This window comes from Actinomadura sp. 3N508, assembly GCF_044326375.1.
In the GTDB taxonomy this organism is placed as follows: Bacteria; Actinomycetota; Actinomycetes; order Streptosporangiales; family Streptosporangiaceae; genus Spirillospora.
Genome location: NZ_JBIRAX010000004.1, coordinates 567,693 through 681,713, shown reverse-complemented (window position 1 = coordinate 681,713; position 114,021 = coordinate 567,693). Strand labels below are relative to the sequence as shown.

Annotated in this window: 107 protein-coding genes and 1 tRNA gene (2 of these 108 running past the window's edge); 61 read left to right on the top strand and 47 right to left on the bottom strand. The window is 71.3% G+C overall.

Features of this window, described 5'->3' with window-relative positions:
- From ACH34S_RS18650 to ACH34S_RS18630, 5 genes are all read right to left on the bottom strand, one after another.
- Positions 1-1,249, bottom strand: the 5' portion of a protein-coding gene (locus ACH34S_RS18650) for a TY-Chap domain-containing protein (RefSeq protein WP_395953923.1). Its footprint begins 251 nt before the window's first position; 1,249 of the gene's 1,500 nt are visible here — the first part of the coding sequence; it begins with the start codon at positions 1,247-1,249; its stop codon lies beyond the left edge, outside the window.
- A gap of 101 nt (positions 1,250-1,350) precedes the next feature.
- Positions 1,351-2,889: a hypothetical protein gene (locus ACH34S_RS18645; RefSeq protein WP_395953922.1), complete on the bottom strand. Its 1,539-nt coding sequence runs from the start codon at positions 2,887-2,889 to the stop codon at positions 1,351-1,353.
- 178 nt (positions 2,890-3,067) lie between these two features.
- Positions 3,068-3,316: a hypothetical protein gene (locus ACH34S_RS18640; protein WP_395953921.1), complete on the bottom strand. Its 249-nt coding sequence runs from the start codon at positions 3,314-3,316 to the stop codon at positions 3,068-3,070.
- A gap of 66 nt (positions 3,317-3,382) precedes the next feature.
- Positions 3,383-4,036, bottom strand: a complete 654-nt coding sequence (locus ACH34S_RS18635) for a cytochrome b/b6 domain-containing protein (RefSeq protein ID WP_395953920.1) — start codon at positions 4,034-4,036, stop codon at positions 3,383-3,385.
- A gap of 40 nt (positions 4,037-4,076) precedes the next feature.
- Positions 4,077-4,781 carry a molybdopterin-dependent oxidoreductase gene (locus tag ACH34S_RS18630; RefSeq protein WP_395953919.1) on the bottom strand — a complete coding sequence of 235 codons (705 nt, stop codon included), beginning with the start codon at positions 4,779-4,781 and terminating at the stop codon, positions 4,077-4,079.
- A 93-nt stretch (positions 4,782-4,874) separates the two neighbouring features.
- Between ACH34S_RS18630 and ACH34S_RS18625 the strand changes: the two genes are divergently transcribed.
- The 3 genes from ACH34S_RS18625 (at position 4,875) to ACH34S_RS18615 (ending at position 9,923) form a co-directional block, all read left to right on the top strand.
- On the top strand, positions 4,875-5,465 hold the full coding sequence (locus ACH34S_RS18625) for an HhH-GPD-type base excision DNA repair protein (protein ID WP_395953918.1): 591 nt from the start codon (positions 4,875-4,877) through the stop codon (positions 5,463-5,465).
- A gap of 340 nt (positions 5,466-5,805) precedes the next feature.
- Positions 5,806-7,983, top strand: a complete 2,178-nt coding sequence (locus ACH34S_RS18620) for a SpoIIE family protein phosphatase (protein WP_395953917.1) — start codon at positions 5,806-5,808, stop codon at positions 7,981-7,983.
- A 254-nt stretch (positions 7,984-8,237) separates the two neighbouring features.
- Positions 8,238-9,923 (top strand): RNA polymerase sigma factor, encoded by a 1,686-nt coding sequence (locus tag ACH34S_RS18615; RefSeq protein WP_395953916.1) that lies wholly within the window; start codon positions 8,238-8,240, stop codon positions 9,921-9,923.
- Between the two features lie 53 nt (positions 9,924-9,976).
- On the opposite strand, the gene ACH34S_RS18610 is transcribed toward ACH34S_RS18615, so the two are convergent.
- Positions 9,977-10,723: a YaaA family protein gene (locus tag ACH34S_RS18610; RefSeq protein WP_395953915.1), complete on the bottom strand. Its 747-nt coding sequence runs from the start codon at positions 10,721-10,723 to the stop codon at positions 9,977-9,979.
- Positions 10,724-10,746: 23 nt separating this feature from the next.
- On the opposite strand from ACH34S_RS18610, the gene ACH34S_RS18605 reads away from it, so the two are divergent.
- Positions 10,747-11,472, top strand: a complete 726-nt coding sequence (locus ACH34S_RS18605; protein WP_395953914.1) for a GNAT family N-acetyltransferase — start codon at positions 10,747-10,749, stop codon at positions 11,470-11,472.
- 191 nt (positions 11,473-11,663) lie between these two features.
- Here ACH34S_RS18605 and ACH34S_RS18600 read toward each other — a convergent pair whose 3' ends face one another.
- The 3 genes from ACH34S_RS18600 to ACH34S_RS18590 form a co-directional block, all read right to left on the bottom strand.
- Positions 11,664-11,894, bottom strand: coding sequence for a hypothetical protein (locus ACH34S_RS18600; protein WP_395953913.1), 231 nt, complete (start codon positions 11,892-11,894; stop codon positions 11,664-11,666).
- Positions 11,895-12,013: 119 nt separating this feature from the next.
- A complete protein-coding gene (locus ACH34S_RS18595; RefSeq protein ID WP_395953912.1) occupies positions 12,014-13,087 on the bottom strand; it encodes an ABC transporter permease in 1,074 nt (357 codons plus the stop codon).
- Positions 13,084-13,986, bottom strand: coding sequence for an ABC transporter ATP-binding protein (locus ACH34S_RS18590; protein ID WP_395953911.1), 903 nt, complete (start codon positions 13,984-13,986; stop codon positions 13,084-13,086). Before ACH34S_RS18590 ends, ACH34S_RS18595 begins: the two co-directional genes overlap by 4 nt.
- A gap of 249 nt (positions 13,987-14,235) precedes the next feature.
- On the opposite strand from ACH34S_RS18590, the gene ACH34S_RS18585 reads away from it, so the two are divergent.
- The 4 genes from ACH34S_RS18585 to ACH34S_RS18570 all read left to right on the top strand — a co-directional run bounded on the left by ACH34S_RS18585 (position 14,236) and on the right by ACH34S_RS18570 (position 18,729).
- Positions 14,236-16,326, top strand: coding sequence for a type IIA DNA topoisomerase subunit B (locus tag ACH34S_RS18585; RefSeq protein WP_395953910.1), 2,091 nt, complete (start codon positions 14,236-14,238; stop codon positions 16,324-16,326).
- Positions 16,327-16,450: 124 nt separating this feature from the next.
- Positions 16,451-17,596 (top strand): sensor histidine kinase, encoded by a 1,146-nt coding sequence (locus tag ACH34S_RS18580; RefSeq protein WP_395953909.1) that lies wholly within the window; start codon positions 16,451-16,453, stop codon positions 17,594-17,596.
- Positions 17,597-17,613: 17 nt separating this feature from the next.
- Entirely contained in the window at positions 17,614-18,273 is a 660-nt protein-coding gene (locus ACH34S_RS18575; protein ID WP_395953908.1) for a response regulator, read from the top strand.
- Positions 18,274-18,348: 75 nt separating this feature from the next.
- A complete protein-coding gene (locus tag ACH34S_RS18570) occupies positions 18,349-18,729 on the top strand; it encodes a hypothetical protein (RefSeq protein WP_395953907.1) in 381 nt (126 codons plus the stop codon).
- A gap of 71 nt (positions 18,730-18,800) precedes the next feature.
- Here the strand turns inward: ACH34S_RS18570 and ACH34S_RS18565 are convergent, their stop codons facing one another.
- Positions 18,801-19,367, bottom strand: a complete 567-nt coding sequence (locus ACH34S_RS18565; protein WP_395953906.1) for a thioredoxin family protein — start codon at positions 19,365-19,367, stop codon at positions 18,801-18,803.
- A 28-nt stretch (positions 19,368-19,395) separates the two neighbouring features.
- On the bottom strand, positions 19,396-21,885 hold the full coding sequence (locus ACH34S_RS18560) for a DNA topoisomerase (ATP-hydrolyzing) subunit A (protein ID WP_395953905.1): 2,490 nt from the start codon (positions 21,883-21,885) through the stop codon (positions 19,396-19,398).
- A 148-nt stretch (positions 21,886-22,033) separates the two neighbouring features.
- On the opposite strand from ACH34S_RS18560, the gene ACH34S_RS18555 reads away from it, so the two are divergent.
- Positions 22,034-23,197: a lactate 2-monooxygenase gene (locus ACH34S_RS18555; RefSeq protein WP_395953904.1), complete on the top strand. Its 1,164-nt coding sequence runs from the start codon at positions 22,034-22,036 to the stop codon at positions 23,195-23,197.
- A gap of 10 nt (positions 23,198-23,207) precedes the next feature.
- Here the strand turns inward: ACH34S_RS18555 and ACH34S_RS18550 are convergent, their stop codons facing one another.
- From ACH34S_RS18550 to ACH34S_RS18535, 4 genes are all read right to left on the bottom strand, one after another.
- Complete coding sequence (locus ACH34S_RS18550; RefSeq protein ID WP_395953903.1) at positions 23,208-23,900, bottom strand: class I SAM-dependent methyltransferase; 693 nt, start codon at positions 23,898-23,900, stop codon at positions 23,208-23,210.
- Positions 23,901-23,971: 71 nt separating this feature from the next.
- Positions 23,972-24,721 (bottom strand): SDR family NAD(P)-dependent oxidoreductase, encoded by a 750-nt coding sequence (locus ACH34S_RS18545; RefSeq protein WP_395953902.1) that lies wholly within the window; start codon positions 24,719-24,721, stop codon positions 23,972-23,974.
- A gap of 86 nt (positions 24,722-24,807) precedes the next feature.
- Entirely contained in the window at positions 24,808-25,389 is a 582-nt protein-coding gene (locus ACH34S_RS18540; RefSeq protein WP_395953901.1) for a TetR/AcrR family transcriptional regulator, read from the bottom strand.
- A gap of 39 nt (positions 25,390-25,428) precedes the next feature.
- On the bottom strand, positions 25,429-25,998 hold the full coding sequence (locus ACH34S_RS18535) for a hypothetical protein (protein ID WP_395953900.1): 570 nt from the start codon (positions 25,996-25,998) through the stop codon (positions 25,429-25,431).
- A gap of 343 nt (positions 25,999-26,341) precedes the next feature.
- Here ACH34S_RS18535 and ACH34S_RS18530 point away from each other — a divergent pair, with 343 nt between their 5' ends.
- The 12 genes from ACH34S_RS18530 to ACH34S_RS18475 all read left to right on the top strand — a co-directional run bounded on the left by ACH34S_RS18530 (position 26,342) and on the right by ACH34S_RS18475 (position 37,695).
- Positions 26,342-27,628, top strand: coding sequence for a histidine kinase (locus ACH34S_RS18530; RefSeq protein WP_395953899.1), 1,287 nt, complete (start codon positions 26,342-26,344; stop codon positions 27,626-27,628).
- A complete protein-coding gene (locus tag ACH34S_RS18525; RefSeq protein ID WP_395953898.1) occupies positions 27,616-28,263 on the top strand; it encodes a response regulator in 648 nt (215 codons plus the stop codon). The genes ACH34S_RS18530 and ACH34S_RS18525 overlap by 13 nt, the downstream gene beginning before the upstream one ends.
- Positions 28,260-29,117 carry a hypothetical protein gene (locus tag ACH34S_RS18520; RefSeq protein WP_395953897.1) on the top strand — a complete coding sequence of 286 codons (858 nt, stop codon included), beginning with the start codon at positions 28,260-28,262 and terminating at the stop codon, positions 29,115-29,117. The genes ACH34S_RS18525 and ACH34S_RS18520 overlap by 4 nt, the downstream gene beginning before the upstream one ends.
- A 452-nt stretch (positions 29,118-29,569) precedes the next feature.
- Complete coding sequence (locus ACH34S_RS18515; RefSeq protein WP_395953896.1) at positions 29,570-30,610, top strand: methionine ABC transporter ATP-binding protein; 1,041 nt, start codon at positions 29,570-29,572, stop codon at positions 30,608-30,610.
- On the top strand, positions 30,607-31,263 hold the full coding sequence (locus ACH34S_RS18510) for a methionine ABC transporter permease (protein WP_395953895.1): 657 nt from the start codon (positions 30,607-30,609) through the stop codon (positions 31,261-31,263). Before ACH34S_RS18515 ends, ACH34S_RS18510 begins: the two co-directional genes overlap by 4 nt.
- Positions 31,264-31,307: 44 nt before the next feature.
- A complete protein-coding gene (locus ACH34S_RS18505; protein ID WP_395953894.1) occupies positions 31,308-32,099 on the top strand; it encodes a MetQ/NlpA family ABC transporter substrate-binding protein in 792 nt (263 codons plus the stop codon).
- Positions 32,100-32,184: 85 nt separating this feature from the next.
- The gene (locus ACH34S_RS18500) at positions 32,185-33,159 is read left to right on the top strand and encodes an STM4015 family protein (protein WP_395953893.1); all 975 of its coding nucleotides are present in this window, start codon (positions 32,185-32,187) and stop codon (positions 33,157-33,159) included.
- A 40-nt stretch (positions 33,160-33,199) separates the two neighbouring features.
- On the top strand, positions 33,200-34,270 hold the full coding sequence (locus tag ACH34S_RS18495) for an STM4014 family protein (RefSeq protein ID WP_395953892.1): 1,071 nt from the start codon (positions 33,200-33,202) through the stop codon (positions 34,268-34,270).
- The gene (locus tag ACH34S_RS18490) at positions 34,258-35,058 is read left to right on the top strand and encodes an STM4013/SEN3800 family hydrolase (RefSeq protein ID WP_395953891.1); all 801 of its coding nucleotides are present in this window, start codon (positions 34,258-34,260) and stop codon (positions 35,056-35,058) included. Before ACH34S_RS18495 ends, ACH34S_RS18490 begins: the two co-directional genes overlap by 13 nt.
- The gene (locus ACH34S_RS18485; protein ID WP_395953890.1) at positions 35,055-36,341 is read left to right on the top strand and encodes an STM4012 family radical SAM protein; all 1,287 of its coding nucleotides are present in this window, start codon (positions 35,055-35,057) and stop codon (positions 36,339-36,341) included. The genes ACH34S_RS18490 and ACH34S_RS18485 overlap by 4 nt, the downstream gene beginning before the upstream one ends.
- Positions 36,341-37,195, top strand: coding sequence for an STM4011 family radical SAM protein (locus tag ACH34S_RS18480; RefSeq protein ID WP_395953889.1), 855 nt, complete (start codon positions 36,341-36,343; stop codon positions 37,193-37,195). Before ACH34S_RS18485 ends, ACH34S_RS18480 begins: the two co-directional genes overlap by 1 nt.
- A 113-nt stretch (positions 37,196-37,308) precedes the next feature.
- The gene (locus ACH34S_RS18475; protein WP_395953888.1) at positions 37,309-37,695 is read left to right on the top strand and encodes an ATP-binding protein; all 387 of its coding nucleotides are present in this window, start codon (positions 37,309-37,311) and stop codon (positions 37,693-37,695) included.
- Positions 37,696-37,788: 93 nt separating this feature from the next.
- Here ACH34S_RS18475 and ACH34S_RS18470 read toward each other — a convergent pair whose 3' ends face one another.
- The 3 genes from ACH34S_RS18470 to ACH34S_RS18460 form a co-directional block, all read right to left on the bottom strand.
- Positions 37,789-38,925 carry a DUF6745 domain-containing protein gene (locus tag ACH34S_RS18470; RefSeq protein WP_395953887.1) on the bottom strand — a complete coding sequence of 379 codons (1,137 nt, stop codon included), beginning with the start codon at positions 38,923-38,925 and terminating at the stop codon, positions 37,789-37,791.
- A gap of 9 nt (positions 38,926-38,934) precedes the next feature.
- Positions 38,935-39,261 carry a hypothetical protein gene (locus ACH34S_RS18465; protein WP_395953886.1) on the bottom strand — a complete coding sequence of 109 codons (327 nt, stop codon included), beginning with the start codon at positions 39,259-39,261 and terminating at the stop codon, positions 38,935-38,937.
- A gap of 74 nt (positions 39,262-39,335) precedes the next feature.
- Entirely contained in the window at positions 39,336-40,664 is a 1,329-nt protein-coding gene (locus ACH34S_RS18460; protein WP_395953885.1) for a threonine/serine exporter ThrE family protein, read from the bottom strand.
- Positions 40,665-40,849: 185 nt separating this feature from the next.
- Here ACH34S_RS18460 and ACH34S_RS18455 point away from each other — a divergent pair, with 185 nt between their 5' ends.
- The 3 genes from ACH34S_RS18455 to ACH34S_RS18445 all read left to right on the top strand — a co-directional run bounded on the left by ACH34S_RS18455 (position 40,850) and on the right by ACH34S_RS18445 (position 46,431).
- Positions 40,850-42,937, top strand: a complete 2,088-nt coding sequence (locus ACH34S_RS18455) for a RecQ family ATP-dependent DNA helicase (protein ID WP_395953884.1) — start codon at positions 40,850-40,852, stop codon at positions 42,935-42,937.
- Positions 42,938-44,075: 1,138 nt separating this feature from the next.
- Positions 44,076-45,101, top strand: coding sequence for a LysR family transcriptional regulator (locus tag ACH34S_RS18450; RefSeq protein WP_395953883.1), 1,026 nt, complete (start codon positions 44,076-44,078; stop codon positions 45,099-45,101).
- 112 nt (positions 45,102-45,213) lie between these two features.
- On the top strand, positions 45,214-46,431 hold the full coding sequence (locus ACH34S_RS18445) for a PP2C family protein-serine/threonine phosphatase (protein ID WP_395953882.1): 1,218 nt from the start codon (positions 45,214-45,216) through the stop codon (positions 46,429-46,431).
- Between the two features lie 127 nt (positions 46,432-46,558).
- Here the strand turns inward: ACH34S_RS18445 and ACH34S_RS18440 are convergent, their stop codons facing one another.
- Positions 46,559-47,482 (bottom strand): carbohydrate kinase family protein, encoded by a 924-nt coding sequence (locus tag ACH34S_RS18440; RefSeq protein WP_395953881.1) that lies wholly within the window; start codon positions 47,480-47,482, stop codon positions 46,559-46,561.
- A 168-nt stretch (positions 47,483-47,650) separates the two neighbouring features.
- Here ACH34S_RS18440 and ACH34S_RS18435 point away from each other — a divergent pair, with 168 nt between their 5' ends.
- A complete protein-coding gene (locus tag ACH34S_RS18435) occupies positions 47,651-50,170 on the top strand; it encodes a GNAT family N-acetyltransferase (protein WP_395953880.1) in 2,520 nt (839 codons plus the stop codon).
- Between the two features lie 16 nt (positions 50,171-50,186).
- Here the strand turns inward: ACH34S_RS18435 and ACH34S_RS18430 are convergent, their stop codons facing one another.
- Complete coding sequence (locus ACH34S_RS18430) at positions 50,187-50,525, bottom strand: hypothetical protein (protein WP_395953879.1); 339 nt, start codon at positions 50,523-50,525, stop codon at positions 50,187-50,189.
- Between the two features lie 110 nt (positions 50,526-50,635).
- On the opposite strand from ACH34S_RS18430, the gene ACH34S_RS18425 reads away from it, so the two are divergent.
- From ACH34S_RS18425 to ACH34S_RS18415, 3 genes are all read left to right on the top strand, one after another.
- Positions 50,636-51,217, top strand: coding sequence for a DUF5998 family protein (locus tag ACH34S_RS18425; protein WP_243711217.1), 582 nt, complete (start codon positions 50,636-50,638; stop codon positions 51,215-51,217).
- Between the two features lie 197 nt (positions 51,218-51,414).
- Entirely contained in the window at positions 51,415-52,470 is a 1,056-nt protein-coding gene (locus ACH34S_RS18420) for an alkaline phosphatase family protein (protein ID WP_395953878.1), read from the top strand.
- Positions 52,471-52,592: 122 nt separating this feature from the next.
- Positions 52,593-53,423 (top strand): sulfurtransferase, encoded by an 831-nt coding sequence (locus ACH34S_RS18415; RefSeq protein ID WP_395953877.1) that lies wholly within the window; start codon positions 52,593-52,595, stop codon positions 53,421-53,423.
- Between the two features lie 239 nt (positions 53,424-53,662).
- On the opposite strand, the gene ACH34S_RS18410 is transcribed toward ACH34S_RS18415, so the two are convergent.
- From ACH34S_RS18410 to ACH34S_RS18395, 4 genes are read right to left on the bottom strand one after another with little or no spacing between them, the layout of a single operon-like run.
- Positions 53,663-56,191 (bottom strand): CHAT domain-containing protein, encoded by a 2,529-nt coding sequence (locus tag ACH34S_RS18410; RefSeq protein ID WP_395953876.1) that lies wholly within the window; start codon positions 56,189-56,191, stop codon positions 53,663-53,665.
- The gene (locus ACH34S_RS18405) at positions 56,188-56,640 is read right to left on the bottom strand and encodes a hypothetical protein (RefSeq protein ID WP_395953875.1); all 453 of its coding nucleotides are present in this window, start codon (positions 56,638-56,640) and stop codon (positions 56,188-56,190) included. Before ACH34S_RS18405 ends, ACH34S_RS18410 begins: the two co-directional genes overlap by 4 nt.
- A complete protein-coding gene (locus tag ACH34S_RS18400; RefSeq protein WP_395953874.1) occupies positions 56,637-57,209 on the bottom strand; it encodes an RNA polymerase sigma factor in 573 nt (190 codons plus the stop codon). The genes ACH34S_RS18405 and ACH34S_RS18400 overlap by 4 nt, the downstream gene beginning before the upstream one ends.
- Positions 57,210-57,262: 53 nt before the next feature.
- Positions 57,263-58,492, bottom strand: a complete 1,230-nt coding sequence (locus ACH34S_RS18395) for a S8 family peptidase (RefSeq protein WP_395953873.1) — start codon at positions 58,490-58,492, stop codon at positions 57,263-57,265.
- A gap of 322 nt (positions 58,493-58,814) precedes the next feature.
- Here ACH34S_RS18395 and ACH34S_RS18390 point away from each other — a divergent pair, with 322 nt between their 5' ends.
- Positions 58,815-59,309: a DUF3145 domain-containing protein gene (locus ACH34S_RS18390; RefSeq protein WP_395953872.1), complete on the top strand. Its 495-nt coding sequence runs from the start codon at positions 58,815-58,817 to the stop codon at positions 59,307-59,309.
- 310 nt (positions 59,310-59,619) lie between these two features.
- Here the strand turns inward: ACH34S_RS18390 and ACH34S_RS18385 are convergent, their stop codons facing one another.
- The 10 genes from ACH34S_RS18385 to ACH34S_RS18340 form a co-directional block, all read right to left on the bottom strand.
- Positions 59,620-60,927, bottom strand: a complete 1,308-nt coding sequence (locus ACH34S_RS18385) for a beta-ketoacyl-[acyl-carrier-protein] synthase family protein (RefSeq protein ID WP_395953871.1) — start codon at positions 60,925-60,927, stop codon at positions 59,620-59,622.
- Positions 60,928-61,016: 89 nt separating this feature from the next.
- Positions 61,017-61,283, bottom strand: coding sequence for an acyl carrier protein (locus tag ACH34S_RS18380; RefSeq protein WP_395953870.1), 267 nt, complete (start codon positions 61,281-61,283; stop codon positions 61,017-61,019).
- Between the two features lie 54 nt (positions 61,284-61,337).
- Positions 61,338-62,303 carry a beta-ketoacyl-ACP synthase III gene (locus tag ACH34S_RS18375; RefSeq protein ID WP_395953869.1) on the bottom strand — a complete coding sequence of 322 codons (966 nt, stop codon included), beginning with the start codon at positions 62,301-62,303 and terminating at the stop codon, positions 61,338-61,340.
- Positions 62,300-63,220: an ACP S-malonyltransferase gene (locus ACH34S_RS18370; RefSeq protein WP_395953867.1), complete on the bottom strand. Its 921-nt coding sequence runs from the start codon at positions 63,218-63,220 to the stop codon at positions 62,300-62,302. Before ACH34S_RS18370 ends, ACH34S_RS18375 begins: the two co-directional genes overlap by 4 nt.
- A 256-nt stretch (positions 63,221-63,476) precedes the next feature.
- Complete coding sequence (locus tag ACH34S_RS18365) at positions 63,477-64,625, bottom strand: PucR family transcriptional regulator (protein WP_395953981.1); 1,149 nt, start codon at positions 64,623-64,625, stop codon at positions 63,477-63,479.
- A gap of 101 nt (positions 64,626-64,726) precedes the next feature.
- Complete coding sequence (locus tag ACH34S_RS18360) at positions 64,727-65,734, bottom strand: alpha/beta hydrolase (RefSeq protein ID WP_395953866.1); 1,008 nt, start codon at positions 65,732-65,734, stop codon at positions 64,727-64,729.
- Positions 65,650-66,915: an acyltransferase gene (locus ACH34S_RS18355; protein WP_395953865.1), complete on the bottom strand. Its 1,266-nt coding sequence runs from the start codon at positions 66,913-66,915 to the stop codon at positions 65,650-65,652. The genes ACH34S_RS18360 and ACH34S_RS18355 overlap by 85 nt, the downstream gene beginning before the upstream one ends.
- The gene (locus ACH34S_RS18350) at positions 66,908-67,861 is read right to left on the bottom strand and encodes an alpha/beta hydrolase (protein ID WP_395953864.1); all 954 of its coding nucleotides are present in this window, start codon (positions 67,859-67,861) and stop codon (positions 66,908-66,910) included. Before ACH34S_RS18350 ends, ACH34S_RS18355 begins: the two co-directional genes overlap by 8 nt.
- A gap of 132 nt (positions 67,862-67,993) precedes the next feature.
- A complete protein-coding gene (locus ACH34S_RS18345) occupies positions 67,994-68,659 on the bottom strand; it encodes a response regulator (protein WP_395953863.1) in 666 nt (221 codons plus the stop codon).
- Complete coding sequence (locus ACH34S_RS18340) at positions 68,656-69,987, bottom strand: sensor histidine kinase (RefSeq protein ID WP_395953862.1); 1,332 nt, start codon at positions 69,985-69,987, stop codon at positions 68,656-68,658. Before ACH34S_RS18340 ends, ACH34S_RS18345 begins: the two co-directional genes overlap by 4 nt.
- Before the next feature lie 558 nt (positions 69,988-70,545).
- On the opposite strand from ACH34S_RS18340, the gene ACH34S_RS18335 reads away from it, so the two are divergent.
- From ACH34S_RS18335 to ACH34S_RS18320, 4 genes are all read left to right on the top strand, one after another.
- The gene (locus ACH34S_RS18335) at positions 70,546-70,881 is read left to right on the top strand and encodes a hypothetical protein (RefSeq protein ID WP_395953861.1); all 336 of its coding nucleotides are present in this window, start codon (positions 70,546-70,548) and stop codon (positions 70,879-70,881) included.
- A gap of 68 nt (positions 70,882-70,949) precedes the next feature.
- Positions 70,950-71,978, top strand: a complete 1,029-nt coding sequence (locus ACH34S_RS18330) for a PHP domain-containing protein (RefSeq protein ID WP_395953860.1) — start codon at positions 70,950-70,952, stop codon at positions 71,976-71,978.
- 16 nt (positions 71,979-71,994) lie between these two features.
- A complete protein-coding gene (locus ACH34S_RS18325) occupies positions 71,995-72,945 on the top strand; it encodes an alpha/beta fold hydrolase (RefSeq protein WP_395953859.1) in 951 nt (316 codons plus the stop codon).
- Positions 72,946-72,996: 51 nt separating this feature from the next.
- Complete coding sequence (locus ACH34S_RS18320) at positions 72,997-73,713, top strand: helix-turn-helix transcriptional regulator (protein WP_395953858.1); 717 nt, start codon at positions 72,997-72,999, stop codon at positions 73,711-73,713.
- 134 nt (positions 73,714-73,847) lie between these two features.
- On the opposite strand, the gene ACH34S_RS18315 is transcribed toward ACH34S_RS18320, so the two are convergent.
- Positions 73,848-74,498: a TetR/AcrR family transcriptional regulator gene (locus ACH34S_RS18315; protein ID WP_395953857.1), complete on the bottom strand. Its 651-nt coding sequence runs from the start codon at positions 74,496-74,498 to the stop codon at positions 73,848-73,850.
- A 219-nt stretch (positions 74,499-74,717) separates the two neighbouring features.
- Here ACH34S_RS18315 and ACH34S_RS18310 point away from each other — a divergent pair, with 219 nt between their 5' ends.
- The 7 genes from ACH34S_RS18310 (at position 74,718) to ACH34S_RS18280 (ending at position 81,557) form a co-directional block, all read left to right on the top strand.
- Positions 74,718-76,151 (top strand): MMPL family transporter, encoded by a 1,434-nt coding sequence (locus ACH34S_RS18310; RefSeq protein ID WP_395953856.1) that lies wholly within the window; start codon positions 74,718-74,720, stop codon positions 76,149-76,151.
- A gap of 9 nt (positions 76,152-76,160) precedes the next feature.
- Positions 76,161-76,934 carry an MMPL family transporter gene (locus tag ACH34S_RS18305; protein ID WP_395953980.1) on the top strand — a complete coding sequence of 258 codons (774 nt, stop codon included), beginning with the start codon at positions 76,161-76,163 and terminating at the stop codon, positions 76,932-76,934.
- Positions 76,931-77,638, top strand: a complete 708-nt coding sequence (locus tag ACH34S_RS18300) for a hypothetical protein (RefSeq protein WP_395953855.1) — start codon at positions 76,931-76,933, stop codon at positions 77,636-77,638. The genes ACH34S_RS18305 and ACH34S_RS18300 overlap by 4 nt, the downstream gene beginning before the upstream one ends.
- A complete protein-coding gene (locus tag ACH34S_RS18295; protein ID WP_395953854.1) occupies positions 77,635-79,095 on the top strand; it encodes an MFS transporter in 1,461 nt (486 codons plus the stop codon). The genes ACH34S_RS18300 and ACH34S_RS18295 overlap by 4 nt, the downstream gene beginning before the upstream one ends.
- Positions 79,096-79,341: 246 nt before the next feature.
- Positions 79,342-79,989 carry a lipocalin family protein gene (locus ACH34S_RS18290; RefSeq protein ID WP_395953853.1) on the top strand — a complete coding sequence of 216 codons (648 nt, stop codon included), beginning with the start codon at positions 79,342-79,344 and terminating at the stop codon, positions 79,987-79,989.
- 63 nt (positions 79,990-80,052) lie between these two features.
- Positions 80,053-80,496, top strand: a complete 444-nt coding sequence (locus ACH34S_RS18285; protein ID WP_395953852.1) for a hypothetical protein — start codon at positions 80,053-80,055, stop codon at positions 80,494-80,496.
- Between the two features lie 554 nt (positions 80,497-81,050).
- Positions 81,051-81,557, top strand: coding sequence for a hypothetical protein (locus ACH34S_RS18280; RefSeq protein ID WP_395953850.1), 507 nt, complete (start codon positions 81,051-81,053; stop codon positions 81,555-81,557).
- Positions 81,558-81,699: 142 nt separating this feature from the next.
- Here ACH34S_RS18280 and ACH34S_RS18275 read toward each other — a convergent pair whose 3' ends face one another.
- The 4 genes from ACH34S_RS18275 to ACH34S_RS18260 are packed head-to-tail and all read right to left on the bottom strand — an operon-like array spanning position 81,700 to position 83,769.
- Positions 81,700-82,536 (bottom strand): hypothetical protein, encoded by an 837-nt coding sequence (locus ACH34S_RS18275; protein WP_395953849.1) that lies wholly within the window; start codon positions 82,534-82,536, stop codon positions 81,700-81,702.
- The gene (locus ACH34S_RS18270; protein WP_395953848.1) at positions 82,536-82,724 is read right to left on the bottom strand and encodes a DUF397 domain-containing protein; all 189 of its coding nucleotides are present in this window, start codon (positions 82,722-82,724) and stop codon (positions 82,536-82,538) included. Before ACH34S_RS18270 ends, ACH34S_RS18275 begins: the two co-directional genes overlap by 1 nt.
- Positions 82,721-82,918, bottom strand: coding sequence for a DUF397 domain-containing protein (locus ACH34S_RS18265; protein WP_395953847.1), 198 nt, complete (start codon positions 82,916-82,918; stop codon positions 82,721-82,723). Before ACH34S_RS18265 ends, ACH34S_RS18270 begins: the two co-directional genes overlap by 4 nt.
- Positions 82,915-83,769, bottom strand: coding sequence for a helix-turn-helix domain-containing protein (locus tag ACH34S_RS18260; RefSeq protein ID WP_395953846.1), 855 nt, complete (start codon positions 83,767-83,769; stop codon positions 82,915-82,917). The genes ACH34S_RS18265 and ACH34S_RS18260 overlap by 4 nt, the downstream gene beginning before the upstream one ends.
- A 214-nt stretch (positions 83,770-83,983) precedes the next feature.
- Here ACH34S_RS18260 and ACH34S_RS18255 point away from each other — a divergent pair, with 214 nt between their 5' ends.
- Both ACH34S_RS18255 and ACH34S_RS18250 read left to right on the top strand, forming a co-directional pair.
- On the top strand, positions 83,984-84,463 hold the full coding sequence (locus tag ACH34S_RS18255; RefSeq protein WP_395953845.1) for an ATP-binding protein: 480 nt from the start codon (positions 83,984-83,986) through the stop codon (positions 84,461-84,463).
- The gene (locus ACH34S_RS18250; RefSeq protein ID WP_395953844.1) at positions 84,460-84,837 is read left to right on the top strand and encodes a VOC family protein; all 378 of its coding nucleotides are present in this window, start codon (positions 84,460-84,462) and stop codon (positions 84,835-84,837) included. Before ACH34S_RS18255 ends, ACH34S_RS18250 begins: the two co-directional genes overlap by 4 nt.
- 78 nt (positions 84,838-84,915) lie before the next feature.
- Here ACH34S_RS18250 and aceE read toward each other — a convergent pair whose 3' ends face one another.
- Positions 84,916-87,705 carry a pyruvate dehydrogenase (acetyl-transferring), homodimeric type gene (gene aceE / locus ACH34S_RS18245; protein WP_395953843.1) on the bottom strand — a complete coding sequence of 930 codons (2,790 nt, stop codon included), beginning with the start codon at positions 87,703-87,705 and terminating at the stop codon, positions 84,916-84,918.
- A 316-nt stretch (positions 87,706-88,021) separates the two neighbouring features.
- On the opposite strand from aceE, the gene ACH34S_RS18240 reads away from it, so the two are divergent.
- From ACH34S_RS18240 to ACH34S_RS18215, 6 genes are all read left to right on the top strand, one after another.
- Positions 88,022-88,219: a DUF1918 domain-containing protein gene (locus ACH34S_RS18240; protein ID WP_395953842.1), complete on the top strand. Its 198-nt coding sequence runs from the start codon at positions 88,022-88,024 to the stop codon at positions 88,217-88,219.
- Positions 88,220-88,326: 107 nt separating this feature from the next.
- Complete coding sequence (locus tag ACH34S_RS18235) at positions 88,327-88,734, top strand: YjbQ family protein (protein WP_395953841.1); 408 nt, start codon at positions 88,327-88,329, stop codon at positions 88,732-88,734.
- 258 nt (positions 88,735-88,992) lie between these two features.
- Positions 88,993-89,421 (top strand): DUF3052 domain-containing protein, encoded by a 429-nt coding sequence (locus ACH34S_RS18230; protein ID WP_131967297.1) that lies wholly within the window; start codon positions 88,993-88,995, stop codon positions 89,419-89,421.
- Between the two features lie 312 nt (positions 89,422-89,733).
- Positions 89,734-90,195: a peroxiredoxin gene (locus tag ACH34S_RS18225; RefSeq protein ID WP_395953840.1), complete on the top strand. Its 462-nt coding sequence runs from the start codon at positions 89,734-89,736 to the stop codon at positions 90,193-90,195.
- Positions 90,196-90,249: 54 nt separating this feature from the next.
- Positions 90,250-90,645, top strand: a complete 396-nt coding sequence (locus ACH34S_RS18220; protein ID WP_395953839.1) for a hypothetical protein — start codon at positions 90,250-90,252, stop codon at positions 90,643-90,645.
- An 82-nt stretch (positions 90,646-90,727) separates the two neighbouring features.
- Complete coding sequence (locus tag ACH34S_RS18215) at positions 90,728-91,786, top strand: potassium channel family protein (protein ID WP_395953838.1); 1,059 nt, start codon at positions 90,728-90,730, stop codon at positions 91,784-91,786.
- Between the two features lie 58 nt (positions 91,787-91,844).
- Here ACH34S_RS18215 and ACH34S_RS18210 read toward each other — a convergent pair whose 3' ends face one another.
- Complete coding sequence (locus ACH34S_RS18210; protein WP_395953837.1) at positions 91,845-93,032, bottom strand: saccharopine dehydrogenase family protein; 1,188 nt, start codon at positions 93,030-93,032, stop codon at positions 91,845-91,847.
- A gap of 143 nt (positions 93,033-93,175) precedes the next feature.
- Here ACH34S_RS18210 and ACH34S_RS18205 point away from each other — a divergent pair, with 143 nt between their 5' ends.
- From ACH34S_RS18205 to ACH34S_RS18160, 10 genes are all read left to right on the top strand, one after another.
- On the top strand, positions 93,176-93,355 hold the full coding sequence (locus ACH34S_RS18205; protein WP_395953836.1) for a hypothetical protein: 180 nt from the start codon (positions 93,176-93,178) through the stop codon (positions 93,353-93,355).
- A 131-nt stretch (positions 93,356-93,486) separates the two neighbouring features.
- Positions 93,487-94,395 (top strand): PAC2 family protein, encoded by a 909-nt coding sequence (locus ACH34S_RS18200; RefSeq protein WP_395953979.1) that lies wholly within the window; start codon positions 93,487-93,489, stop codon positions 94,393-94,395.
- 70 nt (positions 94,396-94,465) lie between these two features.
- Complete coding sequence (locus ACH34S_RS18195; RefSeq protein WP_395953835.1) at positions 94,466-94,882, top strand: CBS domain-containing protein; 417 nt, start codon at positions 94,466-94,468, stop codon at positions 94,880-94,882.
- Between the two features lie 46 nt (positions 94,883-94,928).
- Positions 94,929-96,101: a geranylgeranyl reductase family protein gene (locus tag ACH34S_RS18190; protein ID WP_395953834.1), complete on the top strand. Its 1,173-nt coding sequence runs from the start codon at positions 94,929-94,931 to the stop codon at positions 96,099-96,101.
- Between the two features lie 95 nt (positions 96,102-96,196).
- The gene (locus ACH34S_RS18185; RefSeq protein WP_395953833.1) at positions 96,197-96,589 is read left to right on the top strand and encodes a nuclear transport factor 2 family protein; all 393 of its coding nucleotides are present in this window, start codon (positions 96,197-96,199) and stop codon (positions 96,587-96,589) included.
- Positions 96,590-96,696: 107 nt separating this feature from the next.
- Positions 96,697-97,653 carry a helix-turn-helix domain-containing protein gene (locus ACH34S_RS18180; protein ID WP_395953832.1) on the top strand — a complete coding sequence of 319 codons (957 nt, stop codon included), beginning with the start codon at positions 96,697-96,699 and terminating at the stop codon, positions 97,651-97,653.
- Between the two features lie 93 nt (positions 97,654-97,746).
- Positions 97,747-99,195: an aldehyde dehydrogenase family protein gene (locus ACH34S_RS18175; protein ID WP_395953831.1), complete on the top strand. Its 1,449-nt coding sequence runs from the start codon at positions 97,747-97,749 to the stop codon at positions 99,193-99,195.
- Positions 99,196-99,247: 52 nt separating this feature from the next.
- Positions 99,248-99,322 (top strand) — tRNA-Val (locus ACH34S_RS18170).
- Positions 99,323-99,471: 149 nt separating this feature from the next.
- Positions 99,472-100,068 carry a GNAT family N-acetyltransferase gene (locus ACH34S_RS18165; RefSeq protein WP_395953830.1) on the top strand — a complete coding sequence of 199 codons (597 nt, stop codon included), beginning with the start codon at positions 99,472-99,474 and terminating at the stop codon, positions 100,066-100,068.
- Between the two features lie 694 nt (positions 100,069-100,762).
- Positions 100,763-101,170, top strand: a complete 408-nt coding sequence (locus ACH34S_RS18160) for a hypothetical protein (protein ID WP_395953829.1) — start codon at positions 100,763-100,765, stop codon at positions 101,168-101,170.
- 186 nt (positions 101,171-101,356) lie between these two features.
- Here ACH34S_RS18160 and ACH34S_RS18155 read toward each other — a convergent pair whose 3' ends face one another.
- From ACH34S_RS18155 to ACH34S_RS18135, 5 genes are all read right to left on the bottom strand, one after another.
- A complete protein-coding gene (locus tag ACH34S_RS18155) occupies positions 101,357-101,677 on the bottom strand; it encodes a hypothetical protein (RefSeq protein ID WP_395953828.1) in 321 nt (106 codons plus the stop codon).
- A gap of 45 nt (positions 101,678-101,722) precedes the next feature.
- A complete protein-coding gene (locus tag ACH34S_RS18150; RefSeq protein WP_395953827.1) occupies positions 101,723-102,007 on the bottom strand; it encodes a hypothetical protein in 285 nt (94 codons plus the stop codon).
- Positions 102,008-102,152: 145 nt separating this feature from the next.
- Positions 102,153-102,833 (bottom strand): DUF899 domain-containing protein, encoded by a 681-nt coding sequence (locus ACH34S_RS18145; RefSeq protein ID WP_395953826.1) that lies wholly within the window; start codon positions 102,831-102,833, stop codon positions 102,153-102,155.
- A 109-nt stretch (positions 102,834-102,942) separates the two neighbouring features.
- On the bottom strand, positions 102,943-103,995 hold the full coding sequence (locus ACH34S_RS18140; RefSeq protein WP_395953825.1) for a nitrous oxide reductase family maturation protein NosD: 1,053 nt from the start codon (positions 103,993-103,995) through the stop codon (positions 102,943-102,945).
- 144 nt (positions 103,996-104,139) lie between these two features.
- Entirely contained in the window at positions 104,140-105,075 is a 936-nt protein-coding gene (locus ACH34S_RS18135; protein WP_395953824.1) for a DUF6891 domain-containing protein, read from the bottom strand.
- Positions 105,076-105,211: 136 nt separating this feature from the next.
- Between ACH34S_RS18135 and glnII the strand changes: the two genes are divergently transcribed.
- Together glnII and ACH34S_RS18125 are read left to right on the top strand one after the other, a co-directional pair.
- A complete protein-coding gene (glnII, locus tag ACH34S_RS18130; protein ID WP_395953823.1) occupies positions 105,212-106,225 on the top strand; it encodes a glutamine synthetase GlnII in 1,014 nt (337 codons plus the stop codon).
- 359 nt (positions 106,226-106,584) lie between these two features.
- Positions 106,585-107,223 (top strand): hypothetical protein, encoded by a 639-nt coding sequence (locus tag ACH34S_RS18125; RefSeq protein WP_395953822.1) that lies wholly within the window; start codon positions 106,585-106,587, stop codon positions 107,221-107,223.
- A gap of 15 nt (positions 107,224-107,238) precedes the next feature.
- Here the strand turns inward: ACH34S_RS18125 and ACH34S_RS18120 are convergent, their stop codons facing one another.
- Positions 107,239-108,951, bottom strand: coding sequence for a RelA/SpoT family protein (locus ACH34S_RS18120; RefSeq protein ID WP_395953821.1), 1,713 nt, complete (start codon positions 108,949-108,951; stop codon positions 107,239-107,241).
- A gap of 242 nt (positions 108,952-109,193) precedes the next feature.
- Between ACH34S_RS18120 and ACH34S_RS18115 the strand changes: the two genes are divergently transcribed.
- Positions 109,194-114,021: the 5' portion of an SDR family NAD(P)-dependent oxidoreductase gene (locus ACH34S_RS18115; RefSeq protein ID WP_395953820.1), read on the top strand. It continues 1,988 nt past the right edge of the window; only the first 4,828 of its 6,816 coding nucleotides appear in the window; the start codon lies at positions 109,194-109,196; its stop codon lies beyond the right edge, outside the window.

The window sequence follows — 114,021 nt, the reverse complement described above, 5'->3', positions numbered from 1 at the left end:
CCGGTTCGGCGGGCTTCGGTTCGGCGGGCTTCGGCGCGACGGGCTCCTGCGGGAAGTTCTCCCGCATGGCGCTCTCCGGCTCGCCGGTGCCCGTCCCTAGGGCGGCCCGCAGATCGGCGGTGGTGTACGGGTCGATGGCGGTGTGGGAGTCTTCGTGCGGCCGGTCGACGGCAGGGGCCGAACCGTTGACCGCCGGGATCGCGCCACCGGCGACGGGGTTGGGCCCGGCGAGCGCGTTGGGGTCGACCTTCCCGTACGGGTTGGGCGCGTCCGGCGCGAGGGACGGCGCCGCCCCCGCTCCCGCGTCTATGCGGGAGATGACCGACGAGTCCAGAAGGACCTCGCTGGGCAGCCCCCAGTTGATCGCCAGCCGCCAGGTGGGGTCCGGCCAGCCGGACGCCAGCCGGGCGAACGAGGTGCGCCGGTAGAGGCCGGGGTGCCGGTCGCCGGTGCGGGCCAGGGCGCCCGGCGAGGTGAACACCGTCACGTAGGTGCTGCTGCCGATCGTGATCGTGGGGAATTCGGCGCGGTCGGGATCCTCCACCGCGGGCGCCGTGGCCGGGAGCACCAGGTCGGCATTGGCCAGCAGCCTGAAGTACGCGGTGTTGTCGCCGTTCGCCTTGGCCTCGGCCAGGCGTGGTTCGAGGAGATCGACGTCCGTGCTTGGGCGGACCTCCGGCGCCAAGGGAGTCCCCCCAGGCGACGACACGGAGGGAAGCGGGCCCGTATCGGCGAGCAGGTCGCCGGACGCTCGGCCGGACGAGGCGCGGCGCTTGTTCACGCGCGACGGGTCGGCCACGTCGATGCCGAAGTCGGTGAGCTCTATCAGCCCGGTGCCGTGCCGGTGGAACGACTCGTACACGAGGTCGGACGGCCGCCTGACGCCCTGGACGTCGCGCAGGGCGGTGACCATGACGTCGGCCAGCCGCGAGAAGTCGAGGCCGGTCACCGACAGCATCCCGCCGGGCGTGCCGAACTCCGGCAGCTCCGTCCACCAGTTGCGCGGGGCGGGCTCGGCCGGCGGGCGCCAGCCCGCGTCGCTCATGACCTCCTCGTCGGCCAGCGTGAGCAGCAGCGGGCCGTCGAGGAAGTTGTTGCTGACGGCCTCGGCGTAGAGCCGGTCGGGCTCGCGCATGGCCTGCACGTAGTGCCGGCTCTCATCGCGCTCCCGCACGATGAGGATGGTGTCCCGTTCGAGACCCGCCAGCTCACGACCCAGCCGCCGGGCGAACTCGGACCACTCCAACAAGATCACTCCCTACGACCGGAGGCCGGGCCCCCCGGGCCCCCGCGAGACCATGCCCGGGAACCGATGATTACCGCCGGGGACGCCGCGTGCAAACCGGGAGTTCACTCCGGTGGGGGTTCGTGACGCAGCACGTGCAGGGCCTCGCGCAGCGCCTCTGGATCGGCCCCGCAGCGGTCCAGGACGTCGATGAGTTTGTGCAGGATCTCGTGCCGTTCGTAACCGATGTCGAGCAATGATTGTGCGGTATCCCACAGCTGCGGGGGCTCGCCGGCCCACAGACGTTCGGCAAGGCGTTCGTGCGCGTTCAGGTGTTCTTCGTCCGCGCCGGGGTGCTCGAACTCCAGGATGACGCGGCGGTCGTCGGGGTCGGCAGGGTCCAGGGTCGACAGGTTGATGTAACCGTGCCGCCCGGAGCGCCGGTGGGTACCGGACAGGAACGGAAGGGCGAACGCACGCCGGGGCAGTGCCTCGAGGTCGCCGTCCGGTAGCAGCCGGTCGACCAGGTCACGATCGAGACCGAATGCGGACGGGTCGCGGTAGGCCTCGGCGAATTTCGCGGTGGCGTCCCACAGGGCGTCCAGCGTCGCCCTGATGCCCTCCTCGGGCAGCCCTGTGCGTTTGCCCGCCCACCGCACCCACGCCGCCAGCACGTGGGGGACGGCTTCCTGTTCGCTGGGGGACAGCAGAACCTTCCGGGGCAGCCAATCGAGCAGGAACATCTCGCACTTGACGGGGCTGACCCGCAGTGGCCGCCCGAAGTCGTGGGTGCAGCCGTACTCGATGATGCGGTCGACGCACCGGCTGGCGGCGGAGCGGTCGGACAGTTCCTCGGCCTCGTCCGACGCGAGGAACCTCGCCGCGATCGTCGCGCGCCTGTCTCGCCCGTACACCGGTGCCTGGGGGAGGCGCCCACCGGGCGGCAGGATGTCCACACGCGCGCGGACGAAGGCGTGATAGGTGCCGAAGTTCTCGTTCACCGGCGGCTCGTCGGTGTTGTCGGTGAGATCCAGTGCGCTCTGCAGCAGCGCCCTTGCGTCCCGCGAGTCGAGGGTCTCGAACCGCATCAGCGGGTTGTCGCGGCCCTCACGGCGGCAATGCTCCAGGAGCCTGTCGACCTTGGAGGAGACCCAGGCGTCCCTGACCATCCCGGGCATCGGCGGACGCGTCGTACGCGCGGCCCTGGCGAACGGGTCACCGGCCTGAGGGAGGGCCCCGGCTTTGTTTCGATCGACCAGGATGACCAGGGCGTGGCGTTCTGTGCCCCCGTAGGTGTAGGTGCAGACGATGGAGTCCTGGTCGCCGTAGACGTCCCTGGACACGAAGCACTCTTCGGGCGCGACCATCCCCACCCGGTCGGCCCATCCCGGCCTGGCGACGCCCTTGCCCATCAGCTCCAGCGCCGCGCGCTCGGCCTTGGCGGCCTGGCGCGGGGTGCCCATGTAGGCGATTCCGATGAGCAGCGCCAGCGCGGCCGGCGTTCCCGCCGTCCCCGCGTAGTCGACCAGCGCCTCGCCGATGATCTCTTCGACGTCGCCGTCCGGCACCCGCTTCGCCCACCACGAGCCGAGGATCTCGCTGACGATGAGCTCGGCGTCGAGGGGGCTGCGGACGGCCAGCAGCTCGCGGGCATGCTGCAGCATGCCGTCGAAGATCGCGGTGACCTCGTCGGGGGGTGTCGATCCCTCTCGGCCCGGTTCCCCGGAGGAACGATGGTGGCGGCGGGGATTCACCCTTCTAGCCTCTCAGATCAGCCGCGGGCGCTGTCCAGGACACGTCCGAACGGGCACGGCGGTGACCTGGAACCTGCGAAGGGGCCGCTCAGCCGTCGGGCCCGCCGGCCGGGGCGCGTCCGGAGGGCGGTTCCGATTTCAGGATGCCGGTGAGATGCTCACGCGCCATCCGCTCGACGCTGGCGGGCGTGGCCTCCAGACCGAGGTGGGACATGCAGGCCTGGACGTCGCCCACACACCGCCGCACGGTGTCCGCGGAGAAGGTCGCGAACTCCTCGCAGAGGCGGCGTTCGAGCGCGTCGCGGGTCTCGCTCCGGTGACCGGCCAGTGCAGGCATCAGCGCACACCTCCGCGCGCACGGGGTAGCTCTCGATGTCCCATTCCAGCGCTTCTGCGGAGAGAGTCAATAGATATCAGGACGCCGTCCGGCAAATTCTGAGCCGTCCCCATCCGCGGCGTCCTCATCTGCGGCGTCGTCCGCGGCGTTCGCCCAGCCCGCGTGGTGCCGTGCCGCCCAATCGGGCTCCACGCGCCCCGTCAGCATCGCGCCCATCGCGCCACGGTCCCGGAACGCCTCCCACAGGTGCCCCACCGTCACCACGACGACGATCAGGAAGAGCCAGTCGTGGACGAACGTGGCGCCCGTCCGCCACCGGTCTCCCCAGGGATCGGGGAACGTCATGATCTCGCCGGTGCCGAGCATCAGCAGAATCGCCCCTGCGGTGAACGCCGCGTTCAGCTTCTGCCCCGCGTTGAACTTCCCCACGGGAATGACTCCGCGACCGCCCTGCACGGCCCTGCGGTCACGGCGCTTCAGCCACTCCCAGTCGTGCGGAGCGAATCTGTTGAGCCGTCTCAGGTCGGCCCTGAAGGCGCGGGACGCGAGACCGAGCACGATGGGCACCGGCAACGCGAACCCGCACCACACATGGACGGTCTTGAGCACCTCCCGGTGACCCACCAACGTCGACAGCATCGGCAGATACAGGCAGGCGCCGGTCACCAGGCAGATCAGCATCAGCAACGCCGTCACATGGTGGATCGATCGCTCCGCCACGGTGAACCGCAACAACCACGTGCGTTCGGACGGGGCCGTGTCACGTCGGCGCATCATCCCGCCCGTTCGACCGACCCACCCAGGCATCGACGTCGTAGCCGAGGTTCTCCCAGTAACCGGGAATGACCTTGTCGGTCAGTTCGATGCCACCGAGCCACTTCAGCGACTTGTAGCCGTACATGGGCGCCACGTAGAGGCGCGTCGGCCCGCCGTGGTCGTGCGTGACGGGCTTGCCCTCCATCTGCGTCGCCACGATGACGTCCCGCCGGCGCGCCTGCTGCAGGGTCAGCGACTCCGTGTAGACGCCGTCGAACGACGTGAACCGCACGGCACGGGCCTTGCGCGACACCCCCACCGCGTCCAGCAGATCGGGAAGGGCCACGCCCACCCAGCGCACGTCCGGCACGCGCCAGCCCGTCACGCATTGGAAATCCTTGTCGAGCACCGTCTGGGGGAACCGCGCCAGATCGGCCATCCCGAACGACTGGGGCTTGTCGACAAAGCCACCGACGGTCACGCGGTGGGTGTCCGCACTGCGCCGCTTCACGCTCCCGGTGACGGAGTAGTAGCGGAACCCTCCGGCCGCCGGGAGGATGTCTCCGATCGGCCCCACCGGCGCCAGGGCACGGCTCACGCCGTCCTGAACGGACGCCCCTACGGCGACCCCGACCGCGCCAAGACCGAGCATCCCGAGAACCACCCGCCGACCCACGGGAGCCCCCTCGGCCCGTTCGTCCTCGCTCACCTTTTCATTCGAGCACCAGGGCACGTCCCACGCCAGGTTCCGGTCAGGCCCGTAAGACTTCTGACAGAAATGGACCGGCTCTAAGCTGGGCCCATGGCCACGAAGGTTCATCTCACCCAGCGTCCGGAAGCCGACGAACTGCTCGGACGCAGCCCGCTGGCCGCGCTGGTCGGCATGCTGCTCGACCAGCAGGTCCCGATGGAGTGGGCCTTCACCGGCCCCTACACCATCGCCCAGCGGCTCGGCTCCGACGACCTGGACGCGCACGAGATCGCCGCGCACGACCCCGAGCGGTTCGCGGCGGTGCTGTCGGAGAAGCCCGCCGTCCACCGGTACCCCGGTTCCATGGCCAAGCGGGTCCAGCAGCTGTGCCAATACCTCGTGGACAACTACGACGGGGACGCCGAGAAGCTGTGGAAGGGCGTGGACAGCGGCAAGGAACTGTTCAAGCGCCTCAACGCCCTCCCCGGGTACGGCAAGCAGAAAGCGCAGATCTTCGTGGCGCTGCTCGGCAAGCAGTACGGGATCCGGCCGGAGGGGTGGCGCGAGGCCGCAGGAGCCTATGGCGAGGAGGGCTCCCACCGGTCCGTCGCCGACATCACCGGCCCCGAGTCGCTCGCCCAGGTCCGCGCGTTCAAGCAGGAGCAGAAGTCCGCGGCGAAGGCGGCCAAGGCCGCGAAATAGGAGCGTCCCGGTATCGGCGGGAGGCGCTGGCCGGAACTCGCCGAACGAGCCGAGTTGACGCCCTGTGACCCCCGGGCGCCGTAACATCTCCTACTCGCCGTCCTGGCGGACCGCCTCCCGTGTCCTCCACGACGGTGTCCGAATCCGACGTGTTCGCCGGGGGCCGAAGGGGACAAGGATGTTCATCAGGGCTTCCGTACGCGGCGAACCATCGGGATGATGAATACCTGACTCCGAACGGTGTTGTGATGGAGGCGGGAGCGCTAGCCTGCTCCCATTCACTCATAGTGATGAAAACTTGCCGCGCGGTACGGGACCCTCTGGGGCGGAGGTGTTGTCCATGAGCACCGAGACGTCCGTCCCGCATCCCCGCGTCTCAGGGGTGGAGGGGCAGCCCATGGATGCGTCGGACGCCGCGCTGTACGCGACGCTGCTCACCGAGGCCCCCGCGGGCCTCGCGTTCTTCGACCGCGATCTGCGCTGCCGCAGAGCCAACGACGCGCTCGCGGCGCTCCTGGGCGTGCCCGTGGGCGATCTGCAGCAGCGACGGCCCGGTGAGGTCCTGCCGGAGGCGCTGGCGACGGCGTTCGAGTCGGCGCTCCGCAAGGTGATCGACGAGAACCGTCCGCTGAGCGATCTCGACCTGGTCGTCCCCGTCGCCGAGCCCGCCACGGCCGAGCAGGACGGCACGGAGGCCCCGGCACCGCCCGTGACCCCCGGTGACGCGGCAGACCTGGCGACGGCGTTCGAGGAGCGCATCCTGGCCTGCTCGTGGCTGCCCGCCAAGGGCGCCGACGGCAATTACCTGGGCGTCGTCCTGACCGCGCTGGACGTGACCGAACGGCGTAGGGCCGAGGAGGTCATCCGCCGCAAGGAGCAGCGCTACCGCTCGCTCGTGGAGGCCAGCGCCCAGGTGGTCTGGGTCGCCGCCCCGGACGGCGGGGTCATCGACGACGCGCCCGAGTGGCGTGCGATCACCGGCCAGGCGCCGGACGACTACGCGGTCGGCGGCTGGCTGGCCGTGGTCCACCCCGAGGACCGTCCCCGCATCGAGGCCGCCTGGGGCGAGTGCGTCGAGGAGAACCGGGTCTTCGAGACCAACTACCGGATCCGCACCAAGAGCGGCACCTACCGGCACTTCGACGTCCGCGCCGTGCCCATCTGGCGGGGCGACGCGGTCATCGAGTGGGTCGGTGCCAATACCGACGTCACCGGGCAGCGCGAGGCCGAGGAGATGCGCGGGCGGCTGACCGAGCAGCTGTCGGCGGCGGCGCTGCGCACGGCGCGCCTCCAGCAGGCCACCTCCATGCTCGCCGAGGCGCTGACCGTGTCCCAGGTCGTCCAGGTCATCACCGAGGTCGGACGGTCGGCCATCGGCGCCGACTACTCCGCCGTGGCGCTTCTGGACGACGACAAGCTCCGCCTCAGCATCGTGGCGCCCTCGCAGCCGGGCGCCGAAGGCGAGTCCAGTCCCGCCTCCCGCGACGAGATCAAGGTCAGCGACCAGACCGTCATGTCGGTGGCGGTGCGCGAGAGCCGTCCGTTCCTGGCCGAGCATCCCGACAGCCTGCGCTTGCAGCTCGGCCACGGTGAGAAGGATCTGTTCGCCCAGCACACCGAAGAACGCGCCTGGGTGGGGCTTCCGCTGCTCGCCGCAGGCGCGCCCATAGGCGCACTCCGTTTCTCGTTCACCCGGCCCAGGGAGATCACCGAGGAGGAGCGGGTCTTCCTGGAGGCCCTCGCCGGTCAGTGCGCGCTGGCCGTGGAACGCGCCTTGCTGTTCGAACGCGAGCACAAGACGGCGGAGGAACTCCAGCGCAGCCTCCTGCCCAGCGATCTCCCGCAGCTGCCGGGCATGGTCCTGGCCGCCCGCTACAACCCCGCGACACGGCACGTCCAGGTCGGCGGCGACTGGTACGACGTGTTCCGGCTCCCCGACCGCCGCCTCGCCGTGGCCGTCGGCGACGTCATGGGCAAGGGCGTCCTCGCCGCGGCGGGCATGGGACGCGTCCGCAACGCCCTGCGCGCCCTCGCGCTGAACGACCCGCGCCCCGCCGCCGTCCTCGCCGGGCTGGACCGGCTGTTCAGCGCCACCGAAGACGAAGAGCAGTTCACCACCGTCGCCTACGTGGTGATCGACCCCGAGACCGGACAGGGCGAGTTCAGCAACGCCGGCCATCCGCCGCCCCTCCTGATCTCGCCCGACACGCCCGCGCGCGTCAGCACGCGGGAGCCGGGAACCCCTCTCGGCTGGCCGAGCGAGCGACAGCAGACAAGTTTTTCCATCGATACCGGCAACACTGTGGTGTTCTATTCCGATGGACTTGTGGAGAACCGTAGGCGTGGGGTGGACGCAGGGCTGGAGGAGCTGGTCGCCGTTGCGGCGGACGCCCCACCTGAAGTGGTAGGAGATCCCGAGAGACTCGTCGACTTCCTGGTCGATCGGATGCTTGCCGGGTATGAGCAGGTAGACGATGTGACCGTGCTTGCCCTGCACGTCCCGCCCAAGCCCGCCTGAACCGCGCCGAAGACGACGCGATGACGGCGGAGCACGTACGAAGGACCGCCCCGGGCCCTCTAAGGTGGAGAGTTACCGGGTAGGACTTCACAGGCGGAATGCGCAGCAGTGCCAGAATGCTTGACCCAATGAGAGCGGGTACGCTGCGGTCCCGCACCGGGAGGTCCGCTCCGTGTGCGGTCCCACACAGTGTGAGGCCGGGCCCGTCAGGGCACTTGGGTCAGCCAAGCCACACGTTCGTTCGAGAGGTATTTGTGTCGCCTGCTAGCTCGACCTCGAAAGCGTCAGATCTGCACGATCACGTCATCGCGCAACTGATCGAGCGTGGACGGTCCCAGGGCAATCGCCTCGAAGCCGACGACGTACGACGTACGTTCGAGGAGGCCGACATCCCCGTGTCAGCGGCCTCCAGCATTCTGCGGAGCCTCAGCAAGGAGGGTGTGACCGTCATGGTGAGCGCTGCCGACTCCGCGGCGCCCAAGCGTCCGCGCAAGCGCGCGTCGCAGCCGGTGCGCAGGCCCAAGACCGCCGCTGCCGCCAAGGAGCAGCCCGACACGGTGACCGCGGTCGTCGGGGACGACGCCGTCGAGGCGGTCGCCGAGGAGATCGTGGCCGAGCCGCGTCCCGCGGCCCCCAAGCCCGCGCCGCCGAAGAAGGCCGCGCCCGCGAAGGGCGCCAAGTCCAAGAAGGCCGCGCAGCCGAAGAAGGGCGCGGCGCAGGCCGCCAAGCCCGGCCCGGCCAAGCCCGCCGCCAAGAAGGCGTCCGACGACCCGGACGTCGAGGACGACGTCGAGGTCGATCTCGACGCCGACCTCGCCGACCTCGACGTCGACCTTGAGGACGACCCGGCCCCCGAGGCCGTGGAGACCCCCGAGGCCGAGGAGGACGAGGTCGCCGCCGCGCCCGCGGCGAAGGCGGCGCCCGCCGCCGCCGGCAAGCCGGCCGACGGCCCGCCCGCCGAGGAGGAGGGCTTCACCCTCGGCGACGACGACGAGGACGCGCCCGCGCAGCAGATCGCGGCCGCCGGCGCCACCGCCGACCCGGTCAAGGACTACCTCAAGCAGATCGGCAAGGTCCCGCTGCTCAACGCCGAGCAGGAGGTCGAGCTCGCCAAGCGCATCGAGGCCGGGCTCTTCGCCGAGGAGCGGCTCGCCGTCGCCGGTTCCGCGATGACCGAGGAAGATCTCGAAGACTTCGAGTGGATCGCCGAGGACGGCCGCCGCGCCAAGAACCACCTCCTGGAGGCCAACCTCCGGCTGGTGGTGTCGCTGGCCAAGCGCTACACCGGACGCGGCATGCTGTTCCTGGACCTGATCCAGGAGGGCAACCTCGGCCTGATCCGCGCGGTCGAGAAGTTCGACTACACCAAGGGCTACAAGTTCTCCACCTACGCCACCTGGTGGATCCGGCAGGCGATCACCCGCGCGATGGCCGACCAGGCCCGCACCATCCGCATCCCGGTGCACATGGTCGAGGTCATCAACAAGCTCGCGCGCGTGCAGCGCCAGATGCTCCAGGATCTGGGCCGCGAGCCCACCCCGGAGGAGCTCGCCAAGGAGCTCGACATGACCCCTGAGAAGGTCGTCGAGGTCCAGAAGTACGGCCGCGAGCCCATCTCCCTGCACACGCCCCTGGGCGAGGACGGCGACAGCGAGTTCGGCGACCTCATCGAAGACTCCGAGGCCATCGTCCCGGCGGACGCGGTCAGCTTCACGCTCCTGCAGGAGCAGCTGCACTCCGTCCTGGACACGCTCAGCGAGCGCGAGGCGGGCGTGGTGTCGATGCGGTTCGGCCTCACCGACGGCCAGCCGAAGACGCTGGACGAGATCGGCAAGGTGTACGGGGTGACCCGGGAGCGCATCCGGCAGATCGAGTCCAAGACCATGTCGAAGCTGCGCCACCCGTCCCGTTCCCAGGTCCTGCGCGACTACCTCGACTGATCCTTCTGCAACACGCGTTCAGGGCCCCCGGCAGGGGGCCCTGTTTCGTGTGGTCAGTCGGGGAGGACGATGTCGAGGTTCGCGCCGTTGAGTTCGGCGGTGTGGCCGAGGTCGGCGACGGCCTTCAGCAGCGCGTCCGGGGTGCGCGGCGCGGCGCCCGCCTTGAGGAGGTCGTGCGCGATCTGCCCGCGCGTCGCCTTCGCCATGTGGCTGACGACGGTCCGCTTCGGCACCCCGCCGACGACGCGTTCACGGAACACCCGCACGGCCACGGCCCGCTCAGGCGGCGCCTTCCACACCGACGCGTAGGGCCCGGAGCGCATGTCGACGATCAGGTCGTCGTCCAGTCGCAGGGCCTTGCGCATGGGCGGGCGCCACAGCGTGCCCAGACGGCCGGCAGGGGGCAGCGACACCGCCATGGCCAGCCGGTAGGGCGGGACCTGGTCGGTGAGCCGCAGCGCGCCCCACAGCCCCGAGAAGACGATGATCTGCTCGGCGGCGGCCGTCGCGTCGAGTTCGGCCAGGTTCAGGTGGTCGTACAGGACGCCCGTGTAAAGCCGCGCCGCGGGCAGCGTCGGCGCCTCACGCAGGGCCAGGTTACGGGCCAGGGCCTCGTCGGCCTGGCCCGGCGGAAGGGCGAGCACCTTCGCCGCGTTCTTGCGCCCGCTCGCGCGTATGAGCGCCTTCAGGACGCGTTCGCGCGCCGGGTTGAGGCCGGGGAAGCTCAGCGAGCCCAGGTCGAGGGGCGGGCCGTCTCCATCGGTAGCCTTCTTCTCCGACGGTGGCAGCAGGATGTGCACGATCCCCCCGAAAGCGGTAACGGATGACGCGGTTCCCAGAGGTCGGCAGGCTGGTCGCCGAGGCGTGGCCCGCGCCGTCCACCCAGGATATGGGCGGGTGGCTGCTGCGGCACGCCGGAGGGGTGACCAAGCGGGCCAACTCCGTCCTGCCCCTGGACGATCCAGGGGACGTGGGACAAGCCGTCGATCAGGCGGAGCGCTTCTACGCCGCCATGGGCCTTCCGACCGTGTTCTCCATCGACGCTCAGGCGAGGCCTGCGGAACTCGACGGGTTCCTGGAGGGACGCGGCTACGAGCTGGTGGATCCGACGCTCGCCATGGTGGCGGACATGGCAGGGCCCTATGAGCCTGACGGGGTGGAGATCGCGCAGGCGCCGTCCAGGGAGTGGCTGGACCTGTGGTGGTCGGTGGACGGGCGCTTCGACCACCAGCTGCCGATGGCGGAGAAGATCCTCACCGGAGTACCTGCGGCCTACGCGTCACTGGACGGCGTCGCCGTAGGGCGCGGCGTTCCCCAGGGGAAGTGGCTCGGTGTGTACGCGATGGCCGTCGCTCCAGAAGCGCGCAGGCGCGGTTTGGGGCGGCGCGTTCTGCGCGCACTGCTCGGCTGGGGGCGCGAGCAGGGCTGCGAGCGGGCCTACCTGGTCGTCGTCGAGCGGAACGCTCCCGCGCGGGCGATGTACGAGGCGGAGGGGTTCGCGCACGTCAGCGGCTATCACTACCGCGTGAAGAATGTCACGAACGGCTGACGATCCGACCGGTCCGGTGGTCCACCCCACTCGACCGGCCATTATCTGATACGTTACGCGATCATTTAATTACCGGGCGGAGTGGCGGCGAATGTGCTCCGGGAGAGCCGGCGGGGCGAGCCGAACGGCGGAATGCGAACGGCGGCCACCGTCTCCGGTGGCCGCCGTTCAGGGTTGCTGCTATGTGGGGATCACCGCTCGTCGTCCGGAGCGGCGACCGGGGTTTCGATGAGCCGGTCGGTCTCGTCCTGAATGTCGGCCCCGTTGGCACGGAGGGCCTCTGCGTACTTGCGTCCGTGGTGGGCGCAGAACAGAAGGTCGCCGCCGCCTACAAGGACTGCACGGACGTAGGCCTGAGCGCCGCATCGGTCGCATCGGTCGGCGACGGTCAGCGGCTTGGTTGGGGCAAGGGCTCCAGTCACGGCACCTTCCTCATGCTCGGGGTCGGTACTTAGGACAACATCTAACCCGACGCTGACGTTCCCAACCTGGTTCTTCGTACGCCCACAGCAGAATGGCCCAATAAGTGACCGACATCACATTAGGCGTCGTCCCAGCGGAACAGCCGCATGGCGATGAGCCCGCCGACGACCGCGACGCCCAGCAGGACGGCTATGTGCGGCAATGCGGACGCGGGCCCGAGACCGCGGCCCATCACGTTGAGCATCCCTTCGTTGAGGTACCGCAGCGGGAAGACGTAGGAGACGGCCCTCATCCAGCCCGGCGAGGCGTCCAGCGGGAAGAACGAGCCGCCAAGGAACGCCATCGGCAGGACGACGAGCTGCGTCACCGCCTGGGCCGTCTCCTGTGTCTTGGCCCACGCGCCGATCAGCATCCCGATCGACAGGAAGGCGAGCACTCCGGACAGCACCATCGGGATGGCCATCCACCAGGCGCCCCCTAGCTGCAACCCGAACATGGGCAGCTGGGCGACCAGCACGAACAGCGCGAACTGCACGAGCGCGATGGCGAGGCTGACCGCCACGCGCGCGGCGAACACGGTGGGTATCGGTGCGGGGGAGAGCTGGAGGCGGCGCAGGATGCCCTTGGTCCGCCACGACACCAGCGTCTGCGAGGCCCCGAAGACGCCCGCCGACGCGAGCGCCCAGCCCAGCAGGCTGGGCGTGAAGAACTGGATGGCGCCGAGGGAGTCGTCCTCCACCCGCTGATCGGAGATCGTGTAGGCGGGCGCCCGGCCGGTGGCGTCGATGTTCGCCGACTGGACGATCGAGTTCATCAGCCCCCGGACGGTCCCCGACTTGACCTGGTCCGCCGCCGAGTAGTGGACGATCAGCTCGTTGCCGCGCTGCTCGACCGCCGCGTCCGTGTCGCCCTTCTCCACGTCGCGCAGGGCGCCCGCCCGGTCGGACGTCCTGGTGACCTTCAGGAACTCGCCGAGTTCGGCCCCGCCCTGGGCGACGGCCTGGTCCAGGATCGACGACCTGCCGATCTCCCGTACCTCCACCTTGGACGTCGTCTGATGACCGAAGATCCCGCCGAAGACGACCAGGAACATCAAGGGGAACAGCACCGTGAAGAACATCGCGGTCCGGTCCCGCTGGAAGCCGAGGAACATGGCCCTGGAGAGGCTCTTGAAGCTCTCGTAGGTGCTCATGCCCGGTACTCCCGTCCCGTGAGGTCCAGGAAGACGTCCTCCAGGGTGGCGCCGCGGATCTGGACGCCGTCGAGCGCGTCCTTGGCCGCCATGGCCGCGACCACGGCGGACGGGTCGCGGGTGGAGATGGTCAGCGAGACGCCGTCGTCGACGGCCTCGTCGGCCTCCGGCAGGTTCCGTGCGTCCTCCACCCCCAGGACGCCGCTCGCGACGCTGATCCTGGCCGGGACGTCCAGGCCGCGCACCAGGGTTGCCGGTGGGCCGAGCTTGAGGATGCGGCCCGAGTCCATGATGGCCACGCGGTCGCAGAGAACCTCTGCCTCGTCCATGTAGTGCGTGGTCAGGACGATCGTGCGGCCTTCTGTGCTGATCTCACGCAGGACGTCCCAGAGGTTGCGGCGGGCCTGCGGGTCCAGGGCGGCGGTGGGCTCGTCCAGGAACACCAGTTCCGGGTCGTGCACGAGCGCGCACGCGATGGACAGGCGCTGCGCCTGGCCGCCCGACAGCTTCTCCACCCGGACGTCCGCCTTGTCGCCGAGCCCGACCAGCTCAAGCATCGCGTCGGCCTTGTCCGAGCGGACGCCGTAGAGCGAGCCGAACGTGCGCAGCTGCTCGCGCGCCGTCAGGCGCTCGAAGAACGACGACGCCTGCAACTGGACGCCGATCCGGGACAGCAGCCTGGGATTGCGCGGCCACGGGGACAGGCCGAGCACCGACACCTCGCCCTCGTCCGCCTCCCGCAGCCCCTCGATGATCTCCAGGGTCGTCGTCTTGCCGGCGCCGTTCGGACCGAGGATCCCGAAGAACTCGCCCTCCTCGACGCCGAACGTCACCCCGTCCACCGCCCGGACGTCCCCGTACCGCTTGCGGAGGCCCGTGACCTCGATCGTTAGCGCCATGCGCAGGACCATATGCAACCGCCTGTAGCGGACGCACCCGACCAAAGGTGGACGTTCGTCCATCGGAGTGCGAGTGGAGACGTATCGGATGGGGGAACCGGGCGGCGGCGTTGCGGGTAGCCTGGCGAACCGTCAGGAACCGCCGCACGGATGTGCCGGAACGTCCGCGGCGGCGAGCCTTTCGGAGGATTGTCGGCGACCGGGGGTACCCTGCTGCCGACCGTCCCACCCCCGAGGAGCACAGGCACGTTGACCGCTGCGACCGCTGAAGCGACCACCGAAGACCCGCACGGCTACTCCGCCCGGCACCTCTCGGTGCTGGAGGGCCTGGAGGCCGTGCGCAAGCGACCCGGCATGTACGTCGGGTCGACCGACAGCCGGGGCCTCGCGCACTGCCTGTGGGAGATCGTCGACAACTGCGTCGACGAGGCCCTCGCCGGCTACTGCACCCACATCAGCGTGACGCTGCACGCCGACGGGTCCTTCGAGGTGGCCGACAACGGCCGCGGCATCCCGGTCGACCTGGAGCCCAAGACGGGCCTGCCGGGCGTCGAGCTGGTCATGACGCGGCTGCACGCGGGCGGCAAGTTCGGCGGGGTGTCCTACACGGCGTCGGGCGGGCTGCACGGCGTCGGCGCGTCCGTGGTGAACGCGCTGTCCGCGCGGCTGGACGTCGAGGTCGACCGCGACGGCCACACCCACGCCATCAGCTTCCGGCGCGGCCTGCCCGGCGAGTTCGCCGACGACGGCCGCCCGAACGCCCGGTTCAAGAAGAAGTCCGGGCTGCGGCAGATCCGCAAGGTCGCCAAGAAGGTCACCGGCACCCGCGTCCGCTTCTGGCCCGACCTGCAGATCTTCCTGAAGGAGGCCACGGTCGAGCAGTCCCTCGTCCTCGACCGGATGCGGCAGACCGCGTTCCTCATCCCCGGCCTCACCATCGACGTCCGCGACGAGCGCGGCGAGGAGATCCTCGACGAGACGTTCCGGTTCGACGGCGGCATCAGCGAGTTCTGCGCCTACCTGGCCAAGGACGCCCCCATCGTCGACGTCCTGCGGCTCCAGGGCCGCGGCCACTTCACCGAGACCGTCCCCGTCCTCGACGACCAGGGCCACCTCACGCCCACCGACGTCGAACGCGACCTCGAGGTCGACATCGCGCTGCGCTGGGGCAGCGGTTACGACACGATCACCAAGTCGTTCGTCAACGTGATCGCCACCCCGAAGGGCGGCACCCACGTCCGCGGCTTCGACCGCGCCGTGCTGAAGGTGCTGAACGAGCAGCTCCGGGCGACGAAGCTGCTGAAGAACGGCGACGAGGACGTCCTGAAGGAAGACGTCCTGGAGGGGCTCACCGCGGTCGTGACCGTCCGGCTTCCGGAGCCGCAGTTCGAGGGGCAGACCAAGGAGGTCCTCGGCACGTCCGCCGCGACCCGCATCGTGTCCCAGGTCGTCCTGCGGGAACTGCGCGCGATCTTCGAGAACCCGCCGCGCGGGCAGAAGCAGCCGCTGCGGGCCGTCCTGGAGAAGATCGCGGGCGCCGCCAAGACCCGCATCGCCGCCCGCACCCAGCGCGACAACCAGCGCCGCAAGAACGCCCTGGAGAACTCGGCGCTGCCCGCCAAGCTCGTCGACTGCCGCACGGCCGACGACCGCAGCGAGCTGTTCATCGTCGAGGGCGACTCGGCGCTCGGCACCGCCAAGCTCGCCCGCGACTCCGAGTTCCAGGCGCTGCTGCCGATCCGCGGCAAGATCCTCAACGTGCAGAAGGCGTCCGTCGCCGACATGCTCAAGAACGCCGAGTGCGCCGCGATCATCCAGGTCATCGGCGCCGGGTCGGGCCGCACGTTCGACATCGACGCCTCCCGCTACGGCCGGATCATCCTGATGGCCGACGCCGACGTCGACGGCTCCCACATCCGCACCCTGCTGCTCACGCTGCTGTACCGCTACATGCGGCCGATGCTGGAGGAGGGGCGCGTCTACACCGCCGTCCCGCCGCTGCACCGCATCGAGCTGGTCAAGCCCAAGAAGGGGCAGGACAAGTACGTCTACTGCTACAGCGACGGCGAGCTGACCCGCAAGCTGGTCGAGTTCGAGCGCAAGGGCCAGCGCTGGAAGGAGCCGGTGCAGCGCTACAAGGGCCTCGGTGAGATGGACGCCGACCAGCTCGCGGAGACCACCATGGACCCGCGCCACCGCATGCTGCGCCGGATCCGCGTGGAGGACGCCGACGAGGCCGCCAAGATCTTCGAGCTGCTGATGGGCAGCGACGTGGCCCCGCGGCGCGCGTTCATCACCGCGGGCGCGTCCGAACTCGACGCCGAACGCATCGACGTCTGACACCGCCCCGGGCGCGCCCCCGACGCGCGCCGGGGGTGTCCACCTGGCGGTGGAGGGCGGTGGAGGGCGTGTTTCCAGCCTGACGCCGATCCCCGGCGCCGCCCTCGTCCCATAGTTTCGTAGCGTGAAGTCCGCGAAGTGTAGAACGTCGCTGATCGAGCGGTACGCGATGGCGGCCATCGTCACCGTCCTGCTGGCATGGGCGCTGGTCGCGTACGTGCGGGCCCTGTTCGACTCCGAGGACCCGCCGGCGCTGCACGGGGTCGGCCTGGCCATCACCGTCCTGAACGTCGTCATGATCCTCCTGCTGGTCGGCGGCGTGCGCGTCGGCCGGCAGAAGGAGTCGCGGTGGCGGGCGGCGTCGATCGCCCTGCTGGTGGGCGCCGTGACGGCCTCGGTCACGTTCTACGGGATCGAGCCCGACTTCGGCGGCGGCTTCGTCGTCGCGATGATCGCTCTCTGGGCGCTGTTCTTCCGGCTGCCGCTGCTCGTGGGCATCGCCGCGAGCGGCGCGACGGTCCTCACGGTGAGCGTCCTCGGCGCGCTGTTCCGGGACGACGGCGCCGATCTCGGGCTGCTGATCGCGTTCATGGGCGTGACCCTGGGCGCCGCCGCGAGCAGCCAGGGGATGGCCGCGCAGGAGGCGACCCGCCGCGCGGAGGCCGCCAACGCCGTGCTCGCCGAACGGTCGCACATCGCGCGGGAGATCCACGACATCCTCGCCCATTCGCTGTCGGCGCAGATCGTCCATCTGGAGGGGGCGCGCCTGCTGCTGTCCCGGGACGGTGACCGTGTGCAGGCACTGGACCGGGTAGAGCGCGCGCGGAACCTCGCCCGCTCGGGCCTGGACGAGACCAGGCGGGCCTTGGCCACGCTTCGCGGGGAGATCCCGGAGCCCAAGGAGGTCATCGCGGAGCTTGCCGAGGAGTTCCACGCGAGCACGGGCCGTCCTTGCGACGTGCAGGTGACGGGTGCACCGCGCGAACTGTCGCCCCAGGCGGGGCTTGCGGTGGTCCGCACAGCGCAGGAGGCGCTCACGAACGTCCGCAAACACGCTCCCGGCGCGCACGCACAGGTTGTCCTGCGGTACCTGAGCGACAGGGTCGAGCTCGAAGTGACCGATAGCGGCGCCACGGAACCCGTCCTGGAACTGGGCGGCGGCGGGTACGGGCTGGTGGGGATGCGGGAGCGCGCCGAACTGATCGATGGGACGCTGGTGACCGGCCCGGACGGCGGCGGATTCCGCGTGTCCCTCCGGGTGCCGGTGTGACGGGAGGCGGGGCCGCGGTGAGCGAGAAGACGAGGATCCTGGTCGTCGACGACCAGACCGTCGTGCGCGAGGGGCTGGTGCTGCTGCTCGAACTCCTGCCCGGCCTCGACGTGGCCGGGGCCTGCGGGGACGGCGAGCAGGCCGTGGCGATGGTCGCGGAGCTGGGCCCGGACGTCGTGCTGATGGACCTGCGGATGCCGCGGATGGACGGCGTAGAGGCGACCCGCCGGATCAAGGCGGCCCATCCGGACGTGGAGATCGTCGTCCTGACCACCTACGCCGACGACGAGTCGATCTTCGCCGCGCTGCGCGCCGGGGCCCGCGGCTACCTCACCAAGGACGCCGGCGCGGACGAGATCGCACGGGCCATCGCCGCCGTTCGCGGGGGAGCGGCCCAGCTCGATCCGGCCGTCCAGCGCCGTCTGGTGGAGGCCGTCGCGACCGGCGACCGGCCCCGCCGCGCCGGCCGCGACGGGCTGCCGGACGGGCTCACGCCCCGCGAGGCCGAGGTCCTCGCCCTGATCGCGCGGGGACGCTCCAACGCCGAGATCGCCGGCGATCTGTTCATCTCCGAGGCGACCGTCAAGACGCACATCAACAACCTGTTCGCCAAGGCGAACCTGCGCGACCGGGCGCAGGCCGTGACCTACGCGTTCAGGCACGGCCTCGCCGGTTGATCGTCGATCACCGCGGTGCAAGATCTCGGTCAAGGGCCGAGCGGGCGCGTCCGGGCGGCCGGGACCATGAAGAGCGTGCTCAGAACCTGCATGATCGCGGACTACCTGCGCCCGTACGCGCAATGGCGGATCAACCGTCCCGACCCCTGTGACGACGGCCGCAACGCCCGTGCCGCGATCGGTCTCATCGACGCCGCCGCCTACGTGATGCAACTGGACGAGAGCGCGCGCGTCATCGTCCGTATGGCCGTTGCCGGATGCTTCACCATGGGCTGTTTCAACCCGGGTCCCGAGGGCGAGAGACTGGTCCGTTTCTGGCACTACGACGATGCCGGCGGCGGGCCGTCCGACCTGCTCGAAGGGCTGGCGGCGGCCGCCGAACGCTGCCTGCGGCCGAGGAACGTCGAGACCATCGTGCTGCCGCGCCCGCGCGAGGGTGAGGCCACACCGGCGTAACACGGACGGTGTGATTCAAGCGCTGTGATTTCAAGCGGTGTGATTCGGCCTGTGTGATTACGAGGGGTGTATTACACCGGCTCGTTTCCCGGCTTCCATTTGATTCCGCAGCCGAGGCTCGGCGTGTGCGGCTCGGGCACGGCCTTTCCCGCCAGCACCAGATCGAGCGCGGCCCTGAGCGTCGCGCCGTCCGCCGGGACGTCGTTGCGGGGGCGGGCACCGTCGAACTCGCCCCGGTACGCGAGCCGCCGCTCCCGGTCGTACAGGAAGAAGTCGGGCGTGCAGGCGGCGCGGAACGCCCGTGCCGTCTCCTGCGACTCGTCCACCAGGTAGGGGAACGTGAACCCGGCGCGTCCGGCCTGTTCGCGCAGGTGCTCGGCGCCGTCGTCGGGATAGTTGACGACGTCGTTGCTGCCCACGGCGACCGTCGCGAGGCCCTTGGCCGCGTACTCGGCGGTGAGGGCGCCGACGGCCGTCTCGACGCGCCGCACGTACGGGCAGTGGTTGGACAGGAACGCCACCAGCAGGGCGGACGCCTCAGGGAAGTCGTCGTGCGACACCGTTCCGCCGTCGATGGACGGAAGGCTGAACGCCGGAACCGGGGACCCGAGCGGAACCATGAACGATGCGATCGGCATGCCGCCATTGTGACGCACCCGCCCGGGCTCATTCCTCGGGCTCGTCCTCCTCCGGGGGCGGCGGGCCGAGGGGGCCGCTGATGGCGGTGAGCGGGGTGTCGAGTTTCTCGCCCGAGCCGTCCCTGCGTCCCAGGGTCACGTTCAGCATGGCCGGTCTGCCGTTGGCCGCCGCGGCGCGCAGGGGGGTCGGCGCCGCCCACGCCTGGAGCAGGACGTCCTCGCCCTTGAGGAAGCGGTGCGCGCGGACGCCGCCGGTCGCGCGCCCCTTGGACGGGAAGTCGGCGAAGTCGGCGAGCTTGATCGCGCCCGTCTGGGTGCCGGGCAGCGCGGACGACGAGCCGGACACGGTGATGACGCGGGCCTCGCGGGACGGGTCGATCGCGCCGAACCACAGGACGCGGGCGTCCGCGCCGAGCTTGATGCCCGCCATGCCGCCCGCCGCGCGGCCCTGCGGCCGGACGTTCGAGGCCGCGAAGTGCAGCAGCTGCGCGTCGGAGGTGATGAAGACGAGGTGCTGGTCGTCGGACGGGAGGTGCACGGCGCCGACGACGCGGTCGCCGTCCTTGAGGCCGATGACCTCGAACTCGTCGCGGTTGGCGGGGAAGTCGGGGACGACCCGCTTGACCACGCCCTGCGCGGTGCCGAGGGCGAGGCCGCCGCCCTCGTCGGTGACGGCCGCGATGCCCACGACCGTCTCGTCCGGTTCGAGGTCGACGTACTCGGTGACCGGCGCGCCGCCCGCGAGGGACGGCGGCGTCGCGGACGACGGCAGCGTCGGCAGGTCGAGAACGTCCACGCGGATCATGCGGCCGTGCGACGTCACCGCGCCGACCTGCCCGCGCGCCGTGGCGGGGACGACGGACGTCAGCACGTCGTGCGCGGCACGCGGGCCGCTGTCGGGCAGCGGGCCGGCCTCGTGCGTGCGGGCCATCAGGCCGGTGGACGACAGCAGCACCGTGCACGGGTCGTCCGCGACCTCCAGCGGGACGGCCGACACCGCGGTCTGCCCGGACGATTCGAGCAGGATCGTCCGGCGCGGGGTCGCGAACTCCTTGGCGACCTCGCCGAGCTCCTTGGACACGACGCCGCGCAGCTTGCGCTCCGATTCGAGGATCGCGGTCAGCTGAGCGATCTCCTTGGCGAGCTGCTCCTTCTCCTTCTCCAGCTCGAGCCGGTCGTAGCGGGTGAGGCGGCGCAGCGGCGTGTCGAGGATGTACTGGGCCTGGATGTCGGACAGCTCGAAGATCTGCATCAGGCGCTGCTTGGCCTGCGCGGCGTCGTCGCTCTGCCGGATGACCTGGATGACCTCGTCGATGTTGAGGAGCGCGATGAGCAGGCCGTCCACGAGGTGGAGGCGGTCCTCGCGCTTCTTGCGGCGGAACATCGAGCGGCGGCGGACGACGTCGATGCGGTGGTCGACGTACACCTGCAGCATGTCGCGGAGCCCGAGCGTGCGCGGCTGGCCGTCGACGAGCGCGACGTTGTTGATGCCGAAGGTCTCCTCCATCGGCGTCAGCTTGTAGAGGTCCAGGAGGACGGCCTCGGGGTTGAACCCGTTCTTGACCTCGATGACGAGGCGGAGGCCGACGTTGCGGTCGGTGAGGTCCTTCAGGTCGGCGATGCCCTGGAGCTTCTTCGCGTTGACCAGTTCCTTGATCTTGGCCTTGACGCGCTCCGGGCCGACGGAGTACGGCAGCTCGCTGACCACGATGCCCTTACGGCGGGGCGTGACGTTCTCGATGGTCGTGGTCGCGCGGGTGCGGAACGTCCCGCGGCCGTTGGCGTAGGCGTCGCGGATGCCGTCCAGGCCGACGATCTTGCCTCCGGTGGGCAGGTCGGGGCCGGGGACGTGGCGCATCAGGTCGTCGAGCGTGGCGTCCGGGTGGTCGATCAGGTGCCGGGCCGCGGCGATGACCTCGCCGAGGTTGTGCGGCGCCATGTTCGTCGCCATCCCGACCGCGATGCCGGACGCGCCGTTCACCAGCAGATTCGGGAACGCCGCCGGGAGGACCTCGGGCTCGCGCTCCTGCCCGTCGTAGTTCGGGCGGAAGTCGACGGTGTCCTCGTCGATGGAGGCGACCATCAGCATCGCCTCGCGGGACAGGCGCGCCTCGGTGTACCGCATGGCGGCGGGCATGTCGTCGCCGCCGAGCGAGCCGAAGTTGCCGTGCCCGTCGACCAGCGGCATCCGCATCGCCCAGGACTGCGCCATCCGCACCATCGCGTCGTAGATCGCGCTGTCGCCGTGCGGGTGCAGCTTGCCCATGACCTCGCCGACGACGCGGGCGCACTTGACGTGCCCGCGGTCGGGGCGCAGCCCCATCTCGTTCATCGAGTACAGGATCCGGCGCTGGACGGGCTTCAGCCCGTCGCGCACGTCCGGAAGCGCCCGCTGGTAGATGACCGAGAGGGCGTACTCGAGGTAACTGCCGCGCATCTCGTCGGAGACATCGACGTCGACGATGTTCTCTTCGAAGTCCGGCGGCGGGGGAGGTGCCTGGGATCCGCGTCGTGCCATGCCCATATTCTGGCCGGTCCCAAGGACATCTTTCGCCCGCCCCAGCCGGTGTGGCGCCCGGTTCGCCGAATCGGTGCCGTTCCGTCACCTCGGCAGAACTGGCACATTGGTGCGGGACGGTTTCGGATCATCGCAGGTGGAGGCTTCCTTGAGCGCGCTGGCCGACTTCCAGAACTCGATCTATCTGCAGGGGCTCGGCGACGTCGTCCCGGCGCTGCCGACCGATCTGACGAGGCTGGAGGGCCTCGCCGAGGGGTCGCTGTCGGCGCGGGCGTTCGGGTACGTGGCGGGCGCGGCGGGCAGCGAGGCGACCGCGCGGGCCAACCGCGCGGCGTTCGACCGCTGGCGGATCGTGCCGAGGATGCTCAGGGACGTGACCCACCGCGACCTGTCGGTGGACGTGCTCGGCACCGCGATGCCATCCCCGGTGGTGCTCGGGCCCATCGGTGTTCTGTCGATCGTCCATCCCGAGGGTGAGCTGGCCGTCGCGCGGGCGGCGGCTGCGGAGGGCGTGCCGATGGTGCTGAGCACGGCGTCCTCGCACAACATCGAGGACGTGGCGGAGGCGAACGGCGGCGGGCCGCGCTGGTACCAGCTGTACTGGCCGAAGAACCGGGATCTCGCCGTCAGTTTCCTGGAGCGGGCTAAGGCGGCCGGTTACACGGCGCTCGTCGTCACTCTGGACACGTTCACGCTGGCGTGGCGTCCCCGGGACCTCGACCAGGCGTACCTGCCGTTCCTGCGCGGCATCGGCGTCGCGAACTATGTCAGCGACCCGGTGTTCCAGGGCATGGTCGGCGGCCCGATCACCGACGCCAACCGGGACCAGGCGATCCTGCACTGGGTCGCCAACTTCGGGAACCCCGCCCTGACCTGGGACGACCTGATCTTCCTGCGCGAGCACTGGGACGGCCCGATCGCGCTGAAGGGCATCCAGCATCCCGACGACGCACGCCAGGCCGTCGACGCGGGCATGGACGGCGTGATCGTCTCCAACCACGGCGGACGGCAGGTGGACGGCGCCGTCGCCTCCCTCGACGCGCTGCCCGGCGTGGTCGACGCCGTCCGCGACCAGGCGACGGTGCTCTTCGACAGCGGAATCCGCACGGGATCGGACATCGCCAAGGCGCTCGCGCTCGGCGCCGAGGCGGTGCTCGTCGCGCGCCCGTACGCCTATGGGCTGGCGCTCGCGGGTGAGGCTGGCGTACAGCACGTCCTGCGTTGCCTCCAGGCAGAACTGGAACTGACGCTGGCGCTCTCTGGCTTCACCCGTCCGGACGAACTGAATCCGGAAATCCTCGTACGCGGCTAACGGGCGGTCGTCAGAGGCGGCGGGCCAGGACGAGGCTTCCGCGTTTCGTTACCGGGAGGGGCGTCCGGAGCCGCCGCGCCGCCTCGGCCGCCTGCGACCGGGGCATGTGGCGGGCGACCAGGTAGTCGCGGACGGCGTCGTGGTCGGGCAGCGTGATCAGCGGCGCGTCCCACCGCTCCACCTCGACCTCGCCGAACACCTCGCAGACGCGCGCCGGGGCGTCCTCGGCGTCGAACGTGGTCGGCTCGGGACGCCAGACGGGCGACAGTTCGGGGCTGTCGGTCCGGCAGATCGCGGTGACGAGGAGCATGCCGCCGGGCGCGAGGACGCGGCGGGCCTCGCGCAGCGCGAGACCGGGATCGTCCAGGTGGTAGAGCATGTTCACGGCGACGGCGGCGTCGAAGGTGCCGTCCCGGAACGGCAGGCGCAGCGCGTCGGCCCGGACGCGCGGTGCCGGATGGGCGCGCAGGAGGGCGGCGGACGCGTCCAGCCCCACCAGCCGGAACGGCGGCGGGTCGGGGAGGGCGTCGCTGAGCGCGCCCTCCCCGCAGCCGATGTCCAGGACGTGGGACGGCCCGCCGTTCAGCAGCTTCGCGGCGATGTGGTCATGGAGGCTCCGCGCCCCGATCAGGTACTTCCCGGTGACCCTGGAGGCGAGGCGGAAACGCTCCGGGTCGGAGTCGTAGTCGGGTGTGAGGGCCATGGACGGAGTCTGCCCTGTCGACCGCTTTGAAAAGCGTCACCGGGGGTCACATCGGGGGCCGCCCCGGGGAGTCAGGCGGAGGCGCCGCCGTCGACGACGAGATCGTGCCCCACCACGTGGCTCGACGCGTCCGACGCCAGCCACAGCACCGTCTCGGCGACCTCCGACGTGTCGGCCACGCGTCCGGACGGGGCGGCCGTGCGCATCCGCTCCGCGCGCTCGGCACGGGTCTCGCCGGGGAGCAGCGACATGGGCGTGTCGCTGGCGCCTGGGCTGACGGCGTTGATCCGGACGCCGTCGGCGATGTGGTCGAGGGCCGCCGCGCGGGTCAGCGCGCTGACCGCCGCCTTGGACGCCGCATAGGCGGCCAGCCCGGGACGGCGGACGTGCGCGCCGATGTTGGAGGCGACGTTGACGATCGACCCGCCGCCGTTGCCGCGCATGTGCGCGATCTCGTGCTTCATCGACAGGAACACGCCGGTCAGGTTCACCGCGAGGACGTCGTCCCAGGCGGCCTCGCCGACATCGGCGAGCGGCCCGGTCGCGCCGAGGATCCCGGCGTTGTTGACCGCGACATGGAGGCCGCCGTGGCGTGCCGCGACGGTCTCCACCATCCGGGCGACGCCGGAGGTGTCGGTCACGTCGGCGACGATGTGGGCGGCGCGTTCGGGGCCGATCTCCTTGACCGCGTCGGTGAGCGCGGTCTCGTCGCGTCCGGCGAGGACGACCGTGGCGCCCTCGCGGGCGAAGCCGTGTGCGATGCCGCGGCCGATGCCGCCCGCGCCGCCGGTGATGAGCACGGTCCTGCCGTCGAAGGTCATGGCCTGTCTCCAGTCTCTCAGAATCTAGATCGATCGTTCTTGAATTAGGGCGCGGAAAGCCCCGCCCTGCGGGAAGGCAGGGAAGATCAGCCGAAGATGGCGAGGGCCTCGCGGGTCGCGTCGCGGATGCGGTCGTCGTCGGCGGGGGCGCGGCCCAGCACCCGCAGGCCCTGGAGGAACACGACCAGGAACCGGGCCAGCGCGCGCGGGTCACGGTCGCCGGGCAGTTCGCCCTGCGCGCGGGCGCGGGTCAGCGCGGAGGTGAGCGACGCCTCCAGGAACGTCCAGCTCGCCTCGACCAGGCGGGCGGCCTCCGGATCGCGGGCGGCCAGTTCCACCGCCGTGTTGACGACGAAGCAGCCGTGTCTCGGCCGATCCCGGGACGACTCCGCCGCATAGGCCTCGACCAGTGCCCGGACCTGCGGCAGGACGGGGCCCGGCTGCGACACCGCCTCCGCGACCGACGGGTCCGTCGTGCGCAGGTAGTGCTCGAACGCCTTCAGGTACAGCTCGTGCTTGCCGCCGAACGTCGCGTAGATGCTGGCGCGGGCGACACCGAGCCGTGCCACGAGATCGGCCATGGAGGTCGCCTCGTAACCGCGCTCCCAGAACAGGTCCAGGGCGCGGCCGAGGGCCTCGTCCGGGTCGAACTCCTTCGTCCGTGCCATGCCGGGACGATAACCCTATCGGGAACGATCGGTCAAATATCAGAGCCGGGGGCGGGCGGGGACGGCCGGACGGTCGAGATCCAGGGCGTCCAGCACCGACCCGTCCGCGGCGAGGGCCTCGACGAGCGGGCCGTGGCGCGCTCCCCACACGACGGCGACGTGGCCGTGCGCGGTGACGTCCAGCAGCCGCTTGCCGACCCGGATCCGCGCGACCTCAGCCGACGCGCGCAGCCGCGCCTCGTTCACCCACTTCGCGCCCCACGGAAGCAGCCGGCCCGCGTTGCGGACCGTCCGGCCCGACCCGTACTTCAGCAGGTAGCGGCCCATCTCACCGGACGAGCGGCGGGCCAGGGGCTCTTCGGGGGCCGAGCCGCCGGCGCCGCCGAGCTCCATCCACTCGCCGTCGCGGCGGTGGAACGTCCAGCCCTCGATGAAGCCGGGCGCCGCGTCGCCCCACCGGTGCAGGAACGTGACAACGGCGACGTCGCCGTCCATGTCGAGACCGAGCGGAAGGAAGTCCCGTCCGTCGTCGCGGGCGGCGGGGGAAGGGTCGGGCAGGCCGTCCCTGAGGAGGCGCATGCACTCCTCGCGCACCTCTTGGTCGTTCATGTCGGGGGACCTCTGGATCGTGCAGGGCGTTCACGTGAGCCGGGTGACCGGGGCGTTCGCGTTGGGAGGACGTCCGTGCAGGTGGGGCGAGGGGTCCTCGCGCTAGAGGGCCCCACGTCGGACACACTCTAGAGGTCCGGCTCGTCTGCTTTCACCTGCCTGGCGCACTCCCGTCCCTGGTTTGCCATGCGCCCGTCATCGGGCCTTCATACACGTTCGATCCGGCGACGCGGACATCACCATCAGTGCCTCGCATACCCGGCGCGATGGTGGCATTAGGTTCACCACGGCATGTGAGGCTCGGTTCCTGGTGGCCCGCGAAACAGGGCAATACGGTTGCTCCATGGCAACCACCTCCCTGATCGCGCCGCGTGCCCGCGTGTACGCTCCGTGGTCGGCGGCGGCGTGGCGCGACACCGCGTTCGTCGCGTCCGGGGTGCCGCTGCAGGTCGCCGGATGGCTGATCGCGGGCTCGATCCGGATGCTCTGGTCGCCGGGGAACTCGGTGGAGATCCTGATCACGGCGTGCGCGTCGGTGGTCCTGGTGCTGCTCGTGCTGCGGCCGCTCACGTCCTGGCAGCGGGAGCGCTGCTGGGCGATGCTGGGCCTGCACATCCCGCGGATGCCCGGCTTCGACGACGGGCTGCTGCGCGACGCGCTCCGCGACGTGCGCTCGCCCGAGCTGTGGCGGGTCCTGCAGTACCACATGGCCGCCGGGCCGCTCCTCGCGCTCGGCGGGATCGGCGTCATCGCGACGTGGGCGAGCGGCGCCGTCCTCACCGTTTCCGGCGTGTACGGGTGGGCGCTGCCGGAGTCCAGCCCGCTGAACCCGACGACCCATCCGGCGCGGATCGCCGCCCTGACGGGGGTCGGTGTGCTGTTGCTCGTGGCGGCGCCGTGGGCGGCGGCGGGCGTCCGCCGCCTCGACGCCCGCGCCGCGTCCGCGCTGCTCGGCCCCGACCGCGCGAAGGAGCTGGAGCGGCGCGTCGAGGACCTGGCCGAGAAGCGCGCCAGCGTGGTGGACGCCGCCGACCTCGAACGCCGCCGCATCGAGCGGGACCTGCACGACGGCGCGCAGCAGCGGCTCGTCTCGCTCGCGCTGAACCTCGGGCTGGCGCGGGAGACCCTCCGCGGCGTCCCGGACGAGGCCATGCAGGTGATCGTCGAGGCGCACGAGGAGGCCAAGGAGGCGCTGACCGAGCTGCGCACCCTGATCCGCGGCCTGCACCCGGCCGTCCTGGAGGACCGCGGGCTCGATGCGGCGCTGTCCGGCGTCGCCGCGCGGGTGCCGCTGCCCGTCCGGCTGCGGGTCGAGGTCGAGCCGCGCGCCTCGTCCACCGTCGAGGCCGTCGCGTACTTCGTCGTGTCCGAGGCCCTCACCAACGTGGTCAAGCACGCCCGCGCCACCGAGGTGGACGTCGCCGTGACCCGGCGCGGCGCCACGCTGCACGTGAGCGTCACCGACAACGGCAAGGGCGGCGCCGACCCGGCCGGCGGCCCGAACCCGTCCGGCGGGACGGGGCTGGCCGGGCTGGCGCGGCGCGTCCGGTCCGTGGACGGCACGTTCCGCATCACCAGCCCCGCCGGGGGACCGACGACCGTCACCGTGGAGCTGCCGTGCGCGTTGTGATCGCCGAGGACTCCGTCCTGCTCCGGGCCGGGCTGATCAAGCTGCTGGAGACCTCCGGGTTCGAGGTCGCGGCGGCGGTCGGCGAGGCCGAGGGGCTGCTCGCCGCCGTCCGCGAGCACAGCCCGGACGCGGCGATCGTGGACGTCCGGATGCCGCCCGGCTTCACCGACGAGGGCGTCCGGGCGGCGCTGGTCATGCGGCAGGAGTCGCCGGAGGTGGCCGTCCTGCTGCTGTCCCAGTACGTGGAGGAGCGGTACGCGGCGGACCTGCTGGCCGCCAGCACCCGCGGCATCGGCTACCTGCTCAAGGACCGGGTCGCGGACGTGTCGGTGTTCCTGGACGCGCTGCGGCGGGTCGCGTCCGGCGGCACCGCGCTCGATCCCGAGGTCGTCTCCCAGCTGCTGCTGCGCCGCCACCGCGACCCGCTCGACCGGCTCACCCCGCGCGAGCGGGAGGTCCTGGCGGTGATGGCGGAGGGCCGCTCCAACGCGGGCATCGCGGCGGCGCTGGTGGTGAGCGAGAGCGCGGTCGCCAAGCACATCAACAACATCTTCGCGAAGCTCGACCTCCCGCACACCGACGGCGACCATCGCCGCGTGCTCGCCGTCCTCCGCTTCCTGGACGGTGAGCCGTGACCGTCCCCGGCACCGGACCGGCCGCCCGGACCGCGCCGCGAGACCCGGCCGGGCCCCCAGCGGTCCCCGGACGCCCTCGCCGGCGCGGGATCTGGATCGTCCTGGCGATCGTGACCGCGCTCGCCCTGGTGGTGCCGGCCGGTCTCAAGGCGTGGGGGCACGCCATCCGGCAGACGGCGATGTCCGACACCGCCTTCACGCACGCGATCAAGGAGCTGCGGCTCGACGCCGGCGGCGCCGAGGTGTCGGTCGGGCCGGGCCCGGACGGCGAGGCGCGCATCTACAAGCGGCTCAGCTGGGGTCTCCGCAAACCGGACATGACCGAGAAGGTGGTGGGCGGCGTCCTGGTGATCGCGTTCCGCTGCAACGGATCCGGCCTGGTCAGCGGCCGGGGATGCGGCGCGGACATCGACGTCCGGGTCCCGCGCGGGACGCGGGTGACGGCCGTGTCGGGCTCCGGGCGGATCAGCGTGCGGGAGCTGAGCGGCGACCTCGACCTGCGGACGGGCTCGGGCGAGGTAAGGGCCGCGGACGTGCGCGGACGGCTGTGGCTGCGGGCCCGTTCGGGCGCGGTCGTGGCGACCGGGCTGGCGTCGCCGGTGGTCCGCGCCGAGGTGTCCTCCGGCCGCCTCGACCTGCGCTTCGCCGAGCCGCCGGACCTGGTGGAGACGGCCGCCGACTCCGGCACGCTCAAGATCATCGTCCCGCCCGGGTCGGTGTACCGCGTCGTCGGCTGGACGGGCTCGGGCTCGGCCCACCTCAACAAGGCCGTCCTGGACGATCGCTCGCCGCGCCAGATCTCCGTCCGCAGCGGCTCGGGCGACAGCTACCTCGACTATCGCGACGAGGAGTGACCGTTTTCGTCCGGCCTTTCCGCGCGGGCACGGACCGGGCGGAAAGGCCGGATGGATGAACATCGTTCAGTGACGGCGGCCACACCGTCCGGATTTGCGTCATGGGTGTGGAGCGGGTTAACTGCTGACATGAGCTCCGTACGCCTGTGCCTTGAGCACCGCCCGCAGACTTCGCGGGCCATGCGGCGTATGTGCGGCTGTCGAATGTGTGAACGCTGAGGGCCCCTGCCTGAGAGCCTCGCGCCCCGAAGCGAGCGAATCCCGACACGCGAGCCACGCATGAGTTTCGAGCGCCACCTGCTGAGCCACGCCCCGTACCCGCCGGGCCTGTCCTGAGCTGAGCCCACCCCACGCCCGGCACCGTGTGCCGGGCGCGCCCTGGTGCGTCCCGACCTGTTCACGCGCCGCCCGGCCCTGACCGGCGGCCTCCCGTCCGCATGGATTGATTCCCTGTGATTCAGATCGAAAAGCTTCGAAAGGTGTACCGCGGCCACGGCCGCGAGGTGACCGCCGTCGACGGCGTCGACCTGACCGTCGCCCAGGGCGAGGTGTTCGGCGTCCTCGGCCGCAGCGGCGCCGGCAAGAGCACGCTGCTGCGCTGCGTCAACCTGCTGGAACGCCCCGACGCGGGCCGCGTGGTGATCGACGGCCGGGACCTGCGCACCCTGCGCGGCGGCGAGCTGCGCCGGGCCCGCCAGGGCATCGGCATGATCCACCAGCACTTCGGCCTGCTCGGCAGCCGCACCGTCGCCGGCAACGTCGCGTTCCCGCTGGAGGTCATGGGCGTCCCGCGCGCCGAGCGGGCCCGCCGCGTCGCCGAGCTGCTGGACCTCGTCGGGCTCACCGAGCACGCGAAGGCGTACCCGGCGCGGATCTCCGGCGGGCAGAAGCAGCGCGTCGGCATCGCCCGCGCCCTCGCCGGCCGCCCGAAGGTGCTGCTGTCGGACGAGGCCACGTCCGCGCTCGACCCGGAGACGACCGCGTCGATCCTGGACCTGCTGCGCGACCTCAACCGCCGGCTCGGCCTCACGATCCTGCTGATCACCCACGAGATGGACGTGGTCAAGAGCATCTGCGACTCGGCCGCCGTCATGCGGGACGGCCGCCTCACCGAACAGGGCCCGGTGACCGAGCTGCTCGCCCGCTCGGGCTCCGAGCTGGCCCGCGGCCTGTTCCCGCTGCCGCCCGCCGAACCCCGTGACGGTCACACGCTCATCGAGGTCACGTTCGTCGGCGGCGCCACCGACGAGCCGTTCGTGTCGGCGCTGGCCCGCAAGTACTCCCTGGACGTCAACATCCTCGGCGGCGCCATCGAGACCGTCGCCGGCGAACGCGTCGGACGCCTCCAGCTGGAACTCCCGGGCGACCCGACCCTGAACGCGACCCAACTCGCCTACCTGCGCGAATCCGGCCTGACCGTCACCGTGAAGACCCCGGCCCCCGCCCCCGACCCCCGGCCCGCCCGTGACGATGCCGAGGAGGACGCCCGATGAGCTGGGACGAGGTCACCCCGCTGCTGTGGCCCGCCACGGTCGACACCCTCTACATGACCGGTGTGGCGACGCTGTTCACCGCGGTCTTCGGGCTGCTGCTCGGGGTGCTGCTGGTGGTCACCGAGCGCGGCGGGCTGCTGCCCGCGCCGCCGGTCAACAAGGTGCTCGGCGTGGTCGTCAACATCGGGCGGTCGCTGCCGTTCCTGATCCTGATGGTGGCGATCATCCCGTTCACCCGGACGATCGTCGGCACCAGCATCGGGAACGCGGCCGCGATCGTCCCGCTGACCGTCGGCGCCATCCCGTTCTACGCGCGGCTCGTCGAGATCGCGCTGCGCGAGGTGGACCCGGGCGTACTCGCCGCGGCGGACGCGATGGGCGCCACCCGCCGGGAGATCGTCGGCAAGGTCCTGCTGCGCGAGGCGCGGCCGGGCCTGGTGTCCGGGCTGACCGTCACCGTGATCGCCCTGATCGGCTACACGGCCATGGCCGGGACGGTCGGCGGCGGCGGGCTCGGCAACCTCGCCGTCGTCTACGGCTACGAGCGCTTCGAGACCAAGGTCATGGTCGCCACCGTGGCGCTGCTGATCGTCCTGGTCCTGATCATCCAGTGGGCGGGGGACCTCGTGGCCCGCCGCCTGACCCACAGGTAACGCAGAGAAAGGCACCTGTCGTGCTACGCAAGATCACTGTCGCATTGGCCTCCGTCGGTCTCCTCGCGGGCCTGACGGCCTGCGGCTCGTCGGCGGCGTCGGACGATCCGGACGCCCCGCTGAAGGTCGCGGTCAACCCCGTCCCGCACGGCGACATCCTGACCTACGTCAAGGACAATCTGGCGGCCGAGGCCGGGCTGAAGATCGACGTCGTGACGTTCAGCGACTACCAGCAGCCGAACACCGCGCTGAAGGAGAAGCAGGTCACGGCCAACTACTTCCAGCACGTGCCGTTCATGGAGGAGTTCGAGAAGAAGTCCGGGACGACGCTGTCGTTCGTCGCGCCCGTCCACCTCGAACCGCTCGGCGTGTACTCGAAGAAGGTGACGAACCTGCGGGCCGTGCCGCGCGGCGCGACCGTCGCCGTCCCGAACGACCCGGCCAACGAGGGACGCGCGCTCAAGCTGCTGGCCGGAAACGGCCTCATCACGCTGAAGCCGGACGCGCCCGCCACCGCGACGGAACGCGACATCGCGAGCAACCCGAAGGGCCTGAAGATCAGGCCCCTGAAGGCCGCGCAGCTGCCCCGCTCGCTGGACGACGTCGACCTTTCGGTCATCAACGGGAACTACGCGATCGAGGCCGGTCTCGCGCCGAACAAGGACGCGCTCGCCGCCGAGAAGCCCGAGGGCAACCCGTACGCCAACGGCGTCGTCACCCTGCCGGAGGACAAGGACGACCCGCGTGTGAAGAAGCTCGTCCAACTGCTGCGGGGCCCCGAGGTCAAGAAGTTCGTCGAGGACAAGTACAAGGGGTCGGTGCTCGTCGCGTCCTAAAGGCGGGAAACGCGGGAAATCGCGCGTACTGTCCGTCGCTCCTGATAGGACAGGGCCGACGATCTAGCTCGCGAAGGGGGACCCCATGGGCGTTTACCAGCACCTCGAGGAGTACGCCGGCCTGCCGGTGGCCACGTTCAACGAGGAGACGGGGGTGGACGACGACGCCGAGGAGGAGGACGACGGCCGCGGCGCGGCGCCCGCCGGAGATTTCCCGCCCGCGGCCGAGGCGGCCTGGTACGTCGGGACGTCCTTCAGCGAGGAGCCGTTCGCGGACATCTTCGCCCGGTTCCTGCGGACGATCGACACCACCGAGATCACGGCGCTGATCATCGGCTACTGGGGCGCCTCCTATGACGACGACGTCGCCGACCCGGTCGCGCTGCTGTGCGAGGCCGCCGCGTCCTTCCCGAAGCTGAAGGCGTTGTTCCTCGGCGACATCACCGGCGAGGAGTCGGAGATCTCCTGGATCGAGCTCTCCGACATCTCGCCGCTGTTCACCGCGTTCCCCGAGCTGGAGCGGTTCGAGGTCCGCGGCTCGCAGGGGCTGACGCTCGAGCCGGTGAAGAACGAGCGGCTGAAGGTGCTGCGGTTCGAGTCGGGCGGGCTGCCGGGGCATGTCGTCCAGGCCGTGGGGGCGAGCGAGCTGCCGAACCTGGAGCACCTCGACCTGTGGCTCGGCGAGGAGAACTACGGCGGCGACTCGACCGTCGCCGACCTCGGCCCGTTCCTCGGCGGCGAGCGGTTCCCGGCGCTGCGCCACCTCGGCCTGGAGGACAGCGAGATCCAGGACGAGATCGCGGCGGCGGTCGCGGGCGCGCCCATCGTGGCGCGGCTGGAGACGCTCAGCCTCGCGATGGGCATCCTCACCGACCAGGGCGCGGAGGCGCTGCTGTCCGGCCAGCCGCTCACCCACCTGCGCAAGCTCGACCTGCACCACCACTTCCTGTCGGACGCCATGGTGGAGCGGGTGAAGGCCGCGCTGCCCGGCGTCGAGGTCGACCTGGACGAGCAGGAGAAGCCGGACGGCGACTGGCACTACATCGCGGTGTCCGAATGACGCAGATCCCCACCGCCGGACGCCGCGCCGCGGTGCCGGAATGACGTTCGCCGTCGTCGGCACGCCCGGCGACCGGCGTCCCGCGCTGTTCGCGGCGGCGTGCCGGTCGTCCGGGCTGCCCGAGCCCCGGCTCACCGCCTGGACCGACGTGCTGCGCGGCGCCGAGCCCGTCCTCAGGCCCGGTGACCTGCTGCGCGTCGACTCGCCCGGCGAGGACCCGGAGGCCGACGCCCTGCTGCGCGGCCCCGGCGAACCGTCCCGGGTGGGCGGCGGGGCGCGCTGGCACCGGACGTTCACGGCGGCGCTGGGGCGGCTGTCCGCGTCGGCGTCGGCGGCCGGAGCGCGGCTGCTCGGCGACGTCGAGGAGATCGCCGTCATGTTCGACAAGCGGCTCGCGCATGCCCGCCTCCGGGCCGCCGGAGTGCCCGTCCCGCCCGCGCTGCCGCAGGTGGACGGGTATGCGGCGCTTCGTGAGCGGATGGACGCGGCGGGGGAGCGGCGGGTGTTCGTCAAACCGGCGCACGGGTCGTCCGCGTCCGGGGTGGTCGCGCTGCAGACCGCGCCGGGCCGGGTTCGGGCCGTGACATCGGCGTTCATGGCGAAGGACGGGCTGTTCAATTCGCTGCGCGTCCGCGCCTACGAGACCGAGGCGGAGGTGGCCGCCCTCATCGACGCGCTCGCGCCGGACGGCCTCCACGTGGAGCGTTGGCTGCCGAAGGCCACGGTCGGCGGACGCGTGTTCGATCTGCGCGTCGTCGTCGTGGGCGGCGAACCCACGCACGCGGTCGTCCGGACGAGCCGTCACCCGATGACGAACCTGCACCTGGGCGGCACCAGAGGCGACCTGTCGACAGTGCAACGCGCCCTCGGGGCGGACGGCTGGCAACGGGCCTTGGACGTGTGCGCGCGGGCCGCCGCCTGTTTCCCGGGCAGCCTCATGGTCGGCGTCGACCTGCTCGTCGGGCAGGGGATGAAGCGCCTCGCCGTCTGCGAGGTCAACGCGTTCGGCGACCTGCTGCCCGGCCTGACCGGCCTGCCCGGCGGCCCAGCCGAGGGCCTGGACACCTACACCGCCCAGATCAGAGCAGCACTGCCCGTATGTACGACATGAACCGGATCATCGGCAGCCATGACGTCCTGCTGGTGACCCTCGACACGCTGCGCTACGACGTGGCCGCCGAACTGGCCGCGTCCGGTGAAACACCCACGCTGACCGGGCTTCTCCCAGAGGGCCGCTGGGAACGGCGCCACACGCCGGGCAGCTTCACCTATGCCGCGCACACCGCGATGCTCGCCGGGTTCCTGCCGACGCCCGCGTCCCCTGGGCCGCACCCCCGTCCGTTCGCCGGGGCGTTCCCCGGCAGTGAGACGACCACAGACGGCACGTGGACGTTCGACACCGCCGACCTGCCGTCCGGGCTCGCGGCGGCCGGCTACCACACCGTCTGCGTGGGCGGCGTCGGGTTCTTCAACAAGCAGACACCACTCGGGTCGGCGCTTCCGTCGCTGTTCGCCGAGAGCCACTGGGAGCGCGCGTTCGGAGTGACCGACCCGGAGTCGCTGCCCAACCAGATCGACCGCGTCGCCGAAATCATGACGCGGCTGCCTGCCGAACGCCGCTTGTTCCTGCTGCTGAACGTCGCGTCCTTGCATCAGCCCAACTGGTTCTACCTGGACGGTGCCACACGTTCCGCCGGAGACACGCGCGCCAGCCATGCCGCCGCGCTCCGGCATGTCGACGCCCACATCGGCCGCCTGTTCTCGCTGATGCGCCGCCCCTGCTTCGTCATCGTCTGCTCCGACCACGGGACCGCGTACGGCGAGGACGGCCACACCGGGCACCGCATCGGCCACGAGGTCGTCTGGACCGTTCCTTACGGGGAGTTCGTTCTGTCGTGAATCAGTACCAGGCGTACGTGTACGCATACCCGCACAAGACCGCCTACCGTCCGCTGCCCGCCCCGCTTCCCGCACTGCGCGATGTATGGGACGGCGAGCGGCTCGATTCGCTCTTCCTCTACATGCACGTGCCCTTCTGCGAAATGCGGTGCGGCTTCTGCAATCTGTTCACCCGCACCGGCGCCCCCGAAGAACTGACCGGCGCCTACCTGGACGCGCTCGACCGGCAGGCCACCGCCGTCCTGGACGCCCTGGGCGGCGAAGCCTCATTCGCCACCGCGGCCTTCGGTGGCGGCACGCCGACCTACTTCACCGCGCCCGAACTGGAACGTCTCTGCGACATCGCCATACGGTTCCCCGGATTCGGCACGATTCCGCTGGGCGTGGAGACGTCCCCGGCCACAGCGACCACCGACCGGCTGACAGTGCTCGCCGAACGCGGCACGACCCGGATCTCCATCGGCGTGCAGAGCTTCCTTGACGAGGAAGCGCGCGCCGCCGTCCGTCCCCAGAAACGCGCCGAGGTAGAGGCGGCACTGGACCGCATACGTGCCGTAGGCTTCCCGACCCTCAACATCGACCTCATCTACGGCATCGACGGCCAGACGCCTGCGACCTGGATGCACTCCCTGAACGCCGCCTTGGCCTGGCGCCCCGAGGAGATCTACCTCTATCCCCTCTACGTCCGTCCAAAGACCGGGCTCGAACACCGGATGCAGGACTGGGACGACCAGCGCGCCACCCTCTACCGGATAGGCCGCGACCACCTCTTGGGCGAAGGCTACGAGCAAGTGTCGATGCGGATGTTCCGCCTGCCCTCCGCCACCGCCAACGGCACCGAATACTGCTGCCAGACGGACGGCATGGTCGGCCTAGGCTGCGGAGCCCGCTCGTACACGTCCCGCTTGCACTACTCGTTCGAATACGCGGTCGAGACGCGACTCGTACGCTCCATCATCGACGACTACGTGGGCGAGGACGACTTCACCACCGCCCGAGTCGGCTTCGAACTGACCGACGACGAACGCCGCCGCCGGCACCTCGTCCAATCCCTCCTCCAGACGGCAGGCGTCGACCGAACCAGTTACCGCTCGCGCTTCAACACAGACCCACTAGACGACTTCCAGGCCGACCTCACGTCGTTTCAAGCCCGCGGTTGGCTGGAGACGTCCGACGACACCGTCCGGCTGACTCCGGAAGGGCTCGCCTACTCCGACGCCATCGGCCCGGCACTGTTCTCACCGCACGTGCAGACGCTGATGGCCGCCTACGAGGCCCGCTGATGGACCACCTGACCATCCTCTACCGAGGACCTCTCGCCAGCTGCGACTACGACTGCCCGTACTGCCCGTTCGCCAAGCGTCGAGACACCCCGGAGCAACTGCGTGCCGACCGCGCCGCACTCGAACGCTTCACCGCCTGGGTCTCCGCACAGGAACACCGCATCTCCGTGCTGTTCACACCTTGGGGCGAGGGCCTCGTCCGCTCCTGGTACAGGCGCGCGCTCGTCGATCTGAGCCATCTCCCGCATGTCGAACGGGTCGCGATCCAGACGAACCTGAGCCACCGCGTGTCGTGGACGTCCGACGCCGACCTCTCCCGCCTCGCGCTCTGGGCGACGTACCACCCTGGCCAGGTGCCGTACGACCGGTTCCTCGGCAAATGCCGCGATCTGACGGCACGCGGCGTGCGGTACAGCGTCGGCATCGTCGGCCAGCCCGAACACCTCGACGCCGCGAGGAACCTACGCGCCGACCTGCCCGCCGGCACGTACCTGTGGGTCAACGCCGCCGAAGGACACACCTACGACGACGCCGAGGCCGACGCCTGGACCGCCGTCGACCCCCTGTTCCCGGTGAGCCGCCGACCGCACGCCAGCCGCGGCCTCCCCTGCCGGACGGGCCACACCGTCGTCTCGGTGGACGGCGACGGCACCGTCCGCCGCTGCCATTTCGTCCCCGCCGTCCTGGGCAACCTCTACGACGGCTCGTTCCGGGACGCCCTGGCCCCGCGCCCTTGCCCCCTCGACACCTGCGACTGCCATATCGGCTACGTCCACCTGGAACCACTGGGCCTCTACGACACGTTCGCGGGAGGCGTCCTAGAACGCATCCCGGCACTTCTCGCCCGCCCCTGACCAGCCCGCACACCAGCGCGGCCGATCGAGACACAAACCGGTAGGTGCGGTTCCCGTGCGCGGGCCCGTGAGAGGGCGCATGCTTGCGTTAGCCGGTGAACTTAGGCGGACCCGTGGACCACTTACCTCGTCCTCACCTCGTCCTCGCGCTCAGCCCGGTCGAGGCGGCCGTGCGCGCGGCGCGCGACACGGTGCGCGCCGCCCTGGCGGGCTGGAACCGGCAGGACCTCAACGGCGATCTCGAACTCATCACCAGCGAACTCGTCACGAACGCGATCCGGTACGCGACCACCATCACGCTCGTCGTCTCCCTGCCCGATGACGCGACCGCCATGGTCGAGGTGTGGGACGACAACCCCGAGGGCCCGGCCGTACCGATCGCCGATCCGCACGCAGAAGGCGGCCGCGGCCTCCTGCTCGTCGGCGCGCTGGCGCGGGCATGGGGCTGGCGCTCCACCGTCGGCGGCAAGGTCACCTGGGCGCAGACCGCAGCGCCGTGAGCGGCGGGAGCGGGGCGGGCGTCCGTTGGTGCCTGGGGAAGTGCGACCAACGGACACCCGCCGGGGGCCGGGACCACCCGGCCGTCCGTAGGCTCAGGTCTGCTTCTCGGGGTGGTAGTCGGCCTCGTCCACGCCGAACGTCCACGCGACGCCCGCGCGCGCCGTGCGCGTGCTCGGCGGGACGCGCAGGTAGTACGTGCGGTGGGTTCCGTCAGGTTCCGGTGTCGAATTCACCACCTCCACCATGACCACGGGCTCGTCGCCGGGCAGGTCGATCGACCACAGGACGCCCGTCTCGTCCCTGTGGACAGGACGCGCGCCCGTCTCGGCCAGATAGCGGTCGTAGCCGAAGATCTCCAGCATCACCCGGCGCAACTCGGCGTTCGCCTCGGCGGAGATGCGGTCCGCCGTGAGGCCGGTCAGCGAGTCGACGAAATCGGGCGGGATCGGCATGCCGCGCCAGGCGTGCAGGGCGAAACCGTCCGGGTAGGCGAGGGCCGGGCCGTTGCCGCGGTGCAGCCGTCCGGGCTCGTCCCGGTGCAGTTCGGCGGGCCGCTCCGACAGGATGACCAGCCGCTCGTAGGGCCACCACCAGCCGGTGGCGCGGGCGGCCTCCGCGAGGCCCGCGAGCGGGCCGCCGAGCCGACCCAGCGTCTCGAACAGCGCCAGCCACGGCGCGTCGTGCTGGCCGAGGACGGCGTCGAGCGTGGCGCCCCGCAGGAGGGACGCGGTCGCCTCCACCTGGGCGTCGGTCACCTCACCCCCGGCGGGGGCGGCGAGGTCGCCGATGGCGCCCCGCACGCGCGTGACCAGGGCCTGGACCTGGTTCCACAGCAGACCGCCCGTTTCGGCCCACACCTGCGGCCACTGCTCCGGCCCCTGTTCGGAGCAGGCCGCGGCGCGTTCGGCCTCCCATGGACGAGTCCTCACCGCGGCCAGGACGCTCGTTCCCGCTGGAACGTCACCGAGGTCGGCCCTGGCCTGATCGACCAGTTCACCGAGCCCTGCCGCAGCCAGGGCGTCGCCGTGCCCGGCCAGGACGGCCGCCGCCACGGCGCCGCGCGCGGGGGAGGGCACCCAGACGTACCGTTCGGGAGCGTCCAGACCGGCGGCCGCGTAGGCGGCGGCGACGCCCGCCTCCGCCCGGTCACGGTCGGCGGGGCCGGTGCCGAAGGCCGCCGACTGCCAGTCGCCGACCACGTAGTGGGCTTCGCGTGTTGCCGTGAGCATCCCGCCCCCTCAGTCGGCCACGACGCGGACGGTGCCGGGCACGTACTCGCGCTGGCGGATCACCCGGTACCAGCCCCTCGGCAGGGTGATCGCCGCGTGCTCCTCGTGCACGAGCCGTCCGCCGGACGGCAGGTGCAGGTGGTCCGGGGCGAGCGGGTCGGAGGAGCGCAGCAGCGAGCCGGGCGCGGACAGCGCGTGCGCGTGCCCGGTGGCTTCGCCGAGCGCCAGGACCATGCGTCCCCGTCCGTCCCGCGGCGCCGGCCGCTGGTCGCGGACGGGCTGCGGGACCGCCTCCTCGGACACGGGCATGATCAGGATGTCTCCCTGTCGGTACATGTTGCGAACGTAACGTCCGCCACCGACAAAATCGGGCCCCGCGAGACCGCCCGGAACCGGCGTGCGAGTCGGCGTCAGAAGCCGCGCGTGCGGCGGGCCGCGGGCCGCGCCCAGCGTCCGGACGCGCTCAACCCGACGTGCTGGAACGCCCGGACGAGCTCCCCACCGAGGTTGACGCCCGCGCCCAGCGCGAGGGCCACCGACACGGCGCCGATGAGGCTCAGCACACCCGACTCTGGGGAGCCGGTGTTGAGCTCGACCATTCCCCTGTAGAGCGAGGTTCCGGGCAGCAGAGGCCCGATGGCGGGGACGACGAACGGCATGACGGGCTGTCCGTGCCTGCGCGCCAGCCAGTTCGCCAGGATGCCGACGACGGTCGCCGCCAGGGCCGCCGCCAGGACGGGTGGAACGTGCCATCCACGCGCCAGGACGTACAGCACCCAGATCAGGCCGCCGCCCAGCGCCGCGGCGGTCAGCACGTCCCGGGGCGCGGCGAGCGACACCGCGAACGTCAGCGAGATGGCCGCCGCCGCCAGGACCGCGAGCGGTTCGAGCTCCGCCGCCGGGGTGGGCAGGTGCCGGACGTCGATGTTCACGCCCAGGTTGACCGCGATGTACACGACCGCGCCCAGCCCGGACACGATCGCCGCGATCATGAAGAAGACCTCCAGCACCCGCGCCCCGGCGCTGACGAGGTCGCCGGTGATGCCGTCCTGGATGCTGGCGACCAGCGGACGCCCCGGCAGCAGCGCCAGGATCGCGCCCGTGACGACCGTCGCGGCCTGGCCCGGGCTGCCCAGCGCCACCACGATCGCCGCCGCCCCGGCACCGATCGCGGCGGCCACCGTCAGCTGGAAGAACTCCGCGATGCCGCGGCGTGCCAGCGCGGCGGCGGCGCGGTCGCCGAGCAGGGTGGCGATGAAGGCCGTGGCCGCGACGAGCGGTCCACCGCCGGTCAGCACACTGCCCGAGGCCGCGATGAGCCCCAGCGACACGACCAGGAGCCAGGCCGGGTATGGGGGACGGCCCGTCTTTATCTCCGCGAGCCTCTTGTGCGCGTCGTCGAGTTCCAGCATCCCGATGGACGCGTCCTGCACCACCTGGTGCAGTGCCGTGAGCCGCCAGTACGCCGGGGTACGGCGCCGGATGGCGCGCGTCCCCGTCACCGGCGGTTCGCCCTTCCCCGGATGGGCCGACACCAGGATGCTCGTCAGCGTGACCTGGACCTCGCAGCGCGGAAGCTCGTAGGCGACCGCCAGGCCGAGCATGGCCTCGTTCACCCGCTCGGTGGTCTCACCGCTGGCCAGGAGAAGCTCGCCCACACGCAGGACGAGGTCGACCGCCCGCGGATCGACGACCTCGCCGGGCTCCTCTTCGGGCGGTTCGGGGGGTGTGTGATCCATCAGGATCTGCCACGTCCGCCGCAAGCGTTCCCCCGCGCCCATTCCCCGCCCGCGTTCCTTCCGCCGCCGAAACCGATCTTGACTGGCAGGCTACCCGCGCCTCACCTCTCCCCAACCAGCGGCCCCGCTATCCACAGAACGTGATTCTGGTGCGGGGACCTCGGCGGCGCTGGTACCAAGGACGCATGAGCGAATCCGACCTGCTCCGGGACGATGCCGAGCGCTGCCTGCGCGCCCTCGCGGGCGAGCACGCGCGGCTCCGCGACGACCAGTGGACGGCGATCAGCGCCCTCGTCGTCGAGCGGCGGCGGGCCCTGGTCGTCCAGCGCACCGGCTGGGGCAAGTCCGCCGTCTACTTCGTCGCCACCCGGCTGCTCCGCGACCGCGGCGCCGGCCCCACCGTGATCGTGTCGCCGCTGCTGGCGCTGATGCGCAACCAGATCGACGCCGCCCGGCGCGCGGGCATCCACGCCCGCACGATCAACTCCTCCAACACCGGCGACTGGGAGCAGATCTTCACCGAGGTCGAAGAAGGCGAGGTCGACGTCCTGCTGGTCAGCCCCGAACGCCTCAACAACCCCGAATTCCGCGACCTGGTCCTGCCGAAGCTGGCCGCCGGGGCCGGGCTCGTCGTGGTGGACGAGGCGCACTGCATCTCCGACTGGGGCCACGACTTCCGTCCCGACTACCGGCGCCTCCGCACCCTCCTCGCCGAGCTGCCGCCCGGCATCCCGGTCCTCGCCACCACCGCGACCGCCAACGCCCGCGTCACCCAGGACGTCGCCGAGCAGCTCGCGGGCGACGAGGCCCTCGTCCTGCGCGGCCCGCTCGAGCGCGATTCCTTGCACCTCGCCGTCGTCACGCTGCCGACCGCCGAGCAGCGCATCGCGTGGCTGGGCGAGCACATCGGCGAACTCACCGGCTCCGGCATCATCTACACCCTCACCGTCGCCGCCGCCCACGAGATCGCCGGCTACCTCCGCGACCGCGGCCACGAGGTCGCCGCCTACTCGGGCCAGACGGAACAGGCCGAACGCCTCCAAGCCGAACAAGACCTGCTGGACAACAAGCTCAAGGCCCTCGTCGCCACCAGCGCCCTGGGCATGGGCTTCGACAAACCCGACCTCGGCTTCATCGTCCATGTGGGCGCCCCGCAGTCCCCGGTGGCCTACTACCAGCAGATCGGGCGCGCGGGCCGCGGCGTCGACCGCGCCGAGGTGATCCTCCTCCCCGGCAGGGAAGACCGCGACATCTGGGCCTACTTCGCCAGCCTCGCCTTCCCGCCGGAACCCGTCGTCCGCCGGACCCTCGAAGTCCTGGAGACCGCCGGCCGTCCCCTCTCCACCGGCGCGCTCGAACCGCAGGTCGACCTCAGCCGCACCCGCCTGGAGATGATGCTCAAGGTCCTCGACGTTGACGGCGCGGCCCGCCGCGTCAAGGGCGGCTGGACGGCGACCGGCGAGCCCTGGTCCTACGACCGCGAACGCTACGAACGCGTCACCGCCGAACGCCGCCGCGAGCAGCAGGCCATGCTCGACTACATATCCACGCCCACCTGCCGAGAGGAGTACCTGCGCCGCCAGCTGGACGACCCCGCTGCCGCCCCCTGCGGCCGCTGCGACAACTGCACGGGCCGCCACTGGCCCGCCGAAGTCACCCAGAAGAGCACCACCCAGGCCCGCGACCGCCTGCACCGCCCGGGCGTCGACATCGCCCCCCGCCGCATGTGGCCCGCCGGTGTCAAGGACGACCTGGGCGTCTCCGGCCGCATCGAACTCCAGGCCGAGACGGGCCGCGCTCTGGGCCGCCTCACCGACATCGGCTGGGGCAACCGCCTCCGCGAACTGTTCGCCGCCGATGACACCGACGTTCCCCCCGACCTGGTGGACGCCGTCGTCAAGGTCCTCGCCGCCTGGGACTGGCCCGCCCGCCCCACCGGCGTCGTCACCATCGGCTCCCGCTCGCGCCCCCGCCTGGTCACCACCTTCGGCCGCCGGATCGCCGAGATCGGCCGCCTCGCGTACCTGGGCGAGCTCACCCCGGTCGGCGACCCCGTCCCGCGCCGCCACAACAGCGCCCAGCGCCTCCGCTCCGTCTGGCAGACCCTCGCCGTCCCGCCCGCCCTCGCCGAAGCCCTCTCCGACACCCCGGGCCCCATCCTCCTGGTGGACGACCGGGTAGAAACCGGCTGGACGATGACCGTCGCAACCCGCCTCCTAAGAAAGGAGGGCGCCCAATCCATCCTCCCGCTGGTCCTCGCCACCCCCACCTAAAAACGGCCCACCCGGCTGGCCACCAAGCCCGAGTGCCGGTTCCCGCATCCACCGTCCGCCGCCCCGACCGCCCGCCTCCGCCGCTACCCCACCAGACCCGCTGCCCCGCCGAACCTACGGGCCCGTCGGCCCGCAGACCCGTCGGCACGTCGGACTCGCCGACCCCCGGCCCGCTGGCCCGCCGACCCGCCTGCCCGTCGGACCCGCCTGCCCGTCGGACCCGCCTGCCCGTCGGACCCGCCTGCCCGTCGGACCCGCCTGCCCGTCGGACCCGCCTGCCCGTCGGACCCGCCTGCCCGTCGGACCCGCCTGCCCGTCGGCATGTCGGACCCGTCGGCCCGCCGACCCCCGGCCTGCTGGCCCGCCTGCCCGTCGGACCCGCCTGCCCGTCGGACCCGCCTGCCCGTCGGCATGTCGGACCCGTCGGCCCGCCGACCCCCGGCCTGCTGGCCCGCCTGCCCGTCGGACCCGCTGGCACGTAGGACCCGCTGCCCCGTCGGACCCGCTGCCCCGTCGGACCCGCTGCCCCGTCGGACCCGCTGCCCCGCCGGACCTGCGGGCCCGTTGGCCCGCAGGCCCGTCGGACCCGCTGACGCGTAGGACCCGCCAGTCCGCCGACCCCCCGCCCACAGACCCACAGACCCGTCGGCGCGTTGGCCGGTGGGTGGGTGCTGCTCGCTTCCTTGGTTCTGTGAGCAGCGTGTTCTTTCGCTGAGCGCGTCATGGGCGGTGAAACGGTCGGGGCGACGGCTCATGGGTGTGTGCCGCCCGCGCGCCCCCGTGGGCGCGGGCGGACGTTCGGGCCGGCCCGTGCGCGCGGCCCCGCACACGGGCCGGCGTCCGGCCCCGGCGCCGCGGCGGAGAAGGGCCGCGGCGAACGGGAGTCGGGACCCCGAGCGGTGGCCCCGGCGGCCGGCACCGCCGGGGCGCACGCCCGGGAGCGCCGCCGTCCTCGGTGGGACGGATGACGGCGGCGGGAAGTGGCCCGACGAAAGTGTTCTAGAGGTTAGAAAACTCTGTCCAGTTGTTTAGGAGAACATCTTGAGATAAGTTCAGCGGGAAATGTCATCATTTCCCGGCAAGGTGACCGTTCGGCCATTTCGGCGGGGTCGCGGAACAGGTAGTAATGTCCCTCACCGTGTCACCGACGCTCGACGCACTACTGGACTGCCCGTCGGGGCTGCTCGATATGACGTTCGACCAAATGCGGACTCTGCTGGTCGTGCACGAGACCGGGTCCGCGCTCAGGGCCGCCCGCGTTCTGGGACGCGAGCAGTCCAGCGTCCAGAAGCAGCTCGACACGCTCAACCGCAACAGCCAGACGCTGTGCGGTGAAGTGCTCACGGTCCGCCAGGGGCGCGGCAAGGACTTCCTCTTCACGCCGACCGGGGAGACCACGGTCGAGCTGGCGCGCCTGACGTTCGAGAAATGGCTGGAGTCCATTCATTGGAGCCGCCGCCGCCTCGGCCGGATGCTGACCGTCGGCACCACCGAGTTCACGCTGCCGATCGTGTCACGGGCCTGGAACCTGGTGTCGGAGGAGTTCCGGCAGCGCGAGGTCGAGTTCAAGGTCGCCCACGTCCGGACGAAGGAGCTGTGGTCGCGGCTGGAGACCCGGCAGGTCGACCTGATCTGCGGCAGCATCGTCAGCACCCCCGAGGGCGACCTGCGCCTCCAGGAGTACGAGGTCATCGAGTACGCCCGGGGCCAGGCGCTGCTGCTGACCAACCTGCCGGAGTCCGAGCTGCCCGGCACGCCGGTCGAGACCAGCCGGCTCGCCGGCGTGCCCCTGGTGGTGCCGCCCGCCGGGCTCGTCGCCGATCTGCTCGCCACCTGGTACGGGGCGGGCTTCCGCGACCGCCTCACGGTGGTCGCCGATATCGACGACGTGCACTACGGGCTGTCGCTGCTGCGTTCCGGGTTCGTCCGCGGCTGCATGATCGTCACCGGCTCGATCGGCCGCGGGATGGCCGCCCAGGACGATCCGGACGCCGTCCCGCTGCGTACGATCGCGCTCCACGACGACCTGGAGCCCAAGGCGGAGCTGATGACCGGCGCCTTCGTGCGCCGCGCCGACCTCGAACGCTACGACGCGGGCCACCCGCTCAACCGCCTGTGGGCCGCGGTGAAGGAGGACGTCCGCACCTACACCCCGCTCGCCTGAGCCCTCCGCGGCGCCCACGCCCCCCTGGGACCTGCGGATACGTCATCTCCATAGCCTCTCTCACCTGCATCAACGGTGTGGAACGTTCGATTCTGCGCATACAGTCGCTTGGGTGAAGGACTCATCCGCCTCTCTGGCGGGCGTCACCCGTAAGCTCGCGAACATCCGGGCGATCATCGACGATTCGTTCGCGCACATGGACGTCGATGAGTTCTTGGCTGCCTTGCTCGCGCGCGTCCGCAGGGTCATGGAGGTGGACACGGCCGTCGTGCTGCTCCTCGACCGGCAGGCCCGGTATCTCGTGGCGGCCGCGGCCGATGGCCTGGAAGAGGAGATCAGCCAGGCCGTCCGGGTGCCATTGGGGGAGGGCTTCGCCGGGCGCATCGCGCACGAGCGGCGGCCGGTCTCCATCATCGATGTGTCCGCAGCGGACGTGTACAACCCGCTGCTGGTCCAGCGGGGCCTTCGCACCCTGCTCGGCGTTCCGCTGATCTGCGGCGGGGCGCTGGTGGGCGTCATGCACGTCGGGACGCTCACCGAACGCCGGTTCACCGCGGACGAGGTCGAGATCCTGCAGCTCGCGGCGGAGCGCGCCGCGATGGCGGTGCAGGCCCTGCTCAGCCGCGCGGAACACGCCGGCGCCCGGGAGTTGCAGCGCAGCCTGGTGCCGTCCGCGCTCCCGGACATCCCCGGCCTCGAGATGTCCGCGCGCTACCGTCCCGGCAAGGAGAACGTCGGCGGGGACTGGTACGACGTGTTCCCCCTCCCGTCGGGCGAGACCGGCATCGTCATGGGCGATGTGGTGGGGCACGGCCTGTCGGCCGCCGTCGTCATGGGCCGGATGCGCAGCGCGCTGCGGGCCTACGCGCTGGAGAGCAGCGATCCGGCGGAGGTCCTGCGGCGGCTCGACCGCAAGATCCAGCATTTCGAGCCCGACGCGACGGCGACCGTGTTGTACGCGGTGTGCGACGCCGTCCCGGACCGGGTCCGGATCTCCTCGGCGGGCCACCTGCCGCCGGTCCTCGCCGTCCCGGGGCGCCCGGTGCGCACGGCCGACATGAAGCCCGACGTCCTGATCGGCTTCGGCGCCGACGTCGAACGCCGGACCACCACCGTCGAGTTCCCGCCGGGCGCCCTGCTGTGCTTCTACACCGACGGGCTCGTGGAGCGGCGGGACGACGATCTCGACGACGGGATCACCCGGCTGTGCGACGCGGTGTATCCGGGACCGCCGGAGACGGTCGGCGCCGCGGTCATGCGCGCGCTCATCGGCAAGCAGCCGAGCGGCGACGACGTCGCGTTGCTCCTGATGCGGCGGTCGCTCTCCTGAGAACCCCCGGCGGCACCTGAAAGCCGGCGGCACCTGAAAGCCGACCGCTTTCGAGAAGCCGCGGCCGGCGCGTCCCGGTTGGAAGGTCGCGGCTGGGTCCTCCTGGCGAGGACGCCAGGAGGACCGGTTACTTGATCTGGTTGTCGACCACGTCGAGGGTGGGGCGGGCGCCCAGGTGCTGCATGGCGCGGGCGGCCAGGCGGCAGCCGGCGGTCAGGGCGTCGGCGGGCTGCTTGCCGTCCAGCCACGGCGGGATGAAGCCCGCGACGAACGCGTCGCCCGCGCCGGTGCCGTCCGCGATCTTCTCGACGGGCTCGGCGGCGACCGTGACCGCTTCGGGGCGGCCGTTGGTGTACCAGAGCGCGCCTTCGGCGCCGTTCTTGATCACGACCTGCGGGTACCAGGCGGTGAGCACCTTGGCGGCCTGCTCGGGCGTGTCGCGGCCGGTGAGGATCTCGGCCTCCTTGGCGTTGACGACCAGGAGGCGGGCGCCCTGCGTCCACTCCAGGAAGGGCTCGGCGCCCATCCGCTTGAGCGGGGAGGACGACCCGCCGTCCACCGACACCGACATCTGCGCCTTGCGGGCCAGGTCGAGGGTGTGGATGGCGGCCTTGCGGGAGCCCTCGTTGATCAGCGAGTAGCCGGAGAGGTGCAGGTGGGTGCCCTGGGTGAACAGGTCCTTGCAGCGCTCGATGTCGTCGGGGAGGAGCGCGGCGTTGGCGCCGGGATCGGAGAGCAGCGTCCGGTCGCCTTTGTGGGTGACCATCACCACACAGGTTCCGGTGGGGCGCTCCCCGTCCATGACGAGGCGGGCGTCGACGCCGTACCCCATCAACTCCATGTCCCGGTTCCGGCCCGCGATGTCGGAGCCGCGGCGTCCGACGAAGGCGACGTCGATCCCCTCCACGGCGAGCCAGGCGGCCACGTTGGCGCCCGAGCCGCCACCGTGGATGGTCACGGCGGCGGGCGTGTCGCTCCCCTTTGCCAGGGGAAACGCGGCACGTGCCACGGTGTCTGTCATGAGATCGCCGACCACGACCACGCGCGTCATGGAGTCATCACCTCGATCAACACGGCCCGCGCGAGCGGCAATTCTGAGCGTGTGCTCGACCGTAACAGCTCTGGCGCCCCGATTAGGTCTCGAACGCGCAGCGAAACCGAGGAAGGCCGCTTTTTCGTGCCGGGGAAGAGGCGGCGCGAGTGGCCTACCCTCGGGTAGGTGACCGAGGGTTACCCGGACCAGTGGGAGGCCGACGTCGTCCTCAGTGACGGCGGGACGGCGCATCTGCGGCCCATCAGGACCGGCGACGCGGGGCTGCTGCGCGATTTCTACGCGCGGTTGTCGCCCGAGTCGATCTACTACCGGTTCTTCTCGCCGCGCCCGTACCTGTCGGACCGTGATGTCGAACACTTCACGGGCGTGGACCACGACCGGCGGGTCGCGCTGATCGCCACGATCGGTGAGGAGATGGTGGCGGTCGTCCGGTATGACCGGGTCAACGGCGGCCAAGCCGATGGCGACCAGGCCGACGGCGACAGGCCGGAGACGGCGGAGGTCGCGTTCCTGGTGGAGGACGCGCACCAGGGGCGCGGGCTCGGACCCGTGCTGCTGGAGCACATCGCGGCCGCGGCGCGGGAGCGGGGCGTGCGCCGGTTCGTGGCGAGCGTCCTGCCCGACAACCGCAGGATGACGCGGGTGTTCCGGGAGGCGGGATACCGGGCGGAGCAGCGGTTCGAGGAGGGCGTGATCGAGCTCGTCCTCGACCTGGAGCCGACGGAGACGTCGGTGGAGGTCATGACGGCGCGCGAGCACCGGGCGGAGTCGCGGTCGATCCAGCGGCTGCTGTTCCCGGGGTCGGTGGCGGTGATCGGGGCGAGCCGGGCGGAGCACAGCGTCGGGCGGACCGTCCTGCGGAACCTGCTGGCGGGGGACTTCACCGGGCCCGTGTATCCGGTGCATCCGACGGCGGTGGCGGTGGCGGGCGTCCGCGCGTATCCGTCGGTTCTGGAGATCCCGGACGACGTCGATCTCGCGGTCGTGGCCGTGCGGGCGGACGCCGTCCACGAGGTGGTGGAGGAGTGCGCGAGCAAGGGCGTGCGCGGGCTCATCGTCGTTTCGTCCGGATTCGGGGAGATAGGGGACGACGGGCGCGCCCGGCAGGAGGAGCTGGTCCGGCTCGCGCGCGCATACGGAATGCGTGTGGTCGGGCCCAACTGCCTGGGCATCGCGAACACCGACGAGGGCGTGCGGCTGAACGCGACGCTGGCGCCGACGATGCCGGGACGCGGGCCGGTGGGCTTCTTCTCGCAGTCGGGAGCGCTCGGGATCGCGATCCTGCAGCGGACCGCCGAACGCGGCCTGGGGCTGTCCACGTTCGTCTCGGCAGGGAATCGGGCAGACGTGTCGGGCAACGACCTGATGCAGTACTGGGAGGAAGACCCGGCGACGAAGGCCGTCCTGCTTTACCTGGAATCGCTGGGCAACCCCCGCAAGTTCGCGCGGCTCGCCCAGCGGCTGGGCCGCCGCAAGCCGATCGTGGCGGTCAAGAGCGGACGCAGCACGCAGGGCGTCCCGATCGGGCACGCGGCGCGGGCGCTGACGCTGCCCGACCACGCGGTCAGCGCGCTGTTCGAGCAGGCCGGCGTGATCCGCGTGGAGGACCTGTCGGAGCTGTTCGACGTGGCGCAGGTCCTGGCCTACCAGCCGCTCCCGGCGGGCGACCGTATCGCGATCATCGACAACTCGAACTCGCTGGGGCTGCTGGCGCAGGACGAGGCCGTCGCGCTCGGCCTGGACGTCCGGCCCCGCATCGACCTCGGCCCCCGGGCGGGCGGCGACGACTACGAGGCGGCGCTCGCCGGGGCGCTGGCGGACGAGACGGTCGACGCGGTCGTGGCGCTGTTCACGCCCCCGACGATCGGCGGCTACGACGTGCGCGTCCCCAAGAAGATCATGCGGCTGGCGGCCCGCGGGGAGAAGCCGATCGTGGCGACGTATCTGGGCAAGGAGGGCATGCCCGCCGACCTGCGGGTGACCGGGCCGGACGGGATGCCCGCCGCCGGTTCGGTGCCGTCCTATCCGTCGCCGGAGGACGCCGTCCGGGCGCTGGCGTACGTGATCCGGTACGCGCAGTGGCGGCAGCGTCCGGCGGGCCGGATCCCGGAGCTCGACGGGGTGGACCGTGACCGCGCCCGGGCCCTGGTCGCCGACTGGCTGACCGCCGCGGACGCGGCACGCGAGCCAGGCGCGGGGGATGCGTCCGATCAGGTGGTGGACGTCTCGCCCGGACGGGCGGCCGAGCTTCTGGCCTGCTACGGGATCGACGTCGCCGGGGGCGAGGACGGCGGCGGGGTGCCGACCCGCATCGTGATCAGGGAGGACCATTCGTTCGGCGCGGTGATCTCGTTCGGCATCGCCGACGAGACCGCCGCGCTGCTCGACGACCGCGCCTACCGGCTCTCGCCGCTCGCGGACGTCGCCGCGGCGGAGATGATCCGCGCCATCCGCACCGCGCCGCTGCTGCTCGGCCATCGCGGTGCGGAACCCGTGAACCTGGCCGCCCTGGAGGAACTGCTGCTGCGCGCGTCCCGCCTCGGCTACGACCTTCCGGAGGTGGCGCGGCTTGAGCTGAGCCCGGTCATGGCGGACGCGTCGGGCGTCATGGTCCGGCACGTGACGCTGAGCCTGGCCCGCCCGCTGGGCCCGCGGCCCGAGCTGGGGCCTCGCCGGCTGTCCTGACGCGTCCGCCCGCCCCTCAGCGCGGCGGCGCGGGCGGCCCAGGAGGACCGGGCGGGCCCGGTTCCGGGGTCGGCGGGATGGGGTCCGGCTCCGGGCCCGGCGGGACCGGGTCGGGATCGGGCGCCGGCGGGGACGGTTCCGGCGCGGGCCCGGGCGGTGTCGGCTCCGGCGGCGGGCCCGGCGGGACGGGTTCGGGCGCCGGTCCCGGCGGCACGGGACCGGGAGGCTGCGGCGCGGGCCCCGGCGGCGGACCGGGCGGCGGCTCGGTGGGCGGTACCAGCGGCTCCGGCGCCGGTGCCGGATCCGGGGTGGGCGGCGGCACCGGCGGCGGCTTGGGAAGGGGCTTCTCGTCCATGCGGTCCCCGTACCCAGCGATCGCGACGATGACCGCGCCCCGGGCCGCCGAGAGGGCTGGAGGACGGGCGTCATGTGCACGTCCGCCCTCGGACAGGGCAGGATGGGGCCATGAGGGAAACCCGAGCGACCGCCGGCGGTCTGCGCACGGCGATCGAGCGCAGCGGCTACTACCCGGACCTGGTCGCGGACGCGGTCGAGTCGGCCATCGGGGACGAGCCCGTCGTCGCCTACGTCGTCCACCACGAGGCGACGTTCGACCCCGCGATGGAGGTCCGGCGGCACGTGACGGTGCTGGTCCTGTCGGCCGGCCGGCTGCTGGTGTGCCACACCGACGAGCACCCGCCCGGAGAGGGCATGGCGCAGCCGCACGCGTCCACCACGACCGAGGCCGTCAAGCTGGAGCGCGTCCAGTCGGTCGCGGTGACGCGGGTCGTCCCGGACCCGGCGTCCTACGTCCCGGGGGTGCCGCCGACGGAGGTCGTGCTGACCATCGGCTGGGGCGCCATCGCCCACATCGACCTCGAGCCCGCGACGTGCGGGGACGAGAACTGCGAGGCCGACCACGGGTACACGGGCAGCGTCACCTCCGACGACCTGTCCCTGCGGGTCAGCGAGGCCGCGGACGGCGCGGACGCGGTCGGCCACGTGCTGGCGTTCGCCGAGGCACTGTCCGCCGCGACCGCCCGGTGACCGCGCCCGGCGCCGAGCCGCCCGCCCCAGGCGCGTCCGGCCCGGAGCCGCCTGCTCCGCCTGCTCCGGGCGCGCCAGGCCCGGGCCCGCTTGGCGTGGAGCCGCTTGGCGCGGGGCCGTCTGGCGCGGGGCCGTCCATTCCGGAGCCGCCTCTTCCCCGGTACGGGGCGGGCGCGCTCGCCGATCTTCCGCCTTCGGTGCTGGCGTCCCTGGGCGTCCCGGACGCGGTGAACGTGCTGGGGCTGCCGCCGTCGCCGCGCATCTGCGTCCTGCTGATCGACGGGCTCGGCTGGCAGCTGCTCAAGGCCCATCCGGACGAGGCCCCGTTCCTGAACGCGATGGACGGCGGCGCGATCACGTCCGGGTTCCCGGCGACGACGGTCAGCAGCCTCGGTTCGCTCGCCACCGGCGCCCCGCCCGGCGCGCACGGGCTGCTCGGCGTGCAGGTGGCGATCCCTGGCACGGGCCGCCTGCTGAACTGCCTGCGCTGGCAGGACGACTCCGTCGTCCCGGAGGAGTTCCAGCCCGTCCCGACCGTGTACGAGCGGGCCGCCGCGGCCGGAGTCGAAGTCGGCTACGTCGCGCTCCGCCAGTACCGCGGCACCCCGCTCAGCCGCGCCACCGCCCGCGGTGCCCGCTACCACGGCGCCGACGGGCTCGGGCAGCTCGTCGGGCGCACCGAACTGGCCCTGCGCCAGGGCGACCGCTCGTTCGTCACCGTGTACCACGCCGACCTCGACTCGACCGGCCACCGCTACGGGACGGCCTCCGCCGACTGGCGGCACCAGCTCCGCTTCATGGACGTGCTCGCCCAGCAGATCGCGGCCGTCCTGCCGCCCGGCGCGGCCCTCTACGTGACCGCCGACCACGGCATGGTCGACCCGGCGGAGCGCGTGGACGCCGACACCGTCCCCGAGCTGCGGGACGGCGTCGCCCTCCTCGGCGGCGACGCCCGCGCGCGGTACGTCTACAGCGAGCCCGGCGCGCACGCCGACGTCCTCGCCGCCTGGACGGCCCTGCTCGGCGACCGGGCGTGGGTCGTCCCGCGCGACGAGGCCGTCGCGAACGGCTGGTTCGGCCCGCTCGGCCCTGGGATGACGGACCGGATCGGGGACGTGATCGCCGTCCCGCACGCCGACCTCGCGATCGTCGCGTCCGAGCGGGAGCCGTGGCTGAACCGGATGGTCGGCATGCACGGTTCCCTCGTCCCGGCGGAGCAGCTCGTCCCGTTGCTGAGCACGTCCCGTCACTGATCATGTCCGGTAACCGACCACGTCCGGGCGCTGACCGCGTCCGGCCGCCGAACCAGCGGGTAGGTGAGATGAACAAGGAAACGCCCCTCCCTAATCGGGGCGACGGCGGTCAAACTGGCGGTGTGCACCCTCTCATCGAAGTGCCCGCCCTGGACCGGCTGCTCCGGCGGCAGACGCCCGTGGTCCTGCTGGACGTCCGATGGCATCTGGCGGGGCCGCCGGGAATCGAGTCCTACCGCAGGGGGCACCTGCCCGGCGCCGTGTTCGTCGACCTCGATCAGGACGTGGCCGGGCCGCCGGGTCCCGGCGGCCGCCATCCCCTTCCCGAGCCCGTCGCCTTCGAGTCGGCCATGCGCCGCGCCGGGGTCTCGCAGGGCGGTCTCGTCGTGGTGTACGACGACGCCGACTCCACGTCCGCGGCCCGCGTGTGGTGGTCGCTGCGGTACTTCGGGCACGACCGGGTCCGCGTCCTGGACGGCGGGTACCGGGCGTGGACTGAGGCGGGCCGCCCGGTGAGCACCGACGACCCCGAGGTCAAGCCGGGCGACTTCATCGCGAACCCGGGCCGGCTGCCCGTGCTGGACGCCGAGGGCGCCGCGGAGCTGGCCACGGCGGGCGTCCTCCTCGACGCCCGCGCCGCCGAGCGGTACCGCGGCGAGCAGGAGCCCGTGGATCCGGTCGCCGGGCACATCCCCGGCGCCCGCAACGCGCCGACGTCCGGGAACGTCGGCGTGGACGGCCGGTTCCTGCCTCCCGAGCTGCTCCGCGAACGCTTCGCCCAGCTCGGCGCGACCGACGCGCTCGACGTCGGCGCGTACTGCGGCTCCGGCGTGACGGCCGCCCACGAGATCCTCGCCCTCAACCTCGCCGGCATCCCAGCCGCTCTCTACGTGGGCTCCTGGTCCAACTGGGTAACGGACCCGTCCAACCCGATAGCCACCGGCGACCACTAACCGCCCGCCCCACGCCCTCAGGCCCGCGACCAGCCGCTCGGTCAACCCACGCGCCCGACCGGGCCGCCGTCAACGTGCGCCCGCCGCGCTCGCCTGAACCGTTTCTGGACGGCACCCGGCCGAGACGTGTTCAGGTGCGTTCGCGCTTTCCGTCGTCAGCCCGCGTCCGGCCGGGCCGCCGCGCCGCTGCTCGACGTCCCGGCCGGGGTGTTGTCAGCGCGTGTTTGGCCAGGCCGCCGTTAGCCTGCGCCCATGCAGAGGAGGCCCGCTGCGCCTAGTGGGCGGGCCACGGTGGCCAAGGCGCGTGATGGGCGTTGACCGGCGGCTAGGCGGGTGTGGAACGCGGACATGAAGTCGGGTGTGGCCGCGTCCTGGACGGGTGTGATGCTGGCGATCACCGTGCCGGCGCCGAGGGCGAGGAGGACGCCCGCCATGCCGAGGACGGCGTCGCCCTCGTCGGCGCGGCCGATGTCGCACGCGGACAGTACGATCACGCGCGGCGGGGCGGTCAGCTCGTCCAGGTCGTGGACCAGCAGCGGCCCGTCGGCCAGGCGCAGGCGCGAGAACAGGGCGTTGCCTTGCCGGAACTCGCCGTGGGCCGCGATGTGGGCGACGGACGCGCCGTCCAGGGCGTCGCGGACGGTTTCCGCGCGTGCGTCCTCGCCGTCAAGCACGATGGCGTCCGGGTAGAGGGGCCGCAGGGCGTCGATCTCGCGCGAGGCATGGCGGAGACCGGGCCCGGCGACCAAGACCGTGTGCCCGTCCGCGGGGCCGGAGTCGCGGGCGTGCAGCCAGGCGCTGGCGGACGGCACGATCGTGAACGGCCGCCCGGCCAGGGACGGCAGCACCGCCCAGGGCAGGCCGTGCAGCACGCCGGTCGGGGCGATGACGAGTTCGCGGCCGTCGAGATCGGCGCGCAGCGGGTCGAGCAGGTGGCCGTCGAGGCGCTCGGCCGCGTCGGCGAGGGCGTCGAGCGCCTGCGGGTCGTGGTCGTTCTCGGCGAGGCGGCGGACGGCGTAGCGGAGCAGGCCCGTGTCATGGGCGACCGCGTCGCGCGTCCCCAGGTGGTGGCGTTGGAGCAGGCCGTCGACGACCGTGACGGCGTGCAAGTCTGGACCGATCGCGAGCAGCTCGACGAGGGCGCGATCACCGAGCGCGGCGGCGATCTCGGCGATGGCCGCGGAGCGGGGCGGGGAGGCTCCGCTCGGGCGGTGGCGCGTCCGTGCCCGCACCTTCGCCTCCAGGTCCGCCATCTCCCGCGACAGCACCGGCGGGACGGCGCCCGCCCGCGCCGTGTCGGCCGTGCGCTCGACGCTGAGGGCGCGCAGTGCCGTGAGGGCCGCCGCCCGCTCCGGATCCTTCGGCGGACGCACGCGCGCCGGACGCGCGATCGCCCGCCGCCGCTCCTCGATCGCCAGGAGCTCCCGTGCCGAACCGGCCAGGCCGAGACCGAGTTCGGCCAGCTCGGTGGCCAGCCCCGACGCGCGGGCCCGCAGATCCAGGGCGCCGAGCGCTTCCGCGTGGTCTTCGGTCACCTGGAGCCCGAGCCGTACCGCGGCCACCGCGCCCTTGTGGTCGGCGCGGGCGGAACGTTCGAGGGCGGCGGCGTGCCAGGCGGCGATCTGCGCGGACGCAGGGCCGCTCGCCCGCCCGACGGACGAGAGCAGGTGCCCGGCCGGTCTGCCCAGGGACAGCGCCACACGCGCGGCGACGATCCGGGCCTCGTCGGCGGCATCGGCCCAGCCGCCGCTCTCCAGCCGTTCGGCCGTCGCCACGGCCGAACGCAGCAGTACGGCCGACCGTTCACCGGACGCCCACCGTGCCCTGAGCAGGACGTGCTCGGCCAGAAGCATCCATCCGGCGCGTTCCTGCTCGGCGAACGTCGCACGGGCCCGTTCGGCGGCCTCCGTGCACTGTTCCGGGTCTCCGGCGGCCAGTTCGGCGTGGGCGAGCAGGAGGAACCCGTCCGCGACGTCACACCCGTAGCCGTTCGCCATGGTCTCGTCTAAGGCCGCCAGAAGGACGGGACGAGCCTCGCTGGGCAAGCCCGCCAGAATCAGCGTTTCCGCCTGGTCGAACCGGCATTGCGCAAGGCGCTCCCCGGTCAGATCGGGTTCGGCCTCTGCGTAGAGCCGAAGCGCGCGCGGGATGTCCCCACGCCGCGCCACGGCGAAGCCGAGGTTTCCCTTGGCCATCGCAGTCTGATGGCGCAGCCCAGCCGTCTCGCCCACAGCGACCGCTTCCACCAGCGCCGATTCCGCTCCAGCGAAGTCGCCACGAAATGCCCGCGCCAGCCCCAGGTTCGTGAGCAGGCCATTGAGGGCGGCCGGGTCGTGCCCGCTCCTTAGGCGGGGCAAGGCGCGTGCGGCCACATCGTGTGCTTCGTCAAGGCGTCCGGCCCTTGCCAGGGCGCACGCCTTGTTCGCGGCCAGACGGTCTGCGTCCGGGCCGTCCAGGACGCTCTCGGCCTCCTCCGCGTGGGCCAGCGCTCCAGCGACGTCACCGCGCGCCGTAAGCAGCCCGACGAGGTTCATCCGCACCTGCGCAGCCGTATAGACGTCGTCGGCCAGATCCAAGGCCTGATGAAGGAGAGCGAGCCCTTCGTCCAGCCGTCCCAACTCTTTGGCGGCGAGCCCGGCCACGCGGAGCCCGGCCACCCGCCGCGCGGGCGCTCCGCCGCCGTTCAGCAGCGTGAGCGCCCGCGCGTACGCGGCGGCCGGGTCGGTGGCGGCCAGCCGGAGGAGCGCGCGCTCGTCCGGCCCGGTCACAGGCGGATCCAGCTCGTGACGATCGATGTGCCGTCGTCCAGCCGGAAGACCAGGCTCACCAGGCCCGCCGGGACGCGCGGCACGCAGAACAGCCCGGCGGGCTCGGCGCGCGTCGTGATCCCGTCCGGTGGCAGGTCCCGGTGCCTGACCTGGACGAGCGCGGGCGCGGACGGCACGAGCCGCCCGGTGAGCTCGCGGTCCCTGCCGTGCTCCGCCACCTCGATCTCCACCTCGGCGCCGGGGCAGGTGAACGTCAGCACGCGGCCCGTCGCGGCACGGAGCCCGGCCGCCGCCGAGTGGCCGCCCCGGTCGCGCGCCAGCTCCGCCAGCGTCGCTCCCTGCGTCCGCCACGCGATCGACGCGCGTCCCGCCGCCAGCACGTCGTCCGGCACCGGGTCCAGCACGTTGAACGCGTCCCGGATGCCCGCCAGCAGTTCGTCGTCGTTCACGGCACGAGCCTCCGCAGCGCGTCCAGGCAGCGCGCCCGGGTCGGGCCGACGCTGCCGACGGGGATGCCGAGCGCGGCGGCGAGCTCGGCCTGGGTCGGCGCGAGCGCGAACAGCCGCAGCAGCGTCCGGCAGCGCCGCGGCAGCGCGTCGAGCGCCGCACCGACCTGCCCGACCCGCTCCCGGTCGAGCACCACCCGGTCGGGACCGGGCTCCCGTGCGCTCGGCTCCGGCACGCTCGGCTCCCGCACGCTGGGTTCCGGCGCGCGCGGCGCGGGCACCAGCGGCAGGTCGCGGGCACGCCGCCGCACCAGCCGCAGGCTCTCGTTCCGCGCGGTCGTCGCCAGCCAGCATGGCGTCGCGCCCGGATCGCGCAACGTGTCGATGCGCTCCACCAGCCGCAGCCACGTGGTCTGCACCACGTCACCGGAATCGGCGTCGTTCAACCCGTGCGAGCGGGCGATCGACCACAGCAACCTGCTGTGCCGATCCACCAGCCGAGCCCACGCGTCGCCGTCGCCGCCGCGCGCCCGGACCACCAGCTCGTCCGTACTGTCGTCCCAATGGGCCACCGAAGTCTCCTCCCGAGGCCCCCCGCAAGCGCTAACCCTATGGCATCAGAGTGTCACTCCGTGTGGGCGGTTACCGCTTCGCGACCGAGCCGCTCTCCGGAACCGACCACGACCCCGAGATCCGGGAGGACGGGGTGCGCCGCCGGATCGAGCACGCGGTCCGCCGCGGTGACCGCGTCGAGCCCCTCCGCCGCCGCGAGACCGGCGATCCGCCCCGCCACCGCGGGCGTCGCGAACGACGTTCCGCTCCAGGTCGCGTAGCCGTCGAACAGGTCGGGGTCGATGCCGCGCACGGGCGGGCGCGTCCCGTCGAACCGCACGAACGTGCTGGTCACGTCGACGCCCTGCGCGCACGCGTCCACCCACCAGCCGTGGTTGGAGAACGCGGCCCGGACCTCGCCGTCCAGCGCCGCGACGCCGACGACGGGCTTCATCGCCGCCGGCCAGAACGGGCGGTCGGTCGCGGTGTTCCCCGCGCACGCCACCACGACCGTCCGGCGGCCGAGCGCCGCGATCGCCCGCGCCAGCACTGGGGACGGGCGGTCGTCGTAGGTGTGGCAGCCGAGCGAGATGTTGACCACATCGGCGCGGCGTCTGCGCTCCGCGAGCCACCCCAGTGCCCGGATGACGTCCAGCTCGTCGCCGACACCGTCGCCGCCGATGACGCGGCGCGCCACGAGCCGGGCCGTCGGCGCGTGCCGCAGCACCACGCCCCCGATGAACGTGCCGTGCCCCGCCTGCGCGTCCAGCTCGTAGTCGAGGTCGGCGTCGAGGACCTCCTCGACCTCGGCGCGCTGCTCCCGGTACCACTGCGCGTCCGCGTACCACGGATGCGGCGACAGGCCGGTGTCGAGGATCGCGACCGTCACGTCCCGCCGGGCCGCGGCGGCCTCCGGCGCGGGCACGGGCGCGGCCGGACGGGGCAGGTCCGCGGGCCCGCTCCACCACATCGGCTGCCCGTGGACGAGATGGTTCGGCGACACGCTCAACCGGTGGTGCCGCCCGTCCGCGACCCGGGCGCCGGCGCCGCCACCGAGCCCGGCCGCGAGCTCGCACACGTCCACCTTCGCCGCCGCGCGCAGCCGCAGCCGCGTGACGCCGCGCTCGTCGTGCCGCGAGTCGGACCAGCGCCGCACGAGGCTCTCGGCCGCGCCGGCGTCCTGACCGGATACCAGGATCTCGTCACGGCGGATCAGCGCCGGGCGTCCCGGCACCGGCTCCACCACGATCGCGTCGCGGTGCCGCGCGAGCACCCGGTCCAGTCGCGCCTGTTGATCGAACATCCGTCCTCGCTCTCGCATCGGCCCGGCCCCAGCACTCATCGTGCCTGCGGGACGACGGTTCGTGACCGATAACGGACAGTGGAACGCGGCCGGAGCCGGACGCGATCGTCTTGAACTTTCGCCGCGCGGCGGCGTCGCAGGCCCTAACCTGGTCCGTCAGCGCCCGTGAACGATGTGCATCCTGTGGTCAAGCGTTCGATAATCCGTGGGCTCACGGTGGTGCGACACGTGCCGATGATGCACAATGAGGGACGCGGACGCCGACTTGGGACGTACGAGGCCGTAGGGGAAGACGAGCCTCGGTACAGATCCAGGAGGTCCGGTGACCGCACGTGGCGTTTTCTACGTCCACTCCGCGCCGCCTGCGCTGAGCCCGCACATCGAGTGGGCCGCCGCAGGTGTTCTCGGTGTGCCCGTTTCCCTTGAGTGGACAGATCAGGCGGCCGCACCGGGAACGCTGCGCGCCGAACTTCATTGGGAGGGAAAGCCGGGCACCGCCGCCGGTATCACCTCCGCGCTGCGTACGTGGAAGCTGGTCCGGTTCGAGGCCACCGAAGATCCCACCCCGGGCACCGACGGTGTCCGGTTCAGCTTCACCCCGTCCCTCGGGGTGTTCACGGGCGTGATCGGGGCCAACGGCGACATCATGGTCCCCGAGGACCGGCTCCGCTCCGTCATGGCGAACGCCGCGGTCGGCAAGACCACCCTGGAGATCGAGCTGGACCGCCTGCTCGGCACCCCGTGGGACAACGAGCTGGAGCCCTTCCGCCGGGCCGGCGACGGCGCCCCCGTGCGCTGGCTGCACGCCGCCGTGTGACCCGTCGGGTAATCCGCGCGGCCACCTGACGCCGTCCTGCTGGAGCGCTCTCGTCCCGCAACGTGCGCGCCCCCCGGAACGACGCACGCTCCCCGGAACGACGCACGCTCCCCGGAACGACGCACGCTCCCCGGAACGACGCACGCTCCCCGGAACGACGCACGCTCCCCGAACAGGCCCCGACCGCCCACAGTCCCCACTGGCTGGCAGCTTGGGCGTCACCTCGATGGCAGGTCGGGTGCTGTGGAACAGATGGGCTTAGGTACGCGAAAGGCCCGGCGGGGAGAACCCGCCGGGCCTTTCGAAGCCCTTAGAGGGCGCGTTCGAAGGCGACCGATACGTTGTGGCCGCCGAAGCCGAACGAGTTGCTGAGTGCGGCGGCGGGGCCGTCCGGCAGTTTCCGGGGCTCGTCGCGCGCGATGTCCAAGTCGGCCTCGTCGTCGAGGTCCTCCAGGTTGGCGACGAACGGGACGAGGCCCTCCTTCAGCGCCAGGATCGTGAAGATCGACTCCAGCGCGCCGGCGCCGCCGAGCAGGTGCCCGGTCATCGACTTGGTGGCGGTGACGACGACCTTGGAGGCGACCTCCTCGCCCAGGCCCGTCTTGATCGAGGCGAGCTCGGCGACGTCGCCGGCCGGCGTCGAGGTGGCGTGCGCGTTGATGTGGATGATGTCGGTGGCCTCGAGACCGGCGTCGACGAGCGCCCGCTGCATCGCCTTGGCCTGCCCGGAGCCGGTCGGCTCGGGCAGCACGATGTCGTAGGCGTCGTTGGAGTAGCCGGCGCCGGACGCGATCCCGTAGATCTGTGCGCCGCGGGCGCGGGCGTGCTCCTCCGTCTCCAGGATCATCACCGCGGCGCCCTCGCCGAGGACGAACCCGTCGCGGTTCTTGTCGTAGGGACGCGACGCGCGCTCCGGCTCGTCGTTACGGGTGGACAGGGCGCGCATGGACCCGAACGACGCCATCTGCAGCGGGTGGATGCACGCCTCCGTGCCGCCGCAGATGATCACGTCGGCGCGGCCCGCGCGGATCATGTCGATGGCGTAGCCGATGGCCTCGCCGCTGGACGCGCAGGCGCTGACCAGGGCGTGCGAGCCGGCCGTCGCGCCGAACTCGATGCCGACGTGCCCGGACGCGCCGTTCGGCATCAGCATCGGGACGGTGAAGGGCGAGACCCGCGCCCAGCCCTTCTCCCGGTACACGTCGTAGCTGTTGAGGGCGGTGTGCAGGCCGCCGATGCCGCTGGACACCACGACGCCGAGCCGGTCGAGGTCCACGTCGAACCCGCCGTCGACGCCGGCCTTGTCCATGCCCTTCTGCGGCTTGCCGCCGCGGGACGGGGCGAAACCGGCGTCCGTCCACGCCTCCCGGGCGGCGATCAGCGCGATCGCCTGGTTGCGGTCGAGGCGGCGCAGCGACTGCCGCGGCAGCGTGTCGGCCGGGTCGGCCTTCAGCGTCGCCGCGAACCGGACCGGCAGGTCCTCGACGCCCTCGAACTCGAGGGGCCGGACGCCGGATTCTCCGGCGAGCAGGGCGGACCAGGTCGATGGCAGGTCTCCGCCAAGTGGGGTCGTTGCACCGAGACCCGTCACGACGACTCTGGTCTGGCTCTTGCTCATGGCTGGTGCTCCTTGCGGACTGGAAAGGGAGTGGGTGCGGGCACGCCGCCGTCCCGGTCGTCCGGAACGGCGGCACGTCCGCCCGCGTCTCAGCTCTTGGCCGGGGCCTCGTGCCCCTGGACGAAGTTGACGACGTCCTTCACCGTCTTGAGGTTGCGCAGCTCGTCGTCGGGGATCTCGACGCCGAACTGGTCCTGGGCGGCCACGGCGATCTCCACCATCGACAGCGAGTCGATGTCGAGGTCGTCGATGAAGTTCTTCTCGAGGGTGACCTCGGTCTTGTCGATGCCGACGATGTCGTCGATGATCTCCGCGAGGCCGTCCAGGATCTGCTGTTCGGTGGCGACTTCTGCCATGGTCTGCGTTTCTCCTTCGATGGGTTGGTCCAGAGCCTGCTGTGGCGTGACGGCCTACGGGATCTGGATGACTTGGGCGGCGTAGGACAGCCCGGCGCCGAACCCGACCAGCAGGGCCGGGGCACCGGACGGCACGTCGCCGCGTTCGATCATGCGCGAGAGGGCCAGCGGGATCGAGGCCCCCGAGGTGTTGCCGGACTGGACGATGTCGTCGGCGACGACGGCGTCCTTGGCCTTCACCTTGCGGGCGATGGCCTCGATGATCCGCAGGTTGGCCTGGTGGGGGACGATGGCGGCGAGGTCCTCCGGCCGGATCCCGGCGCGCTCGCACGCCTCGACCGCGACGGGCGCGATGGCGGTGGTCGCCCACCGGAACACCGACTGCCCCTCCTGCGTGATGAACGAGTGCCGGGACGGAATGATGATCTTGTCGTACTTGTCGCCCGCGCTGCCCCACACGACCGGGCCGATGCCGGGCGAGTCGCTGGCCGCGACGACCGCGGCGCCGGCACCGTCAGCGAAGATGATGCAGGTGGAGCGGTCGGTCCAGTCGATCCACTGGGACATCTTCTCCGAGCCTACGACAAGCACGTTGCGGGCGTTCCCGGCCCGGACGGCGGCATTTGCCGTCGCGAGCGCATAGCAGAAGCCCGCGCAGGCGGCGTTGATGTCGAACGCGCCCGGCGCGTCGATGCCGAGCCGGTGCGCGACCTGCGGCGCGTAGCCCGGCATCGGCGACTCCGCCGAGCAGGTGGCGAGGATCACCAGGTCGATGTCGGACGGGGCGAGCCCGCTGCCCGCGAGCGCCTTCCCGCCCGCGTGCGCGCCGAGCTCGACGATGCCCTCGTCGTCGCCGGCGATGCGGCGTTCGGCGATGCCGACGCGGCTGCGGATCCACTCGTCGTTGGTGTCGACGGTCTCCGCGAGCTCGTCGTTGGTGACGATCCTGGCGGGCCGGTAGTCGCCGAACGCCAGGATGCGGGCGCCGGCCGCCGCGTCGGGGATGCGCAGCCCGGTCATGACGCGTGCGCCTTGATCAGCTCGCGGGCCTTGTCGAGGTCCGCGGGGGTCTTGAGGGCGACCCGCTCGACGTCCGGCAGCTCGCGGCGGGCGAGGCCGGTCAGCGTCCCGGCGGGCGGCAGCTCGATGATCGCGGTGACGCCGAGGTCGCGCATGGTGGCCATGCACGCGTCCCAGCGGACCGGCGCGCTGACCTGCTCGACCAGCCGTTCGACGAACTCGGGCCCGTCCTCGACGACGGCTCCGTCGCGGTTCTGCAGCAGCCGCGTCCGCGGGCCGGCGACGGGCGCGCCGGACGCGATGGCCCGCAGCGCGTCCACGGCGGGCGCCATGTGCTCGGTGTGGAACGCCCCGGCGACCGACAGCGAACGGAGCCGCGCCTTCGCGGGCGGATCGTCGGCGAACCCGGTAAGGGCCTGGAGCGTCCCGGCTGCGACGACCTGACCTGCGCCGTTGACGTTCGCGGCGGTGAGCCCGTGCTTGTCGATGGAGGCGAGGACCTCGTCGGCGTCGCCGCCGAGCACGGCGGTCATCCCGGTCTCGGTGACGGCGGCGGCCTCGGCCATCGCCCGTCCCCGTTCCCGGACGAGGACCAGCGCCGTTTCGGGCGACAGGACTCCGGCGATCGCGCCCGCGGCCAGCTCCCCGACGCTGTGCCCGGCGACCACACCGGGCAGGCCGTCCTCGGCACCGTAGAGGGCCTCGTAGGCGGCGAGCGCGGCGGCGACCAGCAGCGGCTGCGCCACGGCGGTGTCGCGGATCTCCTCGGCGTCCGCGGTCGTCCCGTAGCGGACCAGGTCGAGCCCGGTGACCGCCGACCACCAGGCCAGGCGATCGGCGACTCCGGGTATCTCTAGCCATGGCTGCAAGAAGCCTGGGGTCTGGGCGCCCTGGCCGGGCGATGCGAGGAGAATCACCTGACCAGCCTGCCGCCAATGCCCCTATCTCTACGATGCGGAACAGCACGAACTTTGGTCGGACCCCTTTGTACGACCCCTACAAGCTGTGTCTTTTTAGGGGGCGACCCCTAGAACGCCCGGTCATAACCCAGGCGAATCTCACACTGCCGTTAGGTTTGCCGCGCCCAAGCGCTGTTTGCGCGCGACGCTTCAGCCGCCTGTGCCGCTGGCCCGTCCGACCTGCCGTCGGATGACCCGTGCGCGCGGTTTTGGGTCACCAGCGTTTTTGGAAGCGGCCGAGGACCAGCGCGATGCGGAGCGTGAATGCGTTGCGGCCGTCGGTTGGGGCGAGGCCGGTGAGTTCGGTGACGCGGCGGAGCCGGTAACGGACGGTGTTCGGGTGGACGAACAGCAGCCGCGCGGTCGCCTCCAGCGACGAGCCCTGTTCGAGGTAGGTGGTGAGCGTGTCGAGGAGCGGGGCGCCCGCGGCGAGCATCGGGTTGTAGACGTTCTCCACCAGGTGGCGGCGCGCGTCGTCGTCGCCGTCCAGGGCCCGCTCGGGAAGCAGCTCGTTGGCCTGGACGGGGCGGGGCGCGTCCGGCCAGCCGGCGGCGGCGCGGAGTCCGGCCACGGCGGCCTGCGCGGACCGGGTGGAGTCGTAGAGGTCCGGGACCTGCGGGCCGACGACGACGGGGCCGGGGCCGCACTTGGCGGCGATCGGGCGGGCCGCCTCCATCGGGTCGGTGTCGCCGCCGACGATGACGATGACGCGGTGGCCCTGGACGCCCGCGAGCACGTCGGCGCGGGCGCGGCGGGCGGCGAGCTGCATCTGGTCGATGGTGACCTCGGGCTCTTCGTCTTCCGGGGTGAACCCGGCGATGACGGTGACGGGCTTGGACGTCCAGCCGAGCGCGGCGGCCCACGAGTGCATGCCGTCGTCGACCTCGCCGCGCAGCACCGCGTTGACGACGAGGGCCTCCAGCCGCGCGTCCCAGGCGGCGCGGGTCTCGGCGGCGCGCGCGTACACCTGCGCCGCGCCGAACGCCACGTCCCGCGTGTAGCGCAGGATCGCCTCGCGGAGCTGGGCCTCGCCGCCGGGCGCGGACAGCTCGTCCAGGCGGGTCTCGACGACGTCGATGATGACGCGGACCATGTCGATGGTGTGCTGCAGCTTGATGGCGCGGAGCAGCTCGCGGGGCGCGGTCCCGAACACCTCGCCCGCGATGGCAGGGCGGGTCTTCTCCTCGTTCTTGAACCATTCGACGAACGCGGCGATCCCGGCCTGCGCGACGAGGCCGATCCAGGAGCGCTGGTCGGCGGGCATGCGCCGGAACCAGGGAAGCTGCTCCTCCATGCGGGTCAACGCCGCAGTGCCGAACGTCCCCATGGCCTTCTCCAGCCGCTGGGTGGTCTGCTCGCGCATCTCGGCCTCATTAGCGGTGTCCACCACCCCAGGGTGCCATCACCCGGCCCCAACCACCCCATCGCGGCCACCCTTTCCACCCCGCCGCTTCGACGAGGTGGTTAACCAGGGGCTACTTCGGTGGGGCGGCCCAGGGCGATGGCGGTGAGGTTGCGGAGGGACGTGGAGCCGGGGCGCAGGTGGCCGCTGTGGCCGCCGGTTCCGGCGTCGAACACTCGCGCGCCGAATGCCGGAGAGACGGGGTCGGGGCCCAGGCCGAGGCCGAAGATGCGGACGTGGGGGACGTCTTCCATCCAGTCGGTCGTGCCGCGCCCGGCCCAGATTCGTGCGGTGTCGCTCAGTTTCGCGGCCGTTGGTGCGGTGGTTCCGGGGCTGCCGTAGAGGGCGATGTCGGTGACCTGCCGCCAGGCCGCGTTGTCGGGGCCGTCCAGTGCCGCCCGGCCGCACACCACGGAGCCGTAGCTGTGGCAGAGCAGCCCGACGCGGGCGGACGGGTTGACCGTGTGGACGCCGTTCAGGAAGCGCCGGAGTCGTTCGCCTCCTTCGCCTGCGCGTTCGTCGGTGAGGACGTCGTTACTGAACGTCTCCGGTGCCGCGTAGCCGAGCCATGCGACGACGGCCAGGTTCGGGTGTGGGGACTGCGACCTGGCCGCTTGGGCGTAGAGGGCCTGGGCGCCTCCGCCGGGGGTCGACCATGGTTTGCTGCCGCGTGAGTCGAAGGTCGTCAGGGTTGTGTCGGCGCCGGGGACCAGGACCGCGATCCGCTGTGCCCTGGTGAGGTCGCCGAGAACCTCGACGGCCTGGCCGTTGCCGCGCGGGTCGAAGTAGAGGAACCGGCGGTTCGGGTGAAGGAACGCGCCGAGGGCCCGTGCTCGGTCGGTGTCGCCGACGTCGTGTGCCGTGGTTAGGGCGTCTTCGATGGCTCGGCGTTCGGCCGCGTAGCGGACGTCCAGGGTGGAGGGCGCCATCGCGGGGACGGCGACGGGCGGCGCGTAGGGGTCGGCGTGCCCCGTCCCGGCGGTCGTCAGCAGGACGGCCGTGATGGATATGGCGCAGGCCAGGGCTCTCCGGAGCCGTCGTTTCGGGACGGTCTTGTGTGGCGGCGGCATCGTCGTCTTTCTACCATCCAAGATCGTCGGGGGGTGTCATGGCGGACGCCACGGCCGAGTGTCGTGGGGGCTCGTTCGAAGCGGTGGACGGCGGCCCCGAGCGTGGCGAGTGTCACGGCGAACACCGCCAGCCAGGGGAGCCGTTCGGCCACCCATTCCGGCTGGTCAGGCGCGGTGTGCAGCCCTGGCAGGCTACCGAAGGCGAGCAGTGCCCCGAGCGTGGCCGTCAGCAGTGCGGTCTGGTGCCAGAGGTAGATCGTCATCGCGGCGCGGCCGGCGGCGGAGATCGCCGCCCGTGCTCGGGCGCGTCGCGTCCAGCGGGTGAGCGGGCCGTGGAGGAGCAGTGCCAGGCCCGTCTGGGCGAGGCCGAAGGACACCGCCGCGAGCGTGGGCGGGCTGAGGTTGGAGACCGCCGCGCCCGGCACGCCGACCATGCTCGCCGGGTAGCCGGCGAGCAGGATGAGCACGGCGGTCGCCGCCGCGCCGCCGCCGAGAAGGGCGAGCCGGGCCCGGCGGGTGCGCAGCGCCCCGTTCGCCCAGCCGACGCCCAGATAGAAGGGCACGAGCCAGGCGGTGAGGACGGTGGCCCAGCCCGTCCAGGCGGGCGCGTCGAGCGCGAAGCGGCCGATGTCGATCATGGCTGTCGCGGCGATGAGGAAGACGGCGCCGCCGAGGCGGAGGCGGGACCAGACGGCGGAGATCAAGGGAGCCGCCGCCGTGAGGGCCACGTAGACGCCGAGGAACCACAGCGGGCTGATCACCAGTTCGATCAGGGTGCGGACGCCGTCCGCCGAGAAGCCTGCCCAGTGGTGCAGGGCCGCTGCGGCCGGGAGCCATGCGAGGAGCAGGACGGGGAGCGGTCGCGCGAAGCGGATCAGGCGTCGCCGCAGCGTGGGAACCCATGGCTCACCCGGACGCAGGCCCTTGGCCGTGGTGTAGCCGCCGACGAGGAAGAACACGGCGAGTGTTTGCAGGACCCAGGTGATCGGGGTCAGGTACGGCATCGTCTTCAGCGGGCTTGCTACTCGTAGGTGCTCTCCGGAGCCGTCTGCCACGAGGGCGGTGACCAGCCAGTGGCCGAGGACTATCCCCAGGATCGCGAAGGTGCGCAGGGCGTCGATGGCCAGGTCACGGGGTGGGCGCGTTGCCGCGGGCGGGGGAGCGAGTGCGGTCTCAAGCACGGGTGACCTCCGTGGCGCGGCCGAGGGCGATCAGGGCGAGGTTGCGGAGTGCGAGGGAGCCGGACTTCAGGTAGGCGCTGTGCGGGCCCGTCCCGGCGTCGAAGCGGAGTGCGCCGAAGCCGGGGGAGACGGGGTCGGGGCCGAAGCCCAGTCCGGCGAAGCGGACGTTCGGCACGTGCCGCATCCAGTCGCCCTTCGCACGGCCTGCCCAGACGCGGGCGGACGTCCGGAGGTCTGTGATGTTGTCTGCGGTGGTGCCGGGGCTGCCGAAGAGGGCGATCTCGTCCACGGGCAGTGGGGCGAGATGTGGGGCGGCCTTGGCGCAGACCACCGAGCCGTAGCTGTGGCAGAGGAGCGCTATGCGGCCGTGCCCGTTGACGCGGTGGATGGTGGTGAGGAGGCGGCGCAGGGTGGGGACGGCCTGCTCGGCCCGCTTGCTGGTCAGGACGGCGGTGCTGAGGGAGGGCGGCGAGTCGTAGCCGAGCCAGGCGATCACGGCGAGTCGTGTGCCGGGTGCGGCGGCGCGGGCCTGCCGGTAGAGCGCGCGGCTTCCGCCGCCGGCGAACTTGGGGGAGTCGTAGTTGGTCAGCGAGTTGTCCGCGCCGGGCACGACCACGGCGATCCGGTCGGCGCGCCGTAGGTCGCCGATGACCTCGACGATGCGGCCGCGGCCTCGCGGGTCGAAGACCAGGAACCGTCGATGGCCGGTGGCGAGTAATGCGGTGAGGGCGCTCGTTCGGTCGCTGTCGTGGACGCGGCGGGCGGTCGCCAGGGCGCTTTCGATCTCCCGGGTTGTCGCCTTATAGCGGAGGTCGAGGGTCGCCGATGTCGTGCTGGGCGGCGGGGCCGGGGTGGCGTACATGTCCGTGTCGCTGGTCGCGGTGGCCGCCGACACGGACGCCGCCAGGATGGACATGATGGCCGCGGCCTTGCGAACGCTGGGCATCCGGAATGTCCCTCCTGGTCAGTGGGGGTGAAGCACTGATCAGGAAGTTAGAAATCGGAGGCCGTAGCGCGGATCAACCGGCGGTGTGGTCTTCCGAGGTGCGACTCCGGTAGCACCGGTTGGACCCTGGTATCAGTCGCCCGGGCGGACCAGCCCGACCTCGTAGGCGTAGACGATCGCCTGCGGACGGTCCCGGAGGTCCAGCTTCATCAGGATCCGCCCGAAATGCGTCTTGACGGTCTGCTCGGCGACGACGAGCGACTGCGCGATCTCGCCGTTGGACAGGCCGCGCGCCACCAGCGTCAGGACCTCGGTCTCCCGCTCCGTCAGCTCCGCCAGCCGCGTGCGGGACGGCGCCCGCCGCCCGCCGAGCCGGGAGAACTCCGCGATGAGCCGCCGGGTGATCGACGGCGACAGCAGCGCGTCGCCCGCCGCCACGATCCGGACGGCGTCCGCCAGCTCCGTCGCGGACGCGTCCTTCAGCAGGAACCCGCTGGCCCCGGCGCGCAGCGCCTCGTACACGTAGTCGTCGAGGTCGAACGTGGTGAGCATGAGGATCTTCGGGGCGTCCGCGGTGGCGTCCGCGAGGATGCGGCGGGTCGCCTCCAGGCCGTCCATGACCGGCATGCGGACGTCCATGAGCACGACGTCGGGACGCAGGTCGGCCACCCGCTGCAGGCCCTCCTCGCCGTTCACGGCCTCGCCGACGACCTCGATGTCGGGCTGGGCGTTCAGCAGCACACCGAACCCGGCCCGCACCATGCCCTGGTCGTCGACGATCAGGACCCGGATGGTCACGTGGCATCGCCGGCCCGCGAAGGCCCTTCTCGCGGGCGTGGCGGGGCTTCGACGGGCAGGTTGGCGGTCACCGCGAATCCTCCGTCCGGTGTGGGGCGGGCGGTCAGGCCGCCGCCGAGTGCGGTGGCCCGTTCACGCATTCCGATCAGGCCGTGGCCTCCGCCCGGGAGCCCGGGGCCTGGGGGCTGGCCGTTCGCGGGCGGTCCGTTGACGACGCCGAGCCACACTATGCCGTCCGCGTGGGACGCATCGACGTGAACCTGCGAACCGGGCGCATGGCGCATCGCGTTGCTGAGCGCCTCCTGAAGAATCCGGTACGCGGTGAGGCCCACGCCCGGGGGGAGGCCGACCAGGTCGCCGTCCAGGCGTGTTGTCACCTGGAGGCCAGCTGCTCGCGCGTTGTTCACCAGGTCGTCAAGCCGGTCCAGGCCGGGCTGGGGTGCGGTCTCGGCGCCGTTCTCCGAGCGCAGGACGCCGAGGACGCGGCGCAGTTCCCTTAGGGCGTCAAGCGCCGTCGAGCGGATCTCGGCGAGGTCGCGGCGCGTCTCGTCCGGAATCGACTCGACCTTGTAGGGCGCCGCCTCCGCCTGGATCGCGATCATCGACATGTGGTGGGCGACGACGTCGTGCAGCTCCCGCGCGATCCGCTGCCGCTCGGTCAGCACCGCCTCGGCGTCCTGGTGCCGCCGCTCCTCGAACGCGAGCCGCAGCCGCTGCTCGGCGAGCTGCCGCCGCGACGTCTGCCGGAGCCGGACCGCGTACCCCACCGCCAGCGGCGGGACGAGCAGGACGGATGCGTTGAGCGCCGTCTCCGTGTCCTTGAGCCACACTCCGGCGAAGGAGAGGATCGCGACGCCGAGCGTGACGTCTCGGGAGCAGCGCACCGCGACAGTGCACACGCAGGCGAGCGCGGTGATCGCGCCCCACGGAACGTAGGGCGTGCTCAGCCAGCCGCCGACGTCGACCAGCGCCGTGCCGAGGAAACTCCACCGCCACGCGGCGAGCGGGTGCAGGTCGCGCAGCGCGAAGGGCGCCGTCACCGCGAGCGCGATGAACAGCTCGGTCACGCCGGACATCTCGGTGCCGCGCCGGATGGACTCGTCGGACAGCAGCGAGATCGTCCCGCCGATCATCACGACGGTCAGCACGACCCCGAGCACGTTCACCACGACGCCGAACCGCGCCCGCCCGATGCCGATGTACCACGTCCACCTGAGCAGGAACGGCCAGGGCCGGTCGAGCGGCGCGGGGTCGGCGCGGCCCGTCACCGCGGCGGCCAGGAGCACGTCCCGCAGGACCCACTTCAACAGAGCGCTCTCCCCGGCCATGAGCCCAGGCTAGAGAAACCGAGGACGAGCCCGGATGACACCGTGGTGGGACACGACGTGTCATACCCAATGGCTATGCAACGGGCCGAGGGATACCCAGGTGCCACACCGGCCCGTGCACCGGTCGGCGCGCTGCAGCCGCCAGCAGATCGCCAACCAGCTCTATTCACTTCTGCGGGAGTACCTCCCGCCGCACTGGCCGCCTTCCACGTCAAGAACATCGGGCTCACGTCTGGCGAAGCCCGCGCGATACTCCAACCTCCGGCGAGAGCTACGCGGTCCAGCACCGCAAGGTGAAGAACCAGCGCTTGGCCGCCGTCGGCTGCGTCTGGGCGTTCGCCTCCCTGCACGCACCAGGCCCCCGAGCCCACTACGACTACCGCCGCAAGGCCGGAGACGAACGACACACCAGCGCGCTCCGCAACACCTTCAACCGTATGACCGGCTGCCTCTACTCACTGCCTCCAAACCGGCCAGCCCCTACGACGAGAACGTGGCCTTCGGCGCACGCCTGGCTCTGGCAGCCCGGACGTCCGAGGTACCCGCTACGGTTCCCGCATGATCACCCGCCCGACCGAGAACTGGCGGCAACTCGGCACCCACCCCGGCTCACTCCTGGAGCGGGTCGACCAAGCGCTGCTCACCTTCGAAACCGAGCTGGCCACCCTGGACATCACCTCCGATCAGGCCATCATGGCCACCGTCGAACACGTGGTCGTCGCGCTGAACCAGATCGAAGGCACCGACGACCACGGCTTCGACACCATCGACCGCGAAGAACTCTGCGAATACATCGACCACGCACTCACCCACACCGGAATCGACGTCAAGGCGCTGGCACGCCGCCAGGGCATCGACCCGGCCGCGCTCACAGACCAGTGGCGAGACTGGTGACAAAGCAGACAGAGCCGGGCCGAACTTGACGGCTTGAACAGAGCGGATGTCTGGGTACGGTGCGATGCGTGGAGCCCGTCGAAGCGCTGCGCCGTATCGCGTTCCTGCTGGAGCGCGCCCGCGAGCCGACCTACCGCGTGCGGGCCTTCCGCACTGCCGCCGACCTCGTAGAGCGGATGTCCCGCGACGACCTCGAAGCCCGTGCGGGTGCGGGCACGCTGACCGCCCTGCCCGGCATCGGCAAGGTCACCGCGCTGGTGATCGAGGAGGCGCTGCGCGGCGAGACCCCCGTCTACCTGCGCCGACTGGAGGCCACCGAGGGCGAGCCGGTGGACGAGACCGCCGCCGCCATCCGCGCCGCCCTCAAAGGCGACCTGCACACCCACAGCGACTGGTCGGACGGCGGTTCACCCATCAAGGAAATGGCCGAAACGGCGCGCGGCCTGGGGCACGAGTACATCGCCCTCACCGACCATTCGCCGCGCCTGAAGGTCGCCAACGGCCTGTCCGCCGACCGCCTCCGCCGCCAGCTCGACGCCGTGGCCGAGCTCAACGAGTCGCTTGCACCGTTCCGCATCTTGACCGGCATCGAGGTCGACATCTTGGAGGACGGGACGCTCGATCAGGATCCTGATCTCCTGGATCGGCTGGACGTCGTCGTCGCCAGCGTCCACTCCAAGCTCCGTATGGATCGGGTGGCGATGACCAAGCGCATGGTCGCGGCCATTGCGAATCCGCGCGTGAACGTCCTCGGCCACTGCACCGGACGCATCGTCAAGGCTGGTGGCAAGCGCGGCGGCCTGCGTCCCGAGTCGGAGTTCGACGCGGCTCTCGTGTTCGATGCGTGCGCCGCCTACGACGTCGCCGTCGAGATCAACTCGCGCCCGGAGCGCCTCGACCCGCCGAAGCGCCTGCTCCGCCTGGCCGTCGAGGCGGGCTGCCGCTTCTCGATCGACTCCGACGCCCACGCCCCCGGTCAGCTCGACTGGCAGCCCTACGGCTGCGAACGGGCCGCGCGCTGCGCCGTCCCCGAGTCCCAGATCGTCAACGCCCTGCCCGCCGACGAGCTCCTCGCCTGGACCCGCGCCCAACTCTGACGATCCTGGGGTACCGATGACCGAGATCACGCATCGCTTCGTCCAGTCGGAGAGCGGGCTGCGCATGCATGTCGCCGAGGCGGGCGAGGGGCCGCTCGTGCTGCTCCTGCACGGCTTCCCCGAATGCTGGTACTCGTGGCGGCACCAGCTCACCGCGCTCGCCGAGGCCGGGTTCCATGCCGTCGCCCCGGACCAGCGCGGCTATGCCCGGACGGGCGGGCCGGTGGACGCCGACCAGTACACGATCCTGCACCTGGTGGGCGATGCGGCCGGTTTGATACCGGCTCTCGGCGCCGAGCGCGCCGTCGTCGCCGGGCACGACTGGGGCGCGCCGGTGGCGTGGGCGCTCGCGCAGATGCGTCCGGACAAGGTGCGCGGGGTGATCGGGATGTCGGTCCCGCATCGCCCGCGCGGCAGCGGGCCGCCGGTCGCGGCGATGCGCCGCCTGTTCGGGGACGGCTTCTACATGGTGAACTTCCAGCAGCCGGACGCCCCCGAGGCGGCCTTCGACCGCGACCGGGAAGCCACGTTCCGACGCGTCCTGCACGGGCTGTCGGGGGACGCCACCGTGCCCCTGCTGACCATCCCGGACGGCGGAGACTTCCTCGACACGCTCGCCGAACCGGAGAAGCTCTCGGGCTGGCTGACCGACGAAGACATCGCCGTCTACGTGGACGAATACGCGTCCAGCGGCTTCACCGGACCCGTCAACTGGTACCGCAACCTCGATCGCAACTGGGAGCTCACCGCCGCATGGCACCGGGCGCGGATCGGCGCGCCCGCCCTGTTCATAGCCGGTGACCGCGACGTCACCGCCATCGGCGCACGGAAGGCGATCGGCTCGCTGAACGATTTCGTGCCGAACCTTCGCGACACCGTCTGGCTGTCCGGATGCGGCCACTGGACGCAGCAGGAACGCCCCGCCGAGGTCAACGACGCCTTGATCGCCTTCCTGCGCGGCCTCTGAGGGTCCTCTGACGGCCCTCGGAATGTCGGAGGCGGGGCGTACGGTCGGCGCGTGAATCGGACCGACCGCTTGTACGCACTGGTGGAGGAGCTGCGGGCCTGCGCGCCGCGCCGGGTCAGCGCGCGGGAGCTGGCCGCGCGGTACGAGGTCAGCGTCCGGACGATCGAGCGCGACATCGGCGCGCTGCAGCAGGCCGGGGTACCGATCTTCGCGGACGTGGGCCGCAGCGGCGGCTACACCCTCGACAAGAGCCGGACGCTGCCGCCGCTGAACTTCACGCCCGCCGAGGCCGTGGCCGTCGCGATCACCCTGTCCCGGGCGGGCGGTTCGCCGTATTCGAGGTCCGCGCGCACCGCGCTGCACAAGATCGTCGCGGCGATGTCGGCGGCCGACAGCGCATCGGCCCGTGAGCTGGCCGAACGCGTCCGGTTCATGACGCCGCCGGACGCGGCCGATCCCGAGTACGCGCCCACCTCGGTGCCCGCCGTCCTGGAAGAGGCGATGTCCGCCCGCCGCGTCGTCCGGCTCCGCTACGAGGACGCCGACGGCATCGAAACGGAACGCGACGTCGAACCGGTCGCGTTCACCGCGATCTCGCTGCGCTGGTACCTGATCGGCTGGTGCCGCCTCCGCGACGGCGCCCGCGTCTTCCGCATCGACCGCATCCGCCGCGCCGCCCTCCTGGACGAACGCGCCCCCGAACGCGCCTTCGACGAGATGACGTGTCCGCCGACCGACTACGTCGTCCGCCCCCTCGAACTCGTCTGACGCCAGAAGCCTGCGGCGACGGCTCGCCGCCAGGGCGGGACGGCGGCTCATCCCAGGGCGGGACGACAGGTGGCCGTCAGGTTGGGCGGTGGCTCGCCGCCAAGCGGGACGACGGAACGCCGTCAGGCGGGCGGTCACGGTCGAGGGCGTAGGCGTTCGGGGTTGAGCAGTTCGCGGGGGAGTGCCTCCCGCCACCACTGTTCGATCTGGTCGGGCGTCCAGCGGCGTTCGTTGATGAAGGTGGAGTAGCTGTCGATGTTGCAGATGGCGGCGTAGATGTCGATCGCGGTCTGCAGGTCGAGGCCGTCGCGCAGTGATCCGGGCGGCCAGGACTCGAACACCTGCCGCCTGGTCCTGTCCGCGGCCTCGCGTCCGTTGGAGTAGATGTCGGCGAGCTCGGGTTCGCTGCGTCCGGCGTCGCGGATCAGGGCGATGATGTCGCCCGCGCGTTCGTAGAGGCGGCGGTCGAAGGAGGCCATGGCGGCGAGCTGGTCCGCGGGGTCGGCGGCCGGGTCTTCGAGTTCGGCGAGCATCTGCGCCGGGTCGGCGGAGAGCCCGGCGGCGTCGGCGAGCGCGCGGGTCAGGCCGGTCTTGTTCTTGTAGGTGGCGTAGACTGTCGGAGCGGAGACCCCGGCCTCGCGCGCGACGTCGCGGACCGTCGTGACCGCCCAGCCCTGTGCGACGAAGAGCTTGCGCGCCGCTCGCGCGATCTCGGCGCGGGTCTCCAACGCCTGCGTTTCCCGCCGCAGCGAGTCGTAGCGGCGCTTCTTGGGCTCATCGGGCATGACCGGCTCCCATTTGACTTTACGCGTCTTCTAATGAATAGAGTACGCGTATGACAGATCCTTGTTGCTTCGCGCACCACCCTTCCACCCGCGCCGCCCGCAGGATGACGATCACGACGCCGGCGGTCACGACGCCAACGGTCACGACGCCGTGCCGGACGGCCGCGGCCAGGTCAGGGTCCCGGGAGCGCGTCCAGGAGCGAGTCTTGGAGCGAGTCCATGAGTGCCGATAGCGCGGCGCGTGCCTCGACGCGCCCCGGGGTGTTCGTCCGGATCGCGCGGTTCGCTCAGCGCCGCAAGCTCGCGGCGCTCGGCGCGTGGGTCGCCGTCCTGGCCGGCATCTGGGTGGCCGCGTCGATGACCGGCGACGGCTACCGCGACGACGTGTCGCTGCCGGGAACGCAATCGCAGCACGCGGCCGACCTGATGACCGAGCACGGGTTCGGACGCGCCGGGGACACCCTCCAGATCGTCTTCCACTCCACCGGCGGACTCGGCGAACCCGCCGTCCGGAAGAGGGTCGAGTCGGCGCTCACCGACGTCGATCGTCTGCCGCACATCAGCCGTGTGAGCAGCCCGTACGGGAGCCCGTCCACGGTCTCCCAGGACGGCACCGTCGGCTATGCGACGGCCGTGCTCGATGTCGCGTCCGAGGACATGCCGATCGACGAGGTACAGCGCGTCGTCGACACCGCACAGTCCGCCGAGACGGCCGGCCTGCGGGTCGAGGTGGGTGGTGCGGCGGCCCGGCTGCTGGCCGAAGGGGAGACCGGCACGGCCGAGACGGTCGGGATCCTGGCCGCGCTGGTGATCCTGGTCCTGATGTTCGGCACGGTCGTCGCGGCGAGCCTGCCGATCATCACCGCGCTGTTCGCGGTGGGTTCGGCCGTCGGCGTGATCGTCCTGGCGTCTCACGTGTTCACGATCTCGTCCTACACCCAGTACCTCATGGTGCTCGTGGGGCTGGGCGTCGGCATCGACTACGCCTTGCTGATCTTCGCGCGGTACCGCGGCGAACTCCTCAGCGGCCGGACGCCGGAAGCGGCCGCGAGCACGGCGATCGACTCCGCCGGGCGGACGGTCTTCTTCGCCGGGACGACGGTGATCGTCGCGCTGCTGGGCCTCGTCACCCTCGGACTGGGCTCGGTTCAGGGGTCGGCCCTGGCACTAGCGCTCACGGTGCTCGCGACCATGATCGCGTCGCTGACGCTGCTGCCCGCCCTCCTCGCCCTGGTCGGCGGGCGCTTCGCCCGCCAGTTCACCGCGCGTGCGGCCAAGCGGGCCGCGAAGAAGCCGGGCCGGGCCGAGGGGGCGGCGTGGCGCCGGCTCGCCACCGCCGTCCAGCGGCGTCCCGTCCCGGCGATCGTGCTGGCCGTCCTCGTTCTCGGCGGCCTCGCGGCTCCGGCGCTGCACATGCGGCTGGGCTTCGCCGACGCGGGCAACGATCCGTCCGGCACGACGAGCCGTCAGGCTTACGATCTCCTCGCCGAGGGCTTCGGCCCGGGAGTGAACGGCCCGCTGCTCATCACGGTCGACGGCGGCGACCGCGGCGGCCGCGGAGCCGAGCGGCCAGCGCAGGCGGCGGCGCATGCCCTCGCCGAATCCGAGGGCATCGCCGCCACGACCCCGCCGACGGTCAGCCAGGACGGCTAGGTCGCCACCATCCTCGCCATCCCCGACACGTCGCCGCAGGACGAGCGGACCGCCGAACTCGTCACCACCCTCCGTGAGGACGTCCTCCCCAAGCTGTCGGACCAGACGGGCGCGGGCTTCTTCGTCGGCGGTGCCACCGCGGCCACGCAGGACTACGCCGACAAGGTCGCGCAACGGATGCCGTACTTCATCGCGGTCGTCGTCGGGCTGTCGCTGCTGATCCTGATGGTCATGTTCCGGTCGGTGCTGATCCCGATCAAGGCGGCCGTGCTGAACCTCGTCAGCATCGGAGCCGCGCTCGGCGCGATGACCCTGGTGTTCCAGGAGGGACTGTTCGGCATCGAACCGGCGCCGATCGAGGCGTACATCCCGGTCCTGGTGTTCTCGATCGTCTTCGGGCTCTCGATGGACTACGAGGTGTTCCTCGTCTCCCGGATCCACGAGGAGCGCGAGCGCACCGGCAGCGACGAGAGCGCGGTACGGGAGGGCCTCGCGCACACCGGCGCCGTCATCACCGCCGCCGGGCTGATCATGATCCTCATCTTCGGCGCGTTCATGCTCAGCCACCAGCGGCTCCTGCAGCAGGTCGGGTTCGGCATGGCCGTCGCGATCCTGGTGGACGCCGTCATCATCCGCTGCCTGGTCGTCCCGGCCGCGATGCAGCTCATGGGCCGCTGGGCCTGGTGGATGCCCGCCGCTCTGGCACGCCGGATGCCGAGGCTGAACCTCGAATCACGGCCGCAACCCACGGACACGACCCTCGCGAAGGAGCACGCATCATGACCTTCTCCCGTATCGGCGGCTGGGCCGCGATCGGTTTCGCCGCGATCGGTTTCGCCGCCCTGCTCGTCGGCGGCAACCTCGTCCTCGCCCCGGCAGGCGTTCCCCTCATCGGCGCACCCGACGACGACGTCGCCGACTTCTTCGGCGACCAAGGCGCGATCGTCCGGCTGACCAGCGCGATCGGCCCGTTCGTATGGCTCCTTGCGACCGTGTTCGGCGCCGCGGCGACCGCGGCTCTGTGGCCGATCGAGCGGCGCCGCGACGAGGCGTGGTCGCTCGTCGGTTTCGCCGGCCTCCTCTTGCAGAACACGACGTTCCTCGGTGTCATCGCGACCCGCCTCGCACTGACCGGCACCGCGGCGGACGCGTCCGCGACGAAAGGCCTGTGGTCGTTGAACGAGGCGTTCTTCGCGCTGAACGGCACCTTCCTCGCCACCGCCATGATCGGCCTTTCGCTCGCCGGTCTCCGCACCCGCCTGATCCGCCGATCACACGCGGTCCTGGGCTTCGCGGCCGCCGGACTCCAGTTCGGATCGGCCGTTCTTCTCTCGCTGGCCTTCGACGACCCCGGACCGATCGACCTCCTCGGTCTGGCCGGATGGCTGCTCTGGGTCGCCTGGATCGCGTGGTACGGCATCGTCCTGATCCGCATGCGTGCATCCTCGACGGGTCAGATCCGGACGGCTGAACCGGCCGCGCCATGACCCCGCGATCATCATCGCGAGACCCATCCCAGGCCGCCGTCGTGAGCGCGCCTCGTGCGCCACGCGATCGGTCAGGGCCGGTCCTGGCCACGGTGTCCGTGGCGTTCTTCATGACGATGCTGGACACCACCATCGCCAACATCGCGCTCCCCGACGTCCAGCAACGGCTTGACGCGTCCCTGTCGCAAGCGTTGTGGGTGGTCAACAGCTACACGCTGGTCTTCGCGGTGCTTCTGCTGCCCTTCGGCCGTCTCGGTGACCGATACACCCCCCGGACGGTGTTCCTCGCCGGCCTGGCGATGTTCACACTGGCATCCGCGTTGTGCGGCCTGGCGCAAGACCCCGCTCAGCTCATCGCGGCACGCGCTCTGCAGGGCGCCGGTGCCGCCGTGCTGATGCCTCAAACGCTGACGCTCATCACAACGACGTTTCCGCCCGAGAGGCGAGGCTTCGCGTTCGGCGTGTGGAGCGGTGTCGCCGGGCTGGCGACCATCGCTGGCCCGACCGCCGGAGGGCTTCTGGTGGACGCGCTCACGTGGCGGTCCATCTTCCTCGCCAACATTCCCCTAGGGCTGATCGCACTCGCAGCGGGATACGCCCTCATCCCCGAACGCGCTCCACGCCGAGAACGCGCGACCGGTATCGACCTCGTCGGCATGCTGCTGTCGGCAGGCGGACTATCCCTGACCGTGTTCGCCCTCCTCGAAGGACAACGCCACGACTGGCAGGCACCAACCGTCGCTCTGGGACTCCTCCTGCTAGCGGGCTTCTTGCTACACCAACGCGCAAAGCAGGCCGGTACGCCCCTCCTGCCCTTTGAACTGTTCGGCCGTCAGAACTTCGCGCTGATGAACGCGGTGCTGATGGCCGCCTTGTTCGCGACGGTCGCGCTGCTGCTCACATACACGCTCTACCTGCAATCGGCACGCGACCTGACGCCGGCCGAGGCCGGGCTGATACTCGCGCCACCGGCCGTGGCGACGCTGCTCATCTCGCCCGTCACGGGACGCCTCGCCGACCGCGTCGATCCGCGGCTCGTCTTCCCGCCCGGCCTCGCGCTGTTCGCCACGGGCTTCGTCCTGCTCCTCGCCGCGTCCGGCCAGCACACCGACGTTCTCGCACTCCTGCCGGGAATGATCGTCTGCGGGGTCGGCGCCGGAATGGTGTTCGCGCCCGCGAACGCGCTCGCCATGCGCGACGTCCCGCCCGCGATGGCCGGTGCCGCCTCCGGTGTGATCAGCACCCTGCGCCAGGTCGGAACGCTTCTCGGCGCGGTCGTCGTCGGCGCCGTCCTGCAAGCGGGCGTCAGCGACACCTCGGCGACCGGCCGGTTCGACCACGACGCGATGCCCGCCGCGATCTGGACCGTCGTCGGCGTCCTCGCGATCACCGCGATCACCTCCACCCGCACCCGCCGACCCCAGCCGCCCGTACCGTCCGAAGGGCAACTCTCATGACCAGCAGGCGAAACCTCCTCGGCCTCGGCCTGGCCGCCACAGCCGCGCCCGTCCTCACCCCACTGGGGCCCGGACGCGCCGCGCGAGCCGACCGCTCACCAACTCGGCAAACCTTCCCCCGATACGTGCGTCTACCGTCCGACCAGGCCTCCGACGCGCAGGCCGCCTACGAATGGTGGTACGTCGTCGGCCACGTCACCACCGGACGGCGATGGTTCGGCCGCCCTGTCCGGCCCCATGCGGGCCATGCGCCTCACCGCGCGCCTGCCCGACGCGCACATCGAGATGACGCTGCGCCATTCCGGCCCGGTGCTGTACCCCGGCGGCACCGGCCTCATTCCCTTCGCGGACGGTCACAGCCACTACTACTCGCTACCGTCACTGACGACGCGCGGAACCCTCACCATCGACGGCCACCCGCATCGGGTGCACGGCACGTCCTGGCTCGACAGGCAATGGGGCACCTGGCACTGGGAGAGCATCCAGCGCTGGACATGGATGGCCGTCCACCTCGACGACGGCGACCGCCTCAACGTCTGGGACCTGGTGCAGGACGGAGAAGACCAGGCATACGCCACCATCGTCGATCCCGACGGCCACCACACGGTCGCTTCGATCGTTCCCCTCGCCGAATACGCCCGCGACTTCTGGACAAGTCCAGTGACCGGCCAGACCTACCCGACACGCTGGCGCGTCGAAATCCCTGGCCGAAACACCCGTCTCGACGTCCGCTCGCTCGTCACCGACCAGGAACTCGACGTGCCCTACCCCGGCCAACCCCGCGGCCTCTACGAGGCCGAATGCGCAGTGACCGGCACCAGCGCCGGTAAACGAACCACCGGCCGCGCCTACGTCGAGCTATACGGAGACTGGAAAGCCCGACCTTCCACCTAGAACCCAGACACGACGGCTCCTTGCTGCCGCGAATGCCGATGTGGCCGTAGTCTCGACCTCCACATGGTTCACGAACAACCTCTCGCGCATGTGCGTGACACTGCCGAGGCGATTCTCGATCGCCTCGGCAGTGACGCACGCACTCACGTCGACATCACAGAAGTTGCCCCCTACGGAACCGAGGACATGCCCGGCGCCGATCGCTTGATCCTGGAGTTGCACTCACTCTCCCATGTCCGGATCACGCTCAGCGAAAGCGGCCGAAAGAATATTGGGTACGCTCTGTACCCTCTTGGTGTTTCAGAGCCTGACGCGGTCGTCGCGTTGGCTTCGCATATTCAGGATTACATCATGGAGATTGGTTCAGGCCGGCCAGCTCCTGCTTGCCCGAACCATCAGCATCCAATGATGGCTGAAGCCGTCGATGAAATGGCTGTCTGGCGCTGCCCACACGACGCGGCCAACAACGTCGAACCGATTCTTGGCTCTTCACACGACCACAGCTGATAACAAAGGGTTCTAGTTTCCGGCTCGCAAGGTGCGTGCCGTGCGGTAGGCGGCCCACTCAAGCGCGGCCGACTCCATGGCCTTGGTCCACGACGACTGATCGTGCCCGGCGATCTCGGTCCAGAGGTTTGCACTGCCGCCGCGAAAGCCGCCACGGCATCAGGCGGGGCGACCGACCATGCCGGGAGCGGGCTCACGACCTCTTCGGCCTGTGCGGCGCCGTGCCCGTCGGCCATGAGCCGCAGAATCAGGCAGGCCGGGTCCACCCATCCAGCGCCCCTGGTCGGCCAGGCCCAGTCGATCAGAACGCCGCGCCCGTCGATGATGATGACCCAACAATTACTTTGGGTGACGGTGAGCTGCTCCTGGTCGCTTCCGGGTGTGGCGAGATGAGTGCATTCACGAAGGCGAGCACTTCGAGATGATCCGTCACGCAAACGCCTGCTCCCTCATATTCTCGGATGCTTTCGCCTGGCCCGAAATGTCATGATGTCGCAGTGGAAAGCTTTCGGTGTGCGTGGTGCGGGAACACGCTGAGCATCCCGATCCGGTTGGTGGAGCTGACGGCGGGGCCGCACTGGACGCTCCTGGATTGCCATCACGTGAACCCGCCGCGCCTCGACCCCGGCACCTATGCGATCGACGAGGCCGCGTATGGCCCTGATCAGGTCGTCGGCACCTTCGTCCTCTCACCCGGCGACGTACGCGGGACACGCTTCGTCCATGACCTTGTTCACACGGGCTGCTGGTCCGTGGTGGGGTGGCCCCCGTGTGTGGCTTGTGAAAGCTGCGGCTCCTTGGTCGCCTCTCGGACGGATGACTGCGAGGACGCTCAGGAGACGCGCTTTTACCCAGCGATGGTCATCCGGGAGCCGTGTGACGATGAGCCTGAGCGCGCGGATCCTTTTGCGCTGATCGCCGACTGGGATAGCCCCGCGCCCGACACCAGACGACACCGCTGGCTGCCCGAGCCGACCCGCCCTCGTCCCGAACTCGTTGCGACCCGCTGGGGCGGCCGAGGTGTGAAAGAGGATCTCTTTCGAGACGATCCGCCGGCCTGACCAGGCGGCGGAAAACCCGCCCTTCCATGTGGACCTGGACGCTGGGGTGGTGCGCATTTCGCCGTGGGCATGGTGGCCTTGCGGCCGGTCGCGATCAGGTCGAAGTAGCGCCTGTAGAGGCCCATTTCGTGGACGCGGATGATCATGAATCCGGGGTTGCCGGTGGGTGGCGAGAGATTCGGAAGGCGCCTGCGCTGTAGAACTTCCGGTCGATGGCGTCGTGGGGAAGGGCGTATCGCATCTCCTCGGCCCGGACGCAGACCTGCCACAACTGCTGGGCGGACAGGCGCCGGACCTCCCAGACGAGCGCCGCCACATCGGCTGCAGCCGGGTCCTCGGGAGGAGATCCATCCGGCAATGGGATGCCGATGATCGCGGCCAGATCCCCGGCGGGTATGTCGATCACAGTGGACAGGTCGGCCAGCCTTTCGGGGGTCAGTTCGACCCTGGCCTGTCCGATCATCACGACCGTCACCGCGGACACGTACATGCGGCCGTTGGAGCAGAGCGCAAGCACCTTCGCCGCTGCCCCGGCGTCCAGGTTCCGGTTCGCGTACAGCATGTTCGCGACCATGGCTCCGAATCCCGCCTTACGCGGGTCGAACCATTTGTACGGGACGTATGGTTGCCGTCGCGGGTCGTGCGGCAATTCTCGCACCAGCCGGTGCAGCTCGGCTCGCTGGTCCGCCGGAAGGCAGAGCGCATAGTTCACCAGGTGGGAGACGTACCATCTTGCGGACGCGTCCAGGGGAGCCAGGTAATCCGGCACCTTCTGGCCCGCCATCGCGAACAGATCCGCAGCGTGCAGGCCCAACGCCGGAGCCAGCGCCACGAGCAGTTCAGGGCCGGGCCGCAGGCCGCCAATGACATCTCGCAGCTCAGCCTCGGAGACACCGGCGGCCCGCGACAACGAACCGACATCCGACTGCCGATGGTCGAGCAGCCGTCCCAGAAGCACACCAAATGGGGGGAACTTCACTACATCAGGCTATGGCCCAGGCGATTGAGAAGGGCGGCGAAGCACTCGCGTGTGAGCGTGAGATGGACGGCGGTTGGGTCCCTGCTGTCGCGGACGCCGATTTGACCGTCCAACTCGGCGACCTCGACGCACTCGCCTTCGTTGCCGCCGCTGTGGCTGCTCTTGCTCCAGCGGGTTGGGGCGTTCATGGCTTCGACGTCAGGTGAGCGAGGAGGGCAGCGAAGCCCTGGCGGCTGAGGGTGAGGTGTCCGGCGCCGGGGGTTTTGCTATCGCGGATGGCGATGCGCTCGTTGAGGTCGGCGACTTCTACGCATTCGTTTTCGTGAGCACCGCTGTAGGTGCTCTTGCGCCAGCGGGCGTGGGACGGCTTGGGGGCGTTCATGATTGTGACGCTATCTCCTCAATGAGGATCAGCGAAGCCGATCTGCTCAGGGATGCTGAGAGCAGCAATCCGAAGATATCCTCATGAGTCGCGACCTCGGCCTCGTCCTCCAGGAAGATGCTCTTGGTGAGCTGGTCGTAGACGGACACGGTCAGCCGCCCAGGTGGGCGCAGAGACACAAGGTGATACGGCGTAATGAGCCCGAGGTACTCGCTGGCCGTGCTGGGCAGAACGCGGAGTTCCACGTGATTGAGTCGGGCGGCTTCGGCCAGCCGTCGAACCTGTGCCCGCAAGATCGCGGGATCGCCGCCGACCTGGTTGTGGAGGACGGCCTCCGCGATGATCGGTGTGTAATGGGGCGGTTCGGAGCGGCTTAGCACGCGCTGGCGCGATAGTCGGAAGTCGACAAGCGTCTTGATGGCGTGCGGCCGTTTGGCGTTGCCGATTGTGATGATCCTTCGGGCGTAGTCCGGGATCTGGAGGAGTCCTGGGACGACGCTGGATTGGAAGGTGCGAATCTCGGCGGCGTCCTCCTCCAGGCTGGCAAGGTCAAGGGCGGCAGCCGAGATTCTGTCTTCGTAGGCCCGTTCCCATGACCCGAGTTTGTGGGTGGCTAGGTGGATGAGGGATTCGCGGAGGGGGCCGTTCTCGATGTTGTAGAAGTCGAGGAGGGCGCTGAGTTCGTCGGGGGCGATGGTCTGTAGGCCGTTTTCGACCATGCTCAGCCAGCCCTGGGAGCGGCCGAAGCGGCCGGCGGCGGTGGCGACGGTCAGGTTGTGGTGGTCGCGGGCTTTGCGGAGCGCCGAGCCGATCCGGCGCTGGCGAACGGTGGGGGCGTTCCCGGAAGGCATCTCTCCAGGGTGTCACCGAGTGTGGTTGCTCGTACATGCATTGAACGTTCAGTCGGGGAACGTTCAGGGCGGGGGACACGAGCACTTCGGGCGACGAATCTGGCGGGCGTTTCCGAATCGAAGGGAGGCGCCGAATGGGAGCGCCCGAGATGAGTTGGACCCGGACCGGCGAGGACGGGGCGGTGGTTGGGTGGCGGGGTGTGTCGTGGGTGTGATGAGCGGTGGGCTTGTCGTGGTCGGGACGCTCACGCTTCCGGGTGTGCGACGGTCCGTCGCGCATGCTCGGCGGTTCCTCCGGGACATGCTGCCGCAGGCCCACCCGCTGCTGGACGACCTCGTGACGGTCGGGAGCGAGACCTTCTCCAACGCGATCACCCACACGGACTCGGGAAAGGGCGGCCGGGTGACGATCAGCCTGCTGGCCGGGCGGGGCGTCTACCGGCTGGAGGTCTCCGACGACGGTGCGGGTGGCAAGCGTCCCCACCTCAAGGCCGAGACCCTTGCCGAGGGCGGACGCGGGCTGCGGGTCGTCGAGGCCCTCACGGAGAGGTGGGGATTCCGGGCGGACGGGCCCCGCACCGTCGTGTGGGCGGAATTCCGGGTGGGGGAGAACTCGTCCGGAAACTCCGACAGGGGGTTGTCGCGGGCCTCCAAGACGCTGGTCTCAGCAGCGTTTGAAGGAGGAAATCGATGACTGTTCCCGCGTTCAACACCGTCACGTGGTTCCAGGTCGGCACCCACGCGCCCGACGAGGCCAGGCGCTTCTACGGTGACATGTTCGGCTGGAAGTTCGCGCTCGACCCGGACGCGGACGGCTACGACCTGGTCACCTACCCGGGCGCAGACGCGCCGAGCGGCGGGATCTCGCACGAGCCCGACGCGTCCCGCAACCACGCGATGTTCCTGGTCATGGTCGAGGACGTCGAGGCCATGTGCGCGCAGACGGAGAAGAACGGCGGCAAGGTCGCGGAGCCGACCATGACCACGGTCAACGGTCTCAAGTTCGCCTACCTGGAGGACCCCACGGGCAACCGGTTCGGCGTGTTCACGCCGCCACCCGCCTCCTGACCCCCGGACGCGGAAAGGGCCCCGAGAAACCTCGGGGCCCTTCTGCGTGTGATCGCGGCCTACACCTCCGCGATCACCTCAGGCGTCGCCGCCCGTGTTGCTCTCGGCGCTTCCGGCGCCGCCCGCGAAGACGTCGCCGACGTCCGCGTTGAGCTGGTAGCGCTGGATGGCCTGCTGGAGCGTCTCCGGCTTGACCTCGCCGTGCCGGGCCAGCCGGGTCAGGACCGCGAGGACGATCGATGCCGCGTCCACGTGGAAGAACCGGCGGGCGGCGGCGCGGGTGTCGGAGAAGCCGAAGCCGTCCGTGCCGAGCGAGGTGAAGTCCGAGTGGACCCACGGGGCGATCTGGTCGGGGACGGCCCGCATGAAGTCCGACACCGCGACGATCGGCCCGGCGACGTTGTCGAGCCTCCGGGTGACGTACGGGACGCGCTGGTCGGAGTCCGGGTTCAGCATGTTCCACTCGTCGCAGTCGCGGGCCTCGCGGGCCAGCTCGTTCCACGAGGTGGCCGACCACACGTCCGCCGCGACGCCCCAGTCTTCGGCGAGGAGGCGCTGCGCCTCCAACGCCCAGCGGCCGCCGACGCCGGACGCGAGGATCTGCGCGCGCGGGGCCTCGCCGTTGCCCGAGGTGACCTCCGGGGCGGTCTTGTACCGGTACAGGCCCTTGAGGAGGCCGTCGACGTCGAGGTCTTCCGGCTCCACCGGCTGCTGGTATGGCTCGTTGTAGATGGTGAGGTAGTAGAAGATGTCCTCGCCGTTGGGGTGGTCCTCGGACGTCCCGTACATGCGGCGCAGCGCGTCCTGGACGATGTACGCCAGCTCGAACGCCCACGTCGGGTCGTAGTGGACGCATGCCGGGTTCGTCGCGGCTAGCAGCGGGGAGTGCCCGTCGGCGTGCTGCAGGCCCTCACCGGTGAGGGTGGTGCGTCCGGCGGTGGCGCCGAGGAGGAACCCGCGGCCCATCTGGTCGCCGAGCGCCCACATCTGGTCGCCGGTCCGCTGGAACCCGAACATCGAGTAGAAGATGTAGACCGGGATCATGTGCTCGCCGTGCGTGGCGTATGCCGTGCCCGCGGCGATGGTCGAGGCCATGGATCCGGCCTCGCTGATGCCTTCGTGCAGCATCTGGCCGCTCTCCGACTCCTTGTAGGAGAGCAGGAGCTTGCGGTCGACGGCCTCGTACGTCTGCCCGTGCGGCGAGTAGATCTTGGACGTGGGGAACAGCGAGTCCATGCCGAACGTGCGGTACTCGTCCGGGGCGATCGGGACGAACCGGGCGCCGATGTTCTCGTCCTTGATCAGGTCCTTGAGCAGCCGGACGAACGCCATCGTCGTCGCGACGTTCTGCTTGCCGGAGCCCTTCTTCATCTCGGCGTAGACCGGGTCGCCGGGGAGTTTGAGCGGCTTGGCCCGTACTACTCGTTTAGGTACGAAACCGCCGAGGGCGGCGCGGCGCTCGCGCATGTACTGGATCTCGTCGGAGTCCTCGCCCGGGTGGTAGTAGGGCGGGAGGGGCGCTTCCAGGGCGGAGTCGGGGATGTCCAGGTAGAGGCGGTCCCGGAACTCCTTCAGCTCGGCCTTGGTGAGCTTCTTCATCTGGTGGGTGGCGTTGCGGGCCTCGAAGTCGGAGCCGAGCGTCCAGCCCTTGATCGTGTGCGCGAGGATCACGGTCGGCTGCCCGACGTGCTCGCGGGCCGCCTTGAACGCCGCGTACACCTTGCGGTAGTCGTGCCCGCCGCGCGACAGCTTGCGCAGCTCGTCGTCCGACAGATGCTGGACGATCTTGCGCAGCCGCGGGTCGGCGCCGAAGAACTTCTCCCGGATGTACTCGCCGGACTCGACGCTGAACGTCTGGAACTGGCCGTCGGGCGTGGTGTTCATCTGGTTGACGAGGACGCCGTCGACGTCCTGGGCGAGCAGCGGGTCCCAGTCGCGGCCCCAGATGACCTTGATGACGTTCCAGCCCGCGCCCCGGAAGAACGACTCCAGCTCCTGGATGATCTTCCCGTTGCCGCGTACCGGGCCGTCCAGCTGCTGGAGGTTGCAGTTGACGACGAAGGTGAGGTTGTCGAGCTCCTCGCGGGCGGCGAGGCCGATCGCGCCCAGCGACTCCGGCTCGGACATCTCGCCGTCGCCGAGGAACGCCCACACGTGCGACCGCGACGTGTCCTTGATCTTGCGGTTGTAGAGGTAGCGGTTGAACCGGGCCTGGTAGACCGAGTCGATCGCCGTCAGGCCCATCGAGACGGTCGGGAACTCCCAGAAGTCGGGCATGAGGCGCGGGTGCGGGTACGACGACAGCCCGCCGCCCGGATGCGAGTGCTCCTGCCGGAACCCGTCGAGCTTGTCGCCCGGGAGCCGTCCCTCCAGGTAGGCGCGGGCGTAGATGCCCGGCGAGGCGTGCCCCTGGATGAACACCTGGTCGCCGGACTCGCCGTGGTCCTTGCCGCGGAAGAAGTGGTTGAAGCCGACCTCGTAGAGGGAGGCGGCGGAGGCGTAGGTGGCGATGTGCCCGCCGACGCCGATGTCGGGCCGGTTCGCCCGCGACACCATGATCGCGGCGTTCCACCGGATGTAGGCGCGGATGCGCCGCTCGACGTGCTCGTCGCCGGGGAACCAGGGCTCGTGCTCCGGCGGGATCGTGTTGATGAAGTCGGTACTGCGCAGGCTGGGCACGCCTACCTGCAGCTCGCGGGCCCGTTCCAGGAGCCGCAGCATCACGTAGCGCGCCCTGCCGCGGCCCTCGGTCTTGATGACCGTGTCCAGCGACTCCAGCCACTCCCGGGTCTCGTCCGGGTTGATGTCGGGCAGCTGGCTCGGCAGCCCGTCGCTGATGATCGAAAAGCGTTGACGTCCGGAAGCCACGGGGTCCCCTCTGTCCTTACCGTCTTTGCTGGTGGGACCGGCCGCCGCAGTGCGGCGGGCCGCCGGTCCCAGGCCGACTGTTCGTCGCCTCGGTATCTGATCCATCGTCGCCGCTAATGATGGCTAACGCATCTCTACCAGACGGTAACCATTCTCCCCGGCGGATCCGGGTACCCACCGTCGCGGCGCCCGGTTTTTCCCGGATCGGGAAAGATTCCCCTCGACGGGGCGCGGGGAACGTATGAGGCTGGGAACAACGGCACCACATGCCAGGCACGGTCCGTCCCGGTGGCGGACCAGCGAGCTTGGGGGAGTGATGAACGGACAGATCGGAGACCGGCTGCACGTTCACGGCAACGTCGTGGGCCAGAAGGACCGGTCAGGCGAGATCATGGAAGTGCGCGGCCCCGACGGCGGCCCGCCGTACGTGGTGAGGTTCGACGACGGCCACGAGACCCTGGTCTACCCAGGGCCGGACGCGGTGATCGAGCCCAGAGAACAGATGTCGTACTAGCCAGGCGCACTAGCCGGAGGCGCTAGCTAGCGTGCTAGCCGGATTCACTGCCCGCCGGACGCGTGGCCCTATGCGTTCGGGCGTCCGGATCGGGTAGACCGGGAACCATGGAAAGCACCGTGGTCCGGGTGACCACAGGCACGCGCGAGGCCGTGCACGACCTGACGGCCGAATGCGAGCGGTTCGCCGCGGCGGCGGGTGGCGACGGGTTGCTGCACGTCTTCGTCCCGCACGCCACCGCCGGCGTGGCGATCCTCGAACTGGGTTCCGGCAGCGACGACGACCTCCTCGCCGCCCTCGGCGACCTGCTCCCGGCGGACGACCGCTGGCGGCACGCGCACGGGTCGCGGGGGCACGGCCGCTCGCACGTCATGCCCGCGATCGTCCCGCCGTTCGCCACGATTCCGGTCGCCGGCGGACGGCTCGCGCTGGGAACGTGGCAGTCGATCGCCCTGGTCGACCTCAATGTGGACAACCCGGATCGCCAGGTACGACTGTCTTTCCTTAAAGGATGAGCGAAACGATCCGAGTGTCGTCCCGCGCGGGGCATGGGTGTGACGCGGGGGTTGTCACTTTCCGTGGACGCGTGGTTACGGGATTCCCCGTAATCGGGCCAATGAGGCCACCAAAAGCCGGGAAGACACTTGCGCTAGGGGCCCTCACTTGTGTGGACTGTCCCGCAAACACCGCACAGGTGCGGGCGGGCCACCCGTCCCGGGGGCCGGAATAGATATGCACGGCATCGTGCGGACGACGACAATGGGAGGACTTTCGTGAGCGCGACCGCGGGTCAGGCGCAGTCTGAGCGCAGCCTGGCCGAACGGCTCGGCCTGAAGGCGGGCCAGGTGGTGCAGGAGATCGGCTACGACGACGACGTCGACGAGGAGCTCCGGGAATCCGTCGAGGCCGTCACGGGGAACGAGCTGGTCGACGAGGACTACGACGACGTGGTCGACGTCGTGCTGCTGTGGTGGCGCGAGGAGGACGGCGACCTGTTCGAAGGCCTGACCGACGCGATGATCCCGCTCACCGGCGGCGGCGACATCTGGCTGCTGACGCCGAAGGCGGGCCGCGACGGGCATGTGGAGCCGAGCGACATCGGCGAGGCCGCCCAGACGGCCGGCCTGTCGCAGACCAGCAGCGTCAGCGCCGCGAAGGAGTGGTCGGGGACGCGTCTCGTCGCGCCCAAGGTCCGCAAGTAGGCGACCGCACGCAACGAGCACCACGCAACCGGCCGCACGCAACCGGCCGCACGCAACCGGCCGCACGCAGCGGGGCCCACGGGAACCGCTGCGCGCATCGAGCCCTACGGCAGTCGGCTGCGCGCGGCGGGCCCCACGCGGGCGGCTGCGCGTAGCCGGCCGCGCAGATCCGGCCGCGGTGGCCGGAATGCCCGGTTCGGCGGCCCGGGTCCGGCGGGCCGCCGCGGGGTGACACACTGGGCCCGTCCTCCACGTCCGTGGGGGACGGGCATACCCCGCCATGGGCGGGCACGAAATCCTGGGAGAGAGGCATTGGCGGTTGAGGTAGGCGACGTCGCACCCGACTTCGAGCTGAAGGACCAGCACGGCACTCCGGTCAAGCTGTCGGACTTCCGCGGTGCGAAGAACGTCGTCCTGGTGTTCTACCCGCTGGCCTTCAGCGGCGTCTGCACGGGCGAGCTGTGCCAGATCCGGGACGAGCTGCCCACCCTGGGCGACGCCGACGACGTCCAGGTCCTGGCGGTGTCGGTCGACTCGATGTTCGCGCTGCGCGCCTGGGCCGACCAGGAGAAGTACCAGTTCCCGCTGCTGGCCGACTTCTGGCCGCACGGCGGGACGGCACAGCGCTACGGCGTGTTCGACGAGACGAAGGGGCTGGCCCTGCGCGGCACCTTCGTCATCGACACCGAGGGCGTGGTCCGCTGGAAGGTCGTGAACGCGATCCCGGACGCACGCGACATCGACGAGTACCGCAAGGCGCTCGCCGGTCTCTGAGCGAAACGGACCGGTCCGATGGCCGGAACCGGTCCCCGCACCCCTGGAGGTGTGATGCCCTGCTTTCGCTGCGGGGCGCGGCAGACCGACCCCGTGCGGGGCGCGAGCCCGTGGAAGCGCGGGGTGCGGGCGGACCGCCAGGTCCTGATCTGCCCCGGCTGCCAGTCCGTGCACGACGTGGCGGACGATCTCGACCGCTGCGCCGCGTGCGACTCGGTGGCGCTGGTGTGCCGCCTCGGCGAGGTCGAGTGCCGCGACTGCGGGCACACGCGTGACGCCGTCCCCTCCGACCTGGTGCATTCCGGTGCGCCGCCCGGGGCCTCTGGTCCGGGCGGCATGTCCGGCTCGTCCGGAGCCGCCGGCTCCTCCGGCTCGTCCGGTGACGGGGATCTTTCCGCTGAAGTGGCCGCCGCCCTGAACCGCGTGCTGCGCCGGGGCCCGGCCCGGTAACCGCGCGCTGACCAATTCCGGTCGTGCCGAGCGCGGCATTTGGGGCTTGACGGAGCATTTCGCCCGCTGGCACGCTGCGCGGATGCCGATCGTGCTGATGCGCCTGGTCAACCGGATCACCGGGCGCTCCTGGCGGGCGCCCGCGCTCGTCCTCCTCGCCGCCTTCCTGACCGGCTGGCTGCTGATCGCGGTGTTCGAGGAGCCCGGCGCCGACATCAAACGGCCGGACGAGTACATCTGGTACTTCCTGGTCAGCGGCACCACCACCGGCTACGGCGACCTGTACCCGGAGTCGGTCGGCGGCCGGATCGGCGGCGTGCTGATCATCGTGGCGGGCCTGACCGCGGGGCTCGTGATGTTCGCCGAGCTGACGCTCTGGATGGGAAGAGGACGGACCATGAGGGCCAGCGGCCAGGCGCAGCTCCACAAGAAGCAGCACATCGTGATGATCGGCTACGACCGGGACGGGCTGCGCGCCATCATCGGCCAGCTCCGCGCCGACCCCGAGTACGCCAAGACCCCCGTGGTCACGATCTTCTGGCCGGGCGAGCTGACGGGCGAGAACCCCGACCCCGGCCTGTACGACGTGGTCGCCTTCGACGACACCGCCTACGAGCGCGCGTGCCTGGAGGCCGCCCGCACGGCCGTCGTGGTCGGCCGCTCCGACGACGAGACCGTCCGGGTCATGCTGGGCGTGTCCGCGTACCTGCGGCGCAAGGACGTGTCGTCGGTGCACCTGCTGGCGGGCGTGCACGACGGCGGCAGCCGTGCGGAGATCACCGAGGCGCTGGGCCTGGTCAGCCCGGACATCGAGCCGGTCGACATCGACGACCCTGCCGTCGTCGCGGTCGCGATCCGGAACCCGGGCGTCGCCGCGATCTACCACAACCTTGCCAGCACGCTGGACTCCGACGGCACCCTCTACCGCGTGGACGTCCCGGCGGACGCCGGTGAATGGTCCCGCCTCGACGTCGCCGTCTTCCTCCTGCGCCGCGGCAGCACCCTCCTGGCGGTCGGCGAGTCGCACCGCCCGAACGCCAGCTTCCGCCTCACCGCGCAGCCGGACGAGCGGATCAAGGGCGGCCAGTCCCTCGCGGTGGTGGCGCCGTGCCGCCCCGACATCCCCTGGCACGAGCTGTAGCGAACCGGGAGGATACGAGAACGCCCGGCCGTCATCCTCCGGCCGGGGCCGGGGCCGGTCAGGCCGAGGCGCTCGCGTCCAGGACCCTGAAGGTGATGCCGGCCTTGACCAGCCGGTCGATGAGGGCGTCGCCCATCGCGGCGGCGGTCGTGACCTGCCCGGCGGTGTCCGGGAGGTCGTCGTGGACGAGGCACAGCGCCGACTCGCCGAGCATCTTCGCCGTCTCGCCGTATCCGGGATCGCCGCCCGCGACCTCCGTCACGACGCGCCGGCCGCCGCCCTCGCCCACGAACTTCACGCTGAACCAGTGGCGTGCGCGCTGCTCCTCGGACGGCCCCTCGCCCGGCGTGCGGAGCCGCAGCAGCAGGTTACGGGTGGGCGGCAGCGTGGAGAGGACGAGCAGCGCGCCCGCGCCCGCCACCAGCCCGGCGGCGCCCGTGAGGCGCTTGACGGCGACGTAGTGGCCGTAGGTGAAGTCCGGGCCGTAGCGGTCGAGCGCCGCCGCCGACCTGATCACGATCTGCGGGTCGATGGTGGGCAGCGGGAGCGTCCAGCCGCCCCCGATCCGGGCCTTCGGCGTGGGACGCCGCGAGACGCGCACCGTCCGCCCCGCGGGACGTTCCTCGACCTCCCGGCGTTCGCGTTCGGCGCGCCTCATGCCGGCCGCGTCCCCGAAGATCCCGACCGCCGAGTGCAGGGTGCCGCCCGACGCGGCCCCCCGCACCCGCACGAACCCCTCGACGTGCAGCGGGACGCCCTCGGGCAGCTGCTTCACCGTGAAGTAGGCGCCGAGGTCGTGCGGGATCGAGTCGAACCCGCAGGCGTGCACGATCCGCGCGCCGCTGCGGACGGCCTCGTCGTGGTACTTCACGTACATGCGGTCGACGAACGTGGGCTCGCCGGTGAGGTCGACGTAGTCGGTTCCGGCGCGCGCGCACGCCGCGACCAGGGGCTCGCCGTGTTCGTTGTACGGGCCGACCGTCGTGACGACGACCCGTGCCGCGTTCGCGATCTCCTCGATCGAGCGGAGGTCGGTGGTGTCGGCGTGCAGCAGCGGCAGGCCGGCGCACGCGGGATTCAGCTTCTCCAGCCGGTCGCGGACGGCGCGCAGCTTGGCGCGGTTGCGTCCGGCGAGGGCCCAGCGCGTCCCGGTGCCGGCGTGCTCGGCGAGGTACTCGGCGGTCAGGGCGCCGGTGAAGCCGGTGGCGCCGAACAGGACGATGTCGTACGCGCGGTCGGCGGTCATGCGCATGCCCTTCCCTGGATTTCCGGACTACCTGGTTCCCGAACTCGATTCTGTATCCAATGTCGCCGGATGTGCGTGCCGAGGCGCAGATGTGAGCGACCGCACTCGTCTAGGGTTGCTCGGATGAGGCGGATGGAGATCGCGTGACCGGGCTCGCCTTGGCGATGGACGTCGCCGCCGTGGGTTTCTTCGCGTGGTTCGTGGTCCTGCGGACCCGCGGCCGTACCGTGCCCGCCAGCGACGGGGGCGGCCAGTCCGTCGCGTCGCTCCTCATCGCCGTCAGCCTGGCCCTGCTGTCGGTCTCCCTGTGGAGCATCCCCTAGCGTCCCTGCGGCGCATTCCCTTGCGGCGACCGGCGGAGCGCTCGGTGCGTGACCGGGGTCACAGCCGATCCGGGGATTGGCCTCCGCATGTCCTACTGTTGTGACGACGACATGAAGATGTGGGGGAGAAGTTGCTGAACCCTGAGGACCTGTACGAGCTCGACACCGACCTGCCGCCGATGACGGGTCCGGTGCTGCTGCACAGCCTCGACGGCTTCGTGGACGCCGGGTCCACCGGGCAGCTCGTGCGCGAGCACCTCCTGGAGGCGCTGGAGCACCGCGTCGTCGCCCGCTTCGACGTCGACTCGCTGATCGACTACCGGGCCCGCCGCCCGCCGATGACGTTCGACCGCGACCACTGGGCGTCCTACGAGGCACCCGAGCTCGTGGTCCGGCTCCTCCGCGACGACGCGGGCACCCCGTTCCTGATGCTGTCCGGCCCCGAGCCCGACCGGCTCTGGGAAGGGTTCACCTCGTCCGTCCTGCACCTGGTGAAGCGGCTCGGCATCGGGCTGGTCATCGGGTTCCACGGCATCCCGATGGGCGTCCCGCACACCCGCCCGGTCGGCATCACCTCGCACGCGACCCGGCCCGAGCTGGTCACCCGGACCTCGTGGTTCGACAAGGTCCAGGTGCCGGGCAGCGTCGCCGGGCTGCTGGAGCTGCGCCTCGGTGAGGCGGGGCAGGACGCCGTCGGGTTCGCCGTCCACGTCCCGCATTACCTCGCGCAGTCCGCGTACCCGGCCGCCGCCGTCGCCGCGCTGGACGCCGTCGCCGACGCCACCGGGCTGGCGCTGCCCGTCGAGCCGCTCCGCGAGGCCGCCGCCGCGACCGACGCCGACATCGCCGAGCAGGTGGACGGCAACGACGAGGTCGAGAAGGTCGTCCGGGCCCTGGAACAGCAGTACGACGCGTTCGCCGGGGCCGCCGAGCGCGACAGCCTCCTCGCCGAGTCGCAGGACATGCCCACCGCCGACGAGCTCGGCGCGCAGTTCGAGCGCTTCCTCGCCGAGCAGGACGGCCCAGACGCCCAGGGCTAGCACGCAGGGCGCGGACGGACATATCCCGGTCACCGGTGGGTAGGCGAGCCCCGAGAGGGGAGGCTCGCTCATGGCCCAGAAAGTGAACGAGGTGATGACGCCGGTGCCCGTGGCGGTGCCCCCGGACGCGTCCCTCGTGCAGGTCGGGGACCTCATGCGGCAGCACGGCATCGGCGACGTCCTCGTCGTCCACGAGGGGCGGCTCCGCGGCCTGGTCACCGACCGCGACATCGTCGTCCGCGCCGTCGGCGTCGGGAAGGACATGTCCACGGCCGTCGCCGACATCTGCAGCACCAACATGATCACCGTCGCGCCGGACGCGGACGCCGACGCCGCCGTCATGCTCATGCGGCGGCACGCCGTCCGCCGTATCCCGGTCGTGGACGGCGACCGCCCGATCGGGATGGTGTCGATCGGGGATCTCGCCGTCCAGCGCGACGAACGCTCGGCCCTCGCCGACATCAGCGCGGAACCGCCCAACAGGTGAGCATGCTGGCCCCGCCGGGCGCCGGGTGGTTCAATCGGCGTCCGTGATGCGCGACGTCATCGTCGTGGGCGCCGGCCCCGCCGGATCCGCCGCCGCCCGCCACCTCGCCCGGTCCGGCCTGGACGTGCTCGTCCTGGAGAAGTCGTCCTTCCCGCGCGAGAAGGTCTGCGGCGACGGCCTCACACCGCGCGCCGTCGCCGAGCTGCGCGCGCTCGGCGTCGACCTCACCGCGCCGGGCTGGTTCCCCAACAAGGGCATCCGCCTCATCGGCGCCGACCGCCGCCTCGAACTCCCCTGGCCGGACGGGCACGGCCTCACCCGCACCCGCGCCGACCTCGACGAACTCCTCGCCCGTACCGCCGTCACCGCCGGAGCCGAACTCCGCGAGAACACCAAGGTCACCGCCCCTATCAAGGCGAACGGGCGGGTGAGCGGCGTCCGCACGTCCGACGGCGCCGAGCACAGGGCCCGCCTGGTCATCGCCGCGGACGGGGCGTCGTCCCGGTTCTGCGTCTCCCTGGGCCTGCGGGCGCGCCGCGACCGCCCGATCGGCATCGCGGGCCGCCGCTACTTCCGCAGCCCCCGCCACGACGACGACCACCTCGAATGCTGGCTCGACCTCGCCCCGGCCGGTTACGGCTGGGTGTTCGGCATGGGCGACGGCACCTGCAACGTCGGAGTGGCGCTGCTCCGCAGCGAGCACCCCGACTACCACCGGCTCTTCACCCGCTGGCTGGCCGCGCTCCCGCCGACGTGGGGGTTCACCGAGGAGAACGCGGTCGGGCCCGTCCGCGGCGCCGCGCTGCCGATGGGCTACAGCCGCCGTCCCCACTACCTCCCTGGCCTGCTCCTCGTCGGCGACTCGGGCGGCATGGTCAACCCGTCCAACGGGGAAGGCATCGCCTACGCCCTCGAAGCGGCCCGCATCGCCGCCGAGGTGATCACGGCCGCGTCCGCGGCGCCGTTCCCGGAGCGGGTCCTGCGGAAGTATCCGTCCGCGATCAAGCATGCGAACGGCGGACCCTTCACCCTCGGCCGCGCCTTCACCCGCGCCATCGACGACCCGAGGATCATGCGCCTGGCCACCAGGCACGGCCTGTCCCGTCCGGCGCTCATGCGGTTCGCGCTCACGATCGTCGGCGGCCTCCCGGCCCCCGCCGCCCCGGCCGCCGCCGACCGGCTCGCCGCCGCCCTGGCCCGGATGACCCCCGCGTCCTGACCGTACCGCCAAAGACAAGAACTGTTCGGGCATGGCCAAGCGCCCCGCCCGGACGAGACGCTGGACTTTGTTTCGATCACTGGGAGGGACAGCACATGAGCGAGGCTTACGACATCATCAAGGCGCACTACGCGGCGTCCGACCGCGGCGACCTGGACGGCATGGTCGAGGCGTTCGCCGACGACATCGCCTGGACGGAGATGGCCGGATTCCCCTACGCGGGCACCTACGTCGGCACCGACGCGATCAAGGCCGGGGTGTTCGGGCGGCTCGGCCAGGACTGGAAGGGCTTCCGCGCCGACGCCGAGGAGCTGATCGACGGCGGTGACGGGACCGTCGTCGCGATCGGCCACTACTCCGGCACCTACCGCGCGACGGGGCAGGCGATGCGCGTCCGGTTCGTCCATGTGTGGCGGGTGCAGGACGGCGCGGTCACGGGCTTCGAGCAGTTCTGCGACACGCACCTCGTCCGGCAGGCCATGGGCTGAGGGGACGGGGCGTTTTCGCTGAGCGAAACGGGGCGTTTCCCCAGCGCACACATAGGGTGCACTATGACGAAGAATCTGAAAACGGGGCTTCAACTGGGGAAACGCCCATGTCGACACTCATTCGCACGGCCGATCTGCCGATCGGCGAGCGGTTCGAGTTCTGGCGCAGCTCGGTGACGGACATGTTCGTGCCGCTGCGCGCCGAAACGACCCGTCCGGAACGCTTCGAGGGACGCATGCGCGGGCGCGAGCTGGGGGCGCTCACGGTCGCGGACGTCGCGTCCACGCCTGCCGTCGTCCGCCGGACGGGCGCGCTGATCGCCCGCTCCGACCCGGGGCACTACAAGATCGGCGTCCAGCTCAACGGGTACTGCCTGCTCACGCAGGACGGGCGCGAGGCGGCGCTCGTCCCCGGCGACTTCACGATCTACGACACGACCCGCCCGTACACGCTCGCGTTCGACGACGCGTACCGGCAGCTCGTCCTGATGGTGCCGCGCCGCCTCCTCCACCTCCCTGAGGAGGCCGTCGCCGGCCTCACCGCCACCCGGATCTCCGGCCGCCAGGGCGTCGGGGCGCTGCTGTCCCCGTTCCTCCTCCAGCTCGCCGAGCAGCTCGACGTCCTGGACGACCAGGGCAGCGTCCGCCTCGGCGACAACATCGTCGACCTCCTCGTCACGCTCCTCGCCGAACGCCTGGACATGACCGCGCCGACGCCCGACTCCCGCCGCCGCGCGCTGCTGCTCCGCGTCCGCGCCTACATCGAGCGCCACCTCGACGACCCCGACCTGTCCCCGGACGACATCGCCGCCGCGCACTTCGTCTCGTCGCGCCACCTGTACAACCTGTTCCGCGAGGAGGGCACGACCGTCTCCGCGTGGATCAAGGAACGGCGCCTGGAACACTGCCGCCGCGACCTGCGCGACCCCCTCCAGCTGCACCGCCCCGTCAGCGCCATCGCGGCCCGCTGGGGCTTCGTCGACGCCGCCCGCTTCAGCCGCCTGTTCAAGGCCGCCTACGGCGCCAGCCCCCGCGAGTACCGGGTGACCGTCACGGGCGACTGATCGTTACACGCGTGGCCAACTCCCGTACGCCCACAGACAAGACCCCTTGTGCCGCTCCCGCCGAGACTTTCCTCACCTGCGAGGGAGGTCACCATGAACACACGGCTCTACATCAACGGCGAATGGGCCGGGGCAGCGGACGGCGCGGAGTTCACCACGTCCGATCCCGCCACCGGCACCATCCTCGCGACCTGCGCGGAGGCGGGCCCGAAGGACGTCGATGACGCCGTATCCGCCGCCCGGACGGCCCTCCACGACCCGGCGTGGGCCACCATGCCGCCGAGCGCCCGCGCCCGCCTCCTCTGGCGCGTCGCCGACCTGATCGAGGAGCACAAGGCCGACCTCGCCGAGCTGGAGACCCGCGACCAGGGCCAGCCGCTCGGCGTCGCGCACTCGGTCAGCGTCAACGGCGCCGCCGAGCACTTCCGCTACTTCGCCGGCTGGTGCACCAAGATCGAAGGCGCGGTCTCGCCGGTCTCGTTCCCGGACACGTTGCACTACGTCCGGCGCGAACCCGTCGGCGTCTGCGCGCTGATCACCCCGTGGAACTTCCCCTTGATGATCGCCGCATGGAAACTGGCCCCCGCCCTGGCCTGCGGAAACACCGTCATTATCAAACCAGCCGAACAAACGCCTCTCACTACCGTCCGCCTGATCGAACTGTGCGCCGAAGCGGGCTTCCCGCCCGGCGTGGTCAACCTCCTGACCGGCGGCCCCGCCGTCGGCCAGGCCCTCGTCGCGCACCCGGACATCGACAAGGTCTCCTTCACCGGCTCCAGCTCCGTCGGACGCGAGATCGTCCAGGGTTCCGCGGGCAACCTCAAGCGAGTCACCCTCGAACTGGGCGGCAAGGCCCCCAGCATCATCGCCCGCGACGCCGACATCGACAAGGCCGTCGCCGGCAACCTCCAGGGCGCCCTCCTCAACAGCGGCCAGGTCTGCGCCGCCTACACCCGCCTCTACGTCGACCGCCGCCGCGCCGACGAGTTCACCGAAAAGCTCGCCGCCGCCGCCTCCAACCTGCGCCTGGGCCCAGGCCTGGCCCCCGACACCCAGATAGGCCCCCTGGTCTCCGAAGCCCACCTGAACAACGTCGACACCTACGTCCGCACAGGCGCAGACGAAGGCGCCGACCTGGTGACAGGCGGCCACCGAGCCGACGGCGCCCTCTCGAACGGCAACTTCTACACCCCCACCGTCTTCGGCGGCGTCACCGACGACATGACCATCGCCCGCAAGGAGATCTTCGGCCCCGTCCTGCCCGTCCTCGCCTACGACGACCCCGAAGAACTCGCCGCCCGCGCCAACGACACGGAGTTCGGCCTGGCCGCGTCCATCTGGACCCGCGACCTGGCCACCGCCCACCGCATGGCCGCCGACATCCGCGCCGGCGCCGTCTTCATCAACATGCTCCCCATCCCCGACGCCGCCGCCCCCTGGGGCGGCTACAAGTCCAGCGGCTGGGGCCGCGAAATGGGCCCCTACGCCCTGGACGCCTACACCGAGATCAAGGGCGTCTGGGTCCACCTGGACACCCCCTGACCCACCGTTTCGCGCCCGCCCCCACGAACCGGGTACGCTTTCCCGGCAACCCGGGCGCGTAGCTCAGGGGTAGAGCACTCGCCTTACAAGCGAGGAGTCGGCGGTTCGAAACCGTCCGCGCCCACCAAGGTCTAAGCCATGGTCCGAAGCCTGGACCATGGCTTTTGATCTTTCGTGCGCCCGTTCAGGGGGGTTCTGACATGATCCACAGGACCTGAAAGAGGGTGCCGTCCTCAATGCTGAAGGTTGCCTCGGACCGATCTGCCGGGGGGCTGCGTGCGCGGCCGCCATGTGATCTCAACTCCGCGGCTGCTGTTCCGCTCTCCGACGATTATCGACACCATGGCGGCCCTGGCGGCGGCTAGCGACGCAGACGCCCAACGATGGCTCGGGTGGATACCCGAAAGTGTGGTTCCTGAGCCTCAGCGGGAACGTCTACTGGACAGGCGCCCCAGACTGAGGCGTCCCTTGCTGGGCCGGGTGCCGGTCCGTGATCCGCTCTTGTTGGTGGCGATCGACCCACAGAACCGTGCCTACGCCGGGATGGCCACGATCCATGAGGTCACGCCGGACGGCTGCCAGGTCGGTGGAAGCTTGAGCCCGGACTATCGTGGCTTGGGCTTGGGCGCCGAACTGTTCACCGCGATCTACCAGCTTGCGCATCACCATTTCGGCTATGCCGAGGTCAGAGCCGGTACCGAACCCACCAACACCGCCTGCATCCGCTCGCTCCAGTCGGCCGGGTTCGTCCGCGTGGCAGGCGCGGCCACACACCTCCTGCCAGACGGACGGACAGTCCCAGCTACCTGGTTCTCTCGCACCGACCCCATCCCCACGCTCTGCCCGGCCGTCCGGCATCGGCGACGATCGTGAACGCCTTGCATCGGGTTGCGGAGCGTCGCGCCCCGGCCAGCCCGTGACTCGGCGGCTCGGTGATCAGCCCGCCCTTTTCAAGGGGCGACGATGCTTGGGCCACTGCACGCTCCAGGGCCTGGGCGTGGGGCGTGGGCGGCGGTCACCGGACCGTCGCGCATCTGCCCCCGCCGCTCCGTCCGTCAGCCGCCGGCGGTCACTGGTTCCGCGCCGCCGTCTCTTCGGCCAGTATTCGCGCCGTCTCACGTGCCTCAGCCCGTACCGTCTCAGCCGTGACCCGAGTAATGCGCACTTCCAGCTCGGGGAAGTGTGAGAGCGTCCGCTTCATGGCGCGAGAGCTCCACCAGGCGCCCAGCCTCGTTCGGTGGTCAACTGGGCTGTAGTTCTGCCGTTCCTCCCCGTCGTGCCAGAAAGCTTGAACTCGCCACCAGCGCCAATTGTTCATCCGCGCATCATGCCGCGCGGCCTGAGGTTAGAACAAGCCTCCGGTGAGGGCACTCCGACTCTGGGAAGTGGGGGCGTCTCCGTGACGGTTGTGAGCGTCCCTGGCCTGGAAGCGCGGAGCGAGGGACGACCGAGCCCGTGCCACTTGCGTGCCATACCGGAGCGCGGGAGTTACGAGGCGCGGCAGGTCCGAACCTTGATCAGCCTGTGTGATCATGCCGGGCGTCCGTGCATTAGGTCTGTTAGGTCTGTGAACGATCCTCTGCCGACGACGGGGTCGGCCGAGTTGAGTACGTTGGTGACCGTGACTGACGATGAAGAGCGCGATCGTTTGGCGCAGGAGTTACTTCGCCTGAGTCTTCCTGAATTGGTCGACGTCCTCCGCCGTGTGCTGCCGACTCACGCCGACCGGGACAGCACCATGCCCGGGGTGTTGGTTCTCGCTGAAGTCTCCCGGTTGCCGGACGGAGACCCGTCCCTGACGCAGCCCTACATCGAGGTTGTTGCCTGGCCCGATCGTGATTACTACGACGGCGGCTTCGGGCCGGAGCTAGCGCTTTACGAAGATGGCGCATGTTCCGGCTGCGGGCTAGAGGTCTGTTCGACCGCCAAGCGCGCCTTCTGCCCGCTTTGCGGGACGCTCTGTGGGCTCACCTAGGGCTCGGAAGTGAGGATGCTGTCTCTTCCGCGGCGTCCACCAGACACGGTCCAGCCCGGTCCTTGTTGAGCAACTTGCGGAAGCGTGCCGCGTGATCATGCTGAGTGTCTGTGCCATTGGCCGTCGAGCGTGAGTGTTCTGGTGCCTCGTTGCCGTTGCGTGGTCCAGGTCAGGGTGAAGTCACCGTCATCGAACCCGACCGCTACACCGTCCAATGGTCCCGGCCACGATCATGGAGCGGATCAGGTCGGTCGCGTGGCTCAGCATCGCGTCGGCGCCTTGTCCGGCAGGCTTGTTCAGGCCGGTTAGGAACAGGTAGCGACCGTCCGGCCAGCAATCAGGCTCGCCTGCCCATTCGACGGAGTCCTCCTCCGGATCAAAATTCCGGCATCCAGCCACATTGGTATGCCATCCGAAGTCTTCGGGCCCCGTCAGCTCAACCAGGCCGAACCACAGCCCCGGACAGTCGTTGCCCGCCTGGCCTGATCGGTCATGGCCCGCCACCATGTGCTTGAGACCTCTGTGGCCATGTGGGCTCGTTTGGCGCTGAGGCTAGTCCGTGGCGGTTAGTGTTAGCCCGTTTTCGCTTTGTTTGTTCACGTGGACATCGATCGTCGCCGTCTCGTCGTCCTTGAACCGCAAGGTGAAGTAGGGGGCCGCGTCCATGAAGAAATTCCAGGTTTCGCGGTGATCGCCGGTCAGCGGCGGATCGAATTCGGCGGAGGTGTGCCATCCCGAGTCATCATTGACCACGGACACCCGGACGTCGATGGAGTAGAGGCACGTCAGCGGGTTCGCCCACCACTCTAGGCAGGCAGGGCCCTCGTACGCGTCCACTCTGTGATTGTAGCGGCATCTACTGTTCTCCTACGGGGCTCCGGCTCGGGGAAGCCTGAGAGGCTTGTGCGGGAGCAGATGGTTGATTTGGGTGGCCGGCGCCGGGGGACGAGGGGCCTTTTGGTGGAGCGGCTTGTGAGCGTTTTTACTCTGGCTGGCCGTAGTGGGCGGCTATTTGTTCGGAGCCGGGCCAGCGGGTGTAGGTGGGGGACTGGGGCCAGCCCTCTGGGGAGTCCTGCCATTCTTCCTGGCGGCCGTAGGGGAGCAGGTCTATGAGGGGGAAGGCGTGGCTCAGTTGTTCGGTGCCTCGGCCGTTGGTGTGCCAGGTGCGGTAGACGGTGTCGCCGTCGCGTAGGAAGACGTTGACGGCGAAGCCGCCGCCTGGGGGTGCGCCTACGTCGGTGCCGAACGGGCTGTTCTCCGTGGAGTACCAGGTCATCTTGTTGCCTACGCGCTGTTTGTAGGCGAGGGCCTCTTCTATTGGGCCCTGGGTGACTATGACGAATCTGGCGTCGTAGAGGTCCAGGAATTCCAGGCGTGTGAACTGGGAGGTGAAGCCTGTGCAGCCGGGGCACTGCCATTTTTCGCCGGGGAACCACATGTGGTTGTAGATGATGAGCTGGGACCTGCCGTCGAAGATCTCGGCCAGGGTGACCGGGCCTTCCTCGCCTTCCAGGGTGTACTCGGGCATCTCGACCATCGGCATCCGGCGGCGCTGGGCGGCGATCGCGTCGAGTTCGCGGGTCGCGGCCTTCTCGCGGGCGCGGAGCTCGTCCAGGTGGTGCTGCCAGGTCTCGGTGTCGACGACGGGTGGTAGCGCGGTCATGGCTCCTCCTCGGTTGGGTGTCTGTGGGTTTAGACCAAGGGCGGGCGCATAACTCATCGGTGTGCGGGGGAACCCCTGCCCCCAAGCGTTGGGGGCAGGGGTTCTGGCTTCAGCAGAGGCCGTCCGGGTTGGACGTGCCGCAGGTGTTGTCGCGGAAGCGGTTGGTGTTGCTGCCGCTGTTGTTGACCAGGTCGTACGGCTGGTTGCCGCGGACGTTGTTGGCCTTGATCAGGTTGTGGTGGGCGGGGCGGTTGCGCGGCGGTGTGCCGCGGAAGAGGACGATCCCGCCGGAGTAGGGCAGTTCCCCGCGGTTGCGGTGCACGGTGTTCTTGACGATCTCGTTGTGGTCGCCGCCGAAGAACAGGATTCCGGTGCCGCTGAGCGCCGGGACCTGACCGTGTGCCTCGCAGACCTTGTTGTTCATCGAGACGCGGTTCTTCCACACCTTTGTGTGGCCCTGGCCCGTCGCCTGGCTGTCGTCGACTAGGGCGATTCCGGTGCAGTTGTTCGTGATCGAATTGTGGTGGACCTTGACGTGGCGGGCGTGCCGGACCAGGACACCGAGCGTGTTGCCGCTGGAATGGTTCCAGGCGATCTCGGTGCCGTAGGCGTTGGCGGTGTCGCCGACGTAGAGGCCCGCGTCGTCGCGGTTGTCGAGGGTCCAGTTCCAGACGAACCAGCCGCGGGTGGACCGGTATTGGGCGATGCCGTATTCGCCGTTCCTCTTGGCGAGGACGGCCTGGACCTTCATGCGGTCGGTGTAGTACCCGAACACGCCGGTGCCCTTGAAGTTCCGGACGACCAGCTGCTGGATCGTCACCCCCCTGACCGGGCGGTTCTTCCAGCCGACGACGCAGAAGCCCATGCCGGGCACCTTCGCCCGCGCGCAGTGGTCGCGGCCGCCGGGACGGACGATCGTCTTGTTGCCCTCACCGCGGATCGTGAGGCGCTTCTGGACCAGGACGCCGCCCTTGTAGTGGCCGGCCTTGAGCCGGATGGTGTCGCCCGGCTTGGCTCGATTGACGGCCGCCTGAATGGAGTGTCCCGGCCGGACGACATGGGTCCGTCCGCCCTGGGCGGCCGCCTGGCCGGCGGGCGCGATGGTGGCGAGCCCGGCCAGCACGACGCCCGTGCCGATCGAGGCCGCGATAATCCGCCTCATCCTTTTCCCCCGTTTCGCTGTGCTTTGCCGCGCCGTGCGGCAAACCAATTCCTCGATCATCTTGAACCGGAAACATTATTCCGTTGATGTGAGGGGGGTAAAAAGTCAAAGGGGTCTTGGGAAGGTGGGTGAATTCGCCGGAAGCTAGGCGTCCCAGTTCTCGGTGGTGTGGCCGGGGAGGAGGTCCAGGGCCACGCGGTCCTCGATGGCGAGGACGGAGATGATCTCCTCGGCTTCGGCCATCGTCACGTGGCGGCCGTGGAAGCGGCGCGCGACGGGGTCCGGGAATTCCAGCCACAGGCGCGAGCCCGCCTCCCACATCACCTGCGCGGCGCGGTCCGAGCGGCCCGCGAAGACGGCGAAGTTGTCCGGGTTGGGGGTGAGTTCGAGGAGGAGGCCGCGGGCCTCGGCCAGGGTCATGGGAACGGGGGCGTCCGCGATGCGGCCCCTCGTGTAGTCGCAGTACGTGACGTCCAGGCGGTCGGCCTCTGGGACGGGCGCGGCGGGCCCGTCCGGCCAGGTGGCCAGGTGGCCGGAGCGGCGGCGCCGGTAGGTGACGTCGACCTCGATGCGGCGGGACGGGGCCCCGTCCCAGTGCACTGTCAGGCCGTGGCGGTGGAGGGCCTCGGCGATCTCTTGGCCGATCTCCACCTGGGTGGACGGCTCGTCGGCGTCCTTGAAGATGCCGTAGGCCAGCATGAGGCCGCCGCCCGCGGTCGCGGTCTCCATGTCCTGGCGGTGGCAGAAGGCGTAGCCGCGCCGCTGCTCGCCCTCCGGCACCTCGCCGCCGACCTCGGAGATGCCGCAGTTCTGGCAGCAGGAGAAGTCGGCGCGGGCCACGATGCCGGCCATGTCGAGGTCGCGGAACGCGCGCAGGAGCCGGTCGGAGTCGGTCACGTCGGGCCAGGTGCGCTGGTCGGCGAGGTAGGCGGCGAACTCCTCGGCGGCGATCTCGCGGGCGAGGGAGGTAACGTCGGGAGTGTCGTCCATGGACTCGGCGCAGCGCTCGACGATGGTGTCGAAGTCGGCCGTGCCGAGCGCGAGCTGGACGCGAATGTGCTCACGGAGCTGTTGCGACATGTCGGCCGATTATGGCGGACGCGTGGGTTCGGGATGACCCGGACGCGGTTTACATGACGTTCACAATTGGGCAACAGGTCCGAAATGCCCGGTTGGCAGGTTGTGACGTGCCGAAACCGCCTGGAAGGGACCGACGTTGAGCTACAAGGCCGAGTACATCTGGATCGACGGCACCGAGCCGACCGCGCGGCTGCGGTCGAAGACGCGGATCCTCGCGGACGGTGCCGACCTGCCGGACTGGGGCTTTGACGGATCCAGCACCAACCAGGCCCCCGGCGACCGCTCCGACTGCGTCCTCAAGCCGGTCTTCTCCTGCCCCGACCCCATCCGCGGCGGCGACCACAAGCTGGTCCTCTGCGAGGTCTACCTCGTGGACGGGACGCCCCACCAGACCAACACCCGGGCCAAGCTGCGCCCCGTCGCGGAGCAGTACGCCGACCAGGACTCCTGGTACGGCATCGAGCAGGAGTACACGTTCTTCAAGGACGGGCGTCCGCTGGGCTTCCCCGAGCGCGGCTACCCCGCCCCGCAGGGCTTCTACTACTGCGGCGTCGGCGCCGACGAGGTGTTCGGGCGCGAGATCGTCGAGAAGCACATGGACGCCTGCCTCGCGGCTGGTTTGAAGATCTCCGGCATCAACGCCGAGGTCATGCCCGGCCAGTGGGAGTTCCAGATCGGCCCGGCGGGGCCCGTCGAGGTCGGCGACCACATGTGGGTCGCCCGGTGGCTGCTCTACCGCATCGCCGAGGAGTTCGACGTCTCCGCCACCCTCGACCCCAAGCCGGTCGAGGGCGACTGGAACGGCGCGGGCGCGCACACGAACTTCTCGACCAAGGCCATGCGCGAGGGCTACGACGCGATCATCACGGCGTGCGAGGCGCTCGCCGAGAAGGCGCCGGAGCACGTGGCCGGATACGGCGCCGACATCGAGCGGCGGCTCACCGGGATGCACGAGACGTCCCCGTGGAGCGAGTTCAGCTACGGCGTGTCGAACCGCGGCGCGTCCGTGCGAATCCCGTGGCAGGTCGAGGTCGAGAAGAAGGGCTACATCGAGGACCGGCGCCCGAACGCCAACGTCGACCCGTACGTGGTGGCCCGCCTGATCACCGGCACCTGCTGCGCGGCGCTTGAGAAGGCCGGCCAGGTCTGATCCCGGCCAGGTCTGATCCCGGCCAGGTCTGATCCCGGCCAGGTCTGATCCCGGCCAGGTCTGATCCCGGCCGGGGCGGTCCGTCCGGTCGGCGGTCCGTCTGGTCGTCCGGTCGTGCCGGGCCGCTCGGCTGCGGGTCGCCTGGTTGTGGGGGAGAGAGGGCCCCGGGGAGTGCTGCTCCCCGGGGTTCTTCCCGTGTTCGGGGCCGCTGAGGCGCCGTCCGAGGCCGGTCCGGGGCGCTCCAGGGCACGGGCGGCTTGCCGTGGAACGCGGGCAAACATCTGCAAAATGGTGCGCTTGGGGGAGTTCCCCCGTTCAGTGCCGGGTACCACCTCTACGTTTCGCACGGGGGAGGGGACATGCCCGATTCGTCATTCGGGCGGTACTCCGGTGGCCTGCACGGCAGGCGCGCCGGCCGCCCTGCGCCACGGCCCTGGGAGCGGTCGTTCCGGTGCCCCGCCACGGCGCGGCGGCGCCCGCCGGCGGCTCCGGCGCGACGGTACGAGGACTTCGTCGCGCTGCACGAGGAGATCGCCGCGGCGTCGGGGCCGTCGCTGCGGCCACTGTGGTGGACGGGGATCGCCGCCGCGCTGAGCGGAGGCCTGCTCGCGTTCGCCGCGGTGATCGGCCTGCGCACGATGTTCGGGGTGGAGGTCCCGGTGTACGCGGGCGGGCACGCCGCCCCGACGGCCGCCGCGACCAGCTACGCGCTGTGCGTGATGGCGGGAACGATCCAGGCGACGGCGCTGATGCACCTGCTGGTGGCGTCGTCGGTGCGTCCCGTGCGGGCGTTCGCGTGGATCGGCGCGATCGCGGTCGTGCTGCTGACGATCCTGCCGCTGACGCTGAAGGGGCCGTTCGACGCGGCGCTCGCGACGGCGGGGATCAACCTCGTCGGCGGGGCCGCCGTGGTGGTGCTGCTGTCCGCCGTGGTGGCGGGATCGCGGGCGTTCCCGCAGGACGGACCCGGTCCGGCCAAGCGCCGGCGCCGGCGGTGACCCCGGGAAGGGCGCTCAGGGGCGGACGAACCTGGCCAGCAGGTCGTCCAGCGCGAGCGTCCCGGCGTCCAGGGCCGCGTACATCTCGTTGATCTCGGAGTAGCCGAGTTCGCGGGCCACCGACAGCGAGTCGCCGTGCGCCTCGGCGGCGAGCAGGTCGACGTCCCGGCGGGCCAGTGCCCGGACGAGGCGGCGCCGTCCCGCGTCGGCGGACTCCTCCGCGCGCCGCAGCGTCAGGCGCTGCTGGATGTGGACGCGGGCGGTGACGGTCACGGCGATGTCCAGCCAGTCCTCGGACGGGCACCCGGCGGGATCGGTGAGGATCTCCACGACGTTGCCGCTGCGGACCTGCACCGACATCGGCGCCAGCCGCCCGTTCACGACGGCGCCGATGCAGCGGTCGCCGGTACGGGCGTTCAGCGCGTACGCGAAGTCGAGCGCGGTCGCCCCGGCGGGCAGCGCCACGATGTCGCCCTCGGTGGTGAACGCGGCGACGTTGCCCGCCGCGAGGTCGGTGCGCAGCCGGTCGAGGAACTCGGCGGACGGCGCGTCCGACTGCCAGGCGAGCAGCCGGCTCAGCCACACCAGGTCGCGGCGCCCGGCTACGGCGGTGGACGCGTCGTCGCCCGCGTCGCGGATGTGCGCGACGATGCCGTGCTCGGCGACCGGATGCATCTCCTCCGTCCGGATGATCACCTCGAAGGGGTCGCCGTCCGGGCTGATCACCCGGGTGTGCAGCGACCGGTACATGTTGTCCTTCGGCATCGCGATGAAGTCGCGGACCTGGCCCGCGACCGGGTGCAGCGCGGCATGCACGGCGCCTAGGGCGATGTAGCAGTCGCGTTCGGAGCCGTCGACCATCAGCAGGAGCCGCGCCGCCTCGCAGGGCCGCAGCCCGGCGAGGTCGCTACCGAACGACTGGTGCACCGCGTACAGGTGCGACGGCCTGACCTGGACGCGTGCCGCCACCTCGTGCTCGCCCAGCGCCGCGCGGATCAGCGCCATCGCGGGCGCGAACTCCCGGTCGGCGTCCCGCAGCGCCTGCCGGACCGCCTCCCGCGTCGCGGCGTGCTGCTCCGGGAGCCGGGCCGCGAACGCCAGGTCGTCCATCTCCCGCTTGAGGACGTGGATGCCGAGCCGCTCGGCGAACGGGACCAGCAGCTCGTGGGACGCCTTGGCGATGCGGGCCCGCTTGTGCGGCGGCTGGAACCCCAGCGTGCGCAGGTTGTGCAGCCGGTCGGCCAGCTTGATCACCAGGACGCGCAGGTCGGCCGCCGCGGCCAGCACGATCTTCCGGAAGGTCTCCGCCTCGGCGCGGTCGCCCCACCGCTCGCCGTCGAGCTTGGTGACGCCGTCGACCAGGACGGCGACCTCCTCGCCGAACTCGGCGCGCAGCTCCCCGAGCGTGTACGGGGTGTCCTCGACGGTGTCGTGCAGTAGCGCGGCGACGAGCGTCGTCGTGTCGAGGCCCATCCCGGCGAGGATCAGCGCGACGGCCAGCGGATGCGTGATGTACGGGGCGCCGGACTTGCGGAGCTGCCCGCGGTGCAGCCGCTCCGCGACCTCGTAGCCGCGCAGCAGCTCCGCCTCGTCGGCGTTCGGATACGCGGCCCGGTGCGCCGCCAGCAGCGGCGCGAGCGCGGCCCGCACGGACTCCGGCCCGCCGGACGCCTCCCGCCGCCGCGGCGGCAACCTGAACCGCCCCTTCGCCGGATTGAGCGTCGCCATAGCACCCACCTGGCTCGCCTGCCGCTCGCTACGGAATGTGATCGCCATTATGCCCTTTGTTCATCCGGGGAGAGAAGCGCCGCGCGCCGTTCGTCTCCGGGAGGTCAAGGGAAGGTCCGGAGTTCTTTGCCGTGCGCCATCGCCGCGCGCTGTGGTGTGTCGTCCGAGTAATCAGGTGCTCGCTTTCCGTAGTGTGGCGCAGCGTTATTGCGAGCCGCAGCGGGATGTCGGGGGGGCAGTGCATGGCGGCGGACAGGGGCGAGGGGCTCCGGGCCGAGATCATCGGGGTCACGCCGTTCGGGCGTCCGGCACCCCATCTCGCCGTGGCGGTCGCGCGGGCGGGCGGGGTCGGGGTGCTCGATCTCGGGGCCGACCGCGCGCCGGGGCTCGCCGCGCTCGCGGACGTGCGCCGCTGGTGGGCGGGCCCGTTCGGCGTCCGCGTCCCGGCCGGGTGCCGGGTCAGGCCCGCCGAGCTCCCGGAGGCGGTGGGGACCGTCCTCGTCGACGCGCCCGCGCTGCGGTCCGACGACGCGCTGCGGTCCGACGACTCGCTCGACGTCGCCGGGTTCGCGCGGGGCCGCCGCCTGCTGGTCGAGGTCGTGGACGCCGAGGAGGCCGCCGCCGTCATCCCCGTCGCGCGCGAGTTCGCCGGGGACGTCGGGCTCATCGCGCGGGGCTCGGAGGCGGGCGGGCGCGTCGGTGAGCTGACCACGTTCGTGCTGCTGCAGCGGCTGATGGCCGACCCGTCCGTGGACGTCCCCGTGTACGCGGCGGGCGGGATCGGGACGCACACGGCCGCGGCGGCGGTGGCGGGCGGCGCGGCAGGGGTCGTGCTGGACGTGCAGCTCGCGCTGGTCCGGGAGATGGACCTGCCCGCCGATGTCGCGTCCGCGCTGGCGGCGATGGACGGCGGCGAGACCGCGGTCGTGCACGGGCATCGCGTGTACACGCGGCCCGACCTGCCGGAGATCGATCTGGCCGGGCTCGGCCCGGCGGAGGCCGGCGCGCGGCTCGGCGCGACGGGGCTGCGGTCGCGGCTGCTGCCCGTGGGGCAGGACGGCCCGCTGGCGGCGGTGCTCGCCGGGAGGTACAAGACCGCCGGGGGCGTGGTGCAGGCCGTCCGGGACGAGATCGCGGCGCATCTGCGCGCCGCCGTCCGCGCCGAACCGCTGGCACCACGGCCGGAACCCGCCGTGGTGCAGGGGCCGATGACGCAGGTCAGCGACGGTTCGGCGTTCGCGGGCGCGGTCGCGCAGGACGGCGGTCTCCCCTTCCTCGCCCTCGCCCTGATGGACGGCGTCCGCGTCGAGGCGCTGCTCCGCGAGACCGCCGACCGGCTCGGCGGCCGCCCCTGGGGCGTCGGGATCCTCGGGTTCGCGCCGCCGGAGGTCCGGGAGGCGCAGCTCGCGGCGGTGTGCGCTGCCGGGCCGCCCTACGCGCTGATCGCGGGCGGCGTTCCGGCGCAGGCCGAGCTGCTGGAGGCCGCCGGGATCAGCACTTATCTGCACGTCCCGTCGCCGGATCTGCTGGACAGGTTCCTCGGCGAGGGCGCCCGGAAGTTCGTCTTCGAGGGACGCGAGTGCGGCGGGCACGTCGGGCCGCGGGCGAGCTTCCCGCTCTGGGAGGCGCAGGTCGAGCGGCTGACGGCGTTCGGCGGCGACCCGTCCGAGCTGTCGGTGATGTTCGCGGGCGGTATCCATGACGAGCGGTCCGCGGCCATGGTCGCGGCGCTGGCCGGGCCGCTGGCCGAGCGCGGCGCCGACGTCCGCGTGCTGATGGGGACCGCGTACCTGTTCACGTCCGAGGCGGTGGCGGCGGGCGCGATCCTGCCGGGCTTCCAGGACACGGCGCTCGGCTGCGGCGGGACGGCGCTGCTGGAGACGTCCCCCGGCCACGCCACCCGCTGCGCCCGCACGCCCTACGTCGAGGTGTTCGCCGAGACCCGCCGCGAGCTGGAGCAGGCCGGGACGCCGCGGCAGGAGGTGTGGCGCCGACTGGAGAAGCTGAACCTCGGGCGGCTGCGCCTCGCCAGCAAGGGCCTGCGCCGCTCCGTGCCCGTGGAGCCCGCGGTGCAGCACGCCGAGGGCATGTACATGCTCGGCCAGGTGGCGGCGCTCCGGTCGGCCACGACCAGCGTCGCCGCGCTGCACGAGCAGGTCACGACGGGTGCGTCCGCGTTCCTGGCCGCGCGTGCCGAGGAGCTGGGCATCGCGGCGGCGCGTCCGGCGGAGGGCACCGCGCGGCCCGCCGACGTCGCGATCATCGGGATCGGCTGCGTGTTCCCCGGCGCCCGCGACACCGACGCCTACTGGGCGAACATCGTCGCCGGAACCGACTCGATCACCGAGGTCACCCGCTGGGATCCGGAGATCCACTACGACCCGTCCGGGGAGGGGAAGACGCCGTCCAAGTGGGGCGGGTTCCTGCCGGACGTCCCGTTCGACGCGCTCGCCTACGGCATCCCGCCCAACGCGCTCGGCAGCATCGAACCGGTCCAGCTCCTGTCGCTGGAGGTGGCGTCCCGCGCGCTGAAGGACGCCGGATACGCCGACCGGCCCTTCGACCGCGCCCGCACCTCGGTGTACTTCGGCGCGGACGGCGGCAACGACCTCCACACGGCCTACCGGATGCGCGCCGCGCTGCCGTCCTACTTCGGCGAGGTCCCGGCCGGGCTGGACGAGCAGCTCCCGCGCCCCACCGAGGACTCCTTCCCCGGCGTCCTCACCAACGTCATCGCCGGGCGGATCGCCAACCGCCTCGATCTCGGCGGCGCCAGCTTCACCGTCGACGCCGCGTGCGCCGCGTCGCTCGCCGCGCTCGACGCCGCCTGCAAGGACCTCCTCGCGGGCACCAGCGACATGGTGCTGTGCGGCGGCGCCGACCTCAGCAACGGCATCGAGGACTACCTGCTGTTCGCGTCGGTCGGCGCGCTGTCGCCGTCGGGGCGCTGCGCCGCGTTCGACGCGTCCGCGGACGGCATCGCGCTCGGCGAGGGCGTCGCGTGCGTCGTGCTGAAGCGCCTCGCGGACGCCGAACGCGACGGCGACCGGATCTACGCCGTCGTGAAGTCGGTCGCCGGGTCCAGCGACGGGCGCTCCCTCGGCCTCACCGCGCCCCGCGCCGAAGGGCAGCGCCGGGCGCTCGACCGCGCCTACGAGCGCGCCGGGGTCGCGCCCGCGTCGGTCGGGCTCGTCGAAGCGCACGGCACCGGCACCGAGGTCGGCGACCGCACCGAACTCGCGACCCTGCGGGCGGCGTTCGCCGGTGCCGCGCCGGGCAGCGTCGCGCTCGGGTCGGTGAAGTCGCAGATCGGGCACACCAAGTGCGCGGCCGGGCTCGCCGGTCTCATCAAGACCGCGTACGCGCTGCACACGGGCGTGCTGCCCGGGACGCTGCACCTCGTCCGCCCCAACGCCGAATGGACGCCCGACGGGCCGTTCGCGTTCAGCGGTGCCGCGCGTCCCTGGGCGGCCCGTCCCGGCGACCGGTTCGCGGGGGTGAGCGGGTTCGGGTTCGGCGGGACGAACTTCCACGCCGTCCTGTCGGGATACGACGGGGCACCGGAACCGGTGTCGGGGCTGGCCGAGTGGCCCGCCGAGCTGTTCCTGATCCGGGCGGACGGCCGGGACGCCGCCCGCGCCGGGATCGACCGCCTCTCCGCCCTGCTCCGGGGCCGGGGCGAGCCGCGGCTCCGCGACCTCGCCCGGACGGCCGCCGCGCTCGACGGGCCCGTCCAGGTCGCGTTCGTCGCCACCGGCCTCGATGACCTGCGCCGCAAGCTCGACCTCGCCGCGGAGTTCCGCCCGGCGCCCGGTGTCCTCCTGCCCAGCGGCGACCCGGGACAGGTCGCGTTCCTGTTCCCCGGGCAGGGCAGCCAGCGGCCGAACATGCTCGCCGACCTGTTCGTCGCGTTCCCGCGCCTCCAGCGCCTGCTCCGCCTGGCCGGTGGCCGCTACGCCCCGGCGATGTTCCCGCCCGCCGCGTTCGGCCGCGCCGACACCCGCCGCCACCAGGCGGGGATCACCGACACCCGGGTCGCGCAGCCCGCGCTCGGCATCGCCGGGCTGGCCGTGCACCGGCTCCTCACCGCGCTCGGCGTCCACCCCGACCTCGCCGCCGGGCACAGCTACGGCGAGCTCGTCGCGCTGTGCGCGGCCGGGGTCGTCGACGACGCCGACATGATCGAGCTGAGCGCCGCGCGCGCCGACGCGATCCTGGCCGCCGCCGGGGACGACCCGGGCGCGATGGCCGCCGTCACCGGGTCGCTCCGCGATGTCCGCGAGGTGCTTTCGGGCCTGTCCGGGATCGTGATCGCCAACCACAACGCGCCCCGCCAGGTCGTGATCTCCGGGACGTCCGCCGGGCTGGAACGCGCCATGCCCGTGCTGTCCGCCGCGGGCCTCGCCGCCCGGCGCATCCCGGTGGCGTGCGCGTTCCACAGCCCGCTCGTCGCCGCCGCGTCCGCCGGGCTGCGCGCCGACCTCGCCCACCGCGACCTGCGCTCGCCCGCCTTCCCCGTCTGGTCCAACACCACCGCCGCCCCCTACGACGCCGACCCCGCGGAGCTCGCCGCCACCCTCGCCGGGCAGGTCGCCGCGCCCGTCCGCTTCGTGGAGCAGATCGAGGCCATGTACGACGCGGGCGCCCGCACGTTCGTGGAGGCGGGGCCCGGACGCGTCCTCACCGGACTCGTCGGCGACATCCTCGGCGACCGCCCGCACACCGCCGTGAGCTGCGACGCGCCCGGCGAGAACGGCCTGGTCCACCTGCTGCACGCCCTCGCCGAGCTCGCCGCCGCCGGAGTCCCCGTCGACCCGCTGCCCCTGTTCGCCGGACGCGACGCCCGCCCGCTCACCGCCGCTCCCACCATGCCCGGCTGGGTCGTCAACGGGCACCTCGTCCGGACCGCCGACGGCGGCTACCCGGCGGGCGCGCTCCGCCCGCCGGAACGCGTCCCGGGCCCCGGCGGGCGCGGGTCGGAGGACGCCGTCCTGGAATACCTGCGCGCCGGGCGCGAGATGATCGCCGCGCAGCGCGAGGTGATCCTCCGCCACCTCGGAGGGACGGGCC

Coding starts and splice junctions, on each gene's coding strand:
- ACH34S_RS18645 (WP_395953922.1), bottom strand. CDS start 2,889: ATGCTGCAGCATGCCCGCGAGCTGCTGGCCGTCCGCAGCCCCCTCGAC.
- ACH34S_RS18640 (WP_395953921.1), bottom strand. CDS start 3,316: ATGCCTGCACTGGCCGGTCACCGGAGCGAGACCCGCGACGCGCTCGAA.
- ACH34S_RS18625 (WP_395953918.1), top strand. CDS start 4,875: ATGGCCACGAAGGTTCATCTCACCCAGCGTCCGGAAGCCGACGAACTG.
- ACH34S_RS18620 (WP_395953917.1), top strand. CDS start 5,806: ATGAGCACCGAGACGTCCGTCCCGCATCCCCGCGTCTCAGGGGTGGAG.
- ACH34S_RS18605 (WP_395953914.1), top strand. CDS start 10,747: ATGACGCGGTTCCCAGAGGTCGGCAGGCTGGTCGCCGAGGCGTGGCCC.
- ACH34S_RS18595 (WP_395953912.1), bottom strand. CDS start 13,087: ATGAGCACCTACGAGAGCTTCAAGAGCCTCTCCAGGGCCATGTTCCTC.
- ACH34S_RS18590 (WP_395953911.1), bottom strand. CDS start 13,986: ATGGCGCTAACGATCGAGGTCACGGGCCTCCGCAAGCGGTACGGGGAC.
- ACH34S_RS18565 (WP_395953906.1), bottom strand. CDS start 19,367: ATGCCGATCGCATCGTTCATGGTTCCGCTCGGGTCCCCGGTTCCGGCG.
- ACH34S_RS18560 (WP_395953905.1), bottom strand. CDS start 21,885: ATGGCACGACGCGGATCCCAGGCACCTCCCCCGCCGCCGGACTTCGAA.
- ACH34S_RS18550 (WP_395953903.1), bottom strand. CDS start 23,900: ATGGCCCTCACACCCGACTACGACTCCGACCCGGAGCGTTTCCGCCTC.
- ACH34S_RS18545 (WP_395953902.1), bottom strand. CDS start 24,721: ATGACCTTCGACGGCAGGACCGTGCTCATCACCGGCGGCGCGGGCGGC.
- ACH34S_RS18540 (WP_395953901.1), bottom strand. CDS start 25,389: ATGGCACGGACGAAGGAGTTCGACCCGGACGAGGCCCTCGGCCGCGCC.
- ACH34S_RS18535 (WP_395953900.1), bottom strand. CDS start 25,998: ATGAACGACCAAGAGGTGCGCGAGGAGTGCATGCGCCTCCTCAGGGAC.
- ACH34S_RS18530 (WP_395953899.1), top strand. CDS start 26,342: ATGGCAACCACCTCCCTGATCGCGCCGCGTGCCCGCGTGTACGCTCCG.
- ACH34S_RS18510 (WP_395953895.1), top strand. CDS start 30,607: ATGAGCTGGGACGAGGTCACCCCGCTGCTGTGGCCCGCCACGGTCGAC.
- ACH34S_RS18500 (WP_395953893.1), top strand. CDS start 32,185: ATGGGCGTTTACCAGCACCTCGAGGAGTACGCCGGCCTGCCGGTGGCC.
- ACH34S_RS18495 (WP_395953892.1), top strand. CDS start 33,200: ATGACGTTCGCCGTCGTCGGCACGCCCGGCGACCGGCGTCCCGCGCTG.
- ACH34S_RS18490 (WP_395953891.1), top strand. CDS start 34,258: ATGTACGACATGAACCGGATCATCGGCAGCCATGACGTCCTGCTGGTG.
- ACH34S_RS18480 (WP_395953889.1), top strand. CDS start 36,341: ATGGACCACCTGACCATCCTCTACCGAGGACCTCTCGCCAGCTGCGAC.
- ACH34S_RS18470 (WP_395953887.1), bottom strand. CDS start 38,925: ATGCTCACGGCAACACGCGAAGCCCACTACGTGGTCGGCGACTGGCAG.
- ACH34S_RS18465 (WP_395953886.1), bottom strand. CDS start 39,261: ATGTACCGACAGGGAGACATCCTGATCATGCCCGTGTCCGAGGAGGCG.
- ACH34S_RS18460 (WP_395953885.1), bottom strand. CDS start 40,664: ATGGATCACACACCCCCCGAACCGCCCGAAGAGGAGCCCGGCGAGGTC.
- ACH34S_RS18455 (WP_395953884.1), top strand. CDS start 40,850: ATGAGCGAATCCGACCTGCTCCGGGACGATGCCGAGCGCTGCCTGCGC.
- ACH34S_RS18440 (WP_395953881.1), bottom strand. CDS start 47,482: ATGACGCGCGTGGTCGTGGTCGGCGATCTCATGACAGACACCGTGGCA.
- ACH34S_RS18430 (WP_395953879.1), bottom strand. CDS start 50,525: ATGGACGAGAAGCCCCTTCCCAAGCCGCCGCCGGTGCCGCCGCCCACC.
- ACH34S_RS18425 (WP_243711217.1), top strand. CDS start 50,636: ATGAGGGAAACCCGAGCGACCGCCGGCGGTCTGCGCACGGCGATCGAG.
- ACH34S_RS18395 (WP_395953873.1), bottom strand. CDS start 58,492: ATGTTCGATCAACAGGCGCGACTGGACCGGGTGCTCGCGCGGCACCGC.
- ACH34S_RS18385 (WP_395953871.1), bottom strand. CDS start 60,927: ATGAGCAAGAGCCAGACCAGAGTCGTCGTGACGGGTCTCGGTGCAACG.
- ACH34S_RS18380 (WP_395953870.1), bottom strand. CDS start 61,283: ATGGCAGAAGTCGCCACCGAACAGCAGATCCTGGACGGCCTCGCGGAG.
- ACH34S_RS18375 (WP_395953869.1), bottom strand. CDS start 62,303: ATGACCGGGCTGCGCATCCCCGACGCGGCGGCCGGCGCCCGCATCCTG.
- ACH34S_RS18365 (WP_395953981.1), bottom strand. CDS start 64,625: ATGCGCGAGCAGACCACCCAGCGGCTGGAGAAGGCCATGGGGACGTTC.
- ACH34S_RS18360 (WP_395953866.1), bottom strand. CDS start 65,734: ATGCCGCCGCCACACAAGACCGTCCCGAAACGACGGCTCCGGAGAGCC.
- ACH34S_RS18350 (WP_395953864.1), bottom strand. CDS start 67,861: ATGCCCAGCGTTCGCAAGGCCGCGGCCATCATGTCCATCCTGGCGGCG.
- ACH34S_RS18340 (WP_395953862.1), bottom strand. CDS start 69,987: ATGGCCGGGGAGAGCGCTCTGTTGAAGTGGGTCCTGCGGGACGTGCTC.
- ACH34S_RS18335 (WP_395953861.1), top strand. CDS start 70,546: ATGATCACCCGCCCGACCGAGAACTGGCGGCAACTCGGCACCCACCCC.
- ACH34S_RS18325 (WP_395953859.1), top strand. CDS start 71,995: ATGACCGAGATCACGCATCGCTTCGTCCAGTCGGAGAGCGGGCTGCGC.
- ACH34S_RS18315 (WP_395953857.1), bottom strand. CDS start 74,498: ATGCCCGATGAGCCCAAGAAGCGCCGCTACGACTCGCTGCGGCGGGAA.
- ACH34S_RS18310 (WP_395953856.1), top strand. CDS start 74,718: ATGAGTGCCGATAGCGCGGCGCGTGCCTCGACGCGCCCCGGGGTGTTC.
- ACH34S_RS18300 (WP_395953855.1), top strand. CDS start 76,931: ATGACCTTCTCCCGTATCGGCGGCTGGGCCGCGATCGGTTTCGCCGCG.
- ACH34S_RS18295 (WP_395953854.1), top strand. CDS start 77,635: ATGACCCCGCGATCATCATCGCGAGACCCATCCCAGGCCGCCGTCGTG.
- ACH34S_RS18290 (WP_395953853.1), top strand. CDS start 79,342: ATGCGCCTCACCGCGCGCCTGCCCGACGCGCACATCGAGATGACGCTG.
- ACH34S_RS18285 (WP_395953852.1), top strand. CDS start 80,053: ATGGTTCACGAACAACCTCTCGCGCATGTGCGTGACACTGCCGAGGCG.
- ACH34S_RS18270 (WP_395953848.1), bottom strand. CDS start 82,724: ATGAACGCCCCAACCCGCTGGAGCAAGAGCAGCCACAGCGGCGGCAAC.
- ACH34S_RS18265 (WP_395953847.1), bottom strand. CDS start 82,918: ATGAACGCCCCCAAGCCGTCCCACGCCCGCTGGCGCAAGAGCACCTAC.
- ACH34S_RS18260 (WP_395953846.1), bottom strand. CDS start 83,769: ATGCCTTCCGGGAACGCCCCCACCGTTCGCCAGCGCCGGATCGGCTCG.
- ACH34S_RS18255 (WP_395953845.1), top strand. CDS start 83,984: ATGAGCGGTGGGCTTGTCGTGGTCGGGACGCTCACGCTTCCGGGTGTG.
- ACH34S_RS18250 (WP_395953844.1), top strand. CDS start 84,460: ATGACTGTTCCCGCGTTCAACACCGTCACGTGGTTCCAGGTCGGCACC.
- ACH34S_RS18240 (WP_395953842.1), top strand. CDS start 88,022: ATGAACGGACAGATCGGAGACCGGCTGCACGTTCACGGCAACGTCGTG.
- ACH34S_RS18235 (WP_395953841.1), top strand. CDS start 88,327: ATGGAAAGCACCGTGGTCCGGGTGACCACAGGCACGCGCGAGGCCGTG.
- ACH34S_RS18220 (WP_395953839.1), top strand. CDS start 90,250: ATGCCCTGCTTTCGCTGCGGGGCGCGGCAGACCGACCCCGTGCGGGGC.
- ACH34S_RS18215 (WP_395953838.1), top strand. CDS start 90,728: ATGCCGATCGTGCTGATGCGCCTGGTCAACCGGATCACCGGGCGCTCC.
- ACH34S_RS18210 (WP_395953837.1), bottom strand. CDS start 93,032: ATGACCGCCGACCGCGCGTACGACATCGTCCTGTTCGGCGCCACCGGC.
- ACH34S_RS18195 (WP_395953835.1), top strand. CDS start 94,466: ATGGCCCAGAAAGTGAACGAGGTGATGACGCCGGTGCCCGTGGCGGTG.
- ACH34S_RS18190 (WP_395953834.1), top strand. CDS start 94,929: ATGCGCGACGTCATCGTCGTGGGCGCCGGCCCCGCCGGATCCGCCGCC.
- ACH34S_RS18185 (WP_395953833.1), top strand. CDS start 96,197: ATGAGCGAGGCTTACGACATCATCAAGGCGCACTACGCGGCGTCCGAC.
- ACH34S_RS18180 (WP_395953832.1), top strand. CDS start 96,697: ATGTCGACACTCATTCGCACGGCCGATCTGCCGATCGGCGAGCGGTTC.
- ACH34S_RS18175 (WP_395953831.1), top strand. CDS start 97,747: ATGAACACACGGCTCTACATCAACGGCGAATGGGCCGGGGCAGCGGAC.
- ACH34S_RS18155 (WP_395953828.1), bottom strand. CDS start 101,677: ATGGTGGCGGGCCATGACCGATCAGGCCAGGCGGGCAACGACTGTCCG.
- ACH34S_RS18145 (WP_395953826.1), bottom strand. CDS start 102,833: ATGACCGCGCTACCACCCGTCGTCGACACCGAGACCTGGCAGCACCAC.
- ACH34S_RS18140 (WP_395953825.1), bottom strand. CDS start 103,995: ATGAGGCGGATTATCGCGGCCTCGATCGGCACGGGCGTCGTGCTGGCC.
- ACH34S_RS18135 (WP_395953824.1), bottom strand. CDS start 105,075: ATGTCGCAACAGCTCCGTGAGCACATTCGCGTCCAGCTCGCGCTCGGC.
- ACH34S_RS18125 (WP_395953822.1), top strand. CDS start 106,585: ATGCCCGATTCGTCATTCGGGCGGTACTCCGGTGGCCTGCACGGCAGG.
- ACH34S_RS18120 (WP_395953821.1), bottom strand. CDS start 108,951: ATGGCGACGCTCAATCCGGCGAAGGGGCGGTTCAGGTTGCCGCCGCGG.